This window comes from Rhodoferax fermentans (genome assembly GCF_002017865.1).
In the GTDB taxonomy this organism is placed as follows: Bacteria; Pseudomonadota; Gammaproteobacteria; order Burkholderiales; family Burkholderiaceae_C; genus Rhodoferax; species Rhodoferax fermentans.
Genome location: NZ_MTJN01000002.1, coordinates 1,024,425 through 1,139,114 on the forward strand (window position 1 = coordinate 1,024,425; position 114,690 = coordinate 1,139,114).

101 protein-coding genes and 1 tRNA gene (1 of these 102 cut by a window edge) are annotated in these 114,690 nt (G+C 60.1%); 61 read left to right on the forward strand and 41 right to left on the reverse strand.

The window, feature by feature from the left end; translation table 11 throughout:
- Positions 1-830: the 5' portion of a response regulator gene (locus RF819_RS05040; protein ID WP_244899870.1), read on the reverse strand. It extends 328 nt beyond the left edge of the window; the window shows 830 of its 1,158 coding nt (coding positions 1-830); its start codon is at positions 828-830; the stop codon falls past the left edge of the window.
- Positions 830-5,830, reverse strand: coding sequence for a PAS domain S-box protein (locus RF819_RS05045; protein ID WP_078363966.1), 5,001 nt, complete (start codon positions 5,828-5,830; stop codon positions 830-832). The genes RF819_RS05040 and RF819_RS05045 overlap by 1 nt, the downstream gene beginning before the upstream one ends.
- A gap of 494 nt (positions 5,831-6,324) precedes the next feature.
- Between RF819_RS05045 and RF819_RS05050 the strand changes: the two genes are divergently transcribed.
- Complete coding sequence (locus RF819_RS05050; RefSeq protein WP_078366777.1) at positions 6,325-6,933, forward strand: TRAP transporter small permease subunit; 609 nt, start codon at positions 6,325-6,327, stop codon at positions 6,931-6,933.
- Positions 6,934-6,949: 16 nt separating this feature from the next.
- Positions 6,950-8,740, forward strand: a complete 1,791-nt coding sequence (locus RF819_RS05055; protein WP_078363967.1) for a TRAP transporter large permease — start codon at positions 6,950-6,952, stop codon at positions 8,738-8,740.
- A gap of 99 nt (positions 8,741-8,839) precedes the next feature.
- Here RF819_RS05055 and RF819_RS05060 read toward each other — a convergent pair whose 3' ends face one another.
- The 4 genes from RF819_RS05060 to xseB form a co-directional block, all read right to left on the reverse strand.
- Positions 8,840-9,922 carry a TRAP transporter substrate-binding protein gene (locus RF819_RS05060; protein ID WP_078363968.1) on the reverse strand — a complete coding sequence of 361 codons (1,083 nt, stop codon included), beginning with the start codon at positions 9,920-9,922 and terminating at the stop codon, positions 8,840-8,842.
- 139 nt (positions 9,923-10,061) lie between these two features.
- Entirely contained in the window at positions 10,062-11,933 is a 1,872-nt protein-coding gene (gene dxs, locus RF819_RS05065; RefSeq protein ID WP_078363969.1) for a 1-deoxy-D-xylulose-5-phosphate synthase, read from the reverse strand.
- 80 nt (positions 11,934-12,013) lie between these two features.
- The gene (locus RF819_RS05070; protein WP_078363970.1) at positions 12,014-13,018 is read right to left on the reverse strand and encodes a polyprenyl synthetase family protein; all 1,005 of its coding nucleotides are present in this window, start codon (positions 13,016-13,018) and stop codon (positions 12,014-12,016) included.
- Positions 13,015-13,257, reverse strand: coding sequence for an exodeoxyribonuclease VII small subunit (xseB, locus tag RF819_RS05075; RefSeq protein ID WP_078363971.1), 243 nt, complete (start codon positions 13,255-13,257; stop codon positions 13,015-13,017). The genes RF819_RS05070 and xseB overlap by 4 nt, the downstream gene beginning before the upstream one ends.
- Positions 13,258-13,390: 133 nt before the next feature.
- Between xseB and RF819_RS05080 the strand changes: the two genes are divergently transcribed.
- The 7 genes from RF819_RS05080 to RF819_RS05110 all read left to right on the forward strand — a co-directional run bounded on the left by RF819_RS05080 (position 13,391) and on the right by RF819_RS05110 (position 20,993).
- Positions 13,391-14,446 (forward strand): extracellular solute-binding protein, encoded by a 1,056-nt coding sequence (locus tag RF819_RS05080; protein WP_244899871.1) that lies wholly within the window; start codon positions 13,391-13,393, stop codon positions 14,444-14,446.
- Positions 14,443-16,161, forward strand: coding sequence for a diguanylate cyclase domain-containing protein (locus tag RF819_RS05085; protein WP_078363972.1), 1,719 nt, complete (start codon positions 14,443-14,445; stop codon positions 16,159-16,161). The genes RF819_RS05080 and RF819_RS05085 overlap by 4 nt, the downstream gene beginning before the upstream one ends.
- 126 nt (positions 16,162-16,287) lie before the next feature.
- Positions 16,288-17,421 (forward strand): aromatic ring-hydroxylating oxygenase subunit alpha, encoded by a 1,134-nt coding sequence (locus tag RF819_RS05090; RefSeq protein ID WP_078363973.1) that lies wholly within the window; start codon positions 16,288-16,290, stop codon positions 17,419-17,421.
- Between the two features lie 69 nt (positions 17,422-17,490).
- Positions 17,491-18,378: a DMT family transporter gene (locus tag RF819_RS05095; protein ID WP_078363974.1), complete on the forward strand. Its 888-nt coding sequence runs from the start codon at positions 17,491-17,493 to the stop codon at positions 18,376-18,378.
- A 57-nt stretch (positions 18,379-18,435) separates the two neighbouring features.
- Entirely contained in the window at positions 18,436-19,293 is an 858-nt protein-coding gene (locus tag RF819_RS05100; RefSeq protein ID WP_078363975.1) for a sulfurtransferase, read from the forward strand.
- Between the two features lie 14 nt (positions 19,294-19,307).
- Positions 19,308-19,892, forward strand: coding sequence for a YqiA/YcfP family alpha/beta fold hydrolase (locus tag RF819_RS05105; RefSeq protein WP_078366779.1), 585 nt, complete (start codon positions 19,308-19,310; stop codon positions 19,890-19,892).
- Positions 19,893-20,039: 147 nt separating this feature from the next.
- Entirely contained in the window at positions 20,040-20,993 is a 954-nt protein-coding gene (locus RF819_RS05110) for an MrcB family domain-containing protein (protein WP_078363976.1), read from the forward strand.
- 178 nt (positions 20,994-21,171) lie between these two features.
- On the opposite strand, the gene lysA is transcribed toward RF819_RS05110, so the two are convergent.
- Complete coding sequence (gene lysA / locus RF819_RS05115; RefSeq protein WP_078363977.1) at positions 21,172-22,422, reverse strand: diaminopimelate decarboxylase; 1,251 nt, start codon at positions 22,420-22,422, stop codon at positions 21,172-21,174.
- Positions 22,423-22,514: 92 nt separating this feature from the next.
- On the opposite strand from lysA, the gene RF819_RS05120 reads away from it, so the two are divergent.
- A complete protein-coding gene (locus RF819_RS05120) occupies positions 22,515-23,462 on the forward strand; it encodes a LysR family transcriptional regulator (protein ID WP_078363978.1) in 948 nt (315 codons plus the stop codon).
- A gap of 86 nt (positions 23,463-23,548) precedes the next feature.
- On the opposite strand, the gene RF819_RS05125 is transcribed toward RF819_RS05120, so the two are convergent.
- A complete protein-coding gene (locus RF819_RS05125; RefSeq protein ID WP_078363979.1) occupies positions 23,549-24,625 on the reverse strand; it encodes a hypothetical protein in 1,077 nt (358 codons plus the stop codon).
- A 175-nt stretch (positions 24,626-24,800) separates the two neighbouring features.
- Between RF819_RS05125 and RF819_RS22020 the strand changes: the two genes are divergently transcribed.
- Positions 24,801-25,259, forward strand: coding sequence for a high-potential iron-sulfur protein (locus RF819_RS22020; protein WP_425319139.1), 459 nt, complete (start codon positions 24,801-24,803; stop codon positions 25,257-25,259).
- Between the two features lie 139 nt (positions 25,260-25,398).
- On the opposite strand, the gene RF819_RS05135 is transcribed toward RF819_RS22020, so the two are convergent.
- The 3 genes from RF819_RS05135 to RF819_RS05145 form a co-directional block, all read right to left on the reverse strand.
- Complete coding sequence (locus tag RF819_RS05135) at positions 25,399-26,229, reverse strand: DUF1700 domain-containing protein (protein WP_158081235.1); 831 nt, start codon at positions 26,227-26,229, stop codon at positions 25,399-25,401.
- Positions 26,226-26,573: a PadR family transcriptional regulator gene (locus tag RF819_RS05140; RefSeq protein ID WP_143541611.1), complete on the reverse strand. Its 348-nt coding sequence runs from the start codon at positions 26,571-26,573 to the stop codon at positions 26,226-26,228. Before RF819_RS05140 ends, RF819_RS05135 begins: the two co-directional genes overlap by 4 nt.
- A gap of 184 nt (positions 26,574-26,757) precedes the next feature.
- Positions 26,758-27,642: a dienelactone hydrolase family protein gene (locus tag RF819_RS05145; RefSeq protein WP_200224558.1), complete on the reverse strand. Its 885-nt coding sequence runs from the start codon at positions 27,640-27,642 to the stop codon at positions 26,758-26,760.
- A 250-nt stretch (positions 27,643-27,892) separates the two neighbouring features.
- On the opposite strand from RF819_RS05145, the gene RF819_RS05150 reads away from it, so the two are divergent.
- The 3 genes from RF819_RS05150 (at position 27,893) to RF819_RS05160 (ending at position 31,551) form a co-directional block, all read left to right on the forward strand.
- Entirely contained in the window at positions 27,893-29,134 is a 1,242-nt protein-coding gene (locus RF819_RS05150) for a 3-methyl-2-oxobutanoate dehydrogenase (2-methylpropanoyl-transferring) subunit alpha (protein ID WP_078363982.1), read from the forward strand.
- A gap of 86 nt (positions 29,135-29,220) precedes the next feature.
- A complete protein-coding gene (locus RF819_RS05155) occupies positions 29,221-30,225 on the forward strand; it encodes an alpha-ketoacid dehydrogenase subunit beta (protein ID WP_200224561.1) in 1,005 nt (334 codons plus the stop codon).
- Positions 30,226-30,228: 3 nt separating this feature from the next.
- Positions 30,229-31,551, forward strand: coding sequence for a dihydrolipoamide acetyltransferase family protein (locus RF819_RS05160; RefSeq protein WP_078363983.1), 1,323 nt, complete (start codon positions 30,229-30,231; stop codon positions 31,549-31,551).
- Between the two features lie 21 nt (positions 31,552-31,572).
- On the opposite strand, the gene RF819_RS05165 is transcribed toward RF819_RS05160, so the two are convergent.
- From RF819_RS05165 to polA, 3 genes are all read right to left on the reverse strand, one after another.
- Complete coding sequence (locus tag RF819_RS05165) at positions 31,573-33,318, reverse strand: methyl-accepting chemotaxis protein (RefSeq protein ID WP_078363984.1); 1,746 nt, start codon at positions 33,316-33,318, stop codon at positions 31,573-31,575.
- A 133-nt stretch (positions 33,319-33,451) separates the two neighbouring features.
- Entirely contained in the window at positions 33,452-34,123 is a 672-nt protein-coding gene (locus RF819_RS05170) for a hypothetical protein (protein WP_143541612.1), read from the reverse strand.
- Between the two features lie 27 nt (positions 34,124-34,150).
- Positions 34,151-36,967 (reverse strand): DNA polymerase I, encoded by a 2,817-nt coding sequence (polA, locus tag RF819_RS05175; RefSeq protein ID WP_078363986.1) that lies wholly within the window; start codon positions 36,965-36,967, stop codon positions 34,151-34,153.
- A 53-nt stretch (positions 36,968-37,020) separates the two neighbouring features.
- On the opposite strand from polA, the gene RF819_RS05180 reads away from it, so the two are divergent.
- The 3 genes from RF819_RS05180 to RF819_RS05190 are packed head-to-tail and all read left to right on the forward strand — an operon-like array spanning position 37,021 to position 39,128.
- Positions 37,021-37,344 carry a hypothetical protein gene (locus RF819_RS05180; RefSeq protein WP_143541613.1) on the forward strand — a complete coding sequence of 108 codons (324 nt, stop codon included), beginning with the start codon at positions 37,021-37,023 and terminating at the stop codon, positions 37,342-37,344.
- 3 nt (positions 37,345-37,347) lie between these two features.
- The gene (locus RF819_RS05185; RefSeq protein WP_078363988.1) at positions 37,348-38,343 is read left to right on the forward strand and encodes a homoserine kinase; all 996 of its coding nucleotides are present in this window, start codon (positions 37,348-37,350) and stop codon (positions 38,341-38,343) included.
- Positions 38,340-39,128 carry a BPSS1780 family membrane protein gene (locus RF819_RS05190; RefSeq protein WP_078363989.1) on the forward strand — a complete coding sequence of 263 codons (789 nt, stop codon included), beginning with the start codon at positions 38,340-38,342 and terminating at the stop codon, positions 39,126-39,128. Before RF819_RS05185 ends, RF819_RS05190 begins: the two co-directional genes overlap by 4 nt.
- A 131-nt stretch (positions 39,129-39,259) precedes the next feature.
- Here the strand turns inward: RF819_RS05190 and RF819_RS05195 are convergent, their stop codons facing one another.
- From RF819_RS05195 to RF819_RS05220, 6 genes are all read right to left on the reverse strand, one after another.
- Positions 39,260-40,210: a DUF5655 domain-containing protein gene (locus tag RF819_RS05195; RefSeq protein ID WP_078363990.1), complete on the reverse strand. Its 951-nt coding sequence runs from the start codon at positions 40,208-40,210 to the stop codon at positions 39,260-39,262.
- A complete protein-coding gene (locus RF819_RS05200) occupies positions 40,207-41,550 on the reverse strand; it encodes a restriction endonuclease subunit S (protein ID WP_078363991.1) in 1,344 nt (447 codons plus the stop codon). Before RF819_RS05200 ends, RF819_RS05195 begins: the two co-directional genes overlap by 4 nt.
- On the reverse strand, positions 41,547-42,644 hold the full coding sequence (locus RF819_RS05205; protein ID WP_078363992.1) for a PDDEXK nuclease domain-containing protein: 1,098 nt from the start codon (positions 42,642-42,644) through the stop codon (positions 41,547-41,549). Before RF819_RS05205 ends, RF819_RS05200 begins: the two co-directional genes overlap by 4 nt.
- Entirely contained in the window at positions 42,641-44,224 is a 1,584-nt protein-coding gene (locus RF819_RS05210; protein ID WP_078363993.1) for an N-6 DNA methylase, read from the reverse strand. Before RF819_RS05210 ends, RF819_RS05205 begins: the two co-directional genes overlap by 4 nt.
- Before the next feature lie 26 nt (positions 44,225-44,250).
- Positions 44,251-47,655 carry a type I restriction-modification system endonuclease gene (hsdR, locus tag RF819_RS05215; RefSeq protein ID WP_078363994.1) on the reverse strand — a complete coding sequence of 1,135 codons (3,405 nt, stop codon included), beginning with the start codon at positions 47,653-47,655 and terminating at the stop codon, positions 44,251-44,253.
- 173 nt (positions 47,656-47,828) lie between these two features.
- Positions 47,829-50,258 carry a UvrD-helicase domain-containing protein gene (locus RF819_RS05220; protein WP_078363995.1) on the reverse strand — a complete coding sequence of 810 codons (2,430 nt, stop codon included), beginning with the start codon at positions 50,256-50,258 and terminating at the stop codon, positions 47,829-47,831.
- A gap of 100 nt (positions 50,259-50,358) precedes the next feature.
- On the opposite strand from RF819_RS05220, the gene RF819_RS05225 reads away from it, so the two are divergent.
- The 15 genes from RF819_RS05225 (at position 50,359) to RF819_RS05295 (ending at position 66,243) form a co-directional block, all read left to right on the forward strand.
- A complete protein-coding gene (locus RF819_RS05225; RefSeq protein WP_078363996.1) occupies positions 50,359-51,459 on the forward strand; it encodes an ABC transporter ATP-binding protein in 1,101 nt (366 codons plus the stop codon).
- A 35-nt stretch (positions 51,460-51,494) separates the two neighbouring features.
- Positions 51,495-52,646 (forward strand): extracellular solute-binding protein, encoded by a 1,152-nt coding sequence (locus tag RF819_RS05230; protein ID WP_078363997.1) that lies wholly within the window; start codon positions 51,495-51,497, stop codon positions 52,644-52,646.
- 13 nt (positions 52,647-52,659) lie between these two features.
- Complete coding sequence (locus RF819_RS05235) at positions 52,660-53,505, forward strand: ABC transporter permease (RefSeq protein WP_200224489.1); 846 nt, start codon at positions 52,660-52,662, stop codon at positions 53,503-53,505.
- Positions 53,502-54,329 carry an ABC transporter permease gene (locus RF819_RS05240; protein WP_078363998.1) on the forward strand — a complete coding sequence of 276 codons (828 nt, stop codon included), beginning with the start codon at positions 53,502-53,504 and terminating at the stop codon, positions 54,327-54,329. Before RF819_RS05235 ends, RF819_RS05240 begins: the two co-directional genes overlap by 4 nt.
- An 8-nt stretch (positions 54,330-54,337) precedes the next feature.
- Positions 54,338-54,862: a hypothetical protein gene (locus RF819_RS05245; protein WP_078363999.1), complete on the forward strand. Its 525-nt coding sequence runs from the start codon at positions 54,338-54,340 to the stop codon at positions 54,860-54,862.
- Positions 54,859-55,638, forward strand: coding sequence for an inositol monophosphatase family protein (locus RF819_RS05250; RefSeq protein ID WP_078364000.1), 780 nt, complete (start codon positions 54,859-54,861; stop codon positions 55,636-55,638). The genes RF819_RS05245 and RF819_RS05250 overlap by 4 nt, the downstream gene beginning before the upstream one ends.
- A gap of 56 nt (positions 55,639-55,694) precedes the next feature.
- On the forward strand, positions 55,695-56,435 hold the full coding sequence (locus RF819_RS05255) for a hypothetical protein (RefSeq protein WP_078364001.1): 741 nt from the start codon (positions 55,695-55,697) through the stop codon (positions 56,433-56,435).
- 128 nt (positions 56,436-56,563) lie between these two features.
- Positions 56,564-57,541: a GMP reductase gene (locus tag RF819_RS05260; RefSeq protein WP_078364002.1), complete on the forward strand. Its 978-nt coding sequence runs from the start codon at positions 56,564-56,566 to the stop codon at positions 57,539-57,541.
- Between the two features lie 90 nt (positions 57,542-57,631).
- Positions 57,632-57,707, forward strand: a tRNA-Lys gene (locus RF819_RS05265).
- Positions 57,708-57,810: 103 nt separating this feature from the next.
- On the forward strand, positions 57,811-61,350 hold the full coding sequence (locus RF819_RS05270; RefSeq protein WP_078364003.1) for a response regulator: 3,540 nt from the start codon (positions 57,811-57,813) through the stop codon (positions 61,348-61,350).
- A gap of 107 nt (positions 61,351-61,457) precedes the next feature.
- Positions 61,458-62,057 carry a response regulator transcription factor gene (locus tag RF819_RS05275; protein ID WP_078366784.1) on the forward strand — a complete coding sequence of 200 codons (600 nt, stop codon included), beginning with the start codon at positions 61,458-61,460 and terminating at the stop codon, positions 62,055-62,057.
- A gap of 209 nt (positions 62,058-62,266) precedes the next feature.
- On the forward strand, positions 62,267-63,289 hold the full coding sequence (locus tag RF819_RS05280; RefSeq protein WP_078364004.1) for a DctP family TRAP transporter solute-binding subunit: 1,023 nt from the start codon (positions 62,267-62,269) through the stop codon (positions 63,287-63,289).
- Positions 63,290-63,311: 22 nt separating this feature from the next.
- Complete coding sequence (locus RF819_RS05285; RefSeq protein WP_242473305.1) at positions 63,312-63,926, forward strand: TRAP transporter small permease; 615 nt, start codon at positions 63,312-63,314, stop codon at positions 63,924-63,926.
- Positions 63,923-65,203 (forward strand): TRAP transporter large permease subunit, encoded by a 1,281-nt coding sequence (locus RF819_RS05290; RefSeq protein WP_078364005.1) that lies wholly within the window; start codon positions 63,923-63,925, stop codon positions 65,201-65,203. The genes RF819_RS05285 and RF819_RS05290 overlap by 4 nt, the downstream gene beginning before the upstream one ends.
- A 71-nt stretch (positions 65,204-65,274) precedes the next feature.
- The gene (locus tag RF819_RS05295) at positions 65,275-66,243 is read left to right on the forward strand and encodes an IS5 family transposase (RefSeq protein WP_078366726.1); all 969 of its coding nucleotides are present in this window, start codon (positions 65,275-65,277) and stop codon (positions 66,241-66,243) included.
- Between the two features lie 418 nt (positions 66,244-66,661).
- On the opposite strand, the gene yiaK is transcribed toward RF819_RS05295, so the two are convergent.
- From yiaK to RF819_RS05310, 3 genes are read right to left on the reverse strand one after another with little or no spacing between them, the layout of a single operon-like run.
- Positions 66,662-67,666, reverse strand: a complete 1,005-nt coding sequence (yiaK, locus tag RF819_RS05300) for a 3-dehydro-L-gulonate 2-dehydrogenase (protein ID WP_078364006.1) — start codon at positions 67,664-67,666, stop codon at positions 66,662-66,664.
- Between the two features lie 35 nt (positions 67,667-67,701).
- On the reverse strand, positions 67,702-68,694 hold the full coding sequence (locus RF819_RS05305) for a Gfo/Idh/MocA family protein (RefSeq protein ID WP_078364007.1): 993 nt from the start codon (positions 68,692-68,694) through the stop codon (positions 67,702-67,704).
- An 8-nt stretch (positions 68,695-68,702) separates the two neighbouring features.
- A complete protein-coding gene (locus RF819_RS05310; RefSeq protein WP_078364008.1) occupies positions 68,703-69,176 on the reverse strand; it encodes a NanQ anomerase/TabA/YiaL family protein in 474 nt (157 codons plus the stop codon).
- Positions 69,177-69,521: 345 nt separating this feature from the next.
- Here RF819_RS05310 and RF819_RS05315 point away from each other — a divergent pair, with 345 nt between their 5' ends.
- A complete protein-coding gene (locus RF819_RS05315) occupies positions 69,522-70,406 on the forward strand; it encodes a LysR family transcriptional regulator (RefSeq protein WP_078364009.1) in 885 nt (294 codons plus the stop codon).
- A 31-nt stretch (positions 70,407-70,437) separates the two neighbouring features.
- Here the strand turns inward: RF819_RS05315 and RF819_RS05320 are convergent, their stop codons facing one another.
- Positions 70,438-71,397: a TerC family protein gene (locus RF819_RS05320; RefSeq protein ID WP_078364010.1), complete on the reverse strand. Its 960-nt coding sequence runs from the start codon at positions 71,395-71,397 to the stop codon at positions 70,438-70,440.
- 235 nt (positions 71,398-71,632) lie between these two features.
- Here RF819_RS05320 and RF819_RS05325 point away from each other — a divergent pair, with 235 nt between their 5' ends.
- The 4 genes from RF819_RS05325 (at position 71,633) to RF819_RS05340 (ending at position 74,582) form a co-directional block, all read left to right on the forward strand.
- Positions 71,633-72,013, forward strand: coding sequence for a hypothetical protein (locus tag RF819_RS05325; RefSeq protein WP_143541614.1), 381 nt, complete (start codon positions 71,633-71,635; stop codon positions 72,011-72,013).
- Entirely contained in the window at positions 72,010-72,519 is a 510-nt protein-coding gene (locus tag RF819_RS05330) for a DUF2062 domain-containing protein (protein WP_078364012.1), read from the forward strand. The genes RF819_RS05325 and RF819_RS05330 overlap by 4 nt, the downstream gene beginning before the upstream one ends.
- Positions 72,520-72,707: 188 nt before the next feature.
- A complete protein-coding gene (locus tag RF819_RS05335) occupies positions 72,708-74,066 on the forward strand; it encodes an MATE family efflux transporter (protein WP_078364013.1) in 1,359 nt (452 codons plus the stop codon).
- 129 nt (positions 74,067-74,195) lie between these two features.
- Positions 74,196-74,582, forward strand: a complete 387-nt coding sequence (locus RF819_RS05340; protein ID WP_078364014.1) for a bacteriohemerythrin — start codon at positions 74,196-74,198, stop codon at positions 74,580-74,582.
- A gap of 15 nt (positions 74,583-74,597) precedes the next feature.
- On the opposite strand, the gene RF819_RS05345 is transcribed toward RF819_RS05340, so the two are convergent.
- The 3 genes from RF819_RS05345 to orn form a co-directional block, all read right to left on the reverse strand.
- Entirely contained in the window at positions 74,598-75,071 is a 474-nt protein-coding gene (locus RF819_RS05345) for a helix-turn-helix domain-containing protein (RefSeq protein ID WP_078364015.1), read from the reverse strand.
- Positions 75,072-75,410: 339 nt separating this feature from the next.
- Positions 75,411-77,327: a DEAD/DEAH box helicase gene (locus RF819_RS05350; RefSeq protein WP_078364016.1), complete on the reverse strand. Its 1,917-nt coding sequence runs from the start codon at positions 77,325-77,327 to the stop codon at positions 75,411-75,413.
- A gap of 253 nt (positions 77,328-77,580) precedes the next feature.
- Positions 77,581-78,186: an oligoribonuclease gene (gene orn / locus RF819_RS05355; RefSeq protein ID WP_078364017.1), complete on the reverse strand. Its 606-nt coding sequence runs from the start codon at positions 78,184-78,186 to the stop codon at positions 77,581-77,583.
- A 37-nt stretch (positions 78,187-78,223) separates the two neighbouring features.
- Here orn and RF819_RS05360 point away from each other — a divergent pair, with 37 nt between their 5' ends.
- From RF819_RS05360 to rsgA, 3 genes are read left to right on the forward strand one after another with little or no spacing between them, the layout of a single operon-like run.
- Complete coding sequence (locus RF819_RS05360; protein WP_242472886.1) at positions 78,224-79,510, forward strand: M48 family metallopeptidase; 1,287 nt, start codon at positions 78,224-78,226, stop codon at positions 79,508-79,510.
- A 47-nt stretch (positions 79,511-79,557) separates the two neighbouring features.
- A complete protein-coding gene (locus tag RF819_RS05365; RefSeq protein WP_078364019.1) occupies positions 79,558-79,884 on the forward strand; it encodes a 4a-hydroxytetrahydrobiopterin dehydratase in 327 nt (108 codons plus the stop codon).
- Positions 79,884-80,804, forward strand: a complete 921-nt coding sequence (gene rsgA, locus RF819_RS05370; RefSeq protein WP_078364020.1) for a ribosome small subunit-dependent GTPase A — start codon at positions 79,884-79,886, stop codon at positions 80,802-80,804. Before RF819_RS05365 ends, rsgA begins: the two co-directional genes overlap by 1 nt.
- Here rsgA and hisC read toward each other — a convergent pair.
- The 7 genes from hisC to rpsP all read right to left on the reverse strand — a co-directional run bounded on the left by hisC (position 80,798) and on the right by rpsP (position 85,780).
- Positions 80,798-81,889 (reverse strand): histidinol-phosphate transaminase, encoded by a 1,092-nt coding sequence (gene hisC / locus RF819_RS05375; RefSeq protein ID WP_078364021.1) that lies wholly within the window; start codon positions 81,887-81,889, stop codon positions 80,798-80,800. The genes rsgA and hisC overlap by 7 nt on opposite strands.
- A 72-nt stretch (positions 81,890-81,961) precedes the next feature.
- Positions 81,962-82,933, reverse strand: coding sequence for a CobD/CbiB family protein (locus RF819_RS05380; RefSeq protein ID WP_078364022.1), 972 nt, complete (start codon positions 82,931-82,933; stop codon positions 81,962-81,964).
- Positions 82,934-82,971: 38 nt separating this feature from the next.
- Positions 82,972-83,646 (reverse strand): CoA pyrophosphatase, encoded by a 675-nt coding sequence (locus RF819_RS05385; RefSeq protein ID WP_078364023.1) that lies wholly within the window; start codon positions 83,644-83,646, stop codon positions 82,972-82,974.
- Positions 83,647-83,720: 74 nt separating this feature from the next.
- The gene (rplS, locus tag RF819_RS05390) at positions 83,721-84,101 is read right to left on the reverse strand and encodes a 50S ribosomal protein L19 (protein ID WP_078364024.1); all 381 of its coding nucleotides are present in this window, start codon (positions 84,099-84,101) and stop codon (positions 83,721-83,723) included.
- 101 nt (positions 84,102-84,202) lie between these two features.
- Positions 84,203-84,946, reverse strand: coding sequence for a tRNA (guanosine(37)-N1)-methyltransferase TrmD (trmD, locus tag RF819_RS05395; protein ID WP_078364025.1), 744 nt, complete (start codon positions 84,944-84,946; stop codon positions 84,203-84,205).
- A gap of 10 nt (positions 84,947-84,956) precedes the next feature.
- Positions 84,957-85,520, reverse strand: coding sequence for a ribosome maturation factor RimM (gene rimM / locus RF819_RS05400; RefSeq protein ID WP_078364026.1), 564 nt, complete (start codon positions 85,518-85,520; stop codon positions 84,957-84,959).
- An 8-nt stretch (positions 85,521-85,528) separates the two neighbouring features.
- A complete protein-coding gene (rpsP, locus tag RF819_RS05405; RefSeq protein WP_078364027.1) occupies positions 85,529-85,780 on the reverse strand; it encodes a 30S ribosomal protein S16 in 252 nt (83 codons plus the stop codon).
- Positions 85,781-85,910: 130 nt separating this feature from the next.
- On the opposite strand from rpsP, the gene RF819_RS05410 reads away from it, so the two are divergent.
- Positions 85,911-86,432: a GNAT family N-acetyltransferase gene (locus tag RF819_RS05410; RefSeq protein ID WP_078366786.1), complete on the forward strand. Its 522-nt coding sequence runs from the start codon at positions 85,911-85,913 to the stop codon at positions 86,430-86,432.
- Between the two features lie 17 nt (positions 86,433-86,449).
- Here the strand turns inward: RF819_RS05410 and RF819_RS05415 are convergent, their stop codons facing one another.
- The 6 genes from RF819_RS05415 to RF819_RS05440 all read right to left on the reverse strand — a co-directional run bounded on the left by RF819_RS05415 (position 86,450) and on the right by RF819_RS05440 (position 93,670).
- Positions 86,450-87,460, reverse strand: a complete 1,011-nt coding sequence (locus RF819_RS05415; RefSeq protein ID WP_078364028.1) for an inorganic phosphate transporter — start codon at positions 87,458-87,460, stop codon at positions 86,450-86,452.
- A 20-nt stretch (positions 87,461-87,480) separates the two neighbouring features.
- The gene (locus RF819_RS05420; RefSeq protein ID WP_078364029.1) at positions 87,481-88,128 is read right to left on the reverse strand and encodes a DUF47 domain-containing protein; all 648 of its coding nucleotides are present in this window, start codon (positions 88,126-88,128) and stop codon (positions 87,481-87,483) included.
- Positions 88,129-88,289: 161 nt separating this feature from the next.
- Positions 88,290-90,887: a bifunctional aconitate hydratase 2/2-methylisocitrate dehydratase gene (gene acnB, locus RF819_RS05425; protein ID WP_078364030.1), complete on the reverse strand. Its 2,598-nt coding sequence runs from the start codon at positions 90,885-90,887 to the stop codon at positions 88,290-88,292.
- A 58-nt stretch (positions 90,888-90,945) separates the two neighbouring features.
- Positions 90,946-91,581: a hypothetical protein gene (locus tag RF819_RS05430; protein WP_143541615.1), complete on the reverse strand. Its 636-nt coding sequence runs from the start codon at positions 91,579-91,581 to the stop codon at positions 90,946-90,948.
- Positions 91,582-91,611: 30 nt separating this feature from the next.
- Positions 91,612-92,658, reverse strand: a complete 1,047-nt coding sequence (locus tag RF819_RS05435; RefSeq protein ID WP_244899872.1) for an HpcH/HpaI aldolase/citrate lyase family protein — start codon at positions 92,656-92,658, stop codon at positions 91,612-91,614.
- 25 nt (positions 92,659-92,683) lie between these two features.
- Positions 92,684-93,670: a malate dehydrogenase gene (locus RF819_RS05440; RefSeq protein ID WP_078364032.1), complete on the reverse strand. Its 987-nt coding sequence runs from the start codon at positions 93,668-93,670 to the stop codon at positions 92,684-92,686.
- 178 nt (positions 93,671-93,848) lie between these two features.
- On the opposite strand from RF819_RS05440, the gene RF819_RS05445 reads away from it, so the two are divergent.
- The 20 genes from RF819_RS05445 to RF819_RS05540 all read left to right on the forward strand — a co-directional run bounded on the left by RF819_RS05445 (position 93,849) and on the right by RF819_RS05540 (position 114,008).
- Positions 93,849-94,652, forward strand: coding sequence for a GntR family transcriptional regulator (locus RF819_RS05445; protein ID WP_078364033.1), 804 nt, complete (start codon positions 93,849-93,851; stop codon positions 94,650-94,652).
- Between the two features lie 193 nt (positions 94,653-94,845).
- On the forward strand, positions 94,846-95,289 hold the full coding sequence (gene sdhC / locus RF819_RS05450; protein ID WP_078364034.1) for a succinate dehydrogenase, cytochrome b556 subunit: 444 nt from the start codon (positions 94,846-94,848) through the stop codon (positions 95,287-95,289).
- A gap of 14 nt (positions 95,290-95,303) precedes the next feature.
- Positions 95,304-95,669 (forward strand): succinate dehydrogenase, hydrophobic membrane anchor protein, encoded by a 366-nt coding sequence (gene sdhD, locus RF819_RS05455; protein ID WP_078364035.1) that lies wholly within the window; start codon positions 95,304-95,306, stop codon positions 95,667-95,669.
- An 89-nt stretch (positions 95,670-95,758) separates the two neighbouring features.
- The gene (gene sdhA / locus RF819_RS05460; protein ID WP_078364036.1) at positions 95,759-97,564 is read left to right on the forward strand and encodes a succinate dehydrogenase flavoprotein subunit; all 1,806 of its coding nucleotides are present in this window, start codon (positions 95,759-95,761) and stop codon (positions 97,562-97,564) included.
- 31 nt (positions 97,565-97,595) lie between these two features.
- Positions 97,596-98,300: a succinate dehydrogenase iron-sulfur subunit gene (locus tag RF819_RS05465; RefSeq protein ID WP_078364037.1), complete on the forward strand. Its 705-nt coding sequence runs from the start codon at positions 97,596-97,598 to the stop codon at positions 98,298-98,300.
- 13 nt (positions 98,301-98,313) lie between these two features.
- Positions 98,314-98,634: an FAD assembly factor SdhE gene (locus RF819_RS05470; protein ID WP_078364038.1), complete on the forward strand. Its 321-nt coding sequence runs from the start codon at positions 98,314-98,316 to the stop codon at positions 98,632-98,634.
- Complete coding sequence (locus tag RF819_RS05475) at positions 98,621-99,931, forward strand: citrate synthase (RefSeq protein WP_078364039.1); 1,311 nt, start codon at positions 98,621-98,623, stop codon at positions 99,929-99,931. Before RF819_RS05470 ends, RF819_RS05475 begins: the two co-directional genes overlap by 14 nt.
- Before the next feature lie 377 nt (positions 99,932-100,308).
- Entirely contained in the window at positions 100,309-101,223 is a 915-nt protein-coding gene (locus RF819_RS05480; protein WP_078366787.1) for a LysR family transcriptional regulator, read from the forward strand.
- Between the two features lie 13 nt (positions 101,224-101,236).
- Complete coding sequence (gene leuC / locus RF819_RS05485) at positions 101,237-102,694, forward strand: 3-isopropylmalate dehydratase large subunit (RefSeq protein ID WP_078364040.1); 1,458 nt, start codon at positions 101,237-101,239, stop codon at positions 102,692-102,694.
- A 22-nt stretch (positions 102,695-102,716) separates the two neighbouring features.
- Positions 102,717-102,845 (forward strand): entericidin A/B family lipoprotein, encoded by a 129-nt coding sequence (locus RF819_RS05490; protein WP_078364041.1) that lies wholly within the window; start codon positions 102,717-102,719, stop codon positions 102,843-102,845.
- Positions 102,842-103,492: a 3-isopropylmalate dehydratase small subunit gene (leuD, locus tag RF819_RS05495; RefSeq protein WP_078364042.1), complete on the forward strand. Its 651-nt coding sequence runs from the start codon at positions 102,842-102,844 to the stop codon at positions 103,490-103,492. Before RF819_RS05490 ends, leuD begins: the two co-directional genes overlap by 4 nt.
- Positions 103,493-103,602: 110 nt before the next feature.
- Positions 103,603-104,670: a 3-isopropylmalate dehydrogenase gene (gene leuB, locus RF819_RS05500; RefSeq protein WP_078364043.1), complete on the forward strand. Its 1,068-nt coding sequence runs from the start codon at positions 103,603-103,605 to the stop codon at positions 104,668-104,670.
- Between the two features lie 231 nt (positions 104,671-104,901).
- Positions 104,902-106,059: an aspartate-semialdehyde dehydrogenase gene (gene asd, locus RF819_RS05505; RefSeq protein WP_143541806.1), complete on the forward strand. Its 1,158-nt coding sequence runs from the start codon at positions 104,902-104,904 to the stop codon at positions 106,057-106,059.
- A gap of 241 nt (positions 106,060-106,300) precedes the next feature.
- Positions 106,301-108,922, forward strand: a complete 2,622-nt coding sequence (locus RF819_RS05510; RefSeq protein ID WP_338109563.1) for a motility hub landmark protein FimV — start codon at positions 106,301-106,303, stop codon at positions 108,920-108,922.
- 43 nt (positions 108,923-108,965) lie between these two features.
- Positions 108,966-109,757 (forward strand): tRNA pseudouridine(38-40) synthase TruA, encoded by a 792-nt coding sequence (gene truA, locus RF819_RS05515; RefSeq protein WP_078364046.1) that lies wholly within the window; start codon positions 108,966-108,968, stop codon positions 109,755-109,757.
- On the forward strand, positions 109,757-110,479 hold the full coding sequence (locus tag RF819_RS05520; RefSeq protein ID WP_078364047.1) for a phosphoribosylanthranilate isomerase: 723 nt from the start codon (positions 109,757-109,759) through the stop codon (positions 110,477-110,479). The genes truA and RF819_RS05520 overlap by 1 nt, the downstream gene beginning before the upstream one ends.
- A gap of 54 nt (positions 110,480-110,533) precedes the next feature.
- On the forward strand, positions 110,534-111,859 hold the full coding sequence (trpB, locus tag RF819_RS05525; RefSeq protein WP_078364048.1) for a tryptophan synthase subunit beta: 1,326 nt from the start codon (positions 110,534-110,536) through the stop codon (positions 111,857-111,859).
- Positions 111,856-112,677, forward strand: coding sequence for a tryptophan synthase subunit alpha (gene trpA / locus RF819_RS05530; RefSeq protein ID WP_078364049.1), 822 nt, complete (start codon positions 111,856-111,858; stop codon positions 112,675-112,677). Before trpB ends, trpA begins: the two co-directional genes overlap by 4 nt.
- 75 nt (positions 112,678-112,752) lie before the next feature.
- Positions 112,753-113,625, forward strand: a complete 873-nt coding sequence (accD, locus tag RF819_RS05535; RefSeq protein WP_078366788.1) for an acetyl-CoA carboxylase, carboxyltransferase subunit beta — start codon at positions 112,753-112,755, stop codon at positions 113,623-113,625.
- A 26-nt stretch (positions 113,626-113,651) separates the two neighbouring features.
- Positions 113,652-114,008 carry a TfoX/Sxy family protein gene (locus RF819_RS05540; protein WP_078364050.1) on the forward strand — a complete coding sequence of 119 codons (357 nt, stop codon included), beginning with the start codon at positions 113,652-113,654 and terminating at the stop codon, positions 114,006-114,008.
- Here RF819_RS05540 and RF819_RS05545 read toward each other — a convergent pair.
- Positions 113,994-114,560, reverse strand: coding sequence for a YggT family protein (locus RF819_RS05545; RefSeq protein WP_078364051.1), 567 nt, complete (start codon positions 114,558-114,560; stop codon positions 113,994-113,996). The two genes, RF819_RS05540 and RF819_RS05545, sit on opposite strands and share 15 nt — an antisense overlap.
- Positions 114,561-114,690 lie beyond the last annotated feature (130 nt).

Here is a 114,690-nt window from a genome sequence, read left to right on the forward strand (position 1 = left end):
GCCGTGCGCAAAAAATCCACCGTGATGCCCAGCGCTTTCTCCGCGTGTTCAATGGCCTCGAACCCCAGAGTGGTATGGCTTTTCATGATCTCCAGCTCGTGCGGTTCGAAGCCCCCAGGCTTGAGCAGGATGCGATCCGGAATGCCCACTTTACCGATGTCGTGCAGCGGGGCTGACTTGAACAGCATGGTGATATTGGCCTCCGTCAGATACCGCGCAAAACGCGGGTGCTGGCGCAGCTGCAGCGCCAGCGCCTGCACGTAGTACTGGGTGCGCCGGATGTGGTTGCCGGTGTCGGTGTCGCGGGTCTCTGCCAGCGAGGCCAGCGCCAAAATGGTCACATCCTGGATCGCCATCACCTCGGCGGTGCGCCGCGCCACCTCCTGCTCCAGATAGGCGCTTTTGTCGCGCAGGAAATCCGACGAGGCTTTGAGCGCCAGATGGGTTTTGACCCGCTCCTGCAGAATGGGCGGGCTGATCGGTTTGGTGATGTAGTCCACCGCACCCAGCTCAAAGCCCTTGCGCTCGTCCTCGATCTCGGCTTTGGCGGTCAGGAAAATCACCCGGATGTCGCGCGCCTTGGGGTCGGCCTTGAGGCGCTGGCAGACCTCGTAGCCGTCCATGCCCGGCATCATGATGTCGAGCAGGATCAAATCCGGTGGCTGCTCAGAGCTCGCAATACGCAAGGCCTTTTCACCGTTGTTGGCGACCCGCACGATGTAGTCGTCGCGTAGCAGCCCACTCACCAGGGACAGGTTGTCAGGTGTGTCATCCACCACCAGCACCGTGGCTTTGTGGGAGGCCGGGTTGACGTCCATCAGGGCAGGCATCATGGGCTCAAGGTTTTCATAGCAGCACGCAGGTGCAACAAAGCGGCCTCAAAGTCAAACACCTTGACCGCGCTTTCGATCTGACGGTAATGCTGCGGGAAAGCAGCCTCCAGCCAGTCGGCATGTTCACTGACCAGGTCCACAGCGGCCGCGTCGTCGTAGGCCAGCAAAGCATCCAGCCGGTCACACATGGCCTTGAGCTGGACCGGGTCCAGCGCCACACGCGGTCGGGGCGACTCGGTCGGCAGGGCCTGCTCCAACGCATCGATCAGCGCGGTGAGTGGCCCAGCCAAGGCCTGCACCGCAGTGCGCACTGTGGCCATTGCCGCTCCCTGTCGGGCAGCCTCTTCCACCACCGCAGCCAGCGCCTGCACCTGATGTGCGCCGATGCTGCCAGCGGTGCCCTTGGTGGTGTGTGCCAGACGCTCGGCCGTGGCCAGATCCTGCTGGTCCAGCGCCACTTGCAAGCTGCTCAACAAGTCCTTCTGACCCGCCACAAAACGGCGCAGCATCGAAAGGTACAGGGTTCTCTTGCCCAGCACCCGCCGCAGCCCGGCCTGTGTATCGAGCCCGGCAATGTCGGTCGGCGCCAGCCAACCCATGTCTGGGGCGCCGGACACAGCGGGCACCGGGCTCGGCAGCAAGGCGGCCCCCGGGCGCGGTGTGATCCATTTCAGCAAGGTCTGCCACAACCGATCGGGATCGATCGGTTTGGCAATGTGGTCGTTCATGCCCACATCCAGGCAACGCTGGCGGTCACTGTCCTGCACATTGGCGGTCATGGCCACAATCGGCAAGGTGTCCAAGTTCGGCAGATGGCGGATCTCGCGGGTGGCGGTTTCGCCGTCCATCACCGGCATCTGCATGTCCATCAGCACCAGATCAAAGGGGCTGCGCTGCACTTTCTGCAGCGCAATCGCGCCGTTTTCTGCCAGTTCCACCACAAAACCGGCATCACGCAGCAACTCCAGAGCCACTTCCTGGTTGAGGTCGTTGTCTTCCACCAGCAAGATCCGGGCGCCCTTGATGCCCGATAGGTTTTCCACACTGAGCGGCGGCGCCTGTGATGTGCCACGTCGCCCGGCAGACACGTCACCCATCAGGCTCATCACACTCTCGAACAACATCGACGGGTTGACCGGCTTGATCAACACATCGTCCAGCCCGGCCTGGGCGGCGCCCTTGAGCACATCTTCACGGCCAAAAGCGGTGACCATGACCCGGTGCGGAGGGTGCCTCAGAGGCCGTGCCTGCAAACGCCTGGCCACCTCGATGCCGTCCAAGCCGGGCATCTGCCAGTCCAGGAACACAAAGTGAAAAGGCCGCTCCTGGGTCTCGGCCTGGTCCACCGCATGGATGGCACTCGTGCCACCATCGGCCTCCTCCACACCAAAACCCATGCCCTCGAGCATGCCCCGCAGCACCGTGCGGGCGTGGTCGTTGTCGTCCACCACCAGCGCCCGGCAGCCCTGCAAGTCGGCACTCAGGATGCGGCTGGTCTGCGCTGCCACGCCTTTGCCCAGGCGCGCGGTGAACCAGAAGGTGCTGCCCTGGCCCGGCACACTGTCCACCCCCACCTCACCCTGCATCATGTGGGACAGCTTCTTGGCAATCGACAGGCCCAGCCCAGTGCCGCCGTAGTGGCGTGTGGTCGAGCTGTCGGCCTGCTGGAACGACTGGAAAAGCTGGCTGCGCTGCTCGTCCGAGATGCCGATGCCGGTGTCGCGCACCGCAAAATACAGCAGCACATCGTTGTCACTCTGCTCGCGCACCCGCACCACCACATCAACCTCACCCTTTTGGGTGAACTTGACCGCGTTGTTGGCGTAGTTGATCAGCACCTGGGTCAGACGCAGCGGGTCACCCACCAGGTTGTTGGGCACGTCGCGGTCCACGTCAAAGATCAGCTCGAGCCCTTTGGCCGCGACCTTTTCCCCGATCAGGTTACTGACATTGCCCAGCACCTTCTCCAGGTCAAAAGCGATGTGTTCAATCGCCAGTTTGCCGGCCTCGATCTTGGACACGTCCAGGATGTCGTTGATGATGCCCAGCAGGTGCTGGCCCGAGTCCATGATCTTTTTCATGTAGTCGCGCTGGCGCGGCAACAGCTCGGTCTTGAGCATCAGGTGGGTCATGCCAATCACCGCGTTCATGGGGGTGCGGATCTCGTGGCTCATGTTGGCCAGGAAATCGGCCTTGGTGCGTGCAGCGTCTTCGGCCAGTTCTTTGGCACGGCGCATGGCATCGGCGGCGGCACGTTCTTCTGAGATATCGTCCACCACCCACACCGTGCCCTTGCTGTGGTCCGCCACGTCCACCGCCTTGCCGGTCAGACGCACCCAGAACAGGCTGCCATCGAGCCGTTTGAGCAACTGCTCGCGGGTGTGCGCCTGGCCACGCCAGATCACCTCGTAGACCGGGTCACCGCCCAAGGCCTCGGCCTCTGCGTCGGGATACCAGATGCTGGTGCGCTGCCCCACCATGCCGCCTTCGAGCCAGCCAAACAGCTCAGTCAGACGCCGATTGCAGCGCACAAAAACGCGGTCCCTGATCAGTGCCATGCCCGAGGAGGCGGTCTCAAAAATGGCGATCTGCTCCTCCCCCGCCAGCCGCAAGGCAGCGGTGACCTGCTCCAGGTCGGCCGTGCGCTGTGCCACCAGTTCCTCCAGATGGGAGCGGTACCGCGCCAGCTCCAGCGTCATGCGCCGTTTCTCGGTCACATCTTCCTTGATCGCCAGGTAGTGGGTGATGTGGCCATCGGGCTGGCGCACCGGGGTGACATGAACCTCTTCCTCGTAGTCACTGCCGTCTTTGCGGCGGTTGAACAGCACACCCCGCCAGGTGTCACCGCGGGCCAGGGCAGCCCACATGTTTTCATAGGTCTGGGGCGGTGTTTTGCCACTCTTGAGCAGACGCGGGTTGGCACCCAAAACCTCTTCGCGGCTGTAGCCGGTGGTTTGGGTAAAGGCCTGGTTGACGTATTCGATTTCGGCATTCAGGTTGGTGATGACCACACTCTCCGGGCTTTGCTCGACCGCCAAGTAAAGCATGCGCAGCTGGTCCTCGGTGCTTTGCCGCTCGGTGATGTCTTCCTTGACCGCCACATAGTTGCAGATCCGGCCCTCGGCATTCCGCAAGGGGCTGATGATGGCAGCCTCGATGCGTTCACGCCCGTCCTTGGTGCGGTTGACAAAATGCCCGCTCCACTGCTGTCCGGCGGCGAGCGCCTGCCACATCTCCCGAAACACCTTGGGCGGGGTTTTGCCCGAGCTCAGCAACCTGGGGTTCTGGCCGATGACCTCGCTGCGGCTGTAACCAGTGAGGCTGATGAAGGCGTCGTTGACAAACTCGATACGGGCTTGCACATCGGTGATCACCACCGCATGCGGGCTTTGTTCCACCGCCATGCTGATCTTGCGCAGCGCGAGCTCGGCCTGTTTGCGCTCGCTGATGTCGTCCCACAACACCACCATGTAGTCCCGCCCCTGCTGGCGAATCACCCGGGCATTGATCGACACATCAATCTCCCGGCCATCCTTGCGCCGATAGCGGGTTTCAAACCGGGCACCACCCTCTGCCAGCGTCTTGTCCACCCGCTCCTGCAGCGCCCGGGCATCCATCAGCGCCTGGCAGTCCACCAGATTCATCTGCAGCAACTCGTCACGGCTGTAACCCAGGATCTGGCAACTGGCCGCGTTGACCTGTACCAGGCGTAAGGAGGGCAGCTCCACCAGGTTGATGGCATTGGCGGCCTGTTCGACGATGGCATGCATCAGCGCCTGGGTTTCGGCCTCTTGCTCACGTGCGCGGCGCAGCGCAAAGGTTTTGTGCAGCCGCGTGCCCACTGCGTCCAGCAGCGCCTGCTCTTCCGGCAAAAAGGCGGGCCCCGTCCCGGGTGGCAACTCGGCCAGGTAGGCCACACAGATCTGGTGGCGCGGCACCTCCGCCTTGCCACCAAAGTCCACACACAGCTGCTGAGCCTGCTGCAGCGCCGAAGACTCACCCCACACCACACCCGGCGCGGTGATACAGGCAGCAGCCAGCTGCGGAAAACGCATCGCCGCAGGCAAGCGCGCCACCACCTGCTGCAACAGCTCGTCGTCACGGATGGCATCGTTTTCGCTCAGGCGCGACACCTCATGCAAACAGGCCAGCTCCCTCATGCGTTTGTCCAGGTCATTCTGGGCAGATTTGCGCGCCAGCAAGGCATCACGAAACGCCAGAACCGCCACCGCCAGGTCACGCAACAGGCTGGTGCTGTTGTGGCTGAGCGCCTCCACCTCCTTGAGGGCCGGGGGCGAGGCGTCTTGCGCCGCCATGCCCAGCATCGCACCCGACAACAAGGACACCCGCTGCATCATCTGGTGCGCCAGCCAGAGCCAGCCCAGCAACAGCAGCAGCAGCGACACCCCGCCAGTGACACCCAGCTTGATCACATGCGCCTCAAACAGACGAACCTGGTCGGCACTGCGTTGTGCCATGGTGGCGGTGGCCGCATTCACAATGCTGTGGGTGTGTTCGCTGAACGCCACATAACTTTGCCCGGCCCGAAACGCCAGCTGCATGGCAGCCGTCGGATTCTTGGCCGCCAGTGCGGTGGCCTGGACAATCTGCTGGCGGTAGCTGTCAAAGTCCTGGCGCGCCTGCTGGGTGGTCACCACCGCGTCAGGCGAATCCTCCAGCTCCAGCAGTCGGGGCTCCAGACTGGTCAGCCAATTGACCACCGTGGTGTGCACCCGGGCCACACTGCCCGCATCGGCCTGGCCCCGCACCGCCAGATCCAAGGTGTCGGCCACCAGCTTCTGGATCGCGGCCACATCCTGGTTGAGTCGGTTGGCCACCGCCAGTTGGGCGGTGTCCTGGGCTTGCGCCAGGGCCACCACGCGGTATTCCTGGCGCAGGTTGTGCGCGATGGCATAAACAATGCCTCCGGCCGCCACCATGACGGCCAGCATCGGCAGCACAAACAGCAGCCAATACCAGGAACCGCGCCCGCGCATCCGACGACCACCAGTGAGGGGCGAAGCTCGCGTTTGCGCAAACCTCACACCAGCCTCCCCCGGCCCACCCATCTGGCCCGTCCCATGCCAGAAACAGCCTCCACCCACACCAACAAAGTGGCGGCCATAGGGATCCGGGCAAGACAAAGCGGGCGCATGACAAGCATTCTGCCCCACGGCAAGACCCGAGTGTGTGTCTTTCTGCCATCCACTATGCTTTTGAAAGCAATCAACCCTTATCAATCAAGGGCTGTAGTGCAAATAGGCGTTCAAGCCGACACATCACTGGCGTTGGAAAAAAACCATGGCCCAGCACCGTTTGAACAAGCACCTGGGTAGCTGCTGGCGGACTCTGGCCAAGGGCTGGATACAGCTGCGTGCCCCGGGTTCAACCCTCGCTCTGAAACCAGGCATTCCCGCTAAACTTTGCGCTGCATCGCAATAACAAACTGAGGGTGACAGACGCCCTCACCATTCCCAAAGCTGGAGACAACATGCAGGCGTTTTTAAAGTTATCGAATGCCATTGACGGGCTCAACCGTTGGATCGGCAAGTATGTGATCTGGCTCATTCTGGCCTCGACCGTGATCAGCGCCCTCAATGCGGTGGTACGCAAAACCTTCAACGTCAGCTCCAACGCTTTTCTCGAAGTGCAGTGGTACCTGTTTGCAGCAGCTTTTCTGCTGGCCTCGGCCTACACCCTGCTCAATGGTGAACATGTGAAGATCGACGTGTTTTACGGGCGCCTGAGCAAACGCACCCAGACCTGGGTCGATGTGTTTGGCTTCACCTGTTTCCTGCTGCCGTTTTGCAGCGCCATCATCTGGTTCAGCCTGCCGTTTTTCCTGAAAGGTTTCAACAGTGGTGAGATGTCGGGCAACGCAGGTGGCCTGATCCGCTGGCCGGTGTACGCCATGATGCCGCTGGGTTTTGCCCTGCTGTGGTTACAAGGTCTGTCCGAACTGATCAAGCGGCTGGCATTCCTGATGGGACTGATCGACGACCCGACCGAGAAGGTGCTGGGCAAATCCGCCGAGGAAGAACTGGCCGCCGCCATCCAGAAACTGGCTGAAGAAAAAGCCGCGCAAACCAAAGCGGCCTGAGGCCAGGGGAACTCTCATGGAATTCATTGCAACCAACATCGCCCCGATCATGTTCATGGGGCTGATCGTCTTCCTGCTGCTGGGTTTTCCGGTGGCGTTCAGCCTGGGCGCCTGTGGCCTGTTTTTTGGTTTTGTCGGGGTGGAGCTTGGGCTGCTGCCCGAAGCCCTGATGCAGGCGCTGCCGCTGCGCATTTTTGGCATCATGCAAAACGACACGCTGCTGGCGATCCCGTTTTTCACGCTGATGGGCCTGATCCTGGAGCGCAGTGGCATGGCCGAGGACTTGCTCGACACCATCGGCCAGCTGTTTGGCCCCCTGCGCGGCGGGCTGGCTTTTGCGGTGATTTTTGTCGGCGCGCTGCTGGCCGCCACCACCGGTGTTGTGGCCGCCTCGGTGATCTCGATGGGCCTGATTTCCCTACCCATCATGCTGCGTTACGGTTATGACCGGCGCATCGCCACCGGGGTCATTGCCGCCTCGGGCACGCTGGCACAAATCATCCCGCCGTCCCTGGTGCTGATCATCCTGGCCGACCAGCTGGGCCGCAGTGTGGGTGAGATGTACAAGGGCGCTTTTTTGCCCGGCTTTTTGCTCACAGGCATGTATTTTGGCTACGTGGTGCTGGTCACCTTTTTTCGCCCCAGCTGGGTGCCAGCCTTGCCACCCGAGGCGCGCACCATCCGCGAGGACAACGGCAGCAGTGGCCTGCCCTCGCTCGGCATTCTGACGGTCTTGAGTGCCGGTGTGGCGATCTACCTGGGGCAGCACTACGCCGAGGTGCTGAGCTACCTCAAAGGTGAAGAGGTGCTGATGGTGGCCAAAGATGAAACCATTGTGGTGTCTTTGTGTGCCGGTGTGGTGCTGGCCTTTTTGATAGCGGTGTTGAACAAGGTGACCCGCGCCGGGTTGCTGTCACGCATGGCCGAACGCGTCACCTTTGTGTTGATCCCGCCGCTTCTCCTTATTTTTCTTGTGCTTGGCACTATCTTTTTAGGAGTTGCCACCCCCACCGAAGGTGGTGCCATGGGCGCCATGGGCGCGCTGCTGATGGCCGCCAGCCGCAAACGCCTGAGCTTGGCCCTGCTCAAGCAGGCGCTGACCTCCACCACCAAGCTGTCGAGTTTTGTCGTCTTTATCCTGGTCGGCTCGACCGTGTTCAGCCTGGTGTTCCAGGGGGTGGATGGCTCCAAGTGGGTGGAACATCTGCTGAGCTCGGTGCCAGGTGGCCAGCTGGGCTTTTTGATTGTGGTGAACGTGCTGATCTTCTTCCTGGCGTTTTTCCTGGACTTCTTCGAGCTGGCGTTCATTGTGGTGCCCTTGCTGGCGCCGGTGGCAGAGAAGATGGGTATTGACCTGATCTGGTTTGGTGTGCTGCTGGGGGTCAACATGCAGACCTCGTTCATGCACCCACCGTTTGGTTTTGCGCTGTTCTACCTGCGCAGTGTGGCCCCCGGCAAGGCTTACACTGACCGGCTCACCAAGAAGCTGATCCAGCCGGTGACCACGATGCAGATCTATTGGGGCGCGGTGCCGTTTGTGATCATCCAGATCATCATGGTGGGGCTCATCATTGCTTTCCCGGGCATTGTCTCGAGTGGCCTGGACAAAAAAGAGGCGGTGGATCTGGACAAGGTGGCCGCCGAAATGATGGCCAACATGCCGGACGCCGAGCCAGAGGCTCCCGTGCCGGATGCGGACGTGGACCCGACCGAGAGCACCGAACCCCAACCCGAACCGGCGCCGGGCGCCCCCGCTGCGGACGACCCCATGAAAGCCATGGAAGAGTCCATGAAAGCCAACCAATAAGCCGAGCTGTCGCATGCGACCTGTTGCCCAGCGCACAGGTCTGCTCCATAAAAAAACCCGCATCAAGCGGGTTTTTTGTTGTTGGGGAAAAGCGCCTTGTCAGAGCTTGCGGGTGGCCATGAACGAGTCGAACTTGGCTTCGGCAAAACGGAACCACAACACCTGGTCACGCTGAAAATTGCGCAGGTCGGCGTAAATCTTCTTCCACTCGGGGCTCTTGGCATTGTTGGCCTCAAACACCGTCATCGCCGCCTTGAAAGAGCCTTCCAGCACGTCCTGCGGGAAGGGCAGAACCTTGGTTTTCGCGGCCACCAGTTGTTTCAAAGCGGTCGGATTGAAGGCGTCGTATTTGGCCAACATGTCGGTGGAGGCCATGGCACAGGCGGTTTCCAGGATGGCCTTGTTTTCTGCCGACAGGCTGTCCACCGCTTTCTGGTTGGCATAAAAGTCCACTTCGGGGCCACCTTCCCACCAGCCGGGATAGTAGTAGTACGGTGCCACCTTGTTGAAGCCGAGCTTCTGGTCGTCATAAGGGCCCACCCATTCGGCCGCGTCAATCGTGCCTTTCTCCAACGCCTGGTAAATCTCACCACCCGGAATGCTTTGTGGTACGGCGCCCAGTCCTTGCATCACCTCACCCACCAACCCACCACCCAGGCGCATCTTCATGCCCTTGAAGTCGGCAAGCGACTTGATTTCCTTGCGGTACCAGCCACCCATCTGCACACCGGTGTTGCCACCGGCATAACTGACCATGCCGTAGGTGGCATACAACTCGTTCATGAGCTTGCGGCCATTGCCGTGCATCATCCAGGCCGTCATCTGGCGCGCGTTCAGACCAAATGGTATGGCCGAGCCCAGGGCAAACGCCGGGTTCTTGCCGTAAAAATAATAAGGCACGGTGTGGGTCATCTCCACCGTGCCGTTTTGCACACCGTCCACCACACCAAAGGGAGGCATCAACTCACCACCGGCATGCACGGAAATCTCGAACTTGCCGCCCGACATCGCCCTGACCGCCTTGGACATCACTTCGGCTGCGCCATAAATCGTGTCCAGTGATTTGGGGAAACTGGACGCCAGGCGCCAGCGCACGGCGGCCTGCGCATGCACAGCAGGTGCGGCTCCTGCGGCCAAAACACCGGCGATACCCGCGTTTTTGATGATTGAACGACGATCCATCGATGAACTCCTCTAGTTGTGAACTGGGTAACACTTGACTTGCCAACGCAGCACGCGCAGGGCAAGTTGACCAGTCATTCTAGGGAGCGGACCCCAGCGACAAGGCCCGGGTTTTCCCGTGCCTTGTCGTCTGAACACCTCAGTTGGCGGGGTAAATGGCGCAGAAACGTGCGCGCACAGAGGCCTCGATGCCCTGCGCATCCAGGCCCAGCATGGCCATCAGTTTGACCGGGTCACCGTGTTCGATGAAGCGGTCGGGCAAACCCAGCTGCAACACCGGTTTGGCCAGCCCGGCCTGCGCCAGCGCTTCGAGCACCGCGCTGCCTGCGCCACCCATGATGCAGCCATCTTCCAGCGTCACCAAGGCCTCGTGCTCGGCAGCGATCTGCAGCAGCAGCTCGGTGTCCAGCGGTTTGGCCCAACGCATGTTGACCACGGTGGCGTCCAGCACCTCGGCCACTTGCAAGGCCGGGTGTAACAGCGTGCCAAAAGCCAGCAGCGCCACTTTTTTGCCCGTGCGACGGATTTCACCCTTGCCCAACGGCAGGGTATCGAGGGCGCGAGACACGGCCACACCGGCCCCCACACCACGCGGGTAACGCACCGCCACCGGCCCCTCCTGGGCATAAGCGGTGCTGAGCAGCTGACGGCATTCGTTTTCGTCCGACGGGCAGGCCACACTCATGTTGGGAATACAGCGCATGAACGGGATGTCATACGCACCTGCGTGGGTGGCACCGTCGGCGCCCACCAGCCCGGCGCGGTCCAGCGCAAACACCACCGGCAGGTTCTGCAAGGCCACGTCATGCACCAGTTGGTCGTAGGCCCGCTGCAAGAAGGTGGAATAGATCGCCACCACCGGCTTCAGGCCTTCACAGGCCAGACCTGCGGCAAAGGTCACCGCGTGTTGCTCGGCAATGCCCACATCAAAGAACCGCTTGGGGAACAACTTTTCAAACTCGACCATGCCCGAGCCTTCCCGCATGGCCGGGGTGATGCCCACCAAACGGCTGTCGGTGGCCGCCATGTCACACAACCAATTGCCAAACACCTCGGTGAAGGTGATCTTGGCTTGGCCACTGGCTTTGGCCAAGCCAACCGCCGGGTCAAACTTGCCAGGCCCGTGGTAGGCCACCGGGTCGGCCTCGGCCATTTTGTAACCCTGGCCTTTTTTGGTGACCACATGCAAAAACTGCGGGCCTTTGAGCTGCTTGATGTTCTCCAGCACACTCACCAGCGTGTCCACATCGTGGCCGTCGATCGGGCCGACATAGTTGAAACCAAACTTCTCAAACAGCGTGATCGGTTTGACCATGCCCTTGGCCGACTCTTCAAAGCGTTTGGCCAGCTCCCACAGGGGCGGCGCACCTTTGAGCACGGTTTTGCTGGCATTTTTGGCGGCCGCATAAAACTGGCCGCTGAGCAGCTTGGCCAGATGGCGGTTCAGCGCCCCAACCGGTGGGCTGATCGACATGTCGTTGTCGTTGAGGATCACCAGCAGGTTGCAGTCGGCCACACCGGCGTTGTTGAGCGCCTCAAACGCCATGCCAGCGGTCATGGCGCCGTCACCAATCACCGCAATCGCGTGGCGGTCTTCCCCCTTGAGCCGGCTGGCCAGGGCCATGCCCAGCGCCGCCGAGATCGAGGTGCTGGAGTGTGCCGTGCCAAAGGTGTCGAATTCACTCTCGTCACGCCTTGGGAAACCACTCAGGCCACCGAGCTGGCGCAGGCTGTGCATACGCTCACGTCGGCCAGTCAGGATCTTGTGCGGGTAGGTCTGGTGGCCCACGTCCCAGACGATGCGGTCATACGGTGTGTTGAGCACATAGTGCAGCGCCACCGTGAGTTCCACCGTGCCCAGGTTGGAGCTCAGGTGCCCACCTGTTTTGGCCACACTCTCGAGCAGAAAAGCGCGCAACTCGTGTGCCAGCGGCTCCAGCTGCGAGCGGTTGAGCCGCCGCAAATCGTCTGGCGTGTCAATGGTCTGCAGCAGGGGGTACATGTTTTTCATGAATAGATGCTCTGATTTAAATAGCTAATCACGCTCTTTACATAAGGGCTAGAGGCACTTTTTATATAAATTTGAGGCGCTCAGTAGGTCCGGTCCACCACCATCTCGGCCAGACCCTGCAAAGCGCGCACATCGGCCAGGCCGCTGCGCTGGAGCGCCTGCAGTGCCTGCGTCTTGAGGTTCTGGGCAAAGGCTCTGGCTTCATCCAGGCCCATCAGGGAAACATAGGTCGGCTTGTCGCTGTTGGCGTCCTTGCCGGCCGTCTTGCCCAGGGTGGCCGAGTCGGCGGTGACGTCCAGCACATCGTCCACCACCTGGAACGCCAGACCGATGGCGGCACCAAACTCCTGCAAGGCGCACCAGGTGGCCGCGCCGGTGTGGCCACAGGCGGCCCCCATCATCACGCTAGCCTTGAGCAGGGCGCCGGTTTTCAGGCGGTGCATCTCCTGCAACTGGCTCTCGGTGAGGCGCAAACCGACACTGGCCAGATCAATCGCCTGGCCACCTGCCATGCCGGTGCAACCCGCAGCGCGTGCCAGCAGACGGCACAGCTGGGCCTGTTGGGCGGCGGGCAGGCTGGCGTCATCGGGCGTCAGCAGCTCAAACGCCAGTGCCTGCAAGGCATCCCCCGCCAGCAAGGCGCTGGCCTGACCAAACTGGACGTGGACCGTGGGTTTGCCACGGCGCAGCACATCGTTGTCCATACACGGCATGTCGTCGTGCACCAGGGAATAGGCGTGGATCAGTTCCACCGCACAGGCCGAGCGCAGCGCGGCCTGGTACGGGCCCGTTGCCTGCTCCAAGGCACCAGGCACGGTGACCGCTTCTTCACTGGCGTTAACCACCTGGGACAACAGACCTGACTGCACCGCCTCAAACGCCGCCATCACCAGCAGCGGGCGCAGGCGTTTGCCACCATCAAGCACCGCATAACGCATGGCGGCCATCAGTTCAACCGGCGCCTGGTGCTCCAGATGGGCCGAGGCGTCCACGGACACCCATTGGTCCAGCGCCTGTTCGACGGCAGCGAGTTGGTGGCTGATCCAGTCAGCCAGGTCCAGGGGAAAAGCGGCAGAGGAGCTCATTGTTCGTCAGAAGTCCAGGTTGTCAACACACCTTGGTCCAGCACCTTGACCTGGGCTTGCACCGCCTCCAGCCGATCACGGCAGAAGGTCAGCAGCTCGGCGCCACGCTGGTACTGGGTCAGCAGCTGCTCCAGCGGCATGTCGCCCGACTCCAGCCTGGCGACCAGTTGCTCAAGCTCCTGCAAAGCAGCTTCATAGCTGGCAGGCGCCGCAGGGCCGTGTTTGGAAGCTGTAGCCATCGGCGAATATTCCTAAGTGCAAAGTGGCGCATTTTAGGCGCTGGCAGGTTCACCCAAGCTGACACCAAAAGCAGGTAGGATCATCAGGTCTTGGCAAAACGTTGATGCAAATCAAATTATTAAAAACGTCTCTGTGAATTGCTTCAAAACACCCCCGCTACTGTGGCGTCGGCTGGGCCTGCTGCTGGCCCTGGTGCTGCCCACGCTCGGCTGTGCCGACATCTTGCGGGTGTTGAGTTGGCCCGGTTATGCCGACGCCGACCTGGTCAAAGCCTTTGAAGCCCGCACCGGGCACAAGGTCAATGTAACCTTCATCGACTCGGACGAAGCCCTGTGGCAGCGGGTGCAGCAAAACCAGGGGAGGGACTTTGACGTGTTTGCCGTCAACACCGCCGAGCTGCAGCGCTACATCCATGCCGGACTGGTCTCCCCCATCAGCCTCGCCAGGATTCCCAACACCCGTCACCAGTTGCCACGGTTTCGCGAGTTGGAAAACATCAAGGGGCTGGTGCGCCAAGGCCAGGTGTTTGGTGTGCCCTACACCTACGCCGAGATGGGCCTGATTTATGACCGCCAGCAGTTCAAGACCCCGCCCAGCTCGTTGACCGCCTTGTGGGACCCGCGTTATCAGGGCAAGGTGCTGGTGTACAACAGCAGCAGCCACAACTTCACCCTGGCGGCCCAGTCACTGGGCAACCACAAACCCTTCGAGCTGGCGGGCAAACAATGGACCACCACGGTCAACCAGCTGATCGCCCTGCGCCGCAATGTGCTGGGCTTCTACACCCAGCCCGACGAATCGGTGGAGCTGTTCCGCGACAAAAAGGCCGCCCTGATGCTGGCCAACTACGGCTCACAACAGCTGCAATTGCTCAGGCGTGCCGGTGCCGACGTGGGCTACGCCATCCCCAAAGAAGGCGCGCTGGCCTGGCTCGACACCTGGGCCATCCTGCGCCCGACCCAGAAATCGGCGCTGGCACATGCCTGGATCAACTACCTGCTGGAGCCGGCCCCGAGCCAGGCCCTGGAAATGCGCCAAGGCCTGGCCAATACCGTGTCAGAACCGGCCCACCTGCAGCCTCAGGACCGCCTGGTCTGGCTGGAGCCGGTGGAAAACAGCGAGCGGCGCCAGCAGTTGTGGGAACGTATTTATTCGGGTGACCGCGCCGCCAGGGTGCTTGGCCAATGAAATGGGGGCTGGCGACCCGGCTGGGCAGCGTGTTGGCCTTGGTCAGCCTGCTGATGGCGGGCATGACCGGCCTGTATGCCTTCCAGGTGGCGCGAGACCTGCTGGTGCAAGCCACCAAGGACGAGCTGATGACCGCCACCCAGGTGGTGGGACGACGCATTCGGGACGTCCATCTGGACGCTTCCCGTGACCTGCATATGCTGAGCAGACACCCGGCCAGCCTGGCGCTGCTGCAGAACCCGTCGCCCCAGCAGGCGACCCAGGCCGACCAGCTGGCCACCCTGTTCGAGCTGATCATGGCCGCCAACCCCGGCTACTTCCAGATCCGGCTGATTTCGGCCAGCGACTCGGGACTGGAGCGTGTGCGTGTGGACCGCGACGGCCAGCAGCTGCTGCGTATTGAAGGCGACGACCTGCAGGAAAAAGGCCACTACCCCTATGTGTCCGACACCCTGCAGATGCCTGCGGGCAGCACCTACCAGTCGCGCACCGTGATCAACCACGAACGCGGCGCCCATGCCGGGCTGGGCCAGCCCACCGTGCTGCTGGCCTCACCGGTGGTCAATGCACGGGGCCAGACACTCGGGGTGATCGTGATCAACATCGACCTCAAGGGGGCATTTTCCCGGCTCGCTGCCGATTTACCCGCTGAGTTCCAGCTGTATCTGGCCAACCGGGATGGCGACTTCCTGATCCATCCCGACAACACCCGCACCTTTGGTTTTGATACCGGACGTCGGGTCTTGCTGCAAGACGAGTTCCCGGCCACCCGCGACCTGGTGGCGCGCCGGGTCGACCAACTGGTGTTCGAAGCCGACAGCGGCGAACATGCCACGGAGCCGGTGATCGCCACCTTCACCGCCAACCGGGCCAGGTCCGATAACCCGGACGCCGCCGGATTTCTTGGCCTGGCGCAACCGCGCAGCAACGTGCTGCAGCGCTCCCACGCGCTGGGCCTGACCATCCTGCAGATTGCCAGCGTGCTGGGGCTGGTCGGTTTTGCGCTGGCCCTGCTGCTGGCGCGCTGGGTCACCCGACCACTCAACACCATGAGCAACGCCGTGGCGCGTTTTTCCATCGGGCACCCGATCCTGGGCCTGCCACTCACACGCCAGGATGAAATTGGCCAGCTGGCGCGCAGTTTTGAGCAGATGCAACAACAAATCCACCAGCAGTTCACCGAGTTGCAGGCCAATCGCCAGGAGCTCGAACACCTGGCGCGCCACGACCCCCTCACCGGCCTGCCCAACCGGCGCCTGTTCATCGAGCGGCTCGACAACGCACTGGCACGTGCCAAACGTACCCAGACCCAGCTCGCGGTGATGTTCATTGACATGGACCACTTCAAGGCCATCAACGACCAGTGGGGCCATGAGGCCGGGGACGCGGCCCTGCAATGGGTGGCCCAGCGCCTGCTGGAGCACACCCGCGAGACCGACACCGTGGCGCGCCTCGGCGGTGATGAATTTGTGGTGCTGCTCGACAACCAGGTGCAAGCAGAGCAGCTGGCGCTGGTGGCACAAAAACTGATCGACAGCATGCGCGAGCCCTGGTTCTTCAACGGCCACCTGTGCCAGATCCAGCTCAGCATGGGCATCAGCCTGTACCCGCAAAACGGCGACACCGCCGACGCCCTGCTCAACAGCGCCGACAACGCGATGTACCGCGTCAAAACCGCCAGCCGCAACAACTTCGGTTTTGCGCCAGAAGGCTGACCAACCCAGGTGTTTCAAGCACCCCAGCTACAATCGGGCCGCTTTCGCGCCAGCTTCGGCTGGTTTTTTTCACTCTGCACTTTGCTTGTGCATCTCCCTGTGGGGAGTCTTTAGGTCAGGTCACCCATGTCTGATTTAAGTCTTCAACTGCAGCAGGCCACCGGCCAACTACCAGTTTCAGCTTATTTTGAAAACGCGCTCTACCAGCGCGAACTACAAACCCTTTTCCAGCGGGGACCACGTTACGTGGGCCACGCCTCCAGTGTGCCCAACGTGGGCGACTACTACGCCCTGCCGCAGGAAAACGAAGGCCGCGCGCTGATCCACACCGACAAGGGCATCGAGCTGGTCTCCAACGTCTGCCGCCACCGCCAGGCGGTCATGCTCAAGGGCCGGGGCTCGCTCAACGCCGACGGCTCGGCCAACAACGTGGTCTGCCCGATCCACCGCTGGACCTACTCGGCCAGCGGCAGCCAACCCGCCGGCACGCTGATTGGTGCGCCCCACTTTGCCCAGGACCCGTGCCTGAACCTCACCAACTACCCGCTGCAGGAGTGGAACGGCCTGCTGTTCGAGGCAGGCCCCGGCGCGCGTGATGTGACGGCTGACCTGGCCGACATGGACACCCGCGCACAACTCGACTTCTCGGGTTTTGTGCTCGACAAGGTGGAATTGCACACCTGCAACTACAACTGGAAGACCTTCATCGAGGTCTATCTGGAGGACTACCACGTGGGCCCGTTCCACCCGGGTCTGGGCAGTTTTGTCACCTGTGACGACCTGCGCTGGGAATTCAAGGAACACTACTCGGTGCAGACCGTGGGGGTGTCCAGCGCGTTTGACCGGCCGGGCTCGGCTGTCTACAAACGCTGGAAAGAGGCGCTGTTGGCCTACCGTGGCGGCCAAGCCCCCGAACGCGGCGCAATCTGGCTCACCTACTACCCACACATCATGGTCGAGTGGTACCCGCATGTGCTCACCGTCTCGACCCTGCACCCAATGGGGCCGGACAAGACCCTCAACATGGTCGAGTTTTATTACCCCGAGGACATCCAGGCGTTTGAGCGCGAATTTGTCGAAGCCCAGCAGGCCGCCTACATGGAAACCTGCATCGAGGACGACGAGATCGGTGAACGCATGGACGCTGGCCGCAAGGCGCTGCTGATGCGCGGCGACAACGAGGTCGGCCCCTACCAGAGCCCGATGGAAGACGGCATGCAACACTTTCACGCGTGGTACCGCCGCCAGATGGCCTTGTGATTCCCATAACTTTGATAGCAGCTAGCCCTTGTTATATAAGGGCCAGAGGCACTTTTTACTGATACAACCATGCAAGCCCTGTGGATGGTCCTGGCGGCCTTTTTATTTGCCACCATGGCCGTCGGGGTCAAGATGGCCGGTGCGGACTTCAACGCCTTTGAGCTGGTGTTCTACCGGGGTGTGATCAGTGTGGTGTTCATGGCGATGGTGCTGCGCTCGCGCGGTGTGTCGATTGCCACCAAGTACCCGTTCATGCACGCCTGGCGCTCGATGATCGGGGTGTTTTCGATGGTCTGCTGGTTTTACGCCATCGCCCACCTGCCCCTGGCCACTGCAATGACGCTTAACTACATGAGTGGTGTCTGGATGGCCGCTTTTGTGATTGGTGGCGCGGTCTTGTACGGCAAACCAGGCAACCAGGGCATGCTGATGGCCACGGTGCTGGTCAGTTTTACCGGGGTGATTCTGCTGCTGCAACCCTCGCTGGCAGAAAACCAGCTGTTTGCCGGGCTGATTGGCCTGCTCTCTGGCCTGGGTGCGGCCATGGCTTTGTTGCAAGTGGCCTCGCTGGGCCGTATTGGCGAGCCCGAAGGCCGGGTGGTGTTTTATTTCTCGATCGGCACCCTGCTGGTGGGCTTGGCAGGCTCCTTGTGGACGGGCTTCACACCCTGGAGCAGCGTGCGCTGGCAGGCGCTGGCCTGGCTGCTGCCGATTGGGGTGCTGGCCACGCTGGGCCAATGGACCATGACCCGCGCCTACAGCCGTGGCTCGACCCTGCTGGTGGCCAACCTGGCCTACCTGGGCATTGTGTTTTCGGGCGGATACGGCCTGCTGCTGTTTGGTGAACAAATCACCGCCGTGGGCTGGGCAGGTATCGCGATGATCCTGGTCAGCGGCGTCACGGCCACCGTGCTGCGGACCCGCGCACTGCCCAACGCCCCCGCCGACGAACACTGAAGGCGTGTCCCGGCTTCCTAAAATGCCCGTCTGAAGACACCACGCAGGAACCACCCGATGTACACCACCCTGATCTCCGTTGCACAACTGCAAGCCCTGCTGGCCAGCAGCCAGCCACCTCTTGTTTTTGATTGCAGCTTCGAGCTGATGCAACCCACCGCGGGCGACGCGCAGTACCTGGAGAGCCACATCCCCGGCGCATTACGTGCCGACCTGGACCGGCATTTGAGCGCCAAAGGCGCCCCCGACGCCGCCAGCGGTGGCCGCCACCCGCTGCCCTCACGCGCGACCTTCGCCACCTGGCTGGGCAGCATGGGCCTGACACCCGAACGACAGGTGGTGGTGTATGACCGCCAAGGCGTCAACTACGCGGGCCGCCTGTGGTGGATGCTCAAGTGGCTGGGCCACGAAGCGGTGGCGGTGCTCGACGGCGGCCTGCCCGCCTGGACCGCCGCCGGTGCTCCGGTAGAGGCTGGCCCCGGCCCCACACCTCAAGCATCCAATTACCCGCTAGCCCCCGAAAAGGCTGGGCTGGTAGCTGCAGATTCGATAGTTAAACAACTCGGCAAACCGAGCCAGACCGTGATCGACGCGCGGGGCGCACCGCGCTTTCGCGGCGAGGTTGAGCCGCTGGACCCCGTGGCCGGCCATATTCCCGGCGCATTGAACCGCCCGTTCCCCAACAACTTGGACGCCAAGGGTTTCTTCAAGCCCGCCGCCGAGTTGCGCACCGAGTTTGAGGCCCTGCTGGCCGGCCGCGACCCGGCCACTGTGGTGCACCATTGCGGCAGCGGTGTCAGCGCCGTGCCCAACATCATCGCCATGGAAGTCGCCGGCCTGGGCCGCGCCGCTTTGTACGCTGGCAGCTGGAGCGACTGGTGCAGCGACCCAAGCCGCCCCATGGCCCAGGGTTGAACCCACCCGCCACCATGCCCACCACCCACCTGCTGTATTTACACGGCTTTCGTTCCTCCCCGTCGTCGACCAAGGCGCGCATGACCGCCGACGCCGTGGCCCGCCGCCACCCCGACGTGACTTGGCTGTGCCCGGCGCTGCCGCCCTCCCCCCAACAGGCGATGGACCAGGTGTTGCAAGCCATCACCAACTGGCCGAAGGACTCGATGGCCGTCATGGGCTCATCGCTCGGCGGCTTTTATGCCACCTGGCTGGCCGAGCGACTGGGCTGCAAAGCGGTGTTACTCAACCCCGCCATCCAACCCGCGCGCGACCTGGCCGCACAAATTGGTGAACACAGCCTGTGGCACGACCCCGAGCAACACTTCACGTTTGACCAGTCGCACGTGAACGAACTCGTCGCCCAGGAAATCCCCCACATCAGCCAACCCGAGCGCTACTTTGCGGTGATTGCCAAAGGCGACGAGGTGCTGGACTGGCGCGAAATGCTGGCCCACTACCCCGGCGCCACCATCAAACTGCTACCCGGCGGCGACCACGCGCTGAGTGACTTTGACCAGCATTTGGATGAGGCGCTGGATTTTCTCAACCTGGTTTGAGCTGGGGGCTGGGTGCTTGATGCCCCAGAGTGTTTGCAATCTGTCACTGTTTCCCCTGTTTGGGGGATATCCAGGCCATGCACGCGCTGTCAGAATGGCAAGCAGTCTATTTGCTCAAACAACTGCACCGATAGCCGCGTTGACGTCATGAGTCTCCAAGCTGCACTCAGCCTCTTCCTCGAGGAGTACCCCAAGGCGATCACCCGCACATTCGCGGGCGACTCCGTCGCAGAGTTCATCCGAAAGGATTTGCCCGAGGTCCTTCACCAGATCATCGGTGCGAACCCTCGATACATTGTTCATGGGAGTCCGGGGCAAGGAAACTGGGCACGCGCCCCTTGGGCAGCGGTATATGACAGATTCATCACTGAAAGCGCACAAGACGGCTACTACCTTGTCTATCTTGTGCGCGAAGACTTTGCCGGCGTTTACCTGTCATTGAACCAGGGAATAACAAGCGCTCGAAAGCAGTATGGTTCTGAGGCCAAGTCTGCACTTCGCGTCCGTGCGACAGACTTCGTAGCGCGACTTGGCCCCCATGCTTCCGGATTTTTCACTGGCGGTCTTGATCTTGCAGCGAGTGGAGCTGCAAATCTCAGTGCTTACTATGAAGCGGGCAACATTTGCTCGATCTACTACCAACGTGATGCGCTCCCGCCGGACTCAACTCTTGAAGCGGACTTTAGACGGTTCGTCGAGCTGTACTACATCCTTGTCTCTCGCGAGCCGCAACTCTACGAGCGAGCTGACGCCGAAGACGATGAGACCGCACTAGAGGAGGAAGATCTTCGGAAACTTCGCGAGCACAAGCGAGTGGAAAGGAACCGCAAGTTAGCGCACCGCGCCAAGTTGGCACAAGGCTACACATGCAAAGCGTGCGGTTTTGATTTCGCGTCAAAGTACGGCAGCATTGGCCGAGAGTTCATCGAAGCACATCACCTTACGCCACTATCGGAACTCAAAGGACAGAAATTGATGCTCGATCCAAAGACCGACTTCACGGTCCTTTGCTCAAACTGTCATCGGATGATCCACCGCACTTCATTCGTTCACAGCGTTGAAGAGTTCCGCGCGAAGTATCTCCTCAAAGATGACGGCTAACCCATCGTAGTCGGACGCACTACAAGCGCACCAAACACTACCTGTACAGTGTCTTTCAACGCAGGGGCGTGGGCTGGGCGGAAGTTGAGGCCGATTTTAAAAAGCGAAGCGTCATGAGGCCTCGGCTTTCGGCCAGCCCGCGCCCCGGACCACATCCACGAAGGGCTTCAACAAAAGCCTAAACCACCTCCAACGCCAACAACTCCGCCACTGTCTGTTTACGCCGAATCAGCCTGGGCACACCGTTCTCGACCAGCACCTCGGGAATCAGCGGCCGGGTGTTGTAGTTGGAGGACATCGACGCACCATACGCGCCGGTGTCGTGGATCACCAGCAGGTCACCCACCTGCGCCTGCGGCAGCGCGCGGGTCAGCACTACACCACCCTCACCTTGCGTGAACACGTCACCCGACTCACACAGCGGGCCGCCAAGCACGGTGTCAAGCACCGGACCGGTAGCGGCCGTACCGTCGGCGCGGATCAGTTCCATGCCGTGATAACTGCCATACATGGCCGGGCGCATCAGGTCGCTGAAACCCGCGTCGACCAGCACAAAACGGGCGCTGCCCTGGTCTTTGACAGCACGTACCTCTGCCACCAGCACACCGGATTCGGCCACCAGGTAACGGCCCGGCTCAATCTCTAGCGCCACCGGGTGGCCCAGCAGGGTGGCAATCTCTTGGCGGGCGGCATCCCACAGGCTGAAGTAGTGCGCGGTGTCGATCTGCGGCTCACCGGCCTGGTACGGGATCGACAAGCCGCCGCCAGACGAAATCGCTTGCAAGTCAAGACCCTGCGCCTTGACGGTGCGCACCAGCGCCACCATCGCACCACACACCTCCTGCAAATGGCTGTAATCCACGCCCGAGCCAATGTGCATGTGCAAGCCGACCAGTTTCAGGCCATTGGCTGACACACGCGCCAGCGCTTGCGGCAAATCACCGTGCCAGATGCCGTGTTTGCTGTGTTCACCGCCGGTGTTGGTTTTGTTACTGTGGCCATGGCCAAAACCGGGGTTGATGCGCAACCACACCGGGTGGCCGGGGCTGACACTGCCGAGTTGGTCCAGCATGTCGATCGAGCCGCAATTCACCGGCACACCGAGTTCGGCCACGCGGGCCAGCGTGGTGCGGTCCAGCAGGTCGGCGGTGAAGACGATCTCGGCATGGCCGTTGTATTCACCGGGTTTAAAACCTGCGGCCAGGGCACGCTCGATCTCGCCGAGCGAGACCGAGTCCACAGCCACACCACAGCGCTTCATGAGGCGCAGGATGTGGGTGTTGGAGTTGGCCTTTTGGGCGAAGCGGATCACGTCAAAGGAGCGCAGTGCGGCCACTTGGCGTTCGATGGTGGCTGCGTCATAGACCCACAGCGGTGTGCCGTGGGTGCGGGCCAAACTGGCCAGGGTGTCGGGGGTAAATGGGTTCATGGGGGCATGATGCCCGGCTTTGTCTATGCTAACAATGCCTATTATTTTGCAGAGCCATTCACAATGGATATGGTTTTGACTACCATGCGGGCATGAACACCCAGTCACCCAGCACGGCCGCCCCGGCCTTGACCCACCGCCAGCTGGCAATTTTTCGCGCCATCATGCAACACGGCAACCTGAGCCGCGCCGCTGAGGTGACCACCTCCAGCCAACCAACCTTGAGCCGCGAGCTGGCGCGGCTGGAGTACCTGCTGGGGTTTGATCTGTTTGACCGGGTGCGGGGCCGCTTGCGCCCCACTGTGCGCGCGCTGGCGCTGATGCAGGAGGTAGAGCGCTCGTTTGTCGGGCTGGATCAGATTGCAGCACGTGCCCAGGAATTGCGCACCCTGTCCACCGGGCGACTGCGCCTGGCCTGCCTGCCCGCACTGGCCCAGGCCTTTGTGCCGAGTGCGCTGGTGGCGTTTACCCAAGCGCTGCCGCAGGCGGCGGTGAGCATCTTTCCGGAAGAGTCACCCTGGCTGGAGCAGGCCATGAGTGAGCAGCGGTTCGATCTGGGCCTGAGTGAAACCCAGCAGGCACCCACTGGCGTGACGCTGAAGCCACTGTTGCAGGTGAACGAGGTGGTGGTGTTGCCGCGTGGCCATGCGCTGGCCCGGTTTGAGGTGCTGACACCCCAACACTTTGAGGGGCAGCGTTTTGTCAGCCTGGCCGTGGGTGACAGTTACCGCCAAGCGATTGATCACATGTTTGCCCAGGCCGGTGTGAGCCGCACGATGGTGCTGGAGACCAGCAGCGCCGCCGCTGTGTGTGCGATGGTGCGCCAAGGGCTGGGGGTGGCCATCGTCAACCCGCTGACCGCATTGGCACTGGCTGGCCCGGAGCTGCTGGTACGGCCGCTCAGTGTGGCCATCGCCTTTCAGGTGAGTCTGCTGCTGCCCGAGCTGGCGGCGCCGCACCCCTTGCGGGATGCGTTGGTCACGGCCATGGAAACAACGGCTGAAGAGATGCAGCGAACACTGACACTTCAGAATAAATAGCTGTTGACCCTTGATAAATAAGGGCTGGAGGCCAAAAAGATGCTGAACAGCAGGCCAAAGGCCTGAGCAGACCTCAAAGCCTGCGGTTACAAATCCACCTGCTGCAGCGTGCCCACCGCGCCCGATTCGTACAAAAACACCCCGGTGCTGCGCACCTGGCCCAGGGTCTGGTTGCTGGCCGTGTTGACGAAGAACGGGCTGGCCACCCGGCCCAGGTACAAGGCGCCGACACCGTTTTGCGCCAGGCTGGTCAAACTGTCCTGACCCTCGGCGTTTTTTTGCCAGACTTGTAACTGGCTGTACACCGCGTCGTTCTCGTCGATCCACGAGTTGCCGTCCAGATCGTACTGGGCCAGGTCGGCAAACCCGTCGCCGCTGCTCGGGCCAAACAGCTCGGTGCCGTTGTTCACTTGGCCGTCTTTGTTTTTGTCCAGCACCAGGAAGCCACTGCCACCCGCCACAAACGCGATGTTTTCGGTCTGGCCATCGGCATTGAGGTCAAAGGCAAACTGCGCGTCGGTTAACTGGGCACCAGTGCCGTCGAAGTTGATCACCAGCGGATCCTGGCGCACCGCGTCACCCGCGCGAATCGACAGGCGGCTGTCTTGCACAAAACTGCGGCTCATGGCCAGTTGCAGGCTGAACTGGATCGTCTGGCCATCAGCTGTTTTGACCACACCCTGGGCGCTGACCTGGGTGGATTCGGCCTCGACGATGTGTTCACTGGCATCCATCTCCAGGCCCCAGCCGGCTGCTTGCGGTGCCGTTGCCGCCTGGGAGCTGCTGGCTGCTGCGGGCGGTGGTGACACCTGGGTGCTGGTTTGGGCTTGCAGATCACGCGCGTCAAACACCGTGACCTCGCGCCCGGTGATGGCTTTGACCATGTCCATCAGTACCCGCAGGCGCGACGCCAGCGACTGAATGTCGCCGTCGGATACCGCCTCACCCGCTGGGACAGCCTGGGCTTGCGCTTGTTGCAACAGCTTCTGACGCGCGCCGTCAGAGAGCGTCACACGCACAGCCGGGGTGTGCTGCACGTCACGCTCAAGTGAGCGCGGCGAAGGCGCTTGGCCAACCCAGGCGCGCAAGCGGGTCTGCGTGCTGCGCCAGGACAGGTTGCTGTGCTGGCTTTGCAGGGCGACGGCGGATTCGGTGATCTTCATAAACGCTCATCGGCAGAAATGAACTGGAATTCACCCTCTTTTTTCACTTTATTTTTCAACACCCCAACCGCTGACGTGGGTGCCTGTGTGAACAAACGCACACACTTTTGACCACACTTGGCAGTATGCTGCCCTTTGCCAAACCGGCATGGTTTTCCAATCTGAGGAGCCCAGCATGCAAAAAACCGCCAACCGCCGCCATTTCGTCCAATATTTCTCGCTGGCAGGTTTCACCCTGATCGCAGCCTGCTCGGACAAACCGGCCCCCACCCCCGAGCCCGCACCTGCACCGGTGGCCCCACCACCGCCCGCACCAGAACCCGCCCCGGCGCCAGCCCCCGCCGCTGCACCCATGGCAGAACCAGCACCGGCCGCAGCACCTGCAGCACCCGCCACCTCGGCCAAGATGCCCCTGGTGGATGCCAAAGACCCACAAGCCCTGGCCCTGGGTTATGTCAGTGATGCGGCCCAGGCCGACAAGGCCAAGTACAAAAACTTTGTGGCGGGTAGCCACTGCGCCAACTGCGCCTTGTTCCAGGGCCAGGCCAGTGACACCGAGGGCGGCTGTCCGCTGTTCCCCGGCAAACATGTGGCCGCCAAAGGCTGGTGCAGCGCCTGGGCCAAGAAGGCTTAGTTTGATAAAAAATCAGGCTCTAGCCCTTATGAATCAAGGGCTAGAAGCTATTTTTTAAGCAGCAAACCAGCGTCTGGACAAAGACGCTGGTGGTTACAGACGGGTGCCTGCTGAAGCACCCTCACCTGCTGCAGCGGCCTCAGGCCGCCAGACTCTGGATGTGCTGCAACTGCTGACCCAGGTGGCTGCGCAGCCAGCGCAGCGACTTGCCAAACCAACTGCGGCACAACCACAGCAGCAGACCACCCAGGGTCAACAACACCAGCCCCACCACCGCGTGTGTCTTGGGGCCTGAATGGCCCAGGTGGGACAACTCGACCTGCTGGTCACCGTCGCGGATGTCGAGCTTTTTGATCGAACCATCGGCGCCTTTCTCCAGGCTGAAGGTTTTGTCGCCCTCGCTGGCCTGGATCGTCACCCCGCCGTCGGCGCCATGTTCCACACGCACATGTTCATCGGCACCCGCACCCTGAATGTGAATGCCGGGTATGTGGCGGTTGACACTGGCATCGATCACCACCGGGCCGATGCCACTGGTGTTGAGGACAAACTGGTTGGCAGGTGGCCAGCCAAACAGGCCCTGGCTGGTGGCCACCACCAACAACACCACACCCGCCAACGCCAGGCTGCCGCCAAGGACAGACAGCACCGTCAACACCGCCAAATAGAAGAGAAAGGGCACAGCCAGCGCCAGGTTCATGAAGCCCAGCGCGGCGGTGGCGGCGCACAGCGCCCACAGGTTTTTGGGGGAGCGGCGCGACTCCCAGGCACCCAGGCGCCGCTGCGCAATCAGCTCACGCGCCAGCTTGACCGGGTCACCGAGTTTGGTAGCCACATCGGTCTCACTCTGGCCGTCGGCCATAGCGTCGGCAAAGTAGCTGGCGTAGTCTTGCAGGATCTCGTCGCGCTCGGTGGCGCTGAGGGTTGAGAGCGCGTCGGACAAGGCTTGGAGGAAGGTTTCGCGGTTCATAGAGCACCTTTCTGGGTGGGGTTGGTGGGGCGCGGCTGTAACACGCTGTTGATTTCGGCAACAAACTCTTGCCATTCCTGGCTCATCATGGCCAAGGCTTCGACGCCACTGGCGCTGAGCCGGTAATACTTGCGCGCCGGGCCAGTTGCTGACTCTTGCAGGTAGGTTTGCACCCAGCCTTCGTCCTGCAAGCGGCGCATCAGGGGGTACACCGTGCCTTCGCTGATGGCCATGTGGGCGCTGAGCTGCTGCACCAGCTCATAGGTGTAGCTGTCCGCCCGTTGGAGGATGGCCAGCACACACATCTCGATGGCGCCTTTGCGCAGCTGGGTTTTTAATGCCATGTTCATGGTCTGGATGGGAGTAACAAGGTGTTTTGTGTACTATGCAATGCAAGGTAGCTGAATCACAAACACATCTACTGTGCATTACAAGGTAGTCGCAGACATTTTTTACCACCATGAAAAAGGGAGGCCCAAGCCTCCCTGATTTGTTGAGGCGCCAGCGCCCCCCGGTCTGTGAACAGCCTCAGGCCACGCCATGTGCCTTGAACCAAGCCAGCGCACGGGCAAAACCGTCAGCCGCCTCGTCCTTGCGGTAGCTGGGACGGTAGTCAGCGTGAAAGGCGTGTGGTGCGTCTTTGTAGACCACAAACTCGCTGGCTTTGGCCGCGGGGTTGCCACGGGCGCCGGCGTCGGACAGCGCGTCTTTCATCTGGTTGATGGTGGTGAGCGGGATGCCGCCATCCTGTCCGCCATACAAACCCAGCACCGGTGCTTTTAAACCCGCTGCCAGGTCCAGCGGGTGTTTGGGTGTGAGGTCTGAGGCGGTGCCGACCAGGCGACCATACCAGGCCACACCGGCCTTCACGTTCTTGCTTTGCTCAGCGTACAGCCAGGTGATGCGCCCTCCCCAGCAAAAGCCGGTGATACCCACTTTTTTGGTGTTGCCCCCATTGGCACCGGCCCAGGCCACCGCACCGTCCAGGTCGGCCATGACCTGAGCGTCAGGCACTTTGGAGACCACCTCGGCCATCAGTTTGGGCATCTGGGTGTAGCTGCTGGCATCCCCCTGACGGGCGAACAGATCAGGCGCAATCGCCAAATACCCGGCCTTGGCAAAACGGCGGCAGGTGTCGGCAATGTACTCGTGCACCCCAAAAATCTCGTGCACCACCAGCACCACCGGCAGATTCGTTTTGCCCTCGGGCGCGGCGTAATAAAAGGGCACGGTGAAGCCCTGCATGTCGTAGACACTTTCACCTGTGCGCAGGCCGTCAGCCGGGGTCTTGATTGCGGTCTGCGCCATGATCGGCATGGCCGCGGCGGCGTAGCCCACACCGAGCGCAACTTTAAGCGCGGTGCGGCGGTTGGCACCGGCCTCGGTGGTCTGGCCTGGCAGCAGGGATGACATGTCCTGGGTCTGGTCCTGGTTGAGCACGGTGGTCTCCTTGTGAAAAGAAGGCAGCTTAGCGGCACGGGTCAACCCACCGGTGTGTGGGGTAATTTCTGGCGAAATCCGCTATGCTCAGGTCCGCCAGCCAGACCGACGGAGACCCCGCGCTACTGGCTGCATGGTCCGGCAAAACATGGGCTATCCGCCTGGTGCTGCGCCGGTTGATTCATTCTGAAGCAGGACAAAAACCTGCAAGGAGACAAGCAACATGCCCCAGCGCCAGCCGCTACACCTGCACGTGCCAGAGCCCACCGGGCGCCCCGGCCGTGACACGGACTTCTCTTACCTCCCCTTATCCAAAGCCGGTGCCAAACGCCGTCCACCCGTCGACGTGGCCGCCGCACAGACCAATGACCTGGCGTTTGCGCTGATCCGGGTGCTCGACGACACAGGCCAAGCCGTGGGCCCCTGGGCACCGCAAATGGACGCGGCGCTGCTCAAACGTGGCCTGCGCGCCATGTTGCTCACACGCGCTTTTGATGCCCGCATGCTGATCGCCCAGCGGCAGAAAAAGATGTCGTTTTACATGCAGTGCCTGGGTGAAGAAGCCATAGCCTGCGCCCACGCGCTGGCGCTGGGCGCGGGTGACATGTGTTTCCCGACCTACCGCCAGCAGGGCCTGCTGCTGGCGCGCGAGGACAACAACATGGTCGAGATGATCTGCCAGCTCTACAGCAACAGCCGCGACCCGATGAAAGGGCGCCAGCTGCCGGTGATGTATTCGAGCAAAAAACAGGGCTTTTTCTCGATCTCGGGCAACCTCGCCACCCAGGTGATCCAGGCGGTGGGCTGGGCCATGGCCAGCGCCATCCAGGGTGACGACAAGGTGGCCAGCGCCTGGATTGGTGACGGTGCCACGGCCGAGGCCGACTTCCACACCGCGCTGACTTTTGCCCATGTCTACCATGCACCGGTGATCATCAATGTGGTCAACAACCAGTGGGCGATCTCGACCTTTCAGGCGATTGCGGGTGGTGAAGGCACGACCTTTGCGGCACGCGGCGCGGGTTGTGGCATTGCCTCGCTGCGGGTGGATGGCAACGATTTTCTGGCCTGTTATGCGGCCTCACGCTGGGCGCTGGAACGTGCCCGCAGCAACCTCGGGCCGACCCTGATCGAGTGGGTGACCTACCGCGCCGGACCGCATTCCACCAGCGACGACCCCAGCAAATACCGCCCTGCCAACGATGCAGCGCGTTTTCCACTGGGCGACCCGATCGCCCGCCTGAAACAACACCTGATCCAGCTGGGTATCTGGAGTGATGCCGAGCACGAGTTGATGCAAAAGGAGGTGGAGGCCGAGGTGCTGGCCGCGCAGAAAGAAGCCGAACAATTCGGCACCCTGGCCAACAGCCACGCGCTGGATCTGGCCAGCATGTTTGAGGATGTCTACAAGGACATGCCTGCCCACCTGATCCGTCAGCGCGCTGAACTGGTAGCCTCGACATGAGTGACAACAACACCCTCCCCATGGCGACGGCACACAGCGGCCAACAAGCCGCGAACTCGACTGCAGACAAGGGCAGCATCTCCCAAATGACCATGATCCAGGCGCTGCGTTCGGCCATGGACGTGATGCTCACGCGTGACCCGAAAGTGGTCGTTTACGGCCAGGATGTCGGCTACTTTGGTGGTGTGTTCCGCTGCACCGAAGGCCTGCAACAAAAACACGGCAAACAGCGGGTGTTTGACGCACCGATTTCCGAAGGTGGCATTGTGGGCACCGCTGTGGGCATGGGTGCCTACGGCCTGCGCCCGGTGGTCGAAATCCAGTTTGCCGACTACGTCTACCCGGCCACTGACCAGATTGTGTCGGAGGCGGCACGGCTACGTTACCGCTCGGCGGGGGACTTCAGCTGCCCGATCACCATCCGTATGCCCTGCGGTGGCGGCATCTATGGCGGCCAGACCCACAGCCAGAGCCCCGAGGCCATGTTCACCCAGGTCTGCGGCCTGCGCACGGTGATGCCGTCGAATCCGTATGACGCCAAAGGCCTGCTGATTGCGGCGATAGAAAACGACGACCCTGTGATTTTTCTGGAGCCCAAACGCCTGTACAACGGCCCGTTTGACGGCCACCACGACCAACCCGTGGTGCCCTGGAGCAAACACCCGCTGGGCCAGGTGCCCGACGGCTATTACACCGTGCCGCTGGACAGCGCTTCTGTGTATAAACCGGGTTTAGCCCTCACAGTGATTGCTTATGGCACTATGGTCTATGTAGCAGAGGCAGCGGCGCGTGAAAGTGGTGTGGACGCCGAAATCATCGATCTGCGCAGCCTGTGGCCGCTGGACCTAGACACCTTGGTGGCATCGGTCAAAAAAACCGGGCGCTGTGTCATCGTGCACGAAGCCACCCGCACCAACGGGCTGGGCGCGGAACTCTCAGCACTGATCCAGGAGCATTGTTTCTACCACCTGGAGGCGCCTATTGAACGTGTCACCGGCTGGGACACGCCCTACCCTCATGCACAGGAGTGGGCTTACTTTCCCGGCCCGGCGCGTCTGGCGGCGGCCTTCCACCGTGTGATGGAGGCTTGAACCATGACGATCCACAACATCAAGATGCCCGACATCGGTGAAGGGATTGCCGAGGTGGAGCTGGTGGCCTGGCGCGTGGCCGTGGGTGACGCGGTGACCGAGGACCAGATCCTGGCCGATGTGATGACCGACAAAGCCACGGTGGAAATCCCTTCGCATGTGCATGGCACCGTCATCTCGCTTGACGCCGAGGTGGGCCAGGTGGTCGCGGTGGGAACACCCATTATTCATATCAAAACGGCTGTAGCCCAGGTGGATCAAGGGCAGGTAGCTATAGCTAGTGAAGCAAGTAGCACCACCCAAAATCCGGGCACAGCAGCGCCCTCACCCCAACCCTCTCCCATGGGGAGAGGGAGTAACACCGCCGCCCCCACTACCCCCACTACCCCCGCTGATTTGCTCCCTCTCCCGCCGGGAGAGGGCCGGGGTGAGGGCGGCCCCACCGCCTCCCGCCCGCTGGCCGCCCCGGCCGTGCGCCGCCGAGCGGTTGAGCTGGGGTTGGACTTGGCGCAGATCAAGCCCAGCCACGACGCCGGGCGTATCACCCATGCAGACCTGGAGCAACCGGCCACACGCTCCAAAAAAGATAGTGATCTAGCAATACAGAATAAGGGCTACACGCCTCTAGAGGCCATCAAAACCATCCCCGTCATTGGCCTGCGGCGCAAGATCGCACAAAAGATGCAAGAGGCCAAACGCCGCATCCCGCATTTCAGTTATATCGAGGAAATCGACGTGACCGAGCTGGAGCACCTGCGCGCACAGCTCAACCAACAACACGCCGCCACCCGTGGCCACCTGACGTTGCTGCCCTTGTTGGTGCGCGCCCTGGTGCTGGCGCTGCGTGAGTTTCCCGAGGTGAACGCGCGGTATGACGACGATGCCGGTGTACTGAGCCAACACGCGGCCTTACATCTGGGGCTGGCAACACAAAGTGAAGGCGGCTTGATGGTGCCGGTGATCCGCCACGCCGAGGCACTGGACCTGTGGGCCTGCGCCAGGGAGATCAGCCGCCTGGCGCAGGCGGCCCGCAGCGGTCAGGCCACACGTGAGGAGTTGACCGGTTCAACCCTGACACTCACCAGCCTGGGCGCGCTGGGTGGCATCGCCAGCACACCGATCATCAACCACCCCGAGGTGGCCATTGTGGGCACCAACCGCATTGTGGAGCGTCCGGTGATCCTGGGCGGCGCCGTGGTGGCGCGCAAGATGATGAACCTGTCAAGCTCGTTCGACCACCGGGTGGTGGACGGCCACACCGCTGCCCGCTTCATCCAGCGGGTGCGCAGCTATCTGGAGTGTCCGGCGACGCTGTTTGTCGATTAACAGCAGGCCAGGGGCGCTGGGTCAGAAACTTTCCCAGTCGCCTTCACCACCACTGGTACTAGTTGCCTTCGGGGCGACGGTCTTGGCTGGCACAGGCGCCCTGGCGGCGGCCCCTTTTGAGACGCCCGCCTCGCGTCGCTCAGGCCCGTTGAGTGGTGTCGGGCTGGGGCTGCTGGCGCGCACCCGCGCGGGTGCCGACAATACACCGTGGTCATCGGCGCCCAGTTTGAACACCGCCACCACCTGCACCAGGTCTTGGGCTTGTGAGCGCAGGCTGCTCGCGGCTGCGGCCATCTCTTCCACCAGCGCCGCATTCTGCTGCGTGGCCTGGTCCATTTGTGTCACGGCTTCACCGACTTGGCTGACACCCTGGCTCTGTTCGGTGCTGGCGGCGCTGATCTCACCCATGATGTCGGTCACCCGTTTGATCGAGTTGACCACCTCGGTCATGGTGGTACCGGCCTGGTCCACCAGCGCCGTGCCTTGTTCAACGCGCTCCACGCTGTTGTTGATCAGGGTTTTGATTTCTTTGGCGGCTTCGGCACTGCGTCCGGCCAGGGATCGCACTTCGCTGGCCACCACCGCAAAACCGCGCCCTTGTTCACCGGCACGGGCCGCTTCCACCGCCGCGTTCAGGGCCAGGATGTTGGTCTGGAAGGCGATGCCGTCGATCACACTGATGATGTCGCTGATCTTGCGGCTGGAATCAACGATGCCTTTCATGGTGTCGACCACCTGGGTCACGACTTGACCTCCGTGCACCGCCACGCTGCTGGCGCTCATGGCCAGCTGGTTGGCCTGGCGGGCGTTGTCAGCGTTTTGCTTGACGGTGGAGGAGAGTTCTTCCATGGAGGCAGCGGTTTCCTGCAGCGCACTGGCTTGGGATTCGGTGCGACTGGAGAGGTCTTGGTTACCCTGGGCGATCTCGGAGCTGGCAGTGGCCACTGACTCTGAACCCTGGCGCACATTGGTGACCACCTTCACCAGGCTGGACTGCATGTCACGCAAGCTGCCCAGCAATTGCCCCAGTTCATCACTGCGCTGGGTGTCAATGCGGGTGGTGAGGTCACCACCAGCCACCTGGCGAGCAATGGTGTTGGCTTGGGACAAAGGCCGCGTGATGCTGCCCGACAACAACCAGACCACGCTGATGCTGAGCAGCACACTGACCACCTCCAGAGCCACCATCAGGTTACGACTGGCGATGTAGTTGTCCTGAATCGATTGGCCCAGATCATCAATCTCCTGGCGCTGCAAAGCCAGCATCTCCTCCATCCGGTCTTGGTAAGCTTTGCCGGCCGGGACAAATTTTTCCAACAACAGCTGTTTGGACTCTTCGGCCTGGCCCTCTTTTTTAAGATTGACCACCTTGTCCCGCACCTCGATATAGGCCTTGCGTTGCACTCCAATCGCTGCATAAAGCGCCTTTTCCTTGTCAGTATCCATCAAGCTTTCCAGCTTTTTTTGGTACTCCGTGGACGTCTTGCTGGACTGGGCCTGGTCTTCGGCAAAAAACTCCGCCATGCTCGGGTCGCTGCTGTGGGCAATGGCCGAGGTTCGGCGAATGCCGGTGTGGATGTTGCGGTACCAGTCGCCCACAATGCGTTCGGTCTTGACCGGGTTGGCCACCATTTGCTGGGTGGCCTCAGCCACCGCATTGAGGCGCGACAAACTGAGAAGGATGATGACCACCGACAGCGCCAACACCAGCGCAAAAGCCGCTGCAAGGCGTTTGCCCACCGGCATATTGTTCAAAAAGGCACCCATATTGTTCCCCAGTGTCAAAGTACGTTCAAAAAAGAATAAGGCAGTCAATGCCTTTCTTCAATCCGTTTGTACATTGTGGGCGCTAGCGAACCGGCGTGCAAGCTGCCAACAAGTTGGCGCAATCGTGTTTTCTTTATTTGTAGCTGCAGAAAAAAGCCGGCAGGTGGCGCACACCGGCTTGCTGTGCCAATGCGTCACGCAGGGCGATTTCGGCTTTTAGGGTGCACAAGGCGCGCACAGACTCTTCGGCACACAGGGATTGGGCGTGGCCGTAAGCCAGCGGCAGAAACTGCGACTGGATGTCGGCCAGAGCCATCTGGCGATCAGGCAGCTCATTGGCACTGATCACCTGGTGCGACACCGTGGTGATCTTGGGGTCTCCGACCGGGCTAGGGGGTTTGAGGGTCACACTGACACCATTCGCCGCAGGCGCCACCACCAAGCCATTGGGCCCGGTGTCCAAACCCAGAGAAAACTCCACCGCGTATTTGACGATGACGGTGGCCTCGGACTTCAGGTTGTGTTTGGACTTGGACAAGGCCACCACATGGCTGTACTCACGCAGCACACGCACCGGTGAGGCCTTGAGGCGGTCTGCGGCACTCTGGCGGGCAGCCTCCAGATGCTCAGCATATTGGGTGTAGCCGGCCAACTTCTTTTTGTTGTTTTCGGCATCGGTCTTGGCCTTCAGCAGCTCATCACCGAGCACCTTGCTTTCGCCAAAATGGCTCACCTTCATGGCCACATACACCATCAAGGTGCTCAGTATCCCCGCCGCAAGCACAAAAATTGTTATTGGTTCCATGACTTCAGATTTCCTGCACGACAAGGATCAATGTGCCTTGTCCCAGTTCAGCCCCACCCCCACCTCGGCCAGCAGCGGCACCTTGAGCTGCGCCACACCGGCCATGAGTTTGGGCACCTCGTGGCGTACCCAGTCGAGCTCGGACTCGGGCACCTCAAACACCAGCTCATCATGCACCTGCATGATCATCTTGGTGCGAAGTTTCTGCGCATCAATGACCTCTTGCACCTTGACCATGCTGAGTTTGATCAGGTCGGCTGCAGTGCCCTGCATCGGCGCGTTGATGGCGGCGCGCTCGGCACCCGCGCGCCGCTGGCCGTTGGACGAGCCGATCTCGGGCAGGTACAGGCGTCGGCCAAACACGGTTTCCACATACCCCTGCCGCTTGGCCAGTTCGCGGGTGTGCTCCATGTAGTTCTTGACCCCGGGGTAACGCTCGAAGTAACGCGCAATGTAGTTCTTGGCCGCGGTGTTGTCGATGCTCAGGGCCTTGGCCAGGCCGTAGGCGCTCATGCCGTAGATCAGGCCGAAGTTGATCACCTTGGCGTAACGTCGTTGTTCACTGCTGACCTGCGCGGTGTCGATGCTGAAAATCTCGGCCGCCGTGGCGCGGTGCACGTCCATGCCGTCACGAAAGGCCAGCAACAACGCCGCGTCACCGCTCAAGTGGGCCATGATGCGTAACTCGATCTGGCTGTAATCGGCGCTGGCGATCAAGCTGCCAGCAGGCGCCACAAAGGCCTCACGCACCCGCCGACCTTCGGGGGTGCGGATCGGGATGTTCTGCAGGTTCGGGTCGTTGCTGCTCAAGCGCCCGGTCACCGCCACAGCTTGCGCGTAATGGGTGTGCACCCGGCCATCACTGGGCAGCGCCAGTTGGGCCAGTTTGTCGGTGTAGGTGCCTTTGAGTTTGGCCAAGCCCCGGTGCTCCAGCAACTTGGCGGGCAGCGGGTAGTCTTCGGCCAGTTTTTCGAGCACCTCTTCGTCTGTGCTGCGCGCGCCGGTCGCGGTCTTTTTCACCACCGGCATGCCCAGCTTGTCAAAGAAGATTTCGCCCAACTGCTTGGGGCTGGACAGGTTGAAGGGCTGGCCTGCAATCTCATAGGCCTCGGCTTCCAACTGCACAATGCGCTGGCCCAACTCGTGGCTCTGTGCCGCCAGCGTGGGCGCGTCGATCAACACGCCGTTGCGCTCGATGCGGTAAAGCGCCTCGCTGCTCTTGATCTCCAACTCATAGACAAAACGCAGTTTGTCATCACGCGCCAACTGCGGCCACAGGGCATGGTGCACTTCGAGCGTCATGTCAGCGTCTTCACACGCGTACTCGGCTGCTTTGGCCACATCCACCTGGTCAAAACAGATCTGGTTGGCACCCTTGCCACACAGGTCTTCAAAACTGATGCCCTGGCGGCCCAGGTGGCGTTGTGCCAGGCTGCTCAGGCCGTGTGCTTGATGGACTTCCAGCACATAACTCTGCAGCATGGTGTCGTGTGCATAACCCTGCACCTCGATGCCGTGGTTGGCAAACACATGGCGGTCGTATTTGATGTGCTGGCCCAGCTTGGCGCGGCTGGCATCTTCCAGCCAGGGTTTCAATTTGGCCAGCACCTCATCGAGCGGCAGTTGCGCCGGGGCATCCGGGTAGACATGGGCCAGCGGGATGTAAGCCGCCTCACCCGGGGTGATGCAAAGGCTGATGCCCACAATGCGCGCACGCATCTCGTCGAGCGAAGTGGTCTCGGTGTCGATGGCGACCAGCTCGGCGGCCTGTAATTTGGCCAGCCAGGTGTCAAAGGCCTCCCAGGTGAGGATGGTGTCGTAACGCAGGCTGCTGGTTTTTGCCACGGGTGGCGCGGATTCGGCACCGGGCTCGTCAAACAGATCGCGCTCGCGGCCCGGTTGGGTGGCCGGGCCTGCTTCGGCCGCCGCAGCCTGGGCTGGTGCCTCGCTGCTTGCGCCCAATGACCGGGCCAGGCCCTTGAAGCCGAACTTTTCATAAAAAACAGCCAGAGCCCCCGTATCCATTGAGCCAGTAGCTATTTCATCCATAGCAGGCAGCCCTGGCAGCCAGCCGTTCAGGTCGCAGTCGGTCTTGATCGTGACGAGCTGGCGCCCGGTGGGTAACCAGTCCAGCGATTTCTTCAGGTTCTCACCCACGGCACCTTTGATGTTGTCGGCATTGGCGACGATGGCGTCGAGTGAGCCATATTCGTTGAGCCATTTGGCAGCAGTTTTGGGGCCGACCTTGGGCACACCAGGCACGTTGTCCACAGTGTCACCCACCAGGGTCTGGTAGTCGCGCATCAGGTGCGGCGGCACACCAAATTCGGCTGTGACGCCGGCCACATCGCGGCGCCGGCCGTTCATGGTGTCGATGATGGTGATGTGTTCATTGACCAGCTGCGCCAGGTCCTTGTCACCACTGCTGACGATGACCTCCATGCCTTGGGCGGAGGCGGTAGCGGCCAAGGTGCCAATCACGTCATCGGCCTCAACACCGGGCACCGCCAGCACCTTCCAGCCCATCAAGCGCACCACCTCGTGGATCGGCTCGATCTGGCTGCGCAGGTCGTCGGGCATGGGCGAACGGGTGGCCTTGTACTGCGGGTACAACTCATCACGGAAAGTGGGGCCTTTGGCGTCAAAAATGCAGGCAGCGTAGGCAGCGGGCACCTCCTTGCGCAGGCTTTGCAGCATGTTGATCATGATGCGGATCGCCCCGGTCTTCTGGACGCTGCCGTCGGGCAGGGTCACGCTCATGGCCTCCCCGCCTGCAAAAAAAGCACGATAGATGTAGCTGGAGCCGTCAACCAGCAGCAAAGTTTGAGGGGGAGCAGTGTTCATGGCGGCATTTTGCCTGCGACACCGGGGTATAACGGCACAACTACAATCAAATGATGCACGCAACACCCTCCTTCAGCCTGTTTTCTACCCGCGCCCTGGCCTGCGCACTGCCCCTGTTCCTGCTTGCTGGTACGAGCCAGGCGCAAACAGCGGCCAGCCCGTCCACACCCCAGGCCAACCCGGCACCCGCTGCGGTCAAGGAGCCCACCGAGCAGACCACCCAACACATCGTGGTGGAAGACACCGCCACCCGCATCGACGAGGTGCGCATCGGCAGCGAGACAAAAAGCATCGACGTGCAGCCCAAAAACGGCATGCCGGCCTACCAGGTGGAGCCCAAGAGCGGCGAGCGCACCTGGAAAGTCCTGGGGTTTTAAAACATGGCGGTTTACACGGAAGTCTCTGAGCACGAGGCACGCGAACTGCTGCGTACACTGGGCTTGGGGGAACTCAACAGCCTGAAAGCCTGCTCCGGCGGCATTGAAAACACCAACTATTTCGCCTCCACCGAACGCGCGGGCCAGGTGCACGACTATGTGCTCACGCTGTTTGAACGCCTGAGTTTTGAGCAACTGCCGTTTTACCTGCGGCTGATGAAACACCTGGCGCAGCGCGGCATCCTGGTGCCCGAGCCCCATGCCAATGCACAGGGTGAGCTGGTGTTTGAGGTCAAAGGCAAACCCGCAGCGGTGGTGGACAAGTTGCACGGCAAAAGTGAACTGGCGCCCACCGAGGCCCACTGCGCTCAGGTCGGCGCCACGCTGGCGCGCCTGCATCTGGCCGGGTCTGACTTTGCGCTGACCCAGCCCAACCTGCGCGGCCTGGCCTGGTGGAACGAGGTGGTGCCGGTGGTGCTGCCTTACATCCAGGGCAATCAACAAAACCTGTTGCAGTCTGAACTGGCCTACCAGAACAGCGTGGCGGCCAGCGCCAGCTACGCCGCGCTGCCACGCGGCCCCATCCACGCCGACCTGTTCCGTGACAACGTGATGTTTGACACGGTGGGTGGTCAGCCACAGCTCAGCGGCTTTTTCGACTTCTATTTTGCGGGCATCGACACCTGGGTGTTTGACCTGGCGGTATGCCTCAATGACTGGTGTGTTGACCTGCCAACCGGTGTCCACCATGCCCCGCGTGCTCAAGCCTTGATAGCAGCCTACAGCGCCGTGCGCCCCTTACAAGCGGCCGAGCGCGAGCTGCTGCCGGCGATGTTGCGCGCCGGTGCCCTGCGTTTCTGGGTGTCGCGCCTGTGGGACTTTTACCTGCCGCGCGCTGCCAGCCTCTTACAAGCCCATGACCCGAGCCATTTTGAACGGGTGCTGCAGGCACGCTGCCAGCACGCGATGACGTTTGAACAACTGGCAGGCCAGGCATGAAGTTACAACTGGTCCCCGCACGCCAGGGTGCCGCCTGGGTCAAGCTGGGCATGCGCACCTTTTTCAAACAGCCGCTGGCGCTGGCCGGGCTGTTTTTCATGTTCCTGGCCCTCATGTCGGTGGCCACCATGGTGCCGCTGATTGGCCTGCCGCTGGCCATGACCCTGCTGCCCGCGATCACACTCGGGCTGATGGCCGCCACCCGCGAAGCCACCCTGGGCAAGTTCCCGATGCCGCTGATTTTGCTCATCGGCTTTCGCAGCGGACCGGTCAAATTGCGCGCCATGTTGACGCTGGGCGCCATCTACGCGGGCGGCTTCTTGTGCGCCATCGGCGCCTCTTACCTGGTGGATGGTGGCGGTTTTGCCCGCATGTACCTGGGTGGGCAGGCACCCACGGCCGAGATGATGGGCAGCGGGACGTTTCAGGCCGCGATGTGGACCTTCATCGGCCTGCACCTGCCACTGTCCCTGCTGTTCTGGCACGCCCCGGCCCTGGTGTATTGGCAGGGTTTGCCCGCCTTGAAAGCCATGTTTTTCAGCATCGTTGCCTGTCTGCGCAACTTCTGGGCACTGACGGTGTTTGCGCTGCTGTGGATGGCGGTGATGGTGGGTGTGGTGATGCTGCTGATCACCAGCGCCAACCTGTTCAACAACCCCGGCCTGGCCAATGTGCTGTTGTTCCCCGGCCTGCTGTTGGTGGCCGCGATGTTTTTCACCTCGCTGTTTTTCACCTACCAGGACAGTTTTGAGGCACCGACCGAGGCGCCTGTCACCCCAGAGTGAAAGGACGCGCACCAAACCTTGGTGCGCGCACGGGCGGCCTGGCTGTAAAGACCTCTGAGACGCTACGTTAATTGCAGTTGTAAACCCAGGTATTTATTGGGCTGCAGGCTGTTTTTCTATAAACATCTGAATCAATGGACGGCACGCCCCTCGTACGCCGCGGCGATGTACGGTTTGGCAGCATCCAAGTCTGCCAGCGTGTGGAGCGTGAGTTCCAGATTGCCCGTCCCCCAATGCCCAATGTGGGTGACATCGCGCGCCTTGGGCAGTATCAGTAGCGCAGGCGCCGGGTCCACATGCAGGTACAGCAGCAAGCCGTTTTTCTTGTGCAACACCACCGTGGCAAAGTTTTTCAGACGCTTGAAGGCGGCGTACAGGCGCAGCTCCTTGCGCTGCACATCGTCCCCGAGCGACAAGGTGTAGTCCTCCAGCGAAGCCAGCAACTGCTGCATGGGCACCGACAAACCCGCAAGCAGCTCCGCGTAGGACTTGTCCGGGCCCGTGCCTTTGGCGGCAGCCACCATCGTCTTGCCCGCCACCTTGGGCGACTTGCCTGAAACCGCCCGGCTGCTGGCATCACTGCCGGCGCTGGCCGACTCCAGCAACAGCAGGTCATCCCCAAAACGGCGGTAGCGAATCAGCTCGATGTTGCGGCCAATCTGCTGCACCGCGTGGATGTCGTACTTGGTGAAGTCTGCCGCAATACACACCACGCGCGGCCCCGTCCAATCAATGGCATTGGCGGTGGCCGCACCCAGCTTGTTCTGCACCAGCAGCTTGAACTCGGCCTGGTGGTCCATCAGCCAGTCCAGGTAAAACAGGCCCTGGTTGATGACGTTTTCACCCACCGAACGTTTGTATTCCAAAATCACCGGGCAATGGTTTTCATCCAGACCCAGCGAGTCAATGCGCCCACCATGCGTTTTGCCAGTGGCGTGTTCGCTGGCCAGAAAACGGATGTTGAGCAGCGGCTCCAGATTGGCCTCGATCAGCGTTTGCAGCGGCCGCTCCAGGTCCGAGGCGCTGCCTTGCAGCTCGGTGGCTTGGCCTGCGGTGAGGCGAAAGAGTTTGATATCACTCATGATTTGATAGCTGCTTGCCCTTTTTCCTTAAGGGCCACAGGCACTTTTTTCATATGTTTGCCAGCCACAGCGGTATTGGACGAGGCCAGACGTGCCAGCAGTGCGCTGGCCGGTTCGTCGTTCGGGTCTTGTGGCACCAGCTCACCCCGAAATGCCTTGGCCAGCACCAGTGGGCTCAGGCGCTGGGCCAGGGCGCGGGCGGTCATGCAGCGGGCTTCGATCTGATCGGCCAGTTTGAACAGGGCTTCGACGCGGCGGACGATTTCGGCTTGCTTGGAGAGGGTTGGCAATAGCAGTGACAGCGCACGCAATTCCTCTGCATTGAGGTTGTTGACCCCACTGGTCGATTTTGCGGTGCGCTCAATGTATTGGCGTTGTGTAGGTGCCGACAAGCAGATTTGAATAAACGCTGGGAGAGCCTTTAATGGGTTAACTCTCAGGCGCATGAGATATCCCGCAAATAGCAAACCCGATTCGTCGGCTGTGACAAGCCCAGTCTTGCCCACCAATTCAACACTGCCATTCGAGCGAATCACAAGCAAATCGCCTTCTCGCAACGCCAGTTTTTGAAGCTCTTTGGAGTCGAACACCGCACGCTTGAGGTCAGTGGCATCAATACGCCCGCGCTCTGCAATATTTGGAATGCGCAGAACACCGGTGCCTTGAGTTGAGTAATCGCACTTCTTTGAGGTGCCGTAACGCAGGTCACTGCTGACAGCACCAATGGTGGTTTCTGTCCATGAGCCAGCATTGCCCTCGGATTCCGTCAAATCCCCCGACGTCGCTTCCGATAGAACCGTCTGCCGAAACCGTTTGAGCAAGGCGTGGATGGCATCGAAGCGGTCGTTGCAGGCTTGGACGCGGGCGAGCAGGGTGTCGAGTTGGTTGGCGATGCGGGTTTGCTCGACAGCAGGTGGCAATACCAACTGAATGTCTGCCAGCATCTGTTTGCTAATTACCCCCTGTGCTGTACCACTTGAGTCGGCTCGGAGTTGTTCAACTTGGAGCTGAAGCTGGCGATATACGATCTTTTGGGACACACAGGCACTCGGACGAATGGCAGCAACACTTCTACCGATCGCGCAGTCGATGCCCAAATTGAGTTTCCCTGAGGTCGCACCTACAACACAGATCAGAACATCACCTAGATGTGCTGATTTCAACGGTCTCGTTGTCCACTCTCGCACACGCGGATAGTCAACCCCAAACTCACCGGCTTTGACAAAGACCGTTCCATTGCCATCCTTGTTACAAAAGACTCCTGGCGGCGCTTGTCCCATTTCAAAGTCAGCAACTTTTCCGAGATTGACAATCATCCAACCAGTCGGCAACTTACTCATCCGCGCCCCCCATCCAACAACACCCCACGCCGCGCCAGCCGCTCACGCGCTTCTAACAAAGCCTGGTGCAGGTGCTGCTCCAGCTCCGCCTTGGGTGGCAACTCGGTCCAGTATTCGGCCACGGTGATGCCGTCCTGGTGCATTTGCAGCAGCTCCACCTGTTCGCGGCTGGATTCGGCGCACAGGATGAGGCCGATGGGTGCCTCTTCACCGGGCTGGCGCTCAAACTTGTCCAGCCATTTCAGGTACAGCTCCATCTGGCCTTTGTGGGCGGCTTTAAAACGACCCAGCTTGAGCTCAATCGCCACCAAGCGGCACAGACGGCGGTGGTAAAACAGCAGGTCCAGGTAAAAGTCTTCACCGTCGATGACCATGCGTTTTTGCCGCTCCACAAAGGCAAAACCTCGGCCCAGCTCCAGAATGAAGGCCTCTAACTGGCGCAGGATGGCGCTCTCCAAGTCGGCCTCGTCGTGGCCTTGGCGCAGACCCAGAAAATCCAGGAAGTACGGGTCTTTGAAGACCAGTGCGGGCGTGGTGTGGGAAGTCTCAATAGGCTCAGTTTGAGCAGCGCTCAGGGTTTGCAGCGCGGCAAGCTCGATGCGCTCAAAGGCTTTGCGTTCGATCTGGTGATGGAGCTCGCGCACGCTCCAGCCTTCTTGTCCGGCTTGCTGTGCGTAATACTGGCGGGCTTGCGGAGTTTTCAGTGCCACGATGGCGACCATGTGGCTCCAGCTCAATTTTGTCGACAGTGTTGACACAATTGCCGCGTCGGGAAAGCTCTCGGCAAACTTCACCATGCGGCGCAGATTGCGGGACTCAAAGCCCCGGCCAAACTCTTGCGCCAGCTGCTGACCCAGCTGATCTAGCAGCTGTGTGCCGTAGCTGGCCCGCACATCACCCAGCACCTCAGCACGCAGGCGTTGCCCTACCGCCCAGTACAAGCGCGTCAGTTCGGCATTGACCGCACCGGCCAGGCGCTGACGGCTGCTGGCAATCAGCTTGCGCAGTTCGTCATAAAGCGGCGTTTGATCTGCAGAAACTCTCACCGTTGTTGAGAGTTTTGCAGGCACCGCTGTGGCAGATGGTTTGCTCATGTTGGAGCCCTCACAGCCTCTTCGTCGTCAATCAACAGGTCTTCCAACGCCGCGTCGGGGTCTTCGCCCAGCTCTTCCAGCAGGCTGCGCAGGTCGGCCATGGCACCGCTCAGCTCATGCATGAGCAGGCGAGCCACCAGCGCAGGTTCATCACGCTGGGCCTGGGCAGACTCGGCGCTGTCGTCTTTGAGCCAGCTGATGTCGAGGTTGTCGCCACGGGCCTGAATGTACTCGCGTGAAAAGCAGCGCCAGCGGCCTGCCTCGCCGGTGTCCACACGCTGCGCCAGGGCGGCGGGGCCGCCATAGGGATCGGGGCCAAACACGTCCTCAAACTTGTCGCGTGGCACGTCAGGCGCGGCAGCGCTGGCGGTGCGGAAGTAGTCGCGGGTGAATGGGGTGCGTTTGCCAAACTGGGGCATGTTGGCGCGCATGTCGTACACCCACACTTGTTTGGTGTTGCCGGTGTCGGTTTGGCCCCTGGTGAAAAACAGCACATTGGTCTTGACCCCCTGGGCGTAGAAGATGCCGGTGGGCAGGCGCAGGATGGTGTGCAAGTTGCACTTGTCCATCAGGTCGCGGCGGATGTCGGCACCCACATTGCTCTCAAACAACACGTTGTCTGGCAGCACCACGGCGGCGCGGCCACCGGGTTTGAGGTTGCGGTAGATGTGCTGCAAAAAGCAGAACTGTTTGTTGGTCGTGGGGTAGGTGAAGTCGGTGCGGGTGGGCAGGCCGCCGCCTTTTTTGGTGCCAAAGGGTGGGTTGCTGAGGATCAGCGTGGCGGTGGGCAGGCGGGTGCCCTCCTCGCCCAGGGTGTCGCCAAACTGGATGCCGCCTTCAATGCCGTGTAACAGCATGTTCATGAGCGCCAGGCGGTGGGTGTCTTGCACCAGTTCCATGCCGAAAAAGGTGCTGTGGCGGTATTTGCGTTGCTGGGTCTCTGAGCGGTCTTCGGGTTTGAACTTGGCGCGCAGATGGTTGTTGGCCGCAATCAAAAAGCCGCCGGTGCCTGCTGCCGGGTCTTGGATCACATCAACCATCGTGGGTTGCAGCACGGTGACGATGCTGTCGATCAAGTCGCGCGGGGTGAAGTACTGGCCAGCGCCACTTTTTTTCTCGTTCGCGTTGCGCTCCAGCAGGCCTTCGTACAGGTCACCCAGGTCGTCACGCTGCACGCTGTACCAGTCAAGCTTGTCGATCTCAAGCACCAGCTTGGACAAGGTGGCGGGTTTGGTGATGAAGGTGCTGGCATTGGCATAAATCTGCTGCACGCTGCCCCGACCATGCAGGCCGTAGTCCAACAGCAGTTCCTTGTACAGGTCCAGCCGCTCAGGGGCAGAGGCGGCCATCAGGTCGGCCCAGCGGGTGCCGTCCATCTTGACCTGCGGCTCGCCTCTTTTGGGCGCTTTGTAAATGACCAAGCCGTCTTCCTGGCCGGTCTCTTGCATCATGCGCAAAAACAGCAGGTAGGTGAGCTCGCTGACGTATTGGTGGTAAGTGACACCGTCGTCGCGCAGCAGGTTGCACAGGTTCCAGAGCTTGGCAACGATGTCTGACGCTGCGGGGTTGATTTGATTCATGGGTTCTTGGTGGCTCAGTCTGACAACTAAGCAGATTTTTGGTCGTCTGCCCAGAGGGCGTCGTTAAAGGCTTCCAGCACGGGCTGGAGTTGGCCGTTGAATAGTTTGTCCAGGCGGGCAAAACCGCCACCATCGCGTTTGAAGATCAGGTCGGGGTCGTCCAGCGCTTCACGGTCCACCAGCATGTTGGCTTTGGTTTGCGCGGCAATCCGTTTGAGCCAATCACGCTGCGGTTGTGTCCAGGGTTTGCCAGCCAAGGGTTTGGCCAGCAGGTCTTGCAAAGCGTGGTCAACACGCTCGGCATAAGGCACCAGCGCATCACCGATGGCAGCCTGGCGGATGTAGCCAATGATACGGGCGGCAATGTCCTGGTTGCTGAGTTCACGCCAGGCGGTGGCCAAGCGGGTTTCGGTAAAACCGGCTAGGTCTAGCGCCAGCTCCAGTTCCTTGAGCTGTTTGCGGGTGAGCTCACGCGGGCGGGTGAGGACGGTGATGAGCGCGGGCAACTCGTTGCCATGGCTGGTGATGAAGTCTTTGAACGCTTTTAAATAGTCTTCGGGCTTGCTGGCGCTGCCGTAGCCACGCTCAATGCGGTCCAGTGCGTCCGGGTGGTCAGACACGTACATGGGTTGGCCGGAGGACTCTCGCTTGCGGTCCAAAATCTCGCCAAGCTTGGGGGTTTGCAGGAACCAGTTGGCCACCTCAGCCACCGGCAGGCTGCGCAGCTTTTCGATGAAAGCGTCCGGACTCATGCCCGCTTTGGTTTCAAAGTCTTGCGCGGCTTGGGCGTCCAGGTGACGTTTTTTGACTTGCAGCTTGGCCAGAAACTGTGCACGCACCAGTTCACGGGCAGCGTGGTCGTCTACGCTCACCATTTCCTGCTCCAGCTGGGCAAAGCTGATGTTGGGGTTGACCACCACGGGGCGCATGGCGGTCAGGTTGCCGATGGCTTCAAAAATGCGCACAGCGTCAAACACGCGGAAGCTGTCTTTGGGCTCACCGTCAAAGTCGCACAGGCGGGTGGCACGCCCCAGCATTTGGTCAAACAAGATGCGGCTGTTGACCTGACGCAGAAAAACCAGGTTGCAGATTTCGGGCACGTCGATGCCGGTGGTGAGCAAGTCCACCGTGACCGCCACATTGGGCAGGCGCTCGTTTTTGAAGCGGCGAATCAGCTCCAGCGGTTTGTCGGCATTGCCGGTGATTTTGATGACAGCATCGTCTTCCACACTGCCGTAAAAGGCTTCAAAAGCGGTTTTGAGCACATCCACCACCAGGTCGGCATGGTCGGTGTTGACGCAGAAGACGAGGGTTTTGCGCGGGCCCCTGGGGTCAATTTCTTGCGCCAAGTAGTCACACACGGCCTGGTTGAACGGCCGGGTGATGACTTTGCGGTTGAAGTCTTCAACATTCAAGTCAATGTTATCTGGCGCTTTGAACAGCTCGATCTGGTTGCGGCTCGTGTCATAGACCTTGACGTCTTCACCGAGCTTCCAGTGCATGCCGTTTTGCGACAGCTCGGTATAGATTTGAATGGGCGGCTCATAGTCCACCAGGTAACCGTCCACGACGGCTTCGCGGTAGCTGTAGGTGTAGGCTGGCGGGCCAAAGATGTCGGTGGTGTGCAGCGCGGGGGTGGCGGTGAGGCCGATCTTGACGGCGTCAAAGTAGTCCAGCACACGCCGGTATTTGGAGATGTAGTCGTCAAAACTGCGAAAGCCGAGCTCGGTGTCGGACATCTCACGGTCCAACGTGTAGCCACGGTGGCATTCGTCAATCACCACGCAGTCGTATTGGTCTACCGTCGGCACTGCTACACCCTCTGCCGGAAAAAGAACACGGCGCATCATGCCTTGTACGGTGGCGAGGTGGACAGCGGTGTCGTCGTCAGGCATTTGTGCTTGCAGCTCTTTGATGCCAAAGATGTCTGCAAAGGTTTGCAGACGCTCCATACGGGTGTCTTTGAACGCATTGGCTGCCTGCTCGCCCAGTGCCGAGCGATCCACCAGAAACAAGATGCGGCGAAAACGCTGGGCTTTGAGCAGGCGGTAGATCAACGCAATACAGGTTTTGGTTTTGCCGGTGCCGGTGGCCATGGCCAGCAATATCTCGCGCTGGCCCTGGCCGATGCGTTTTTCGGTTTCACGAATAGCGGTTTGTTGGTAGGGACGTAGGGAGAAACCAAAGTCAAAGGCTGTGTTGTCCAGCTGCGTGTGGGCCCGTACTTCATCGGTTTGCAGCAGGTTTCTGAGACCCTCGGGGCGATACCAGCCGTCCAACGCCTGGCTGCGCTTCTCCGTGTGGCGCAAGTCACCAAACCAGATGCCGCTTTTGGTGGCCAACTGGCGCAGATAAGGTCTACCGTTGGTCGAGAACACAAAAGGAATGCGGTACTCCGACTGCGCACCCCAGTTGCGCTCGTGAAGCTGTGTGTCTGCACTTGCCGAAAAGCTGCGGCTATAACGCTTGGCCTGCTGCAACGCACCAGAGACATCAACGTTGTGGCGTTTGGCCTCCACCACGGCCATGGGAGTGAGCCCCTGAAACAGCACGTAATCAGCCGAGTAGCCATCACATGGCCATTCGGCAATGGCCATGTTGCGGCCACGCTGCGGGCGGGTGCCCTTGCTGTAACGCAGGGTGGGTGTGTCAGCCTCCCAACCCGCCTGACGCAACTGCTCGTCGACGATGCGGCGGGTCTCGGACTCGTCCAGCTGAACTTGGGTGGCAGCAGTAGCCGCTGACCGCAACATGGTTTTGAACTGCGCGGCGGGTGCAGCTGACGCGGTGGCTTGTAAGGCCGCCAGTTGTTCAGCCAGCCGTGCTTTGCTCTGGTCTGACTCGGTGGCCAGTTGCTCCCAAATATTGCGTTCTTCACTCAAGGAGGACAACTGTGTTTTGGTGGACTGCAGCTCGTGGCTCACCTGCTCTTGCTGCGATTGAAAGGTAGCAACCAACTGCCGCAGTTGAGCCAGTTCCACACGCAACTCGGCACTTTCATCACTTGGAGGGGTGGGAGGCAAAAAGGGGCCAGACCGGTACGCCGCGTCTTTGAACGTGCGGTGGTACCACAAGCCCAACTGCCAGCAGAGTTTGAGCGTGGACAGTGCAACAGCGTGGTCGCCTTGCAAGGCATGGTTGGCCGCGTTGCCGTTGATACGGATTTGGTCAAAGACTTGTTTGACTTCCTTGGGCAACACACCTTCAGCGTGCAGGCGACGGATCAGCTCGTATTGCGATTCTTGCGGCTGGGTGTAAAGGCCAGTGCGCGCCGCCAAGGATTGGGTCAGAAACTCCGAGAACTGGCGCAGCTTGAGCAAGCTGGTGTTGGGGTCTTCGGCAAAGTACCGCTCGGCCAACGCGCCCAGGCGCCAAAGGTGTTCTTCATACGGGCGCAGCACCTCAAAATTTGACTGGATATTGCTTGCCATTGCTGCGCCTTCCCTGTCGTACGACTATGGTTTTTGTGAGACCGCCTTCAACCGCTGTTTTGATCCACACCGAATCATTGAACTTGCTTTATCAAGACGCTTCTATCGGCCCGTCTCACAACAGTTTGGCAAGTATCGCACCGGGTTTTGCCCAAGTTGCCATGCCATGCAGCTCACGGCACGGGCGTTAACTTGGCCACACTGAGCGCCAGCCATTTGACGCCGTGGCGCGGGAAGTTGATCTGGGCGCGGGCGTCTTCGCCCGTGCCTTCGAGCGCGGTGACCGTGCCTTCACCAAACTTGGGGTGAAACACTTTTTGTTTGACTTTCAGCCCGCCAGGTGTCTCTTTTTGCGCGGGTACCGGGGCGGCAGTTGCTGCGGTGTTGTATTTGGTGTAATCCGTGCCAAATTGGCCTCTAGCCCTTTCAGAATAAGGGCCACCAGCTCCTGAATAAGAAGCACCTCCACCAAAACCGCTGCCGCCGCCAAACCCGGACTGTTTGGGCGTGATCCACTTCAAGGCTTCTTCGGGCAGTTCCTCAAAAAACCGGCTCTTGAGGTTGTAACGCGTCTGGCCATGCAGCATGCGGGTTTGGGAGTGGCTCAGGTACAGGCGTTTGCGGGCACGGGTGATGGCCACGTACATCAGGCGGCGTTCTTCCTCCAGGCCGTCGCGGTCGTTCATCGAGTTCTCGTGCGGGAACAGGCCCTCTTCCATGCCGGTGATGAACACCGCGTCAAATTCAAGGCCTTTGCTGGCGTGCACCGTCATCAATTGAATAGCATCCTGCCCAGCCTGGGCCTGGTTGTCACCGGCTTCCAACGCAGCGTGGGTCAAGAAGGCGGCCAGCGGGGACAGGGTTTCGCCGGTTTCCGCATCGGGCGCCGGGATGTCCAGCACCGGCTGGTTCAGGTCCAGGCCTTGCGACGCGGGGGATTGGGTCAGCGCCTGGCCGAGTTCATCCACCGGCAACGCCACCGCGTCACGGCCAAAGCCTTCGATGCTGACAAAACTCTCGGCGGCGTTGACCAGTTCGGCCAAGTTCTCCAGCCGGTCGGCGCCTTCGCGGTCGGCCTTGTAGTGGGTCAGCAGGTTGCTGTGCTCCAGCGTGGCGACGATGGTGTCGCGCAGGCTCATGCCCTGGGTTTGTTCGCGCAACACGTCGATACCAGCCAGAAACGCGCCGATGTTGGTGCCCGCCTTGCCGCTCAAGCCGCTGACCGCGTCGCTCAAGGCGCAGCCGCTGGCACGGGCCAGGTCTTGCAATTGCTCCAGGCTGCGGGCACCAATGCCCCGCGGCGGGAAATTCACCGCGCGCATGAAGCTGGTGTCGTCGCGCGGGTTTTCCAAGAGGCGCAGGTAGGCCAACGCGTTCTTGATTTCGGCCCGCTCAAAAAAGCGCAGGCCGCCATAGACCTTGTAGGGCATGCTGGCGTTGAACAGCGCGGTCTCAATCACCCGGCTCTGGGCATTGCTGCGGTACAGCACCGCAATTTCCTTGCGCTCATGGCCTTCTCGCACGAGCTGTTTCATCTCGTCAACCATCCACTGCGCCTCGGCAAAGTCGCTGGTGGCTTCAAACACCCGCACCGGTTCACCGGGGCCTTGGCTCGTGCGCAGGTTTTTGCCCAGGCGTTTGCTGTTGTGGCTGATCAGCGCGTTGGCGCTGTCCAGGATGTTGCTGCCGCTGCGGTAGTTTTCTTCGAGTTTGATCTGATGGCGCACGCCAAATTCGCGCACAAAGTCGGCCATGTTGCCCACCCGCGCACCGCGAAAGGCGTAGATGCTCTGGTCATCGTCACCCACCGCCAGCACACAGCCGGTGGGCTGAAAAGCGCCGTCCACACTGCTGTGGGCGCCGGTGCCGGCCAGCATCTTGACCCAGGCGTATTGCAGCTTGTTGGTGTCCTGAAACTCGTCGATCAGGATGTGGCGGAAACGCCGCTGGTAATGCTCGCGAATCGGATCGTTGTCGCGCAGCAGCTCGTAACTGCGCAACATCAGCTCGCCAAAATCGACCACACCTTCACGCTGGCATTGGTCTTCGTAGAGCTGGTAGATCTCGATCTTTTTGCGGGTTTCATCGTCACGCGCCACCACCGCGTTGGGGCGCAGGCCGTCTTCTTTGCAGCCGCCAATGAACCACTGCATCTGTTTGGCCGGAAAACGCTCGTCGTCGATGTTGAATTGTTTGTACAGGCGCTTGATGCTCGACAACTGATCTTGTGTGTCCAGGATCTGGAACGCCTGCGGCAGGTTGGCCAATTTGTAATGCGCACGCAAAAAGCGGTTGCACAGGCCGTGGAAGGTGCCAATCCACATGCCACGCACGTTGACCGGCAGCATCGCGCCCAGGCGCGTCATCATTTCCTTGGCGGCCTTGTTGGTGAAGGTCACCGCCAGGATGCCGCCGGGGGAGACTTCGCCGGTTTGCAATAACCAGGCAATGCGGGTGGTCAGCACCCGGGTTTTGCCGGAACCAGCCCCAGCCAGGATCAGCGCGTGCTCGGCTGGCAGGGTGACAGCGGCCAGCTGTTCCGGGTTCAGGTTGTGCAACAGGGACGAGTTGGAAACAGGCTCAGAAGGTGGGGAAGAAAACATGGCCCGATTGTAGAAAGCGCGGCTGTCACCGATTCTTCATATGGCCCAGCAATAGTCGCGGGCTGTCATTGTGTCAGTCAAGCCATTTACAAAAAATTCCATGTCATTGTCCGAACCCCATATTTCCGTGCGCGGATTGCGTGTGGCCTACGGCGCCCACGAGGTGCTCAAAGGCATTGACCTGTCGATCACCCGGGGCAGCTTTGTGGCGCTGCTGGGGCCATCCGGCTGTGGCAAAACCACCCTGCTGCGCACGCTGTCAGGTTTTACACCGTCCAGTGCGGGCAGCATCAGTGTCAACGGCCGCGACATCGCCCACGAACCGCCCGAGCGGCGCGACATGGCGATGGTGTTCCAGTCGTACGCGCTGTGGTCCCACATGAACGTGGCCCAGAACATGGGTTACGGACTGAAGCTGCGCAAGATGCCGCGTGCCGACATCGCGCGCCGCATCAGCAGCCTGCTCGACATGCTGGGCTTGCAAGGGTATGCCGAGCGCCCGGTGACCGAACTCTCCGGCGGCCAGCGCCAGCGCGTGGCTCTGGGGCGGGCACTGGCGGTGGAGCCGCAGATTTTGCTGCTGGACGAACCGCTGTCCAACCTGGACGCACGCATTCGGCTGCAAATGCGCCACGAAATCCGCGCCATCCAGCGCAAGTTGGGGGTGACCGCCGTTCTGGTCACGCATGACCGCGAAGAAGCCATGGTGATGGCCGATCAGGTGGTGATTCTGGACCGGGGTCAGATTGCCCAGATTGGCACACCCGAAGAGGTCTTTCAGCACCCCAAAACACCTTACGTGGCCTCGTTCATGGGAGCAGAAAACATCATCCACTGTGAGGCCGAGGTCTCGCACGCGGGGGTGCATCTGAGTGTGCCCGGCCTGCCCGGCGCCAGCATCCGCTGCCAGGCAGCGCTACCGTCCAGCGGCCCGGCGCAGGTGCACTTTCGCAGTGAGGCCGCCCGCCTGCAGATGCCAGGTGAGCCTGCGCAGGACAGCCTGCAGCTGCCCGGGCGGGTGACCCAGGTGAGTTACCTCGGTGGCGGCTACCGCTGCGAGATCCAGACGCATTGCGGCCCGTTTTTCATCGACCACCACCAGAGTGTGGCCCACGACCAGGCGGTGGCGGTGCATGTGCCCGCCGCTGCCTTGCATGTGTACCCGCGCGAAGTCTCCCGCCAGACACTGGCACAACACTGAACCCCTCTTCTTTTTTGCAACTCATCAGGACTTTTATGAAGCCATTCCAACGCGCCCTTTCCTTGTCCATCGCCCTCGCCCTGGGCTCGCTGAGCCTGTCGGCGCAGGCGCAGGTCACCCTCAACGTGATCAGTGGTGGTTCACAAAACATGGTCGACTACGTCACCGACTACCTTGGCCCGCTGTTTGAAAAACAGAACCCAGGCGTCAAGGTCAGCGTGGTCGGCACCGGCCCGGACGACGCTGGTTCACAAAAAATGTTGGAAAAACTGCAGGCGCAAAAAGCCGCCGGTCTGGCCACCTGGGACACCGACGTGATCGTGCCGAACCAGCAAAAAACCGGTGAGATGGTGCAAGCCGGCCTGCTGCTCAAATACCGCGACAGCATCAGCACCGGCAAATACGCGGTGAGCCAAAGCGCCAAACAGGCACTGGGTGTGAATGTGGACGGTTATGTGATGCCGATGTTTGAGAGCCAAACTGCCCTGGCCTACAACCCCGACCTGATCAAAAACCCGCCCGCTTCTTACGACGAACTGCGGTCTTTTGTGGCCAAGAACCCCAAGAGTTTTGGTTACAACGGCCTCAAGGGCGGCATGTCGGGTGTGGCCTTTGTGGTGGGCTGGATGTATGCCTACGGCGGCAACCCCGATGTGGTGCAACAAGGCCCGTACGACGCCAAAGCCCAGGCTGGCTGGAAAAAGGCCTTTACCGACCTGAAAGCTTTTAACCAGCAGGTGGTGTTCACCCCCGGCAACGCTGGCACGCTGGACATGCTCAACCGCGGCGAAATCGCCATGGGCCCGGTCTGGGTCGACATGTTCCACACCTGGCAAGCCGAAGGCCGTCTGGCGCCTAACCTGAAGCTCAAGCTGCTCTCACCCGGCATGCCTGGCCAACCCTACTACTACGCCATTCCGGCCAAGGCCAAAAATGTGGAACTGGCCAAGAAGTTCATCGCCCTGGCCACCAGCCCCGCCGTGCAGGCCGAGGGCATTGTCAAACGCTTCAACTGGTACCCAGGCATCGACGCCAATGTGGTCAAGTCCTCGCTGGATGCCAAAACCTGGAACCAGCTGTTTGTCGACGTGACCCCGACCGACCTGGCCAAGTTCAGCAAACCGTTCCCGCTGGCGCCCTTCTTCAAGGACATGCGTGAGCAGTACGAAGCCCAGGTGCAAAACTGAGGTGATGCCCCGTATGCAGCGCCCCACCTCTTCTTTGGCCATGCTGGCCCTGTTGGCACCGGCCGTGTTGATGGTGGGCCTGTTGTTTGTTTACCCGCTTGGGATGTCGCTGACCTATGCGTTCCATAACGAGCTCACCGGCGGCTGGGACTTGGGCAACTTCAGCAAAGCCTTTGCCCTGTATGGCGGTGACATCGCCCTGACGGCCGGTGTCACCGTGTTGTCCACCGCGCTGGTGGGTGTTTTGTCGATTGCCATTGCCGGTTACCTGACGCTCGGTGAAAACCAGCGCGCGGTGGCCATCCTGGGCTGGATCTACCGCTGGCCGCTGTTCATTCCGTTTGTGGTGGCGGCACAGTTGATGCGGACCTTTCTGGCCAAAAACGGCATGCTCAACAACACCTTGATGTCGCTTGGCCTGGTGGACCCGCTCAACGCGGTGAGCTTGCTGGACTGGCGCGGTGTGGTGATCACCTTTGTCTGGAAACAGCTGCCGTTTGCCACGCTGCTGATCTGCGGCGCCATGGCCGCGATGGACCGCTCGATGATCGAGTCGGCCCGCGGCCTGGGCGCCGGGCGGCTGCGGGCGCTGCTCGAGATTGTGTTGCCGCAGGTGCAGGCCACGGTCTGGGTGGCGTTGATCCTGTCGTTTGTCACGATGTTGTCAGCGCTGTCGGTGCCGATGATGGTGATTGCCGGTTCCCCCACGATGTTGACAGTCGACATGGCCTGGCGCGTCAACTCTTATGGTGACTACGGCGTGGCCAACGCGCTGGGGTTTGTTTCTTTCACCATGAGCGGTGTCGCCGCCTGGTTTTACCTGCGCCAAGGTCTGCGCGACGGCAGGCCTCCCAAATGACTTTGACCCACTTCCGCTTTCCTGCCTTTCTGGGCACTGTGTTACGTGGCCTGTTGATTGGCCTGCTGGCGGTGGCCATTTTTGGGCCACTGCTCAACATGCTGATCTGGACGGTGACCGAGGCCTGGTACTACCCAGCCAAGTTACCGGTGCGCTGGGGTTTCGCCTTTTGGGACAAGGTGTTCCGGCCTGAGGCGGGGGCCATGCGCGCCCTCTCCACCAGCCTGGTCATCGCGCTGCTGACGGTGGTGCTCAGCCTGGCTGTGGCGATTCCAGCTGGCTACGCGCTGTCCAAACGCCACTTGCCGCTGCGCAGCCTGTTCCTGCTGTTTTTCCTGCTGCCGCAGGCGTTTCCGACCGTGGCGGTGCATCTGAACATTGCCCGCATGTTTTACGGGCTCGGACTCACCGGCACCATCTGGGGCGTGATGCTGGTGCACGCGATCCAGGGGCTGGTGTTGGCGATCTGGATTGCGTCCGCCGCCTTTGCTGCGATTGGCCAAGAACAGGTCGAAGCTGCGCGCAACCTCGGGGCCTCACCGCTGCGCGCTTTTATGACGGTGTCGCTGCCATTGGCGGCGCCGGGGCTGATGGCGAGTGCGATTTTTGTGTTCCTGATTTCACTCGACGAGTTTTCCGGCACCTTTTTTGTCGGGGTGCCCAACATCCAGACGCTACCGTTGACGATGCTCAACGCTGCGATGGAAGGCAATTACCAGATCGCCTCCATCACCGCCTTGTTGCTGCTGGTTCCGTCCACGCTGTTCATGCTGTTTGTGGAACGTTTCCTCAAGGCCGATGTGTTGGCCAGCGTGGGTAAATAGGTGTTGCCATGACCAATGAGTACTCCATCTGGCTGTTGCCAAGCACTGCCGACACCGCGCGGCTCCATAACAGCATCGCGCTGTTGTCCAGCCACCTGGATGGCCCGGTGTTTGCACCCCATGTCACGATCCAGGGTGACATCAGCACCGAGTTGGCGCCCCTGAGCCACCTGCTGGAGCGGCTGGCGGCATGCCAGGCGCCGCTGCGCTGGCGTGTGGACGGTGTGGAGAGCAGCGAACACTTTTTCCGCTGCCTGTACCTGCGGCTATCGCTGACACCAGCCTTTGGCCTGATGCAGCAGGCCACACAAGCCATCACCCGCACCGCAACGGGGCTGTCGCCTTTTCCGCATCTGAGCCTGGCGTATGGTGAACCCCACCCACACATCGCGGGCCTGCTGGGGCCACTGGCCGAGCAGTTTGAGGGGCAAGAGCTGGTGTTTGACCAGTTGGCGGTATGCCGTTCGTCCAAAAACGTGCCAATTGAGCAGTGGTGTATTCTTGAGAGCCACTCTTTGAGCCCAGCCGCATGACCACCCCCTTGATGCAAGCCGTGAAAGAGCTGGCCCTGTCCGCAGGCCCGCTGATACGTGACGCTTTTCTGGCGCCAGACCGCCCCGCCTACAGCCTCAAGGGCCAGCAGGATTACCTGACCGAGACCGATCTCGCGGTTGAGCAGTTTGTGCGTGAGCAGATCAGCCAGCGTTTTCCGCAGGACGGTGTGCTGGGTGAAGAAGGCGGCGGCTTGACCGACGTCGAGCGCCTGTGGATTGTTGACCCGATTGACGGCACCGCCAACTTTGCCCGCAACATCGCGCATTTTTGTATTTCACTGGGTGTCATGGTGCACGGCCAGCTCGAAGCCGGTGCTATCTACGACCCGATGCGTGACGAGCTATTTCTGGCCGGGCGTGGCCAGGGCGCCTGGCTCAATGGCCGACGCCTGCAGGTGAGCAGCATCGATACGCTGACGACAGCCAGCGCAGAAATCGGCTGGTCCAGCCGCAAACCGGTGGATGCTTACCTTGACCTGGTGAGCCGAACCATGCACACCGGCTGCGCGGTGCGTCGGGCGGGCTCGGGTGCGCTGGGTTTGGCCTATGTCAGTGCGGGGCGCATCGAGTGTTATGCCGAACAACACATCAACGCCTGGGACGTGGCAGCAGGCCTGCTGCTGGTGACCGAGGCCGGTGGCCGCATCAACCCGTTCTGGGCCAATGACGGTCTGCGCCAGGGCAATGCGGTGCTCGCCAGCAATGCGCTGCTGGCAGACAGTTTCAGCGCCCTCACCCAGATTTCGCTGGCCTGAGCCCCCACAAAACCCGTCAACCCCACACAGCTTTGCCGCCCCATGTACAAAGGGGCATGATCCAAAACGTATGGCGCTCTGCAGCGCCGATCCTGCCCCTGCTGCTGGCTGCAACCTTGGCACATGGCCAATCGGCCTGCAGCAGCGATGACCAGCCCGCGCCCACCTTGTTGTTCGAGCGTTTTATCAACGCCGACTGCGACGCCTGCTGGCGCGACTCCAACACTGCCGCTGCCCCTCCCAAGGCCCTGGTGCTGGACTGGATCGTGCCTGGCAGCCAGGGTGAAGACGCCGCACTGGCCGCAGCGGCCAGCAGCGATGCCCTGGCCCGGCTGGCCTCACAACAACAGCCCCGCCCGACCACCCAGAGCCAGCGCAGCCAGGCGGTTGCCAACTGGCCTGGTTTGACACTGCGCGTGGCGCATGGGCCAGCGGTCAACAACTATGTGGGGATGTCGGTATCGCTGACGCTGCCAGCCAACAGCGCGCTGGCCTGGCCGCTGTCAGGCTGGGTGCTGCTGGTGGAAAACCTGCCCAGCGGCACCGAGGGTTCACCACGGCCAAGGAATCTGATCAGAAATGCACTCCAGCCCTTATGGAACAAGGGCCAAGCACTATCAAATCAGGAAACAATCAGCCTGGAAGACTTCCGCGCCATGAGCCTGCCCGAGGGCACAAAGACGAACCGGTTGCAACTGCTGGGCTGGGTGCAAGACGCCCAGGGCCAGGTGCTGGCTGCGGCCAGTTCACTGTGCCCCAAAGAAGAGACAAGCGCGCCTAGCGACCAAACACGGTAGAATCAGACACCGGGCCCAAGCAATTGCAGCCCGGTTTTTTGTGCCCGCTCGGCCCTCGCGCCGCTGCCAGCACCAACCGGTCGCAATCCAAGCGCTCTTGTTTTTAACTTTTAGAAAGACGCTTGACCATGGAAATTTTCGACTACGACAACATCTTGCTGCTGCCCCGCAAATGCCGGGTGGAGAGCCGCTCAGAATGCGACGCCGGGGTGGACTTTGGACCCCGCCGCTTTCGCATCCCGGTGGTGCCGGCCAACATGAAAACAGTGGTGAGTGAGCCAATTTGTATCTGGCTGGCGCAAAACGGCTACTTCTATGTGATGCACCGCTTTGACCTGGACAACGTGGCCTTCGTCAAGGACATGAAAGCGCGTGGCCTGTACGCATCGATCTCGCTCGGCGTGAAAAAGCCCGATTACGACACGGTGGACCAACTGGTGGCCCAAGGCCTGACGCCCGAATACATCACCATCGACATTGCTCATGGCCATGCCGACAGCGTGAAAAACATGATTGCTTACCTGCGCGAGAAGATCCCGAGCACCTTCATCATTGCCGGCAATGTGGCCACCCCCGAAGCGGTGATTGACCTGGAAAACTGGGGCGCCGACGCCACCAAGGTCGGCATTGGCCCGGGCAAGGTCTGCATCACCAAACTCAAGACCGGTTTTGGCACCGGCGGCTGGCAACTCAGCGCGCTCAAATGGTGTGCCCGTGTGGCCACCAAACCCATCATTGCCGACGGCGGCATCCGCGACCACGGCGACATTGCCAAGAGTGTGCGTTTTGGCGCCACCATGGTGATGATTGGCTCACTGTTTGCCGGCCACGAAGAAAGCCCGGGCCAGACCGTGGAAGTGGACGGCAGGCTCTACAAAGAGTACTACGGCTCGGCCAGCGACTTCAACAAGGGTGAATACAAACACGTGGAAGGCAAACGCATCCTGGAGCCGATCAAAGGCAAACTGGCCAACACCCTGATCGAGATGGAGCAGGACGTGCAAAGCTCGATCAGCTACGCCGGTGGCAAGAAGCTGATGGACATCCGCAAGGTGAACTACGTGACGCTGGGTGGCGACAACGCGGGTGAACACCTGCTGATGTAACCAGACCAGCTCTGCCCACAAGGCAGAAAAAACGCGAAATTTGCCTATATAATTTAGGGCTTCGACGGCGGTGTTAACCGCCACCCGAACGGGAATTTAGCTCAGCTGGTAGAGCAGCGGACTCTTAATCCGTAGGTCGAGAGTTCGAATCTCTCAGTTCCCACCAAAACACAATAAAAAGCACTTAGCGTCACAACTAAGTGCTTTTTTATTGCCTGCAGCAAATCACACGACATTTGGGTCCCCCATGTGAGTAGAGAACCTGTCCCATGAGTACCTCACGCAAGGACTTGCGAGTCCGGGTGCTACAGGCCCTGGTGGCCATCGTCGTGCTGATCGTTGCGGGTACCGCAGTGCTCAAGGTGATCGGCAACGAGTACCGCCGCAGTCTCGCTGACCACATCATCAGCAACCTCAAGACCATGGAGCGGGTTCTTGCTTTGCAGCAGCAGGACTCAGCCGCCCGTGTCCAAACGATTGCCGACGAACCTCGCTTCAAGGAGCTGACCAAACGTCTGCTGGTTGGCCCCAGCGAACGGGCGGCCCATGACAACATCAAAAGCTGGATCACACCACGCTTCAAGAGCCGTGGTTTTGAAGACTACCAGTTGATCTCGGCCGACGGGCTTCACGTGATTGCCTCGGGAAATAGGCAATACATTGGCCAATCGACGCTGCCGTCGACACAAGAGGCGTTGCGCTTGGCCGAGTTGACAGGTGCCGCCATGACGCGGCCTATTTCAGCGCATCACCCGGTTGCCGGCCTGGTGATTGACAACCCCAACGATGTTGCCTACCAGCTGTCTTGCTCACGCATCAACGAGGGCATAACCAACCTCGCCTTCCTGTGTTTGCATGAAAACCCCTTTCCACGCCTGTATCGGCTGTTACACGCGGGCCGCTCCGGGTTGACCGGTGACGCCTATGTGGTTGATGATGCTGGCCAAATCCTGTCGCCGGTCCGTTTTGAAAAAAGTCTGCCCCACCCCATTGGCGCGGAACCCGGCTGGAGCCTGTTCGGCTTGTCTGCCCACCTCATGCAAGACAACGCTGAGGTCACCGACCAACCCAGCAATAGCTTTTATACACAGGTGGTGGCACGTTTGCTGGAACACGATTCGCTGCAGACCAGCCTGATCGAGAACTACATCGACTTTCGCGGACGGCGGGTCGTCGGTGCAGCCTCTTGGTTGCCCGACACGCAGATGGGCATCGTGATTGAGGAGGAGATGGACGAGGCCTTTCGCTCGTACCACTTTGCGCTCAACACCCTGGTGGCGCTGATTGGCTTGGGGGTTGTCCTGATTGCCGCGTTGACGTGGCTGGACTTGCGCTCGCGGTTTTCACTGGCACGCAGTCAGCAACAGCTGGCCGCCTTCCGTGACAACATTCCGGCCGAGATCCATATGAAGAGTGCATCAGGCCGCTACCTGATGGCCAACCCGGTCTTTGAGTCAGCCTTCAACGCCCCGCCCGGCCATGTTCTCGGCAAAACCGACGCCGAACTGTTTCCGCCCGAAGAGGCGCGCAGACGCGAAGCCGAACACCGTGAGGTGGTTCGCAGCGGCCAGGCGTTTCGCCTGAACCAGACGCGGCCGTCCGGGGATGACGGTGAAACCACCTACAGCGTGGTGTGTTTCCCCGTGCGGGGGGATGACGACAAGACGGTGGTTGCCGTTGGCACCGTGGCGCTGAACATCACCGAGCAGATCCGCACACAGCGGGAGCTGGAGGAGATGACACGCACGCTGGAGGACAAGGTGGTGGTGCGCACCGAACAACTGGCCGCTGCCCGCGACATGGCCGAGGCAGCAGGCCGCGCCAAGGCCGAGTTCCTGGCGAACATGAGCCACGAGATTCGCACCCCGCTGAATGCCATTCTGGGCATGAGCCATCTCGCGGCGCATGTCAATACCTCACAGCGTGTTGCACACTACATTGAGCGCATTCGGTCATCTGGGCAACATCTGCTCGCGATCGTCAATGACATTCTGGATCTCTCCAGGTTCGAGGCGGGGAAACTGCCGATTCACCACACCGAGTTTTCACTCGAAGGTTTGCTCTCCAATGTGGCTGACCTGGTCTGGGAGCGTGCTGATACCAAGGGACTGGAGTTGATCATCGCGATCGAGCCTGGCCTGCCCGACATGCTGGTGGGTGATGCGATGCGCATCGGTCAAATCCTGATCAACTTTGCCAACAACGCCGTGAAGTTCACTGGGGATGGTGATGTGGTTCTGCGTGTTGCCGCGCTCAACCGGAATGGTGCACAGATCACCCTGCGTTTTGAGGTGGAAGACACGGGCATCGGGATCACCGAAGAACAACTGTCCCTGCTGTTTTCACCTTTCCAGCAACTCCATGGTTCAGCAAACCAGGGTTTCGAAGGCACGGGGCTGGGCCTGGCGATCAGCAAAAATCTCGCAGAGTTGATGGACGCCAAGGTTAGCGTCCGGTCACAGACCGGCTGCGGCAGCGTATTTGCATTGGAGATCTGTCTGACAGTGAGTGCGCAGCTTGGCTTGACGGCCCCTCCCACGTCCGTAGAGGGCTGCAGGTATGCGCTGGTGGTGGATGACAACACCCAGGCGCGTGGCCAGTTGGCCAAGCTGTTGCGTTCACTGGGCATTTTTGTCGACGAGACCAGCCAGGCCCAGCAAGCCATCACGCAGCTTGCCAAGGTCGACGCAGAGAATCGTCCCTACGACATTGTTTTCATCGACTGGCGAATGCCTGAAATGAACGGGCAGCGGTTGGCCGAGGACATCCAGCAGCTGCCTTTGCGTGGACTCAGGCCACGACTGGTGTTGATGGCCAGCAACGTGCAAGGTCTGCCAGACCACGTTGATCGTTCACTTTTTGCAGCGGTGATGTCCAAACCTGTAACCCCCTCCGAGCTGCTGGATACCGTCACCAGACGGGTGCATCCCGAACATGCCAGCAAAGCCCCTGTATCCGGCTTGCCCGTGCGCTGGGAAGGTCTGTACGGACGTCATATCCTTTTGGTGGAAGACAACCCGATCAACCAGGAGGTGGTGCACGGCCTTCTGGACCTGGTTGGCGCCCGTGTCAGCATGGCCCGTGACGGCTCACACGGCATACGCCTGTTGCAGGAACATACCTTCGACTTGGTGCTGATGGACATCAATATGCCGGTCATGAACGGTTTTGAAGCGGCGGACCTGATCAAACAAGATCTTCGTTTTGCAAACTTGCCGATCATCGCGCTGACGGCCAACGCCCTTGGCGGGGACCGCGAACGCTGTCTGGCAGCGGGCATGAGCGACTACATCGCCAAACCGATTGACCCCAACCAGATGTTCCCGATCCTTCTGCGCCACCTGCCCGTGGCACCCAAACCGCAAGAACCGGCGCACGTCCTCGAGCAACAGGCGCCTGTGCGGAACGTCCCCGGCAACGATGTTGAGACCATGCTCGTTGCCGTGGCCCGGATTCCGGGTGTCAACGTCACCGAAGCGGTGTCACGCATGATGGGGCGGCGCGAACTGTATGCCAAGCTCGTTGTCCGCTTTGTTGCCGAACGCAAGGGCATGTTGGAAACGCTGGAACAGGCCCTGCACCTCGGGGACCGAGAGACTATGCTTGATGTCATCCACAACGCCAAGTCGATGTTGGGGGCACTGGGTGTTGAGGATCTGAAGCATCGCGCTGCTGCCCTGCAAAGCGCACTGAGCGAAAACGGGGACCGCAGCGAGACCCCTCATCTGGAGGCAGATATTTCGGTGTTCGCAGCCGATTTTGCAGCACTGTTGCTGCGCCTCAAGGAGCTCACACCAAGCTCCGCCTGACACCGCCAGACAGCCGTTTCGGGGGCCGAACGTAGAATGCCAGAAACAGTGGGTGAATCGGCGATCCGTATCAGCGACAGAGATATGAACAATTTGGAATTGGCATGATGCGGACTGTATGCCCAATCGTTTATGTCATTGATGATGATGACATGGCCCTCTGGATGTTTCGGGAGTTTCTGGCCGACGTCGAAGCTGACATCCGAACATTCACGTCAGCACAGACCTTTCTCGACGCCTATCACCCTGGTCCCCACGAATGTCTGATTTGTGATCTGCGTATGCCTGGGATCGACGGGCTTGAGGTGCAGCGCCAGTTGCTGGAGAAAGGCAGCCATTTGCCGATCATCCTGGTTTCTGGCTACCCCGCAGTTCACTGCGCTGTTGAGGCCATCAAAAAAGGCGCTGTTGATTTTCTTGAAAAACCCGTTGATGGTGCGACGCTGGTCGAGAAGGTGCAGAGTGCGCTGGCTCGCAGCCGTCAGCTGTATGAAGAAGACAAGCTCAGAGCCATGCGAGAAGCTCGGCTGTCATCCCTCACACCCAAGGAGCGCCAGATTGCAGAACTGGTGATTACTGGCAGATCGAGCCCGAAGATTGCAGAAGACCTCCAGATCAGTGTGCGCACGGTGGAAAACCACCGTGCTCGGCTGATGGAGAAACTCAATGTCACCTCCGCCATTGAGCTGGTCAGACTTTTTCTCTGAGTTGTGACCTGGTCCCGTGATGGCCTGCACCATCCGGTGGCCACACACCAACGCCATGCCTGATGCGTTTGGCACACCACCGGTGTCTGAGTAGATCTACTCTTTTCGTCACCCACTGAGTGACACACAATTTCTTCGTTTGATCGATGAAGCAGCGCGTTGCTTCATCGATCAAACGCTCAATCATCGCAGTTCAACAAGGAAGACAAATGCAAGTATTCAAGAGGATTCTGAGCCCCATCGCCCTGGTAACCGCTCTGGTCTTTGCCGCCAGTGCCGGTCAGGCGGCTGACATCAAGGAACGCAGCCTGAAGTTTCCGATCGTCAACGCGATCGACCATCCGCAAGGCTTGGGTGTGCAAAAGTTCATTGAGGTCGTTGACAAAAAGAGCGGCGGCAAAATCAAGATCAAGGTTTTCCCGAATGGCACACTGGGTGGTGAACAGCAGGTCGCATCAGCCATGCAGGGCGGCACAATCGAGCTGTCGGCCATGTCACCCGCACAGATTGTTGGCACGATCAAGGAGTTTGTCGTTCTCGACTTCCCCTTCTCGTTTGCCAACGTGGCACAAGCCGACGCAGTGCTCGACGGCCCGTTCGGCCAGAAACTGATGGACTACATGCCGGCCAAAGGTTGGGTGGGCCTGGGTTTCATGGAACAAGGTTACCGCAGCATCAGTAACAGCAAACGACCAATCAACAAGCTCGAAGACATCAAAGGTCTGAAGATCCGCACGATCTCCAACCCGCTTTACGTTGACATGCTCAATACCTTGGGTGCCAATGCGGTTGCCATGCCCTTCCCGGAGCTTTACACAGCGCTCGAAATGAAGACCGTCGATGGCCAGGAAAACCCGGAAACCTCGGTCGATTCGAGTAAGTTCTACGAAGTGCAGAAGTATTTCAGCGCTGATCGCCACATCTACAACCCACAGATGATCATGGCCAGCAAGAAGTTCTGGGACACGCTGTCGGCTGATGAAAAGAGCATCTTTCAAGAAGCCATGGTGGAGGCACGCAACGTCCAGCGTAAAGCTGCACGCGCAATGACCGACAAATCGCGCAAGGTGCTGATCGAGCACGGCATGCTGCTCAACGAAATTGCGCCAGCCGAGCTGCAGCGTATGAAGGACGCGGTCAAACCGGTCACCGACAAGTACGCTGCACAGCTTGACCCGGCGCTGGTCAAGGCCTTCTACGCTGAACTCGATAGAACCAAGAACCTGAAGTAGTCCTACGACAAGTTGCGTCGGGATGGTCATTGACCAACCCGGCGCTGTTGTGTATCAGCTGGCAAGTGGCAAGGCAAAAATTATGAAAATATTGGAGATTTACCTGATCAAACTGTTCAACAGTTTGATAGTGGCGTTTCTGGCGGTGATGTTGGTTTTGGTGTTCGGCAACGTCGTTCTGCGCTATGTATTCAACTCGGGCATCACAATCTCTGAGGAGCTGTCTCGGATCATGTTTGTCTGGTTGACTTTCCTGGGCGCGGTCGTGGCCATGAAAGAACATGCCCATTTGGGTATCGACACCCTGACAAAACGTTTATCACCAAATGCGCAAAAGTTTTGTGTGGTTGTCACCAGCCTGCTGGTGCTTGGCGTCTGTGGCTTGGTTCTGGTTGGCAGTTGGCAGCAGACGGTGATCAATCTCGGCACCGAGTTCCCGGCAACCGGCATGCCTGTTGCCGTGCAATATGCCGCCGGGATCGTCGCCAGCGTCGGAATCGGAGCCTACTTGGTCCGCAACATCTATGTTGTGCTGATCGGTCAGGCCAACGCGCAGGACCTGATGATGGGGAACAGTTCGCTCGATCAGATCGAGACCCATGGCAATAACCAAAACAATGCGGGGAGCGGCAAATGACCTTGGCCATTTTTCTCGGCTGCCTGATCGGTTTTATGCTGGTCGGTGTACCGATCGCTTTCACCTTGTTGTTGTCCGGTACCGCGCTGATGTGGTACATGGGCATTTTTGATGCGCAGTTGATTGCCCAGAACCTGATCAACGGGGCTGACAACTTCGTTTTGTTGGCTGCGCCGTTCTTCATGTTGGCCGGCGAGTTCATGAATGCCGGGGGCCTTTCCCGCCGAATCGTCAACATGGCCATGGCCTTGGTCGGACACATCAAAGGAGGCCTCGGTTACGTGGCCGTCGTTGCAGCGATCATCATGGCCAGCCTCTCCGGATCAGCTGTGGCGGATACCACGGCACTGGCCGCTTTGTTGTTGCCCATGATGCGCGAAGCCAAGTATGACGAAGGTCGTTGCGCCGGGCTGATTGCCTGCGGGGGCATCATTGCACCCATCATTCCACCAAGCATTCCCTTCGTCATTTTTGGCGTTGCCGCACAGGTTTCGATCACCAAACTGTTTTTGGCGGGCATTGTCCCGGGTGTTTTGATGGGGATGTCAATCATCTTTGCCTGGTGGTGGGTGTCGCGCCATGACAAGTTGAAAACCCAGAAGCGCCCGCCTGCGGCAGAAATTCGCAAGACTTTTGTTGAAGGCATCTGGGCGCTGTTCCTGCCGGTGATCATCATCGTTGGCCTGAAGATGGGCGTGTTCACACCGACCGAAGCAGCCGTGGTGGCGGCAGTCTATGCCCTGTTTGTCGGAATGTTTGTTTACCGCGAGCTCAAGTTCAAGGATCTCTACAAACTCTTCCTGAGTGCAGGAAAAATGACCGCCGTGGTGATGTTCCTGGTGGGTGGTGCGATGGTGACGGCTTGGCTGATCACAGTGGCTGATTTGCCGGGTCAACTGGTTGAACTGCTTGGCCCTGTCCTTGATTCGCCAAAACTTTTCATGTTTGCGATCGTCATCGTCACACTGATCATCGGCACCTCGATGGACATGACACCAACCATATTGATTCTGGCGCCGGTCTTGATGCCGGTCGTCAAACAGGTGGGCATCAACCCGGTGTACTTCGGCGTGATTTTTGTCATGGCCAATGCCATTGGGTTGATTACGCCACCGGTCGGCACATCGCTGACCGCCGTCTGTGGGGTGGGCAAAATTCCGGTGGGAAAAGTTGTCGTCGGTATGTGGCCCTTCCTGTTGGCAGAAGTGAGCGTCATCTTCTTACTCGTTCTGTTCCCGGATTTGGTTCTGGTCCCGCTGGCTTTCCTGTCGCGTTAGGGCAACACTGATCAAGTCCCCAGTTGGCCCATGACTTGCATGGTTCGTGGCATCCCAAGCAGGAGATGCAGATGAAACAACAAACTCTGGCCATGGCCGAACAACAAAGCTTTGAGACCTACCGCAAGCCCACGCGGCGCGATGAGTTCTTGAAGACCATGGAAGTCATCGTTCCCTGGGCCGCTCTGTGCGAAGTCATCGAGCCGTTTTACCCCAAGGCCGGTAATGGGCGTCCCCCCATCGGGCTTGAGCGTATGCTGCGCATCCACTTCATCCAGCACTGGTTCAACCTGGCAGACCTGGCCTGTGAAGAAGCTCTGTACGACAGCGTGAGCCTGCGTCGCTTCGTGGGCATTGACCTGGGGCGTGAATCTGTGCCGGACGCCACCACGGTGTTGAACTTTCGCAAACTCCTCAACAAGCACAAACTTGGCCAAGCCCTGTTTGCCCAAGTAGGCGCTGTCTTGCAAAGCAAGGGCTTCAAGCTCAACACCGGCACCATTGTGGACGCCACCATCATTGGTGCACCGAGTTCCACCAAGAATGCGAATAAGGCGCGCGACCCGGACATGCACCAAACCCGCAAGGGCCAACAGTGGTACTTTGGCATGAAGTTGCACATCGGTGTGGACAGCCAAAGTGGTCTGGCCCACCATGCGGTGGTCACAGCAGCCAACGTGCATGACAAACACCCACTGCCCAGTTTGTTGCATGGCAAGGAGCAACGCGTCTATGGCGACAGTGCCTACGCCAGCCAGAAGGAGCTGATCCGCAGTGCAGCACCCAAGGCCAAAGACTTCACCAACCAGCGCAGTCGCCGCTCTGGTGTGGTCGATGAAGGCATTCGCGCCAAGAACCGCAACAAATCCAAGATCCGCTCACGCGTGGAGCATGTATTTGCTGTGGTCAAGCGCCTGTGGGGCTTTGGCAAGGTGCGTTACCGTGGGTTGCAGAAGAACGCCACGCGGGCGTTTACTGCTTTGGCGCTGGCCAACATCTATCTCTGCCGACAAAGGCTGATGGCACAGGTGCGTCCATGAGGGCGCAATAGGGGGTGAATTCCCCCTGAAACAGCCTCAAAGGGGGCAAAAGCGAGCTCAGCTGGTCGCAATTTCGACAACTTCGGTTTCTCGATACCGCTGGGGCCTGCTTTGACTCTACTTGTTCAGCGTTGCCTTAGACGTTGTTACGCATGGGACAACGCTGTGTAAAACCCGACCAGTTTTGTCACATCAGCGTTGAACCTGTGCAATCTGCGCCACGTTTCAGCTGAGCGCACACATTTAAAGCCTGCCGTCTGCCGCGCAGGCTTTTTCAATTTCCGAGAGGTGATTTACAAGACGCTGCTTGACCCAGTCCAAGGCCGATCCGCATTTCAGGGCCCAGGCCCTTGGTCAAACGATAGCAGATCAACAAGCGATAAACACAATCGCCTGTTGACACATCAATGTCGGTGACTCAGAGCGCTTGGATCTTGGCCCAGACACCGTCATCCACAGGAATACCATTGGCCAAGTTGGTATTGCGGATGGCCAGGGAATTCTCCCCGGGATACAGCACAGACTGATTGGGGTCGACACGTTCAGAAGCATGCAAATTCTCGAGAACCTCTTCGACGGCGGACTTCAGGTAGTCTTCGCCAGCAATGTTGTTGGCATCCAGTGCAATGAACATCTGTGACAGGCCATATTCGTCATTGCTGAGTTGGCCAACGCTCGCCACCGAGCGCCCACCAGATAGCACCGTGGCCACCAGATCCAGCACAATCGACAGCGCCGAGCCCTTCCAATAGCCAATCGGTAACACGCGCCAGCTTTTCAAGATCTCATTCGGGTCACATGACAATTGTCCCTGCTCGTCAAAGCCTCCCGGTACAGGCAGCATTTCGTTACGCAAGGCCTTGTTTTCCATCTGACCGTAGGAAAACTGCGCCATGGCAACATCCACAACAACATGGCCCCCCTGCCTCGGCACCGCCATGATGAATGGGTTGTTGCCAATGCGCCGATCACGCGCGCCCCAGGCTGGCATATTGGGCTGGGTATTGGTCCAGCAGATGCCAATACAGCCAGCATCAGCGGCTTGCCAGCCATAACTGCCACCGCGCAGCCAGTGGTTGGTGTTCGCCATGGCAACGCAACCTATGCCATTGGAACGTGCCAGCTCAATGGCCCGGTCCATCGCCAGCTTGGCATTCACGTTGCCCAGGCCAAGGTTCCCGTTCCAACGCTCGAAGGCACCCATACCGTCGACTTTGGTGGGCTTGGCCTTGAGGTTGATGTACCCCTTGTCAATGTACTCCACCACACGCGGGAAGCGGTTCACACCATGCGAGTACACACCGTCACAGCTTGATTCGGTCATCAACTGCGCCGACAGGTCGGCGGTGGCTTCGTCACAGCCCTTTTTCATCAGGACGCGTTTGAACTGTGCTTTCAGGTCTTCAAAGGAAATGCGGGGCATCGTCTATTCCAATCGATTTGAGCGGGCAAAGGCATTCAGTAACCCTTTTGCCTGCGGTAGTTTTCCAATATTTTATCTGCCACCCAAGTGGAGCGAACCGCGCTGTCCACACTGCCGGGGCACGGCGCCACCCCATTGAGATCGTCCACCATGCTCTGGATGAAGGGCTGTTGCACATGCGGTGGATTGGGTATCTCCAACAGCTGCTCACCGTCACCATTGACCAGCTTGAGGGGTTTGTCAGAAAAGAATTCAAAACTGATGCTGCCCTTGGAACCCACGATCTGGATGGCATCTTCGTTGGCAGTGCCAACGTAGCACCACGAGCCCACGCCCTGCACACCGCTGGCATGTCGCCAGGTGGCGGTGACGGTGTCCTCCACCTCATACAAACCCGCCTGGTTGCTGGCAATGCCGTGCACTTCCTCGATCGCGCCGAACAGGAAATCGAACAGGTCCAGTTCGTGGATACCCATGTCAAGAAACTTGCCGCCACCAGCCACATCGGGTCGCAAACGCCAGGGCAGCGTGTCAGGCGACAGGTCTTCCGTCGCGGGCGGCTGATGTTGCACAACGCGCACCAAGCGCACGGCACCGATGGCGCCACTGTCGATCCAGGCCTTGACCTGGAGAAAACGCGGCATGGCCCGGCGGTAAAACGCGACGAACAAGCGCACGCCCTGCTGCTGGCAGGCCTCCACAATGTCGCGGCACTCTTCAAAACGCAGGGCCATCGGTTTCTCGACATACACATGTTTGCCCGCCTTGGCAACCAGCAAGGACAGCGCTTTGTGTGATGACGGTGGGGTGGCGATGTAGACCGCGTCGATGTCCGGATCGGCCACCAGCTCTTCACTGCTGGCGTAGACCTTGGGGACACCATGGCGTTCGGCGAAGGACTGCGCATGTTGGAGCTGTCTGCTGGCTACGGCCACCAGCGCACTGTTGTCAGACTTGTAGAACCCCGGCCCACTTTTCACCTCGGCCACGGACCCACAACCAATCATTCCCCATCGGATCGTTGTCATGGTGAGCCTCAAGCCAGCAGGGAGGCACGCACTTTGATCACCACCTTGCGGATGGCCTGCGGCTGGTCAACAACACAGCCCGGGCGGTGTACATCGGTCGGGAAAAACACAGCAAAACTGCCGGGGGTCATGGTCAAGGTGGATTCGTTGTCCACGTCGGTGTAGAGCAGCAGATCACGCTCAGCCAGTTGGTCGCTGAACACGAGGTTGTGGCCGGTGTCTGCGGCAACACCAATCTTTTCAGCGCCTTGAACCAGAAACTGCACGTCAATGAACTGACGGTGGACCTCTGGCCGCGCGTCGGCCAGGGGACGGGTCAACATGTCAATCACCTGGACACGGATGTCATTGCCCTGCAACTCGTAGTTGCCCGCTGGCAGCGCCGCAAAATCCGTGGTTCTGAGGTGTTCAACCGCCGTTTTGAGCGGTGTTGGCAACCAGGCAAAGCTGGACGCCAGGTCTTTGATGTGTCCGTAAATCATGTGTTTCCTATGGAGTGGGGTGTTGGGAAGTTGAGTCGCCCCGCATGGCATCGGTCGCCGTGGTGTTGACGTGAAAGCGGGGGCATGGGTGTTTGATGCGGTTGGCCAATGGGCCATGGCCTTGGCCCATGGAATATACCCAATGCGGGGCGCAGCTTCTGTCCGAGCAGATCACCACCAAGGCACTGTCATCCGCAGAGTGCTTGCCACTCAGGAACATTGTTTCCTGAAACCTCATGCTAGCCGCAGTTTTGGGGCAGGTCCGTGCCCATTGATGTGCCGTCTGCACAGCTTAATTCTCTAAAAGCAGATAATTTCTTAACGACAGTCACAGAAAAACTGAGCATGAGCACCTCTTTCAATTACAAACATCTGTACTACTTCTGGGTGGTCGCCAAAGAGGGCGGCATCTCACGGGCCGCTGACAAGCTGGACATGGCGATACAGACGGTGAGTGCACAGGTGCGCGAGTTGGAGCGGTCCCTGGGTTTTGCACTGCTTAAACCGGCCGGGCGCGGACTGGTGCTGACCGAGGCTGGTCAGGCCGCTTTGCAACAGGCCGACCTGATATTTCAACTGGGTGAGGACCTGCCATCCAAGGTGCGTGACGCGGTGAGCTCACCCACCGTGCGCCTGGCTGTGGGTGTGTGCGATGGTCTGCCGAAACTGGTAGTGCACTTGCTGCTGCAACCGGTGATGGCCGAAGCCAATTTGCGCCTGCTGTGCCAGGAAGGCAAGCTCGATGACCTGCTGGGCGATCTGGCGCTGCACCGACTCGACGTGGTATTGTCTGACCGACCCGCACCCAACAACCCCAACATCAAGCTCTACAGCCACAGCATGGGCTCATCCACCATCGCCTGGTACGGCACCTCAAAATGGCTGGAGGCCACCCACCACAACTTTCCACAAAGCTTGGCCGATGTGCCCCTGCTGCTGCCCACCACACACACGGCTGTACGCGACCGCCTGGACCTGTGGTTTGAGCAACGTGCCATTCGCCCCCGCATCGTGGGCGAATTTGCCGATGGCGCCTTGCTGAAAACATTTGGGGCCAGCGGCATGGGTGTATTTCCAGCGGCGGCTTGGGTGCACGACGATTTGCTGGCCCGCTACGCGGTGCAACGCCTGGGTTCGTGTGAGGGGGTGACCGAGCACTTTTTTGCGATTGGCACAGAAAAGAAAGTGCAGCACCCGCTGGTGCAAAGGCTGCTGCAGCCCGTGCTGTAACGGGCTGCGTGGCCTGCGGCGTGTTGTGGACTCAGGCTTTGGGCTGGGTCGGCGCACTGCGCACACTCAGCAGCATGGTCAGCGCCAAGATGCCTACCACCACCCCCAAAGACACACCCACCGGAATTTTGTAGATGTCAATCAAACACATCTTGGTGCCAATGAACACCAGAATCACCGCCAAGCCGTAGTTGAGCAAATGGAACTTGTTGGCCACCGCCGCCAACAGGAAATACATGGCACGCAAACCCAGGATGGCAAACACATTGCTGGTCAGCACAATAAACGGGTCGCTGGTGATGGCAAAAATCGCCGGGATCGAGTCCACCGCAAAAATCACGTCAGTGAGCGCAATCAGGCAGATCACCATGAACAAGGGGGTGGCGATTTTTTTGCCGTTTTCTACCGTCCAGAAGTTCTCACCATCGTAGTTTTGGCTCACTGGCAGCAACTTGCGCAGCAGTTTCAGGGCCGGGTTGTCATTGAGGTCCGGCTCCTTGCCAGCCGCCCACCACATCTTCACGCCGGTCAGGATCAGAAACGCGCCGAACACATACAAGATCCAGTGGAACTCGGCCAGCAGCCAGCCCCCCACCAGGATCATGACAGTGCGCAACACAATCGCGCCGATGATGCCAATCATCAGCACCCGTTTTTGAAATGCTGTGGGAACGGCAAAGTAGGTGAAGATCATCAGGAACACAAAGATGTTGTCCACCGCCAGCGACTTTTCAATCAGGTAACCGGTCAAGAACTCCAGCGACTTGGTGTTGGCCAATTCGGTGGACCCGGTGCTGTCTTTGACCGCCCACCAAAACAGGCCATTGAACACAAAGCTCAAAGCCACCCAGACCAGCGACCAATGCAGTGCCTCTTTGACACCGATATCGTGCGAGCCTTGTTTCTTGAGCACCACAAAGTCAATGAACAACGACACCAGCACAATGGCGCCGAAAGTGACCCACAGCCAGAGCGGAGCAATGGTTTGCATACATACCTTCCAAGTTGGTGATCGGCCACCCTGTCAAGGGGCTTTGCGGATGCTGCCGACCCAATCGGCAACACAGCAGTGGCCAAAGTCTAGTCGTTTATAACCATGTTTGTTCTGAATAAACCGCCATAACAGTTCGTAAAAACAGGAGTGTTTCAACGCATTTGCCTGCTTCTCCAAAAGCCCTTGGGACGGCAACATCACCCCGTTCAAACACTGCCCTATCGGACTGCCCATGCCTTATGCAATATCTTGGTTTCTGGTTCTGATGCTCCTGGCCATCTGGTCCATGACGGCTTGGGCGCTGCATGCTGTCGCGGCATGGTCAACAACGGGCATCGGTCAACTAGCGGATCAGGCCCAGGCTTGGGAACAGGTGGTGCTGCCGAACTGGGTGGTGCTGTGGTTGCCGCCGGAGTGGATGGACGCGATCAGTGCCAGCACAGCGGTCGTGCTGCCATGGTTTCAGTCTGTCCTGTCCGAGCTGCCGACTGTGGCGCACTGGTTCGGCCCGCTGGCTTGGGGTTTGTGGGGCGTCGGTGCTGTCGTTCTGCTTGCGGGTGGCGGTGCGCTGCATGCCTTGATCGCGTCGATGCGCCGGGCAACACACCGATGAAACCCGCTTGGCGCGATCAGTTTCGCCAAGCGCTGCCCAAGCGCGACACGCTGGCAGCCCACCCCTGGCTCAAACCCGTGGCCAGGCACGTGCTTGACCCCCAGTTGTGGCGACTCCAGCACGAAGCGGTAGCGCGTGGGGTCGCGGTGGGAACGTTTTGGGCTTTTACCATCCCGTTTGCCCAAACCTTGGTGGCCATTGCCCATTGCACCTGGTGGCGCGCCAATATCCCTGCTGCGGCGGCCATGACCATGGTCACCAACCCGCTCACCATCGGCTTCTGGTTGTGGCTGGCCTACCAGCTGGGCGAAAGCATCCTGGGTGCACCCATCAGTTTGGCAAGTGACGGTGGCACCAGGTCTTGGATCGAGGCGTTTGGCTGGCCCACCCTGCTGGGCATGGGGCTGTTCGCCGTGGGTGGTGCGGCCTTGGGTTACGGCGGGGTCAAGCTGATCTGGCGGCTGCGCGTCGGGCTCAAGCTGCGGGCGCGCAAAACCAGGGCTTGAGCCGCCCACGGTCACGTCGGCCAGCGATCTTTCCTTCATAGCAAAAATAGCCTCTGGCCCTTATTGAATAAGGGCTACGCACTATTTTTTTAATAGCTGATTATTAAATGCAGCGGCCTTTTTGAGCTGAAAATAGCAGGGTGCGTGGGCGTAAAATTCGCGCTCGCTTAGAAACGTCACACACCTGCATGCATATCCGTCGCGACGTTCTCGCACTGGCTACTCCTGTCTTTTTTGAGCAGTTTTTCGTCACACTGCTTGGCACGGTCAACACCATCATGGCTGCCCGCATCGGACGCGATGCGGTCTCTGCCATTGGCATGGTGGATGCCATCAACCTGATTGTGTCCTCTCTGTTCTCTGCGCTGGCGATCGGGTCAACGGTGGTGGTGGCCCAATGCATCGGGCGGCGTGAACGCAGCCGTGCCGGTGCCGCAGCCAGCCAGTCGCTGGTGATCTGTGGTTTGCTCGCGCTGCTGCTGGGCGGCCTGTGTGCGGTGTTTCGGGAACCAATGTTGTTCTGGTTGTATGGCGCACCCAGTGCCACCGTACAAAACTACATGGAGCAGTACCTGCTGATCACCGCCTTGAGTTACCCGCTCACCGCGCTGATGCTGGTCACCAGCGGTGCACTGCGCGGTGCTGGCGAGACCCGATTGGCCATGCAGGCCAACGTGCTCATGAACGTGCTCAACGTGATCCTGAGTTACGTGCTGATCTACGGCATGCATTTGCGTACCGAATGGTTCACCATCGATGTCTCCAGCTATGGTGTGACCGGGGCTGCGGTTGCCATCAGTCTGGCGCGACTGGGCGGCACGGTGTACCTGTTGGCCATGCTGCGTCGTTACCAACACCTGCTGCCACTGCAGTTGCGCAGCTTTCACTTCGACGGCAAGCTGCTGCGCGCCCTGTTTGCCATCGGCATTCCCGCCAGTGTGGAGTCGCTGGTGTTCAACGGCGGCAAGCTGCTGGTGCAGGTGATGGTGGTGGGCATGGGCACGGTGGCGATTGCCGCCAATTTCATCGCCTTCTCGGTTGCCCTGCTGCTCAACATTCCGGGCAATGCCCTGGCCGTGGCGCTGACCACACTGGTGGGTCAGGCCGTCGGGCGCGGTGATGAGGCAGATGCCGAGCGGGACATGTGGTACGTGCTGAAACTCGCGGGCATCGCCATGCTCGGCATCGGCATGGTCTGTGCACCGCTGGCACAGTGGATCGTCGGACTGTACTCACGCGATGCGGAGGTGATTTCACTTGGCGCCACGCTGGTCCAACTGAACTGCCTGTTCCTGATCGCTTACCCCACGACCTTTGTGCTGCCCAATGGTTTGAAAGGCGCGGGTGATGCACGTTACGCCATGTTCACCACACTGATCGGCTTGTGCCTGTTTCGGCTCTGTCTGGGTTATGCCTTCGGTGTGCTTCTGGGCTGGGGCGTGGTAGGTGTCTGGCTGGGGATGTTCACCGATTGGCTGGTGCGCAGCGGCTTGTACCTGGCGCGGCTCGCAGGAGGACGCTGGAAAGGCCGCCACCTGCTGAATTAGCGGCTTGACCGGCCTGACCTGCCCCCGGATCGGCGCATCAAACTCCCTTGACCATTGTCAATACGGCGGGCAGAACAGCGCCTAAACTTGTTCCGGTCAGCGTTGAAATTCAAACTACATGGGCGGCCTATGTCATTGGAATGGAAAGATGGCTACAAAATCGGCCATGACGAAATAGATGCACAGCATCAGCAACTGTTCAAACTGGTCAACACGGTGCTGGCGGCCAAGGACAAAGCGACGCTGACAGCCTGTGCCATGGCCCTGTTCAAATACACCCGTGAGCACTTTGCCCACGAGGAGGCGCTGATGCAGCGCCTGGACTACCCGGCGATGGCCGCGCACAAAGCCCAACACGAGAGTCTGATCTCCCGCCTGAACGAGGTGTCTGCCCGCATCGCCAACGGCACGCTGGACCACCAGGTGCTGGAAGTGTTCTTGACCGACTGGCTGCTCAACCACATCGCCAACTCGGACATCAAGCTGGCCACTTACATTCAGGCAACCGTCGAATAAACGCCGGTCAACGGGTCACAGGGGGCGGCCCAAACGCTTTTCGACCTCGCGTTTTTCCCAATCCGGCCCCAGCACCCAGGCGGGCCGGAACACCCGAAAGGCATGCGACAGCAACGCCAGGCCCCAGCCCAGCATGACCCAGTAGAACCACAAGGTGTGTGGTGAAAAAATCAGGTTGACGGCCAGCAGGCCAAGGTTCACCACCACATATTTCATCAGGTGCAGGTAGAAGCCACGCAGTTTGCGGACCTGGTCAAAAGCGGCCTTTTCTTGTTGTTCGGTGATCGTGAGAGCGGGGTTGTTCATGTTTGGCTCCGGGTTCAGGGTTGAGAAGTCGACCTCGAAAACCGCAGCCAATGATTTGAGGGACTCGGTGCTGGCTGGCTCACCCGCCTCGATGCGTTGCACGGTGCGCACACTCAGACCACTGGCATCAGCGAGCTGTTGTTGTGACCAACCGTGTTTCAAGCGAAGTTTTTGAACTGACATGTCCGGATTCCTCTGTGCTGCGGAGACCTCAGTGTCCAGCCAAGGCCTGCCAAAAACAACGACAGCATAACGACAGAGACACGCCAAACAGCCGACAACGGGCCGCCAGACCGACTTTTCGGCCCATTTCGGCTGGATTTCTACCGTTTTTGTCTGCCCAGGCAGAGCTGGTCAACATGGCAAGGGCGGGCAACGCACACCTGTGGTGGCCAAGCTCATGCGGGCGCACCTATTGCCTTACCCTTCAGGTGCACCTCTGCCACATCAGAATTCAGGCACAAAAAAAGCCCGCAGCGGGTGAGGCTGCGGGCTTTTTGGTGTTTCGCTCAGCTTGGCTGATCAGCGGTCGTTCTTGGAGAAACGTTTTTGCGCGTCACGTGGCACAAACACCTTGCCACCACCTGCCGGTTTGGCAAAGGCTGGCTTGCCAAAGGCCGGTTTGCCAAACGCGGGCTTGCGGTCGCCAAAGTCAGCGCGCGGCGCGAAGTCACCACGTGGTGCGGGTGCACCGGCGCGGCTACCGGCAAAGCGGTCGTTGAAGCCGCCTTTGCGTTCGTAGCTGAAACCTTCACGCGGCGCAGCTGCCGGGCGCTCGTCACGCTGGGCAAAACCACCGGCTCTATTGTTTTGATAGCTATCTGCGCCCACTACACGCGGGCCAGAGGCATTTCTGTCATTAAAACCGCCACGGTTGTCGTTGAAACCACCGCGGTCGCCGCCGAAGCCGCCACGGTTGCCACCAAAACCACCACCGGCCGGACGGCCACCGCCGCCAAACTTGCGGTCATTACCGCCCCGGTTGTCACGGCCACCAAAGCTGGGGCGCGAGTCCGGCATACGTTGCTGCGGCTCCAGGCCCGGCACCACTTCGGCCTTGATCGGCTGACGGCTGTAGGCTTCGATGTCAAAAATCTTGCGGCGGTCACGGAACTCGGCAAAGGTGATGGCCAGGCCATCACGGCCAGCACGACCGGTACGGCCAATGCGGTGGGTGTAATCCTCGGCCTTCATCGGCAGACCAAAGTTGAACACGTGGGTGATGGTGGGCACGTCAATACCGCGCGCCGCCACATCGGTGGCCACCAGGATCTGGACATGACCCTGGCGCAGCGCCATCAGACGGCGGTTGCGCAGACCCTGGCTCAGTGCACCGTGCAGGGCCACGGCGTCAAAACCGTCTTGCTGCAGGTCATTGGCCAAGCCGTCGCACTCGATCTGGGTGCTGGCAAACACAATGGCCTGGTTGATGGTGGTGTCGCGCAGCCAGTGGTCCAGCAGCTTGCGTTTGTGCTGGGCGTTGTCGGCCCAGAACAGCACCTGCTTGATGTTGGCGTGTTTTTCTTGAGGGCTGTCGATGGTGACGCGCTGGGGTTCGCGCATGACGCGGGCGGCCAGTTGCTGGATGCGCGGCGCAAAGGTGGCGCTGAACATCATGGTCTGTTTGCGGCCAATGGTCAGCTGGTTGATCTCGGCCAGGTCGTCCGAGAAACCCAGGTCGAGCATGCGGTCGGCCTCGTCCACCACCAGGAATTGCACCTGGTCAAGTTTGATCTGCATCGAGCGTTGCAAATCCAGCAAACGGCCCGGGGTGGCCACCACCAGGTTGGCGTTCTGCAACTTGGCAATCTGCAATTGGTAAGGCATACCACCCACGATGTTGGCGACACGCAGACCACGGCAATGTTGCACCAGGTCGATGGCGTCATGGGCCACTTGCTGGGCCAGTTCACGGGTCGGGCAAACAATCAGCGCACCCGGGGTCGGGGCGGTGAAGTGGCGCGGGTTGGTCGGGTCTTTGCGCTTGGCGCGCTTCGGGGGAGCTTCACCCTTGGCAGCAGCTTCCGCCACAGCGCGTTGGTAGTCTTCGCGCTCTTTGGCTTCGGCCTGGGCCATCTGGGTCAGCAAGGTGTGCAACACCGGCAGCAAGAAGGCTGCGGTCTTGCCGCTACCGGTCTGGCTGGAGACCATCAGGTCGATAAAACGGGAGTCTTTGGCACCTTCGCTGTGGCCTTGCATGGCCAGCGGAATGGTTTTTTGCTGCACGGTGGTGGGCTGGGTGAAGCCCAGGTCTTTCACCGCCAGGATCAGCTCGGGCGCCAGGCCCAGCGTGACAAAGCCGTTGGGCACTTCAGGTTCTTCAACCAGCGTTTCTTGCGCGTCGACGGCTTCAGGGCTGTCGTTGGCAATCAGGTGCAGGTCGGTGGACAAATTTTCGGCAGACGACAAGTCGCCTGTCGCTAAGGTAGCGTCAGTCATGGATTTCTTTCATGCGCGAGCGCCGCAGGTTGTGCGGCAGCTCCGTTTATGGTTAAAAAACATCAACCATCAAACGGAACCAGCTCTGACTCAATATCTTGAGTTATTTCAGCGCCAGGGGCCCTATTGGTCGCCACCTGCTAGCAGGTTGGCATTGGGCCCGGTGAATGTTGGGAGATGTACAAATTTGCACTGCCGATTGCAGCGCAGCCAAAGATTATGGCACAGGTTCGGGTTTTTACCTAGCCACACCTCAAACAGGGGCTTTGAGGAAGTGCTCGCGGTAGTGTTCCAGCTCGTCAATTGACTCATGCACATCGGCCAGAGCGGTGTGCCGCTGTTTCTTTTTGAAGCTTTTGTAAACCTCGGGCGCCCAGCGTTTGGACAGCTCCTTGAGGGTGCTGACATCGAGGTTACGGTAGTGGAAAAACGCTTCGAGCTTGGGCATGTACTTGGCCAGGAAACGCCGGTCCTGCCCGATGCTGTTGCCACACATGGGTGACGTGGCTTTGGGCACATAGTGGCTCAAAAAGGCGATGATCTGCGCTTGGGCTTCTTCTTCGGTCAGGGTCGAGGCCCGCACCTTGTCGATCAGGCCGCTTTTGCCATGGGTGCTTTTGTTCCATTTGTCCATGCCGTCCAGCAGCGCGTCGCTTTGATGCACCACCAGCACCGGACCTTCGGTGCGGTTTTCCAGCTTGGGGCCGGTGACGATGACGGCAATCTCAATGATGCGATCAGTTTCGGGGTCAAGCCCGGTCATCTCGCAGTCGAGCCAGACCAGGTTCTGGTCCGATTTGGGCAGGGGGGTGGCTGACTCGGCAACCGGCGAAGAGGTGGGGGCGTGGGAGGTAGGCATGGGGCAAATTGTCGCCCATCACCTAAACTTCGGCGCCATGTACGACACAAACCTGTTTTCCGACCCTTCCCTGCGTTTAACTCTGGCTTTTGCTGTGGTGCTGACGCTGGGCTTGTTACTCAAGTTCTGGCTGAGTTCACGTCAGATCCGCCATGTGGCACAGCACCGAGATCAGGTGCCCGCCGCCTTCGCCCAGACCATCACCCTGGCCGCACATCAGAAAGCGGCTGACTACACCGTGGCGAAAGCACGTGTGGGTTTGGTGGAGATGGCGCTGGGTGCGGTAGTGTTGCTGGGCTGGACACTGCTGGGCGGCCTCTCGGCGCTGAACCAAGCGTTGGCGCCCTGGCTGGGCGCAGGTTTGCTGCAGCAACTGGCGGTGTTGGTGTGTTTTGCGCTGATCAGCGGCCTGATCGACCTGCCGCTGTCGCTCTACCAGACCTTTGTGCTGGAGGAGCAGTTTGGTTTCAACAAGACGACCTTCAAACTCTGGCTGCTGGACATGGTCAAGGGCAGCCTGATCGGCGCGCTGATTGGCCTGCCGATTGCTGCGCTGATCCTGTGGATGATGGGCGCCAGCGGCGGCCTGTGGTGGCTGTGGGCCTGGTGTGTGTGGATGGGGTTTAACCTGCTGTTGCTGGTGATCTACCCGACCCTGATTGCGCCACTCTTCAACAAGTTCACCCCGCTGCAGGACGACGCTGTCAAAGCGCGGGTCACTGCCTTGATGCAGCGCTGCGGCTTTTCAGCCAAGGGCCTGTTTGTGATGGATGGCAGCAAACGCAGCGCCCACGCCAACGCCTACTTCACCGGTTTTGGCGCCGCCAAACGGGTGGTGTTTTTTGACACCCTGCTCTCCAAGCTGAGCCCGGCCGAGGTGGACGCGGTGCTGGCGCATGAGTTGGGCCATTTCAAACACAAACACATCATCAAACGCATTGTGTCGATGTTTGCGATGAGTCTGGCCGGGTTTGCCCTGCTGGGCTGGCTGGCCACCCAAACCTGGTTCTACACCGGTCTGGGGGTGATGCCCAACCTGGCCGCGCCCAATGACGCGCTGGCGCTGCTGCTGTTTCTGCTGGTGATGCCGGTGTTCAGCTTTTTTGTCTCGCCGCTGTTGGCCCAGTTGTCGCGCAAACACGAGTTTGAGGCCGACGCCTACGCCGTGCAGCAGACCAGCGGGCAGGATTTGTCTACCGCACTGCTCAAGCTTTACGAGGACAATGCCTCTACCCTGACGCCCGATCCGGTGTACGTGGCGTTTTATTACTCGCACCCCAGCGCCTCGGAGCGGCTGGCGCGTATGCTGCCAACACCGGTCTAGGCACCGCGTCCAGACCGCCACCACTCTCGCCAACCTAGTGAGGAAATATGCGTGTAGCCCATACAATACGAGCGCTCAAAGCTACAGAGATAGTAGCAAACCTGGCCAAACTGGAAGGCTGGACCCTCTCGGGTGACGGCGACAGCCTGGCCATCGAGAAGCCCTATGGTTTTGCCAATTACTACCAGACCGTGGCCTTTGTGAACGCGGTGGCCTTCATCGCCCATTCCGAAGACCACCACCCCGAGCTGCTGGTGCAACAGCGCCAGTGCCTGGTGCGCTGGCGCAGCGACGACGTGCACGGCATCTCGCCCGCCGACTTTGCCTGTGCCAAGCGGGTCGATGATCTGCAGCCCGAGACTGTCGCCAGTTGATGGCGCCACCGAGTCAACAGTCCGGCCTGATCGTGGCCAACTATGGCCGCCATTTCCTGGTCGAAAGCGCCTCGGGTGAGCGGCGCATCTGCCACTCACGCGGCAAAAAAAGCCAGGGTGTGGTGGGTGACCGGGTGTGGTGGCTGGCCTCGCAGGACGAAGGCACGATCGAGAAAATCGAGCCCCGGCGCAACCTGTTTTACCGTCAGGACGAGGTGCGCACCAAATCCTTTGCCGCCAACCTGGACCAGGTGCTGATCCTGATCGCGGCCGAGCCCGAGTTCTCCAGCAGCCAGCTCTCGCGCGCACTGATTGCCGCGGAGGAACAGCACATCACCCCGATCATCGCGCTCAACAAACGTGACCTGACCGAGCCCTTTGCCCGCGCCTGGGCTTGGCTGGCGCCCTACCGGCAGATGGGTTACGACGTGTTGCCGCTGGCCATGGCCACCCACAACGAGGCCGACCGGGATGCCCTGTTGCAACGCCTGAGTGGCAAAACCACGCTGGTGCTCGGCCCCTCGGGTGCGGGCAAGAGCACCTTGATCAACCGCCTGATCCCGGGTGCGCTGGCGCAGACCGGCGAACTGTCACAAGCGCTGAACTCAGGCAAACACACCACCACCAGCACCACCTGGTATTGGCTCAATAGTGACAAAACCAGCGCGCTGCTGGACTCGCCGGGCTTTCAGGAGTTTGGGCTGAACCACATCGACCCGGCCCAGCTGGCCGCCTACATGCCCGACCTCAAACCCCATGTGGCGCACTGCAAGTTTTACAACTGCAGCCATTTGCACGAACCCGGTTGTGGTGTGATGGCTGCGGTCGAATCGGCCTCTAGCCCTGGTGAGATCAGCGCCAACCGCTACAAGATTTACAGCGAGTTATACGCCGAGTTAAAACAGATCCGGCGTTACTGAGGCGCGCCGCCGGGCATCAGCAGCTGCGCCAGCGCCTGTAGCAGCGCATCACACTGCTGCGGTGTGCCGACACTGATGCGCAGGTACTGCTCGATGCGTGGCTGCTTGAAGTGGCGCACCAGCACGCCATGTGAGCGCAGGCCAGCGGCCAAAGTCGCCGCGTCAAACAACGGATGCCGGGCAAACACAAAGTTGGCTTGCGAGGGCAAGACCTCAAAGCCGAGGTCTTCGAGGGCCAGCACCAGGCCTTCACGGCTGCTCATCACCTGCTGGCGGGTACGCTCGAAATAAGCCGTGTCATCCAATGCCGCCACCCCACCGGCAATCGCCAAGCGGTCCAGCGGGTAGGAGTTGAAGCTGTTTTTGACCCGCGTCAGCGCCTCGATCAGATGCGTCTGGCCGCAGGCGTAACCAATGCGCAACCCCGCCAGCGAACGCGATTTGGACAAGGTGTGCACCACCAACAGGTTCGGATAACGTGCAATCAAAGGCACCGCACTCTGGCCGCCAAAATCCACATAGGCCTCGTCCACCAGCACCACCGAGGTGGGGTGCAGCTGCAGCAATTGCTCGATGTCGGCCAGCGGCAAACCGATGCCGGTCGGCGCATTCGGGTTGGCGACCACCACACCGGCCACCGACTGGCCCGGCGCCAGTCCGTAGTCGGCCACGGCCAGGCGCAAGCCCTCACGCAAGGGAACGGTCTGGGCGCTGATGCCGTAGAGTCGACAGTAGACTTGGTAGAAGCTGTAGCTGATATCGGGCATCAGCAGCGGATGCGACTGTTGGAAAAAGGCAAAAAAGGCGTGTGCCAGCACCTCGTCCGAGCCGTTGCCGACAAACACATGCTGCTCGGCCAAACCAAGCTGTGTGGCGATGGCCTGGCGCAAGGCGCTGGATTCGGGGTCGGGGTAGAGCTGCAGGCCCTGTTGTGCCGCCTGCGTGATGGCCGCCACCACACGGGGTGACGGCGGATAAGGGTTCTCGTTGGTGTTGAGTTTGACCAGACGCTCGATCTTGGGCTGCTCACCGGGCAGATACGGCACCAGCTGCGCCAACACCGGACTGTAGAAGGACGACGACATCAGGAATCACTTCAAAACAAAGAGCTACAGGCCCTTTATCCATAAGGGCCAGAGGCCAATTTCTCTTACAAACTAACCCAGCAGCCGGGCCAGCGTCAACAAGGCCAGCATCAGCACCCACATGACCACGGTGCGCCACACCAGCCCCACCACCACCGCCAGATGCTGCAGCTCAGGACCGGGGCGACCGGCCGACACATCCTCGTCCAGCGGCATGGCCGCGCTTGGGCTGGGCATGTAGGCACGTGCACTGCTGCCACGCAAAGCGATGTTCACCGCACCCGACATGGCCGCCAGCACCAGACCGTCGTTGCTGGGGCGGCCTTGCTGGGCGAAGCGCCGCCAGCTGTCGATGGCTTCCTCAAAATTGCCGACCACCGCAAAACTGATGGCGGTGAGGCGGGCAGGTACCCAATCCATCAGCGCCCAGGCCTGGTGGGCATTGTCTTGCGCGGCACGGCTGACAGGTTGCAGGTGCGCCTGACTTTGGTGCTGCCAGTAACGGGCGACAAACTCGGCCAGGCGGTACAACACCGCCCCGGTGGGCCCCAGTCCCAACACGGCCAGCACCGAAAACCAGGCCAGCACCCCAAACACATGGCGGTGTGCTGCCAATACCGAGATTTCAATCACCTGCCCGATGATTTCGGTGCGCGGCAGATCACGGGCGTCCATGTGCTGCCAGTCGGCCAGCAGGCGACGCGCCTTGGCATCATCACCCTCGGCCAGGGCGTCCCGGATCTGGGTGAAATGGAAACTGAACTGGCGAAAGCCGAGCGAGGTGTACAACACCAGCGCACTCCAGAGCACCGCCAGCGCCCAGCTGACAAAAAAACCCAGCAGCCAGTAGATCAGCAGCGCCGCCAGTGCGGGCCCACCCACCGCCAGGTACCAGACCAGCCAGCCATGCACCGGCTTGCCAGCATCGAGCATGCGCGCGCACCAGCGCACCCAAGACCGCATGGCCATGTGGATCGGATTGCCACGACCCAAAGGCCGCGCCTGTTCCAGCAGCAAGGCAAAAAGCACCGAGATGAAGCTCATGCAATGATCATAGCGGCTGCGCCCGGCTGGCTCTGGCCTCAGGCGCTCAAAAACCGGTAAAAGTTACGCAGCATGCCTGCGGTGGCACCCCAGATATAACGCTCCCTCAATCCATCGTGGTACGGCATGGACAACCAGTGGCGCTCTACCCCCTGCCACAACAGCTGATGGTGCTGATGGTGGGCCGGGTCCATCAGGAAGGACAGCGGCACCTCGAACACATCCGACACCTCCTGGGCATTGGGCAACACCTTGAAGCCGGGTTGCACCAGCGCCACCACCGGCGTCACCAGAAACGCCGAACCTGTGGTGTAGAGCGGCAACTGGCCCAGCACTTCCAGCCCATCCGGTGCCAACCCGACCTCTTCATAGGCCTCGCGCCGGGCGGCTGCCGCGGCATCAACATCCTCCTCGTCGAGTTTCCCACCCGGAAAGGCGATCTGCCCGGCATGCGTCGACATGTGCGCGGTGCGCTGGGTCAGCAGCACAGTGGGCGCGGTGTGCATCACGATGGGAATCAGCACCGCCGCGTGCATGGGCGCGCGGTCCATGAATTGTTTTTCAGCCACCAGCTCTGGCTGCCACACAGGGGGCACCAGAAAACGCTGGCGCAAGGCGTCGGGCTGCAGCCTGACGGCAGGCACAGGGGGCAAATGGGTGTCCACCTGAATCACCGGCACCTGACGTGGGTCCATCGCGGGTGCGGAGCTCATGAAAGCTCACACACAGACGTAAAAAAAACCGCCACTGTCACCAGCAGGCGGTTTTTTGGGAAGCATGGGCTGCCTTATGCGGCCACAACTGCGACCTTGCGGGCCGGCAGTTTTTCCTTGATACGTGCCGACTTGCCGCTGCGGTCGCGCAAGTAGTACAACTTGGCACGGCGCACGTCACCACGGCGCTTGACTTCGATGCTGGCGATCAGCGGGCTGTAGGTTTGGAACGTACGTTCAACACCTTCGCCGCTGGAGATCTTGCGAACGGTGAAGCCGCTGTTAAGACCGCGGTTGCGCTTGGCAATCACCACACCTTCGTAGGCCTGGATACGTTTGCGGCTGCCTTCAACCACGTTCAGGCTGACCACCACGGTGTCACCAGGGCCAAAGTCGGGCACTGTCTTGTTCAGACGAGCAATTTCTTCTTGCTCAAGGATTTGAATCAGATTCATAAAAGACCTCAAATGATCTTGCAAGCGCCAGTATCAGAATTGACACAGGCCCAAGGCACTAAGCGCTTGAGCGGCCCCGCAGAGGATCGGTTAGCCGACTATTATAGCCTGAGCAGCACAGCCTCGTCTTCGGGGCTCAGCAAACCGGCTTGTCGGGCTTGGGCCAGCACATCCGGACGCAGTCTGGCGGTCAACATCAAACGTTGGTCACGCCGCCAGCGCTCAATACGCAGATGGTGGCCCGATAACAACACCTCGGGAACAGCCTTGCCTTGCCAGACTTCGGGACGGGTGTAATGCGGGCAGTCCAGCAAACCGTCCAGCGCCGGATTGAAGCTGTCCTGGGCGTGGCTGTCCGCATCACTGAGCACACCTGGCTGCAAACGCGCCACCGCATCGAGCAGCGCCATGGCTGCAATCTCGCCACCCGAGAGCACAAAATCTCCCAGGCTGATCTGTTCGGTGACATGGGTATCGATGAAGCGTTGGTCCAGGCCTTCGTAACGACCACACAACAAGATCGCCCCCTGGCTGCTGGCCCAGCGGGTGACCGCGGTGTGGGTCAGAGGCTGGCCGATGGGGGAAAACAACACCACCGGGGCGTCATCCGCCCGCTCCTCACGCAGGCGTGCCACACAATGCGACAACGGCTCGGCCATCATGACCATGCCCGGCCCCCCGCCAAACGGCCGGTCATCGACCCGACGGTAGTTGCCCTCGGCGTAATCACGCGGGTTGCTCAGCTTGACCTTGACCTGACCTGACTCAAACGCACGCCGCGTGATCCCGGTCGTCAAAAACGGGGCAAACAGTTCAGGAAAAAGCGTGACCACATCAAATTGCATGATGTGTGCCTCAGTAGTCGGGTTGCCAGTCCACCAGGATGCGCCGGGCAGCCAGATCCACATCATCGACATAGGCCGCGACAAAAGGGATCATGCGCTGCAGAGTCTGCCCGTCAACCTGATCCTGCATCACGAGCACGGTTTGTGGGCCGGTGGACAGCAGTTCAGAGACTTGCCCCAGGCTCAGCCCCTCACGGTTGACCACAGCCAGTCCGATCAGGTCGACCCAGTAATACTCATCTTTCCGGGGTGTCGGAAAACTCGACTTGGCGATAAAAATACGCGCGCCACGCAGTGCATCGGCCGCAGTGCGGTCATCCACCTCGTGCGCAGAGGCCACCACGGTGTCGGAATGGGGTTTGGCTTCTTTGATTTTGAGCTGTCCAACACCGTCAAAGGTTTTGACACCTTTCTCGGTGGGCAGCAGGAACCAGCGCTTGGAAGAAAAAAGCGCCTCGGGATCGGCGCTATAAGGCAGGACCTTGAACCAGCCCTTAACGCCCCAGGCGTCTGCGATGCGCCCGACTTCGATGGCGTCTGCCGGCAGTTCGGCAGCCTCAAGGCCGGGCAGCATACTCACTCTCAAGCAGCTTTTTTGGCAGCCTGGTTCACCAAACGCTCCACGGTGGGAGACGCTTGAGCACCCACACTGCGCCAGTAGGTCAGGCGATCCTGGGCGATACGGATGCTTTCTTCATTGGCAGTGGCGATCGGGTTGTAAAAACCGATGCGTTCAATGAAGCGACCATCACGACGGGTGCGCTTGTCAGCAACCACGATATTGAAGAACGGGCGAGCCTTAGCACCGCCACGGGCGAGTCGAATGACGACCATAATTGATCCTTTGGGAAGTGGCTTTTGAATTCCACGAAAATTGGCACCGAGCCCGACGTTTGAGACACGCGACTTGACCACCCGGCCAGCGACACGTCAGACAACCCAATATTATATCTGTTCCAACACCATGCCAACTATTCGCCCCAGCACCCTCGACGACATCCCCCACATCACCGCCATTTATGCCCACCACGTGTTGCACGGCACCGGCACCTTTGAGGTCGAACCACCGAGCGAAAACGACATGACTCAGCGCCGTGCCGACGTGGTCAACAAAGGCCTGCCCTATCTGGTTGCCGCCGAGGGCGAGCGGGTGCTGGGTTATGCCTATTGCAACTGGTTCAAACCACGGCCAGCCTACCGGTTCTCAGCCGAGGACTCGATTTACATCGCGCCCGAAGCTGCTGGCAGCGGTTTGGGCCGAGCCCTGATGGCAGAGCTTTTGCGCCAAGCGGAGCTGGCTGGTGTGCGCAAAATGATTGCGGTGATCGGTGATTCAGCCAATGCGGGCTCCATCGGTGTGCACCGCAGCGCGGGTTTTCGCCATGTGGGCATTCTGGAGGCCTGCGGCTGGAAGTTTGACCGCTGGCTGGATGTGGTGCTGATGGACAGAGCCCTGGGCTTGGGCAACACCACCACACCCGAGTAACACCAGAGTCAGAAACCTCAGAACACCTGCAAGCTGATCCAATAGGCCACTGCCGCCACAAAGGCGCTGGCCGGAATGGTCAGAATCCAGGCCCAGATGATGTTGCCAGCAACGCCCCAGCGCACCGCGCTGGCGCGGCGAGTGGAGCCTACGCCCACAATGGCGCCTGTAATCGTGTGGGTGGTGGACACCGGCACACCCATGGCCGTTGCCAGAAACAGCGTGATGGCTCCCCCGGTCTCCGCACAAAATCCGCCCACCGGCTTGAGTTTGGTGATTTTCTGACCCATGGTCTTCACAATGCGCCAGCCACCCAGCATGGTGCCCAAGCCAATCGCCGAATAACAAATGATCACGACCCAGTTGGGGGGCGCACTGTCACCGGCCTGAGCGTAACCCGTGGCGATCAGCAGCATCCAGATGATGCCAATGGTCTTCTGTGCGTCATTGCCACCATGCCCGAGGCTGTAGGCACCGGCGGACACCAGCTGCAATCGCCGAAACCACTTGTCGACCTTCAGGGGACGATAGTCTCGGCATAACCAGGACACCACCACCATCATGATGGAGCCCAGCAGAAAACCTAGCAAGGGCGACACAAAGATGAAGATCACGGTCTTCATGATGCCCGAGATGATCAGGGACGCCACACCGGCCTTGGCAATCGCGGCCCCGGCAATGCCGCCAATCAGGGCATGGGATGAACTGCTCGGAATGCCGTAATACCAGGTGATGAAATTCCAGGTGATGGCCCCCACAAGCGCCCCAAACACCACATGGGTGTCCACAATGCCGGGCAGGACCGTGCCCTTGCCAACGGTGGCAGCCACACTCAAGTGGAAAATGAAGATGGCAACGACATTAAAAAATGCCGCAAAAACAACGGCCTGACCAGGCTTGAGCACACCGGTGGAGACCACCGTGGCGATGGAGTTGGCGGCATCATGAAACCCGTTCATGAAGTCGAACACCACCGCCATCAAGACCAGGACAACGACCACCCACGCAGCGGTTTGCACAGTTTCCATAACTAAAGCGCCACCGTTGATCAGGAATTCTCGAGGATGATGCCCTCGATCAGATTGGCCACGTCCTCACAGCGGTCGGTGATGGTTTCCAACAACTCATAAATGGCCTTGAGCTTGATCAGCTCACGCACATCCGGTTCTTCGCGGAACAACTTGCTCATGGCGGTGCGCAAGACACGGTCTGCGTCACTCTCCAGCTTGTCGATCTCATCACAAGTCTTCAAAGCGGCGTCAGCAGTGGTCGCTTCGGCGATCTTGCTCAGCAAATACACCGCATCACGCAAACGCTCACAACATTTGACACTGAGATCCGTCAGCCGCTTGATCTCGTCCGTCATGTGGTGAATGTCGTACAAGGCCATGGTTTCGGCCGAGTCCTGAATCAAGTCAGCCACGTCGTCCATGGTGTTGATCAGCCCGTGGATCTGCTCACGGTCAATCGGTGTGATGAAGGTTTTGTGAATGGCTTTGTTGACTTCGTGGGTAACACGGTCTGCCGCACCTTCGGCATGGTTGACTTCGCGGTGGTACTTCTCGCGCAGCTCAACGTCGCTGTAGTTGGCCACCAGGTTCGAAAAAGCCTTGGCTGCCACCACAATGTGGTCGGCATGCTGGTTGAACATGGTGAAAAAATTGGTATCTCGCGGAAGCAGCTTGCCAAAAAACACAGTATCTCCTTGGGGAATAAGTCAGTTTGATGAACAAACTGTTAACAGCAGGAGTTTAACCGTGGCAACTTGTTGCACTGCAGCAACAAAAATGCCCCGCAACCTGGATTGCGGGGCACTGCACCTGTCAGAGGTGGGACAGGTTAAGGGCTACATAACGCTCAGGCGCAAGCAGCGTCTTTGACACCGTTGGCGACGTCGGTGTAGTCCTTCACCTGGTCAAAGTTCAGGTACTGGTAGATCTTGCCACTGGCCGCTGTGAGGACACCCATGTCGGCCATGTACTCCTCCTTGGTCGGGATACGGCCCAGCTTGGAACAGATCGCGGCCAACTCGGCACTACCCAGGTACACATTGCTGTTTTTACCCAAGCGGTTCGGGAAATTGCGGGTCGAGGTGGAGAACACTGTGGCGCCCTCTTTCACTTGCGCCTGATTGCCCATACACAGGCTGCAGCCCGGCATTTCCATGCGTGCGCCGGCGCTGCCCAACACACCGTAATGCCCCTCTTCGGTCAGTTGTTTGGCATCCATCTTGGTCGGTGGTGCCATCCACAGCTTGACCGGGATGTCACGTTTGTTCTCCAGCAGCTTCGACGCTGCGCGGAAGTGGCCGATGTTGGTCATGCAGGAGCCAATGAACACCTCGTCAATCTTGGCACCAGCCACATCTGACAGGGTTTTGACATCGTCCGGATCGTTCGGGCAGGCCACGATGGGCTCATGGATGTCTGCCAAGTCGATCTCGATCACACTGGCGTATTCGGCATCGGCGTCAGCTTTGAGCAATTGCGGGTTGGCCAACCAAGCTTCCATGGCTTTGATGCGGCGATTGATCGTACGCACGTCCGAGTAACCATTGGCAATCATCCACTTGAGCATCACGATGTTGCTGTTGATGTACTCAATGATCGGCTCCTTGTTCAGGTGCACGGTGCAGCCTGCGGCGCTGCGTTCGGCCGAGGCATCGCTGAGCTCAAACGCTTGCTCGACCTTGAGGTCAGGCAGGCCTTCAATCTCCAGAATACGACCCGAGAACACGTTTTTCTTGCCTTGTTTGGCCACGGTCAGTTCACCGGACTTGATGGCGTACAGCGGAATGGCGTTGACCAGATCACGCAGCGTGACACCGGGCTGCATCTTGCCTTTGAAACGCACGAGCACACTCTCCGGCATGTCCAGCGGCATGACGCCAGTGGCAGCACCAAAGGCCACCAGGCCAGAACCGGCCGGGAAGCTGATGCCAATCGGGAAACGGGTGTGGCTGTCACCACCGGTACCCACGGTGTCTGGCAGCAGCATGCGGTTGAGCCAGCTGTGGATGATGCCGTCGCCCGGGCGCAAGGGGATGCCACCGCGGTTGCTGATGAACTCCGGCAACTCGTGGTGCATCTTGACGTCGATGGGCTTGGGGTAAGCCGCCGTGTGGCAGAAGGACTGCATCACCAGATCGGCGCTGAAGCCCAGGCAAGCCAAGTCTTTGAGTTCATCGCGGGTCATCGGACCGGTGGTGTCCTGGGAGCCCACGCTGGTCATCTTGGGTTCGCAGTAGGTACCGGGCAAAACGCCCTGACCTTCAGGCAGACCACAAGCACGGCCGACCATTTTTTGCGCCAGGGTAAATCCCTTGCCAGTGGCTTTGGGGTTTTGTGGCAGGCGGAACAGGGTCGACACCGGCAGGCCCAGCGCCTCACGCGCTTTGGCCGTCAGGCCACGGCCGATGATCAAGGGAATACGGCCACCGGCGCGCACCTCATCAAACAACACTTCACTTTTGAGAGTGAACTCTGCAATCACCACGCCGCCCTTGAGCGCTTTTCCCTCATAAGGGCGCAGCTCGATGGTGTCGCCCATGGCCATCTGGCTGACGTCCAGCTCAATCGGCAGGGCACCCGCATCTTCCATGGTGTTGTAGAAAATCGGGGCGATCTTGGAGCCCAGGCAAACACCACCAAAACGTTTGTTGGGCACAAAAGGGATGTCTTCACCGGTGAACCACAACACACTGTTGGTCGCCGACTTGCGGCTCGAACCGGTGCCGACCACGTCACCGACGTAGGCCACCAGGTTGCCACGGGCGCGCAGGTCTTCGATGAACTTCACCGGGCCACGTTTGCCGTCTTCTTCAGGCGTGATGCCATCACGTTTGTTTTTCAGCATGGCCAGCGCATGCAAAGGGATGTCTGGGCGGCTCCAGGCATCGGGAGCGGGGCTCAGGTCGTCGGTGTTGGTCTCACCAGTGACCTTGAGCACGGTCAGCGTGATGCTTTGTGGTACTTCCGGGCGGCTGGTGAACCATTCGGCATCGGCCCAGCTCTGCAACACGGCCTTGGCAAAGGTATTGCCTTTGTCAGCCTTGTCCTTGACATCGTGGAACTGGTCAAACATCAGCAGGGTCTTTTTCAAACCCTCGGCTGCCACAGCCGCTACTGCGGCATCGTCCAGCAGGTCAATCAGCGGTGTCAGGTTGTAACCACCCAGCATGGTGCCCAGCAGTTCGGTGGCCTTGGCACGGCTGATGAGTGAACACACTTCCGTGCCATGTGCCACAGCAGCCAGGTAGCTGGCCTTGACCTTGGCCGCATCATCGACACCGGCTGGCACACGATGTGTGATCAGGTCCAGCAAGAAGGCTTCCTCACCCGCTGGCGGGTTTTTCAGCAGCTCAATCAAGTCAGCCGTTTGTTGCGCCGTCAATGGCAAGGCAGGGATACCCAGAGAGGCACGTTCGGCAACGTGGGCGCGGTAGGCTGGCAACATAGTTCAATCTCCTTTTTGAATCGGCAATACAGACGGTGAGGGGAAGCAGCGGATCGGCTTAGTGAACCGTGCTTACTGGGGCAACAGTGGCGGCCGGTGTTGGCGCTGTCTGTTCAGTCACCACCGGCAAAGGTTCTAGCAAATTGGGCTGCGGATTTTTCGTCATGGCATCTGCCACTGCCACTTGCATGGGGGTCATGCAGGCATCGGCCAGGCGAGAACCGGTTTTGTGGTTCATCAGCATCGACTTGTTGGACAACTGCAGCCAGACGGCGCCAGCAACCGGGTCCTCCAGTCGAATCGCACCGGTGCTGCTCACCACGGGCGCCATCTTGAATTTGAAATTCTTGCCCCAGACATCAAAGTAACCAGGCGCAGCCGCCTCGGACGCCACATTGACAACCACACCCAACTCACAGGGCATCCGGCCTACTTCGACGCGTTCAGCAATGGCCAACTCTTCTGGGCTCAGAGCGGCATCCGCAGCACGCATGCCCGAGGCCATTTGCGTGGCCTGTGTCTTGAGTTCAACCCGGCTTTTCGACTTTGCCGTGACCAGTTTCTTTTTGACCGGGGCTGGGCCAGGCGGCTGGGCATGCACCGTGGTCAAAACGGCAGCCATGCCCAAGACCATCAGCGTCACCAAGGGCTTGAACCATCCACGCGTTGTAGGCGTCGGAATTACATTCTTCATCTCATCTCCTGTCGTCCACATGGACCGAACTCACAACACAAAATAGGGGAAGGCCGGGTCCTGGTGATCCAGTTGGGCCGTTTGATACGCTTTTTCAAGCACTTGCCAGTAATAGCGGTAGCTGGCTCGGTCATGTAATTTGCCTGCCACCGAAATAGGTGCCCAGTCGGCCGCATGCGCAGCACAAATGATATGACTGGCTTGCTCGACCTCGCTCTGCGCAGGGGTAAAAGCAGCCAGAATCGGGCGAATCTGGTCGGGATGGATGCTCCACATGCGGGTGTACCCCAGCTCACGGCTGGCCCGCAATGCCGCCGCTTGCACCACATCTGGCCGCTTGAATTCGGTCACCACGCAGTGCGAGGGCACTTTGCCAAAGGCATGACAAGCGGCGCTGACCTCGAGTTTGGCGCGCACCACCAACGGATGGCTGAACTGGTCATAGGTGGTCTGGGCACCGGGCTCAGCCACCGCCATGGCAGAGGCAGGAATGGCACCCCCGTGCGCCGAGACAAAGTCCATCAATCCAAAACTGAGGGATTGCACCCGGGGATGCGCTGCGATGGCGGCGACCTGCTGCACCGCCAGTGGCGACTCGATCAGCACATGCAGCGGTAACGCCTGAGCACGGTTTGAGCTTGCCAGCGCCGCATCAATGACCCGAGCTGCCCGGTCCACATCCGCAACACCGTCCACTTTGGGCAGCATCAGATGGCTCCAGGCCGCACCGGCTTCACCCACGACTATCTGAACATCCTGCTCAAACGCTGGGTGGTCCACCGGATGCACCCGCACCGCAACACGTCGGGCACCATTGATTGCTTTATTTTTTGTAGCTACTAGCCCTTGATTCACAAGGGCTGAAACCATGAATGCATGGTCTTTTTCGCCCCCGACCGGGGCGCCATCCTCACAGTCCAGCGTGACGTCAAACACACAGGTACCGAACTCCTCGGTCATCTCAGCCTGCAGGGCCAGTGCCTTGCGCATCCGAGACTCAACACCACAGTAGTGGTCACACACCGGCAAGGGCGCTGCAACCGCAGCGCCCAGCAGCACATGGCGAGGATGGGTCACGTTGGTGTGATTCAGCTAGCTGCGTTCAGAGCAGATGGGCCACGCCAGCCTGTTCGTCTTGCAACTCTTTGAGCGTCTTGTTGATGCATTCCTGGCTGAACGCATCAATGGCCAAGCCTTCCACAATTTTGTACTCGCCGTCAACACAGGTGACAGGGAAACCAAACATGGTGTCCTTGGGAATGCCGTATTCGCCATTGGATGGGATACCCATGGTGACCCACTTGCCGTTGGTGCCCAATGCCCAGTCATGCATGTGGTCGATCGCGGCGTTGGCTGCAGAAGCTGCCGAAGACACGCCACGTGCGGCGATGATGGCTGCACCACGCTTGCCCACGGTCGGCAGGAAGGTGTTGGCGTTCCACTCGTGGTCGTTGATCATGTCTTTCACGCTGTCACCGTTGACCGTGGCGAAACGGTAGTCGGCGTACATGGTGGGTGAATGGTTGCCCCACACGGCCATTTTTTCGATGTCTGCCACAGCCTTGCCGGTCTTGGCAGCCAGTTGGCTCAAAGCGCGGTTGTGGTCCAGACGCAGCATGGCGGTGAAATTTTTGCGCGGCAGATCCGGGGCACTCTTCATGGCGATGTAGGCATTGGTATTGGCCGGGTTGCCAACCACCAGCACCTTGACGTTGCGCGAAGCCACGGCATTGAGAGCCTTGCCTTGGGCGGTGAAAATTTCAGCATTCACAGCCAACAATTCAGCACGCTCCATGCCTGGGCCACGCGGGCGAGAACCAATCAACAAGGCGTAGTCCACATCCTTGAACGCGGCCAGCGGGTCGCTGTGTGCCTCGATACCGACCAGCAGCGGGAAAGCGCAGTCCTGCAACTCCATGATCACACCCTGCAGCGCCTGCTGCGCTTTTTCAACCGGCACTTCCAACAGGCTCAACACCACGGGCTGATCCTTGCCCAACATCTCACCGGAGGCTATGCGAAACAGAATGGCGTACCCAATTTGACCAGCTGCACCAGTAACAGCAACGCGAACAGGCTTCTTGCTCATAGTAAAACTCCAGAGATTGAGGTAGTAAATTCAGTGGTTGTCGGGGCGGATGATCCACATCCATCTGCGCCAAGCCAAACGAGTGTACCTCTGAAAATCAAAAAACGTCAACTTGTCTTATGTCTTATATAAGATATGATTCGCCAAGCTATTTTTGAGAATCCAAACGCATCCTGCCATGCCAACCCTGCCTGAAACCAGCCTTGAGCACGAACCGACTCCGGTGGTTGACGTCGCGTCAACCGGCAGCAATGCCACGCCCGCGTTCAGCCCGCTGTACCAGCAAATCAAGGGGCTGATTCTGGGCAGTTTGCGCTCCGGCGAGTGGAAGCCGGGAGAGGCCATTCCGAGCGAAATCGAACTCGCCGCGCGCTTTCGGGTCAGCCAAGGCACCGTCAGAAAAGCCATCGACGAGCTGGCTGCCGAAAACTTGTTGCTGCGTCGCCAGGGCAAAGGTACTTTTGTTGCCACACACGCCGAACAGCAAGTGCAATTCAGATTTCTCAGGTTGGTGCCCAACAGTGGCGCACGCGGCAGCGAGGGGCCAGCACAGCGCGATATCGTCGAATGTCGCCGGACCCGAGCCAGCACCGATGTGGCCAAGGCCTTGGCATTGCGCGCAGGCGATACGGTGTTGCAAATCCGTCGGGTGCTGGGGTTTGGCGGCGTGCCCGTCATCCTCGAAGACATCTGGCTGCCTGCCACACCGTTCAAAGGCCTCACCGCCGAGCGGATGGCCAGTTACAAAGGCCCAACCTACGCCCTCTTCGAGACAGAATTCAACGTCCGAATGGTTCGGGCAGAAGAAAAAATTCGCGCCATCTCGGCCACGGACATCCACGCAGAACTGCTGAGCGTGACTTTGGGCACCCCGCTCCTGAGTGTGGAGCGCATTGCCTACACCTACCAAAGCGAACCCATGGAATTGCGTCGGGGGTATTACCGCACCGACACCCATCACTACCAAAACGACATGAATTAAACAGCCATGCATGTCCGTGCGCAGCAGACGACGCCAGATGGTCTTTCTTGCTTTTTGAGGGTCATCCAATAGACCTTCGACAGGCGTCAAGAACCATGTCATACCGGGGGTATGATGGTGCGTTTCGATAAAATTTTCATTGGTTGGCCATCCCTGATGGCCAGGCAGCCACTTCAAACACAGAAAGCCAGTTATGTCTGAAACAGCGACGAGCCATTCAAAAAAACGCCCCGAATTCAGGAACATCGAATTCCCCAGTTTGATCACCTACCGCTGGCCATTGGCGTCGCTGGCGTCGGGCATGCACCGGGTCAGTGGCGCCATCATGTTCTTCCTGATGCCTTTTGTGATCTGGATGTTTGACGCCTCCATTTCGTCTGAAGTCTCGTTTGCCCGCTTCAAAGCCGCCTTCAACATCGGCATGCTGGGCATTCCCGGGTTCCTCTGGAAATTGGTGGCACTGGGCCTGATCTGGGCCATGTTGCACCACTTCATCGCCGGTATACGGCACTTGTGGATGGACACCCATCATCACCATGTCAGCAAGGACTTCGGTCGCCAAACCGCCGCAGTGGTGCTCGGTTTGACACTCAGCCTGACGGCTGTGCTCGGCGCCAAGCTGTTCGGTCTTTATTAATTCAGGAGTTACCCATGTCCGTCAATTACGGCTCTCACCGCACCGTTGTAGGTGCACATTACGGCGTACGCGACTGGTTGTCACAACGTGTGACAGCGGTCATCCTGGCCCTTTTCACCGTCTTGCTGCTGGCTCAGGTCATCTTCAGCAAAGGCCCGATCAGCTATGAGTTGTGGGCTGGCATCTTCGCCGCGCAATGGATGAAAACCTTGACCTTTGTCGTTTTCCTGTCCTTGTTCTACCACGTGTGGGTGGGCATGCGCAATATTTTCATGGACTATGTCAAACCTTATGCGGTGCGTTTTGTGCTGCACGTGTTTGCCATCGTCTGGCTGGCTGGCTGCGTGGGATGGGCCATTCAGGTTCTTTGGCGCCTGTAAGCTGGCTTCATTGATCAGAAGGCATCAGCCCAACCGGCCAGACAGACACGCCGAAATGGGCTATCCATCAACAAAACACAAAAATCATCATGACTGCTACCTCCAAACTCACCACGCGCAAATTTGATGTTGTCATCGTCGGAGCCGGTGGCTCCGGCATGAGCGCCTCTTTGCGCCTGTCCAATGCGGGCCTGAACGTGGCCGTGTTGACCAAAGTCTTCCCCACCCGGTCACACACCGTGGCTGCCCAGGGCGGCATCGGCGCCAGCCTGGGCAACATGGCAGAAGACAACTGGCACTACCATTTTTACGACACCATCAAGGGCTCCGACTGGCTCGGTGACCAGGATGCCATCGAGTTCATGTGTCGCGAAGCCACTCAGGTGGTCTACGAACTGGAACACTTCGGCATGCCTTTCGACCGCAATGCCGACGGCACCATTTACCAGCGCCCTTTTGGTGGCCACACAGCCAACTACGGCGAAAAGCCGGTGCAACGTGCTTGCGCCGCAGCTGACCGTACCGGCCATGCCATGCTGCATACCCTGTACCAGCAAAACGTCAAGGCCCGCACCAACTTCTTTGTTGAATGGATGGCGCTGGATCTGATCCGTGACGCCGAAGGTGACGTGGTGGGGGTGACCGCACTGGAGATGGAAACCGGTGAAATCCACGTGCTGCGCGCCAAGTCCGTGTTGCTGGCAACCGGTGGTGCGGGCCGTATTTTTGCCGCATCCACCAATGCCTTCATCAACACCGGCGACGGTTTGGGCATCGCCGCGCGTGCCGGCATCCCGTTGCAAGACATGGAGTTCTGGCAATTCCACCCGACCGGCGTGGCTGGCGCCGGTGTGTTGTTGACCGAAGGCTGCCGCGGTGAAGGCGCCATTTTGCGCAACAGTGCGGGCGAACGTTTTATGGAGCGTTACGCACCTACCTTGAAGGACCTGGCGCCGCGTGACTTTGTGTCGCGTTGTATGGACCAGGAGATCAAGGAAGGCCGCGGCTGTGGCCCGAACAAAAACTACATCAACCTGGACATGACCCACCTGGGCGCAGAAACCATTGCCAAGCGTCTGCCCAGCGTGTTTGAAATTGGCCACAACTTCGCCAACGTGGACATCACCAAGGAGTCCATTCCCGTGGTGCCGACCATCCATTACCAGATGGGTGGTATCCCGACCAACATCTACGGCCAGGTTGTCACTCCCGATGGCAGTGGTTCACAGAAGGTGGTCAAGGGTCTCTATGCCGTGGGTGAATGCGCCTGCGTCAGCGTGCACGGCGCCAACCGCCTGGGCACCAACTCCTTGCTCGACATCGTGGTGTTTGGCCGGGCCGCTGGCAAGCACATCGTCCAGTTCAACAACGAGAGCGACACGCACAAACCCGTGCCAGAGAATGGCGCAGACATTTCCCTGGACCGCCTGAATCGCCTGGACAACTCCACCTCTGGTGAATATGCCCAAGTCGTGGCGGATGACATCCGCAACACCATGCAGACCCACGCCAGTGTGTTCCGCACCCAAGCCAGCATGGACGAGGGGGTGATCAAGATTGCAGCGATGCGCGAACGTGTCAAGAACATCACCTTGGCCGACAAGTCCAAGATCTTCAACACCGCGCGTATTGAGGCGCTGGAAGTGGACAACATGATCGAAGCCGCCCAGGCCACCATGGTGTCTGCCGCTGCCCGCCGCGAATGCCGTGGCGCCCACACCGTGCTCGACTACGACCGCCCTGCCGATGACGCCACCTGCCCGCTGGGACGTGATGACGTCAATTGGATGAAACACACCTTGTGGGACCGGGACACCAACAGCCTGAGCTACAAGCCAGTGAACCTCAAGCCGTTGACAGTGGCCTCTGTGCCACCCAAGGTCCGCACGTTCTGATCTTGCACCTCTCCGAACAAGAAAGCACATCATGGCAAAACGCACTTTCAACATCTACCGCTACAACCCGGATACCGACGCCAAGCCCTACATGCAGACCATCGAAGTGGAGCTTGACGGCTCCGAGCGTATGCTGCTTGACGCGCTGGTGAAACTCAAAGAGATTGACCCCACGCTGTCTTACCGTCGCTCCTGTCGTGAAGGCATTTGCGGCTCCGACGCGATGAACATCAACGGCAAAAACGGCCTGGCCTGTCTGATCAACCTGCGCACCCTGCCAGACACCATCACCCTCAAGCCGCTGCCAGGCCTGCCGGTGATCCGTGACCTGATCGTGGACATGACCCTGTTTTTCCAGCAGTACCACTCGATCAAGCCCTACTTGATCAATGACACCCGTCCGCCAGAGAAAGAACGCCTGCAAAGCCCGGAAGAGCGCGAAGTGCTCAACGGCCTGTACGAATGTATTTTGTGTGCCAGCTGCTCCACCAGCTGCCCGGTGTACTGGTGGAATCCGGACAAGTTTGTCGGCCCGGCCGGTCTGTTGCAGGCCTACCGCTTTATTGCCGACAGCCGGGATGAAGCCACCAGTGAGCGGCTGGACAACCTGGAAGATCCTTACCGCCTGTTCCGCTGTACCACCATCATGAACTGCGTCGACGTCTGTCCCAAGGGCTTGAACCCCACTGCGGCCATTGGCAAGATCAAAGAGCTGATGGTGCGCCGCATCATCTGACTTGGCGGACCCCATGGAGCAAGCCCTGACGTCCTTGCCGGACGACCTCATCGATGAAAGAATGCTGAGCAAGCTCAAGTGGCGCAGCCGCCGTGGCTTGCTGGAAAACGATATTTTTGTGGATCGGTTTTTCAAGCGGTTTGAGTCTGTGCTGACTGTCAAGCACGCGCAAGGTCTGATGGCTTTAATGGAGATCAGCGACAACGATCTGCTGGATCTGCACCTGGGACGCAAAACCCTGGGGCAAGTCCAGGCTGATCTGGAACGTGACGATGTTTCTGAAGTGTTGAATATGTTGAGAGATAACCCGAAAGGTCAAAATGAAGCTAGCTGAAAACAAAGCCACCCTGTCGTTTTCCAACGGCAGCCCCAGCGTTGATCTGCCTGTGTACCAAGGCAGCGTAGGCCCGGACGTCATCGACATTCGCAAACTCTACGGCCAGACCGGCATGTTCACCTATGACCCGGGCTTCCTGTCCACAGCATCCTGCCAGTCGGCCATCACCTATATCGATGGCGACAAAGGTGAGTTGCTGTACCGCGGTTACCCGATTGAACAGCTCGCCACCCAGTGCGACTACCTGGATACCTGTTACCTGCTGCTCAAGGGTGAGCTGCCCAAACAAGCTGAACGCAATGGTTTCCACAAGCTGGTCCTCAGCCACACCATGGTCAATGAGCAGATGCAGTTTTTCCTGCGTGGCTTTCGCCGTGATGCCCACCCGATGGCGGTGTTGACCGGGCTGATTGGTGCCCTGTCCGCGTTCTACCATGACAGCACGGACATCAACAACCCCGAACACCGCGATGTGGCCGCGATCCGTCTGATCTCCAAAATGCCCACCCTGGTGGCAATGGCTTACAAATACGGCAGGGGCGAGCCCTATATGTACCCGCGCAACGAACTCAGCTACGCGGGTAACTTCCTGCGCATGATGTTCGGCACACCGTGTGAAGACTACAAGGTCAACCCGGTGATCGAACGGGCCATGGACCGGATCTTTATCCTGCACGCTGACCACGAGCAAAACGCCTCCACCTCGACCGTGCGCTTGTGCGGATCTTCGGGCACCAACCCGTTTGCGGCGATTGCCGCCGGTGTCGCTTGCCTGTGGGGTCCAGCGCATGGTGGCGCCAACGAAGCCTGCCTGAACATGCTCGAAGACATCCAGCGCCAAGGCGGCGTGGCCAAAGTCGGCCAGTTCATGGAGCAGGTCAAAGACAAGAACTCCGGTGTCAAGCTGATGGGTTTTGGCCACCGCGTCTACAAGAACTACGACCCACGCGCCAAACTCATGCAGGAAACCTGCAACGAGGTGCTGGCCGAACTGGGTCTGGAAAACGATCCCCTGTTCAAGCTGGCCAAAGAGCTCGAAAAAATCGCGCTGGAAGACGACTACTTCGTTCAACGCAAGCTGTACCCGAATGTGGACTTCTACTCCGGCATCGTGCAACGCGCCATCGGCATTCCTGTGAACCTGTTCACCGGTATTTTTGCCCTGGCACGCACCGTGGGCTGGATCGCTCAGCTCAACGAAATGATTGGTGATCCTGAGTACAAGATTGGCCGTCCACGCCAACTGTTCACAGGTTACGTCACTCGCGACGTCAAGCCAGTCTCAGAACGCTGAAACATGCTATCCAAGAACCCCGCCGCCTGCCAAGGCCGCGGGGTTTTTTTATGCACAAGGCAATCGCACTCTAGCCCAGGTTGTGATTGAGGAATCAGCTATCAGAAGCATAGTATTTTTGCGTCCAGAAAAACATTTGCAGGTTTATGCACGGCTCCATGCCGTCGCTACCGGGCACGGCCACCGCCCCGTTTTGCCCATCTGACGTCAAAGGCAGTGTGACGCTGGATGCCAAGCGCCTCGTCATCGCAAGGTGTGATGTGATGCAGGACTGAGGCATTCCCGGCGCCGACATATTCCATCGCCAAATACGATGCCTTCTTTCACAACACATGGGAAAATACAAAAAGACGTCGCTCAGTACGATGCCTGAATATATGCCCACCACCGACCGCACCCTCACCCGCCGCATGGATCTGACCTCGCTGCAGATGTTTGTGGCCGTCTGTGAAACCGGCAGCATTGGCAAAGCGGCCGAGCGGGAGTTCATTGCACCATCGGCGCTGAGCAAGCGCCTGAGTGACTTGGAGGCCAGTTTGGGCAGCCAGTTGCTGCAACGGCATGCACGGGGTGCGCACCCCACCCCGGCTGGACAAAGCCTGTTGCACCATGCGCGCAGCGTGTTTTTCAGCCTGGACCGCATGCAGACCGAGCTCTCCGAATATGCGGATGGCGCGCGCGGCCAAGTGCGCGTGCATGCGAGCATTTCGGCCACTGTGCAGTTTCTGCCCGAAGACTTGGGCGCCTTCATTCGCGCCCACAAGGGCATCAAGATCGACCTGGAGGAACATCTCAGCGCCGAAGTCATTCGTGCGGTGCAAGAGGGCGCGGCCGACTTCGGGGTCTGCAACACCGCCGACGGTGTGGGCGAGTTGCAAACCCTGCCTTACCGACAAGACCAGCTGGTGCTCATCGTGCCGCGCACACACGCGATCGCACGCCAGGCTTCGGTTGCGTTTGCGGACACCCTGGCGCTGGACCACGTGGGCCTGCATTCCAACAGCTCCATTTATGTGGCCATGCGCCAAGCTGCTGCCGCGCTGGGGCTCAGTATCAAGCTGCGGATTCAGGTTGCGGGCCTGGATGCCATGTGCCGGATGATCCATAACGGGCTGGGCGTCGGCGTCATGCCCCTGCGTGCGTTCACCTTGATGCACGGCGCCGACAATCTGGCCGCCGTTGCCCTGACAGACAGCTGGGCCCAGCGCCGCATTGAGCTGGTGGCCCGTGACTTCTCGACCCTGCCGCGCACGGCGCGTTTGCTGGTTGACCACCTAAAATTGACCCCTTAAGGAAGACCTCTCCATGGCCACTGTTGCACGCACGCTCTACGACAAACTGTGGGACGACCATGTCGTCCATACCGAAGACGATGGCACCGCCATCCTCTACATTGATCGCCACATCGTCCACGAAGTCACCAGTCCACAGGCTTTTGAAGGCCTGCGTGAGGCAGGGCGCAAGGTCTGGCGGGTGAGCTCCATTGTGGCGACCGCCGACCACAACACGCCCACCACCGGCTGGGAGCATGGCTACGATGGCATAGCCGACCCCACCAGCAAGGAACAGGTGCTCACGCTCGACCAGAACATCAAGGAGTTTGGTGCAGCGGCGTATTTCCCGTTTCTCTCTAGGCGCCAAGGCATTTGCCACGTGATTGCGCCTGAAAATGGCGCCGCCCTGCCCGGCATGACGCTGGTGTGCGGCGACTCCCACACCTCCACCATGGGTGCGATGGGCGCATTGGCCCATGGCATCGGCACCAGCGAGGTCGAGCACGTCATGGCCACCCAAACGCTGCTGGCCAAGAAGGCCAAGAACATGCTGATCAAGGTCGAGGGCAAGGTCACCCCCGGCATCACCGGCAAAGACATTGTGCTGGCCATCATCGGCAAAATCGGCACCGCAGGCGGCACCGGCTACACCATCGAGTTCGGCGGCTCAGCCATCCGAGCGCTGAGCATGGAAGGCCGCATGACGGTGTGCAACATGGCCATTGAAGCGGGTGCCCGCGCCGGTTTGGTGGCGGTCGACGAGAAAACCATCGACTACGTCAAAGGCCGCCCCCTGGCCCCTGGCGCCAATGCCGCGTCACCCGAGGCAGCCGCGCTGGAGTGGGACCAAGCTGTGGCCTTCTGGAAAACCTTGCACTCGGATGCAGAGGCCAAATTCGACACCGTGGTTGAACTCGACGCCACCCAAATCGTGCCGCAAGTGACCTGGGGTACCTCGCCCGAAATGGTCTTGGGTATCGACGCGCGTGTGCCGGACCCCGATCAGGAAAAAGACAGCAACAAGCGTGGCGCCATTGAGCGGGCACTCACCTACATGGGGCTGGAGCCTGGCAAACCCCTGAACGACTTGTTCGTCGACAAGGTGTTCATCGGCTCCTGCACCAACAGCCGCATTGAAGACATGCGCGAAGCCGCCCAGGTGGTGAAGAAGCTGGGCCAGAAGGTGGCCAAGAACATCAAGCTGGCCATGGTGGTGCCCGGCTCCGGCCTGGTCAAAGAACAAGCCGAGCGCGAAGGCCTGCATGAAATTTTCAAGGCAGCTGGTTTTGAGTGGCGTGAACCCGGCTGCTCGATGTGCCTGGCCATGAACGCCGACCGCCTGGAACCGGGTGAGCGCTGCGCCTCCACCAGCAACCGCAACTTTGAAGGCCGCCAAGGTGCCGGTGGGCGCACCCACCTGGTCAGCCCCGCCATGGCAGCAGCGGCAGCGATCCACGGCCACTTTGTTGACATCCGCCAATTCTCCTGACCCTTCTCAAAAGGAAAGCATCATGAAAACTACCCTCTGCGTTGTGTCTGCCGCTGCCCTGCTATTGTTGTCTGCCTGCAACACCGTCAAAGGCGTGGGTCAGGACCTGCAAAAAGCAGGCGAAAAAATTGAAAGCGCCGCCAAAAAATGAAACACTTCACCCTTCACCAAGGCCTGGTGGCACCGATGGACCGCGAAAACGTGGACACCGACGCGATCATCCCCAAACAATTCCTCAAATCCATCCGCAAGACCGGCTTCGGCCAGAACCTGTTTGACGAATGGCGTTACCTGGATGCCGGTTTCCCGGGACAAGACCCGGCCAGCCGCCGACCGAACCCGGACTTTGTGCTGAATCAGCCGCGCTTCCAAGGCGCGTCGATCCTGCTGGCACGCAAAAACTTTGGTTGTGGCTCCTCGCGTGAACACGCCCCCTGGGCGCTTGACCAGTTTGGCTTTCGCGCCATCATTGCACCCAGTTACGCCGACATCTTCTTCAACAACAGCTTCAAAAATGGTTTGTTGCCCATCGTCTTGAGCGAGGCCCAAGTCAGCCAATTGTTTGACGAGGTGGCAGCCTTCCCCGGCTACACCCTGACGGTGGACCTGGAGCGCCAGGTGGTGATCAAACCCAATGGGGACGAGCTGCCGTTTGACGTCCAGGCGTTTCGCAAATACTGTCTGCTCAACGGCCTGGACGACATTGGCCTGACACTGCGCCATGCCGACAAGATCAAGACCTTCGAGGCCACACGCTTAGCACAAAAACCCTGGCTAGCCCAGACAATGATTGGCTAAGACGCTATTGTTTTTAATAGCGAGTTCGCTGCTTCAACCCCTTGCCCAACGCCACGCTGGCAGCCTACCAGCGCTTGGTGGCCCCAACCTTTTAGAAAGTCAGGAAGATCATGAAGATTGCAGTCTTGCCAGGTGATGGCATTGGTCCGGAAATTGTGGTGGAAGCCGTCAAGGTGCTGCACGCCCTTGACCTGAGTTTTGAGTTGGAAACGGCCCCAGTGGGTGGCGCTGCTTATGCGGCGCTCGGCCATCCGCTACCCGCCTCTACCCTGAAGCTGGCCAAAGACGCTGATGCCATCCTGTTTGGCGCTGTGGGTGACTGGAAGTACGACAACCTGGAGCGCCACCTGCGCCCCGAGCAAGCCATTCTGGGCCTGCGCAAAAACCTGGGCCTGTTCGCCAACTTCCGCCCAGCCATTTGTTACCCGGAGCTGGTGGGCGCCTCCAGCCTCAAGCCCGAACTGGTGGCCGGGCTCGACATCCTGATCATCCGCGAACTCACCGGCGACATCTACTTTGGCCAGCCACGCGGTCGTCGTATTGCCACCGACGGCAACTTCCCCGAGGCCGAAGAAGCCTTCGACACCATGCGTTACAGCCGCCCGGAGATTGAGCGCATCGCCCACGTGGCCTTCCAGGCCGCACGCAAACGCAGCAAACGTGTCACCAGCATCGACAAGGCCAATGTGCTGGAAACCTTCCAGTTCTGGAAAGAGGTGGTCACCGAAGTTGGCCAGCAGTACCCCGATGTGGCGCTGGACCACATGTACGTGGACAACGCCGCGATGCAGCTGGTCAAAGCCCCGAAGAAGTTCGATGTGATCGTCACCGGCAACATGTTTGGCGACATCCTCTCGGACGAAGCCTCCATGTTGACCGGCTCAATCGGCATGCTGCCCTCAGCCAGCCTGAACGCCAGCAACCAGGGCCTGTACGAACCCAGCCACGGCAGTGCGCCGGATATCGCAGGTCAAGGCATTGCCAACCCGCTGGCCACCATCCTCAGTGCCGCCATGATGCTGCGCTTCAGCCTGAACCAGGAAGAAGCCGCGCTGCGCATTGAAAATGCGGTGAAGTCCGTGCTGGCCCAAGGCCTGCGCACCCCCGACATCTACAGCGAAGGCACCACCCGCGTCTCCACCATCGAGATGGGCAACGCCGTGGTCAAAGCGCTGTAAACCTTGCAATTACAATCGTGCCATGCAACACATTCGCATCCTGCCTTCTGATAGCGCCGCTGGCGCTACAGAAGCTGCTTTTGCCGGTGTTGCACTGGCAGGGTCCGCTGTGACCAAAACGACAACCATTACTGGCTGACTCAGCCTGGTTCGTCGCGCCCCTCCCGGCCAGACGAGCCGGGCAGATGAAATCCGAGTATTTCGACAATCTGAAAGGGCATTCTCATGAAAATCGGTAATCTGGTCGGCCTGGTGGGCTGGCGTGGCATGGTGGGTTCGGTCCTGATCGACCGTATGCAGGCTGAAGGTGACTTCGACCTGATCGAACCTTTGTTTTTTTCCACCTCCAACGCAGGTGGCCAAGCACCGGCTCTGGCCAAGAATGAAACCACGTTGCAGGACGCGTACAACATCGACGCCCTGAAACGCTGCGACATCATCATCAGTGCCCAGGGTGGCGACTACACCACCGCCGTATTCCCCAAGCTGCGTGCCGCTGGCTGGAACGGCCACTGGATTGACGCAGCCTCCACCCTGCGCATGGAAAAAGACGCGGTGATCATCCTTGACCCGGTCAACATGCCGGTGATCCAAAATGCACTGAACCAGGGTGGCAAGAACTGGATCGGTGGCAACTGCACCGTGAGTTGTATGCTGATGGGTGTGGGCGCCCTCTACAAGGCCGGTCTGGTGGAATGGATGAGCACCCAGACCTACCAGGCGGCCAGCGGCGGTGGCGCCCAACACATGCGCGAATTGTTGACCCAGTACGGCACGCTCAACGCCGAAGTCAAAGCCCTGCTGGACGACCCCAAGAGTGCCATTCTGGAAATTGACCGCCAGGTCATCGCCAAACAACGCAGCCTGAGTGCGTCTGAAACCGCCAACTTTGGCGTGCCACTGGGCGGCTCGCTGATCCCCTGGATCGACAAGGATCTGGGCATTGGCAAGAGCCATGATGAAGCAGGTTGGGGCCAATCCAAGGAAGAGTGGAAAGGCATGGCCGAGACCAACAAGATTCTGGGCCAAGGCGAAGGTTTTGGCTCCACCGCAATTCCGGTGGACGGGTTCTGCGTGCGTGTGGGCGCCATGCGTTGCCACAGCCAGGCCTTGACCTTCAAGCTCAAAAAGAACGTGCCTAGCGCTGACATCGAAGCGATGATCGCCGCCGACAACCCCTGGGTCAAAGTGGTGCCCAACACCCGCGAAGCCACCATCAAAGACTTGACGCCTGTGGCCGTCACCGGCACCATGACCATCCCCGTGGGCCGTATCCGCAAACTGGCCATGGGGCCGGAGTATGTGGGCGCCTTCACCGTGGGCGACCAATTGTTGTGGGGAGCGGCCGAACCGCTGCGTCGTATGCTGCGGATTTTGTTGCAAGCCTGATTTCAGACTGCACCGGTTTTTAGCGGCCTGACACGCACCCAAGTGCGCGTGTCAGGCCGTTGCCACTCTACAACATAGAATTGCGCTCCCGGCGGTCTTAATGCGCAGACCTTCTGCTAAGAAGCTGACTTAACTTGTCAGGCTAACATATTGATGTTATGGTGCTTTTTTTGTTTCAAGTCCTTGGGCGTGCAGCCCTGAACAGACCACCTTCGGCTGGCTGTAAACCGGAGAGCACAAATTGATTGCGAAGTCTCACCCCTGTCAACTTACCGCTTTGGCAATCGCTGTGCTGATGGGTTTATGGAGCACACAGGCCGCGGCGTTGTCGCTGGGGCGCATCACCGTGCAATCTGCACTGGGCGAGCCACTGCGCGCTGAAATTGATGTGCTGGACATCAACCCCGAAGAAGCCGCCAGCCTGGTCACCAAAGTCGCACCCACCGAGGCTTTTCTGGCGGCGGGTTTGGAATACAACCCGGCTCTGAACAGTCTGCGCGCCACCCTGCAACGCCGCCCGGATGGCCGGGCTTATCTGCGCCTGAGCAGTGAGCGACCGGTTGGTGAGCCGTTTGTTGACATGATTCTGGAGACCAGCTGGAACTCGGGTCGCATTGTGCGCGACTACACCATGCTGTTTGACCCACCAGCCCTGCGCAAGCAGGCCGCTGGTGCACCGGTGGGCGCACAACTGCCTGCACCGGCACCAGAACGTATTTCTCCCGCCACCCGGGCCGCCGCAGCTGCGGCTGTAGCCGCACCCGCAGTGTCCCGACCAAGTGCAGCGCCGAGCCAACCCACCGCCCCCAAAGCGGCGGCGAAAGCCACCAAACCTGTTGCCATGGAGCCAGCTCCTGCGGCGCCTGCAGTGCAAAAGGCCACCTCTGCCGAAGCCAGCGTCAAGGTCAAGCCAGGCGACACCGCCAGCGCCATTGCGGCCGCCCACAAAAGCGCCAATGTCTCGCTGGACCAGATGCTGGTGGCCCTGTTGCGCGCCAACCCGGATGCATTCATCCAGGACAACGTCAACCGCATCAAAGCGGGCGCGATTGTGACCCTGCCAAGCCAGGAACAGGCCACGGCCACCGGCCGCGCCGAGGCGACACAAATCATCAACGCCCAAAGCCAGGATTTCAACGATTTCCGCCGAAAACTGGCCAGCAATGTGCCTGGCGCCAAACTGTCACCCGCCAGCCGGGACGTCAGTGGCAAGATTGAAGCCACCGTCGACGACAAAAAACCAGCCGCTGCCACCCCCGACAAGCTGACCTTGTCCAAAGGCAGTGTGCAAGCCAAATCCAGCGAAGAGGCCCTGGCCAAAGAACGCAATGCCGAAGCCGCGGCGCAACGCTCGGCCGAGTTGGCCAAAAACATCCAGGAGCTGGACCAGTTGGCCAAAGCCTCCACTGCACCTGCCAGCGCGGCAGCCTCCACGCCAGAACCGGTGGCCAGTGCCCCAGAGGCCGTGCCAGCCCCGCAAGCCGAGGTCAAAGCCTCAGAGCCTGCATCGGCTCCGGCAGTCACCCCGCCCAAACAACCGGCGCCACCTCCGGTACAGCCAGAACCTGCGCCCGAACCCAGTTTCTTCGACGACCTGCTGGAGAACCCGATGCTGCTGCCCGGTGCGGGTGCACTGGTGGCCTTGTTGGCAGGCTTGGGGCTGTACAAGCGGCGCCAGCGCAAACAAGCAGAACAACTCGACAGCACCTTTGCCAACAGCGACCTGGCCTTCTCAGGCGGCAGTGGAGGTCAGAGTGTGGACACTGGCGACAGCCTGACCACCGGCTCGTCGATGGTTTACTCACCCAGCCAGCTCGACGCTGTGGACGATGTGGACCCGGTGGCCGAGGCCGATGTGTACCTGGCTTATGGCCGCGACCTGCAGGCCGAAGAGATCCTGAAGGACGCCCTGCGAACCCAGCCACAGCGTGTGGCGATCCACCAGAAGCTACTGGACATCTACGCCAAACGCCGTGACCTCAAGGCGTTTGAAGCGATTGCGGCCCTCGCCTTCAACCTGACCGACGGCACCGGCCCCGAATGGGAACAGATTTGCGAGAAGGGTCTGGCCATCGACCCGGACAACGCGCTCTACCTGCCGGGCGGCCAGCCCCTGCCCTCGCAGCTGCCCGACTTTCAACCGTCCGCACCCGCCACCGTCACGATGGGCAGCCCGATCGCGGCGGCCAAGGTGCAAGACGAAGCACCGCCCGCACCCATCGCCACCGGGCCGAGTGACCTCGATCTGGATCTGGACTTCTCCCTGGACGAGCCAGCCGATCTGCCCGGCCCAGCGGTCCCCGAGCCAACCGAGCCGCCACCCCACAGCGACGCCATTCCCACGGCGTTCTCCGGCTTGAGCGCGTTTGAAGAAACGCCCTTGCCCACTCTGCCCGAAGAGCCACCGGCTGTGGACGAACCTGCAGCAGAGGAACCCTCTTTTGAAGAGCCCGCTTTTGAAGCCCCGCAGGAAGAGCCAAGCGGCCCGTCCACGGTGCGTGACCCGCTGGCTGACGACTTGGACTTCTCGCTGGACACCCCCGAGCTGCAACTGGACTTGCCACCCACGGCCGATGAGGCCGCGGCATCCTCCGCCTCTAACAACGCAGCCACCCAGGCCAACAACGAGCTGATGTCCTTTGATCTGGGCTCGCTGTCACTGGACCTGGGTGAAGACAAGGTCACCGTGCCCGGCGAGTTTGTCGACGAAACCATGGACCCGCTGGAAACCAAACTGGCCCTGGCTGATGAGTTCCGTGCCATTGGGGACGACGACGGCGCCCGCGCCCTGATCGAAGAGGTGATTGCCGAAGCCGCTGGTGATTTGCGGTCCAAAGCCCAAAGCGCCCTGGCCAAGCTGTGAGTTCGGTCGGTTCTCCGGCCCAGAATATCAAGGGGGTGATCTGATGCGGCTGGCGCTGGGCATCAGCTACAACGGGCTGGCCTACCAGGGCTGGCAAAGCCAGTCTTCCGGCCAGACGGTGCAAGACAAGCTCGAAAAGGCTTTGAGCGAATTCACCGGCCAGCGGGTGTCGACCCTGTGCGCGGGCCGCACCGATGCCGGTGTCCATGGCCTGATGCAGGTGATCCATTTCGACACACCGGCCCAGCGGCCCGAAGCCAACTGGGTGCGCGGCCCCAATGCCTTGTTGCCGCACGACATCGCGGTGCAATGGGCCAGGGAGGTGCCGCCAGAATTCCATTGCCGCGCCAGCGCGACCTCAAGGCGTTACGCCTATGTGGTGCTCGACTCGCCAGTGCGCCCCAGCATCGACCAGGGCCGCGTCGGCTGGGTCTACCGCCCCTTGAACCTGGAGCGTATGCAACAAGCCGCCCAACACCTGTTGGGTGAACACGACTTCAGCTCGTTTCGCGCCAGCGCCTGCCAGGCCTTGTCACCGGTCAAGACCCTGATGCGTATCGACATCAGCCGCCGGGGTGCCTACTGGCGTTTTGAATTTGAAGCCAATGCCTTTTTGCACCACATGATCCGCAACCTGATGGGCTGTTTGATTTTGATTGGCGATGGTCGCAAAGAGCCCAATTGGATCTTGGAGGTGCTGGCAGCGCGGGACCGCGACGCCGCCGCCCCCACGTTTTCCCCCTATGGCTTGTATTTTGTGGGCCCACGCTACGAGGCGCGCTGGGGCCTGCCAGAACACCCCACCCTGTTAGACGGCCTGCCAGGAGCACTTTGATGATCACCACGTCACCTTCAGCTCAGCTTGTCTCCCCCGCCAGCCGCACCCGCATCAAGATGTGTGGTTTCACGCGGGAGCGGGATGTGGACGCGGCCGTGGCAGCCGGTGCGGATGCGGTCGGTTTTGTGCTGTATGCCAAAAGCCCGCGTTATGTGCCGCTGGAGCGCGCCGCCGAGCTGGCGCGTCGCCTGCCACCTTTTGTCACGCCGGTGCTGCTGTTTGTCAACGAAGACACTGCAAAAATCAGAGCGGCTTGTGCAGGCGTAACGGGGGCTATTGCCCAATTTCATGGTGATGAATCACCGCAGGATTGTTGGGCCGCGTGTGGCTCTGAGGCGCGTCCTTACTTGCGTGCTGCACGAATTCCACTGGGTGACGCCGGGCGTGGCTTTGATCTTCTAAAATTCGCCCAAGATTATTCACAGGCTCAAGCCATTTTGCTGGACGCGCACATTGACGGGTTCGGCGGTGGCGGGCAAACATTCACTTGGTCACTGCTTCCTCCAAACGTCGACGCTCACCTCGTCTTGAGTGGTGGGCTGACCGCTGCCAACGTGATCGATGGCATCAGAGCACTGCGCCCGCGTTGTAAATCGCTGGCGGTGGATGTCAGCTCGGGCATTGAAGTGCCCGGGCACAAAGGCATCAAGGACGCTGACCGCATGTCCGAGTTTGTGACGGCGGTTCGCCAAGCCGACCAGCTCCTGTGTAACAAATAAGCCTCCAGCCCTGATAGATCAAGGGCTGATGGCTATCAAATTTATACCATCATCATGTCTGACTACCAACAACCCGACGCCCGGGGCCACTTTGGCATTTATGGCGGCAGTTTCATCTCCGAGACCCTGACCCACGCGGTCAACGAACTCAAAGAGGCTTACGCCAAATACCAACGCGACCCGGCCTTCATCGCTGAATTCGAGTCCGAGCTGGCGCATTTTGTGGGCCGCCCCTCCCCCATCTACCACGCCGCGCGCATGAGCCGTGAGGTCGGAGGCGCGCAGATCTTCCTCAAACGCGAAGACCTCAACCACACCGGCGCGCACAAGATCAACAACACCATCGGCCAGGCGATGCTGGCCAAACGCATGGGCAAACCCCGCGTGATTGCCGAAACTGGCGCCGGCCAACACGGTGTGGCCACCGCCACCATCTGTGCCCGTTACGGACTCGAATGTGTGGTTTACATGGGCAGCGAAGACGTCAAACGCCAAAGCCCCAACGTTTACCGCATGAAGCTTTTGGGCGCCACCGTGGTGCCCGTCGAGTCAGGCAGCAAGACGCTCAAAGACGCCTTGAACGAAGCCATGCGCGACTGGGTCGCCAATGTCGACAACACCTTCTACATCATCGGCACCGTGGCCGGGCCACACCCCTACCCAATGATGGTGCGCGATTTCCAGAGTGTGATTGGCCAGGAATGCCTGGTGCAGATGCCCGAGATGTTGCAAGCCGCCGGTTGCAGCAGCGCCCAACCCGATGTGGTGGTGGCCTGCGTGGGTGGCGGCTCCAACGCCATGGGCATCTTCTACCCCTACATCGAGTTTGAAGCCACACGGCTGATAGGTGTGGAAGCGGCTGGAGCGGGCATGGACAGCGGCAAACATTCGGCCAGCATCCAGCGCGGCAGCCCGGGTGTGTTGCACGGCAACCGCACCTATGTGCTGCAGGACGACAACGGCCAGGTCACCGAGACCCACAGCATCAGCGCCGGGCTGGATTACCCCGGCGTCGGCCCGGAACACGCGTTTTTGAACGACATCGGTCGCGCCGAATACGTCGGCATCACCGACACCGAGGCGCTGGACGCCTTCCACTACCTGTGTCGCACCGAAGGCATCATCCCGGCGCTCGAATCCAGCCACGCGGTGGCCTACGCGATGAAACTCGCCAAAACCATGCGGCCCGACCAGTCCATTTTGGTCAACCTCTCTGGCCGTGGTGACAAGGACATCGGCACGGTGGCCGATCTGTCGGGGGCCGACTTCTTCTGCCGACCCAGCTGCCAGGGCCAGTCGGTCAAAGGAAATACATCCAATGTGCCGGTAGCCCTTATCCATAAAGGGCAGACAGCTACAGATTCAGGAGTTTCCCAATGAGCCGCATCGCCGCCACCTTCAGCCAGCTCCAGGCACAAGGCCGCAAGGCGCTGATTCCGTTTGTCACCGCCGGTTTTCCGTATGCCGATGTCACCCCCGAACTCATGCACGCGATGGTCGCAGGCGGTGCTGACGTGATTGAACTCGGTGTGCCTTTTTCCGACCCCAGCGCCGACGGCCCGGTGATCCAGAAAGCCGGTGACAAAGCCCTGGCTTTTGGCATTGGCCTGGCCCAGGTGCTCGACATGGTGCGGGTCTTCCGCGCTCAAAATCAGACCACGCCGGTGGTGCTCATGGGTTACGCCAACCCGGTGGAGCGTTACAACCAGAAACACGCCAGTGGCGCCAATGACAGCGCTTTTGTGCAGGATGCCAGCGCCGCCGGGGTAGACGGTGTGTTGATCGTCGACTACCCGCCCGAAGAGTGTGAGGAGTTCGCGGCCGAACTCAAGGCGCACAACATGGACCTGATCTTTTTGCTGGCCCCCACCAGCACCGATGAGCGCATGGCCCAGGTGGCGCGCATCGCCAGCGGTTATGTCTATTACGTGTCACTCAAGGGCGTGACCGGCTCGGGCGCGCTCGACACCGCTGCGGTGGAAGCCATGTTGCCGCGCATCCGCCAGTTTGTGAACGTGCCCGTCGGTGTGGGGTTTGGCATCCGCGACGCGGCCACCGCACAGGCCATCGGCAAGGTGGCAGACGCGGTGGTGATTGGCAGCAAGATCATCCAGCTGATCGACAATCAGCCGCGTGATCAGGTGGCCTGCACCGCGCAAAACTTCCTGCGTGGTGTTCGCAACGCGTTGGATTCATAATCCGCCCTTGACACTTTTACCGGACCGGTGAGCGCCCTGCGGCGCGCCGGGTCCCTGATCCAGAAGGAAAAAAGCATGAGTTGGCTTGAAAAACTGCTTCCCCCCAAAATCCAGCAAACCGATCCCAAAGACCGGCGTGCCGTGCCCGAGGGCCTGTGGATCAAATGCCCGGCCTGTGAAAGCGTGCTCTACAAAACCGATCTGGAGCAGAACCAGAACGTCTGCCCGACCTGCAGCCACCACCACCGCATTGGCGCACGCGCCCGGCTCAACTTCTTCCTGGACAACGAAGGCCGTTACGAAATCGGCCAGGAAGTCTTGCCCGTGGACGCGCTCAAGTTCAAGGACAGCCGCAAATACCCCGAACGCCTGAAAGAAGCGCTGGAAAACACCGGCGAGACCGATGCGCTGGTGGTCATGGGCGGCAGTGTGCTGGGCATTGGCCTGGTGGCGGCGTGTTTTGAATTTGAATTCATGGGCGGCAGCATGGGCAGCGTGGTGGGTGAGCGTTTTGCGCGTGGTGTGCAAGCCGCCATCGACCAGAAGGTGCCCTTTGTGTGCTTCACCGCCACCGGAGGTGCACGCATGCAAGAGGGCCTGCTCTCGCTGATGCAGATGGCCAAGACCAACGCGTCGCTGACCCATCTGGCCAAAAAAGGCCTGCCCTACATCAGTGTCTTGACCGACCCGACCATGGGTGGCGTGAGCGCCGGGTTTGCCTTCTTAGGCGACGTGGTGATGGCTGAACCCAAGGCGCTGATCGGTTTTGCCGGACCGCGCGTGATTGAATCGACGGTGCGCGTGAAGCTGCCCGAAGGTTTCCAACGCGCCGAGTTCCTGCAGACCAAGGGCGCGGTGGACCTGATCTGTGACCGCCGCGAGCTGCGTGCCACCATTGCCAACACCCTGGCCATGCTCACGCGCCAAAGTGCCGACGCGGTCGGTTAAACCCGAGTTCTTTCACCCCGGCAAACATGGCCTCAGACGCATCCTTCGCGGACTACGTCTGTGACCAGATCAGCGGCGCCGGGCCGGTGTCCTCACGCAAGATGTTTGGTGAATACGCCATCTACTGCTGTGGCAAGGTGGTGGCGCTGGTGTGTGACAACCAGCTGTTTGTCAAACCCACCGAGGCCGGGCGCGTATGGATTGGCAGCCCGGTGGAGGCTCAACCCTTTCCCGGGGCCAAACCCTGGTTTCTCGTTGAGGATGCGCTGGACGACCGCCCCTGGATCACCCAGCTGATCCGGCTGACCGAGTTGGAGACGCCAGCCCCCAAACCCAAAGCCGCCAAAAAGGCCAAGGGCAGCAGCCCGTCAAAACGCCAGTAGAGCCGCCGCCTGCAGGTTGCCCAGCACAATGGCCACAATCTGCAAAATCACCAGCAGCGCCAGCGGCGACAGATCCACACCACCAATCAGGGGCAACACGCGCCGGATTGGCACCAGCAAGGGGCTGACCAGCCGCTCCAACACATCGGCGATCACCGAGTTGGTCTGCACCCAGGACAAGACCGCATACACAATCACCGCGCCGGTCATTGCCGACACCGTCATACGCAGCAAGCCAAACAGCGCCAGGATCGGCACCGCAAACAAACCACCGGCCGCACCCGCCAACAGCCACAACAGGCCAAACTCAGCCAGTTGCAACAGAAAAGCCGCCACCAGACTGGCGGTATCGAGCGCACCCACCGACGGGACCACTTTGCGCAGCGGCAGCACAATCCAGTCGGTCAACGCAAACACAAAACGCCCGAGCGGATTGCCCGAGCGCGCCGACATCGGAATCCGCAGGTACTGCATGTACAGGCGCAACAGGCAAGCGCCGCTGAGCAAACCAACAACAACCTCAAGCAGCAGGGTAAAAATTTGGTACAGCATGGTGTCAAAACAAAGCAAGTCAGGTGCGCTGCATCATAGCGACAGCGCGGCACTTTAAAATACGCGGCTTTGCCTTGTCTCCAACCCGCATGCGGGCTTTTGCCCACCTGGCCGCCACCCACTCTTGATT

What these genes read in the sequence shown, in the direction of transcription:
- RF819_RS05045 (WP_078363966.1), bottom strand. Translation starts at nt 5,830, where the DNA reads ATGCGCGGGCGCGGTTCCTGGTATTGGCTGCTGTTTGTGCTGCCGATG.
- RF819_RS05050 (WP_078366777.1), top strand. Translation starts at nt 6,325, where the DNA reads ATGCAGGCGTTTTTAAAGTTATCGAATGCCATTGACGGGCTCAACCGT.
- RF819_RS05055 (WP_078363967.1), top strand. Translation starts at nt 6,950, where the DNA reads ATGGAATTCATTGCAACCAACATCGCCCCGATCATGTTCATGGGGCTG.
- RF819_RS05060 (WP_078363968.1), bottom strand. Translation starts at nt 9,922, where the DNA reads ATGGATCGTCGTTCAATCATCAAAAACGCGGGTATCGCCGGTGTTTTG.
- dxs (WP_078363969.1), bottom strand. Translation starts at nt 11,933, where the DNA reads ATGAAAAACATGTACCCCCTGCTGCAGACCATTGACACGCCAGACGAT.
- RF819_RS05070 (WP_078363970.1), bottom strand. Translation starts at nt 13,018, where the DNA reads ATGAGCTCCTCTGCCGCTTTTCCCCTGGACCTGGCTGACTGGATCAGC.
- xseB (WP_078363971.1), bottom strand. Translation starts at nt 13,257, where the DNA reads ATGGCTACAGCTTCCAAACACGGCCCTGCGGCGCCTGCCAGCTATGAA.
- RF819_RS05085 (WP_078363972.1), top strand. Translation starts at nt 14,443, where the DNA reads ATGAAATGGGGGCTGGCGACCCGGCTGGGCAGCGTGTTGGCCTTGGTC.
- RF819_RS05090 (WP_078363973.1), top strand. Translation starts at nt 16,288, where the DNA reads ATGTCTGATTTAAGTCTTCAACTGCAGCAGGCCACCGGCCAACTACCA.
- RF819_RS05095 (WP_078363974.1), top strand. Translation starts at nt 17,491, where the DNA reads ATGCAAGCCCTGTGGATGGTCCTGGCGGCCTTTTTATTTGCCACCATG.
- RF819_RS05100 (WP_078363975.1), top strand. Translation starts at nt 18,436, where the DNA reads ATGTACACCACCCTGATCTCCGTTGCACAACTGCAAGCCCTGCTGGCC.
- RF819_RS05105 (WP_078366779.1), top strand. Translation starts at nt 19,308, where the DNA reads ATGCCCACCACCCACCTGCTGTATTTACACGGCTTTCGTTCCTCCCCG.
- RF819_RS05110 (WP_078363976.1), top strand. Translation starts at nt 20,040, where the DNA reads ATGAGTCTCCAAGCTGCACTCAGCCTCTTCCTCGAGGAGTACCCCAAG.
- lysA (WP_078363977.1), bottom strand. Translation starts at nt 22,422, where the DNA reads ATGAACCCATTTACCCCCGACACCCTGGCCAGTTTGGCCCGCACCCAC.
- RF819_RS05120 (WP_078363978.1), top strand. Translation starts at nt 22,515, where the DNA reads ATGAACACCCAGTCACCCAGCACGGCCGCCCCGGCCTTGACCCACCGC.
- RF819_RS05125 (WP_078363979.1), bottom strand. Translation starts at nt 24,625, where the DNA reads ATGAAGATCACCGAATCCGCCGTCGCCCTGCAAAGCCAGCACAGCAAC.
- RF819_RS22020 (WP_425319139.1), top strand. Translation starts at nt 24,801, where the DNA reads ATGCAAAAAACCGCCAACCGCCGCCATTTCGTCCAATATTTCTCGCTG.
- RF819_RS05135 (WP_158081235.1), bottom strand. Translation starts at nt 26,229, where the DNA reads ATGAACCGCGAAACCTTCCTCCAAGCCTTGTCCGACGCGCTCTCAACC.
- RF819_RS05140 (WP_143541611.1), bottom strand. Translation starts at nt 26,573, where the DNA reads ATGGCATTAAAAACCCAGCTGCGCAAAGGCGCCATCGAGATGTGTGTG.
- RF819_RS05145 (WP_200224558.1), bottom strand. Translation starts at nt 27,642, where the DNA reads ATGTCATCCCTGCTGCCAGGCCAGACCACCGAGGCCGGTGCCAACCGC.
- RF819_RS05150 (WP_078363982.1), top strand. Translation starts at nt 27,893, where the DNA reads ATGCCCCAGCGCCAGCCGCTACACCTGCACGTGCCAGAGCCCACCGGG.
- RF819_RS05155 (WP_200224561.1), top strand. Translation starts at nt 29,221, where the DNA reads ATGACCATGATCCAGGCGCTGCGTTCGGCCATGGACGTGATGCTCACG.
- RF819_RS05160 (WP_078363983.1), top strand. Translation starts at nt 30,229, where the DNA reads ATGACGATCCACAACATCAAGATGCCCGACATCGGTGAAGGGATTGCC.
- RF819_RS05165 (WP_078363984.1), bottom strand. Translation starts at nt 33,318, where the DNA reads ATGGGTGCCTTTTTGAACAATATGCCGGTGGGCAAACGCCTTGCAGCG.
- RF819_RS05170 (WP_143541612.1), bottom strand. Translation starts at nt 34,123, where the DNA reads ATGGAACCAATAACAATTTTTGTGCTTGCGGCGGGGATACTGAGCACC.
- polA (WP_078363986.1), bottom strand. Translation starts at nt 36,967, where the DNA reads ATGAACACTGCTCCCCCTCAAACTTTGCTGCTGGTTGACGGCTCCAGC.
- RF819_RS05180 (WP_143541613.1), top strand. Translation starts at nt 37,021, where the DNA reads ATGCACGCAACACCCTCCTTCAGCCTGTTTTCTACCCGCGCCCTGGCC.
- RF819_RS05185 (WP_078363988.1), top strand. Translation starts at nt 37,348, where the DNA reads ATGGCGGTTTACACGGAAGTCTCTGAGCACGAGGCACGCGAACTGCTG.
- RF819_RS05190 (WP_078363989.1), top strand. Translation starts at nt 38,340, where the DNA reads ATGAAGTTACAACTGGTCCCCGCACGCCAGGGTGCCGCCTGGGTCAAG.
- RF819_RS05195 (WP_078363990.1), bottom strand. Translation starts at nt 40,210, where the DNA reads ATGAGTGATATCAAACTCTTTCGCCTCACCGCAGGCCAAGCCACCGAG.
- RF819_RS05200 (WP_078363991.1), bottom strand. Translation starts at nt 41,550, where the DNA reads ATGAGTAAGTTGCCGACTGGTTGGATGATTGTCAATCTCGGAAAAGTT.
- RF819_RS05205 (WP_078363992.1), bottom strand. Translation starts at nt 42,644, where the DNA reads ATGAGCAAACCATCTGCCACAGCGGTGCCTGCAAAACTCTCAACAACG.
- RF819_RS05210 (WP_078363993.1), bottom strand. Translation starts at nt 44,224, where the DNA reads ATGAATCAAATCAACCCCGCAGCGTCAGACATCGTTGCCAAGCTCTGG.
- hsdR (WP_078363994.1), bottom strand. Translation starts at nt 47,655, where the DNA reads ATGGCAAGCAATATCCAGTCAAATTTTGAGGTGCTGCGCCCGTATGAA.
- RF819_RS05220 (WP_078363995.1), bottom strand. Translation starts at nt 50,258, where the DNA reads ATGTTTTCTTCCCCACCTTCTGAGCCTGTTTCCAACTCGTCCCTGTTG.
- RF819_RS05225 (WP_078363996.1), top strand. Translation starts at nt 50,359, where the DNA reads ATGTCATTGTCCGAACCCCATATTTCCGTGCGCGGATTGCGTGTGGCC.
- RF819_RS05230 (WP_078363997.1), top strand. Translation starts at nt 51,495, where the DNA reads ATGAAGCCATTCCAACGCGCCCTTTCCTTGTCCATCGCCCTCGCCCTG.
- RF819_RS05235 (WP_200224489.1), top strand. Translation starts at nt 52,660, where the DNA reads ATGCAGCGCCCCACCTCTTCTTTGGCCATGCTGGCCCTGTTGGCACCG.
- RF819_RS05240 (WP_078363998.1), top strand. Translation starts at nt 53,502, where the DNA reads ATGACTTTGACCCACTTCCGCTTTCCTGCCTTTCTGGGCACTGTGTTA.
- RF819_RS05245 (WP_078363999.1), top strand. Translation starts at nt 54,338, where the DNA reads ATGACCAATGAGTACTCCATCTGGCTGTTGCCAAGCACTGCCGACACC.
- RF819_RS05250 (WP_078364000.1), top strand. Translation starts at nt 54,859, where the DNA reads ATGACCACCCCCTTGATGCAAGCCGTGAAAGAGCTGGCCCTGTCCGCA.
- RF819_RS05255 (WP_078364001.1), top strand. Translation starts at nt 55,695, where the DNA reads ATGATCCAAAACGTATGGCGCTCTGCAGCGCCGATCCTGCCCCTGCTG.
- RF819_RS05260 (WP_078364002.1), top strand. Translation starts at nt 56,564, where the DNA reads ATGGAAATTTTCGACTACGACAACATCTTGCTGCTGCCCCGCAAATGC.
- RF819_RS05270 (WP_078364003.1), top strand. Translation starts at nt 57,811, where the DNA reads ATGAGTACCTCACGCAAGGACTTGCGAGTCCGGGTGCTACAGGCCCTG.
- RF819_RS05275 (WP_078366784.1), top strand. Translation starts at nt 61,458, where the DNA reads ATGCGGACTGTATGCCCAATCGTTTATGTCATTGATGATGATGACATG.
- RF819_RS05280 (WP_078364004.1), top strand. Translation starts at nt 62,267, where the DNA reads ATGCAAGTATTCAAGAGGATTCTGAGCCCCATCGCCCTGGTAACCGCT.
- RF819_RS05285 (WP_242473305.1), top strand. Translation starts at nt 63,312, where the DNA reads ATGGTCATTGACCAACCCGGCGCTGTTGTGTATCAGCTGGCAAGTGGC.
- RF819_RS05290 (WP_078364005.1), top strand. Translation starts at nt 63,923, where the DNA reads ATGACCTTGGCCATTTTTCTCGGCTGCCTGATCGGTTTTATGCTGGTC.
- RF819_RS05295 (WP_078366726.1), top strand. Translation starts at nt 65,275, where the DNA reads ATGAAACAACAAACTCTGGCCATGGCCGAACAACAAAGCTTTGAGACC.
- yiaK (WP_078364006.1), bottom strand. Translation starts at nt 67,666, where the DNA reads ATGCCCCGCATTTCCTTTGAAGACCTGAAAGCACAGTTCAAACGCGTC.
- RF819_RS05305 (WP_078364007.1), bottom strand. Translation starts at nt 68,694, where the DNA reads ATGACAACGATCCGATGGGGAATGATTGGTTGTGGGTCCGTGGCCGAG.
- RF819_RS05310 (WP_078364008.1), bottom strand. Translation starts at nt 69,176, where the DNA reads ATGATTTACGGACACATCAAAGACCTGGCGTCCAGCTTTGCCTGGTTG.
- RF819_RS05315 (WP_078364009.1), top strand. Translation starts at nt 69,522, where the DNA reads ATGAGCACCTCTTTCAATTACAAACATCTGTACTACTTCTGGGTGGTC.
- RF819_RS05320 (WP_078364010.1), bottom strand. Translation starts at nt 71,397, where the DNA reads ATGCAAACCATTGCTCCGCTCTGGCTGTGGGTCACTTTCGGCGCCATT.
- RF819_RS05325 (WP_143541614.1), top strand. Translation starts at nt 71,633, where the DNA reads ATGCCTTATGCAATATCTTGGTTTCTGGTTCTGATGCTCCTGGCCATC.
- RF819_RS05330 (WP_078364012.1), top strand. Translation starts at nt 72,010, where the DNA reads ATGAAACCCGCTTGGCGCGATCAGTTTCGCCAAGCGCTGCCCAAGCGC.
- RF819_RS05335 (WP_078364013.1), top strand. Translation starts at nt 72,708, where the DNA reads ATGCATATCCGTCGCGACGTTCTCGCACTGGCTACTCCTGTCTTTTTT.
- RF819_RS05340 (WP_078364014.1), top strand. Translation starts at nt 74,196, where the DNA reads ATGTCATTGGAATGGAAAGATGGCTACAAAATCGGCCATGACGAAATA.
- RF819_RS05345 (WP_078364015.1), bottom strand. Translation starts at nt 75,071, where the DNA reads ATGTCAGTTCAAAAACTTCGCTTGAAACACGGTTGGTCACAACAACAG.
- RF819_RS05350 (WP_078364016.1), bottom strand. Translation starts at nt 77,327, where the DNA reads ATGACTGACGCTACCTTAGCGACAGGCGACTTGTCGTCTGCCGAAAAT.
- orn (WP_078364017.1), bottom strand. Translation starts at nt 78,186, where the DNA reads ATGCCTACCTCCCACGCCCCCACCTCTTCGCCGGTTGCCGAGTCAGCC.
- RF819_RS05360 (WP_242472886.1), top strand. Translation starts at nt 78,224, where the DNA reads ATGTACGACACAAACCTGTTTTCCGACCCTTCCCTGCGTTTAACTCTG.
- RF819_RS05365 (WP_078364019.1), top strand. Translation starts at nt 79,558, where the DNA reads ATGCGTGTAGCCCATACAATACGAGCGCTCAAAGCTACAGAGATAGTA.
- rsgA (WP_078364020.1), top strand. Translation starts at nt 79,884, where the DNA reads ATGGCGCCACCGAGTCAACAGTCCGGCCTGATCGTGGCCAACTATGGC.
- hisC (WP_078364021.1), bottom strand. Translation starts at nt 81,889, where the DNA reads ATGTCGTCGTCCTTCTACAGTCCGGTGTTGGCGCAGCTGGTGCCGTAT.
- RF819_RS05380 (WP_078364022.1), bottom strand. Translation starts at nt 82,933, where the DNA reads ATGAGCTTCATCTCGGTGCTTTTTGCCTTGCTGCTGGAACAGGCGCGG.
- RF819_RS05385 (WP_078364023.1), bottom strand. Translation starts at nt 83,646, where the DNA reads ATGAGCTCCGCACCCGCGATGGACCCACGTCAGGTGCCGGTGATTCAG.
- rplS (WP_078364024.1), bottom strand. Translation starts at nt 84,101, where the DNA reads ATGAATCTGATTCAAATCCTTGAGCAAGAAGAAATTGCTCGTCTGAAC.
- trmD (WP_078364025.1), bottom strand. Translation starts at nt 84,946, where the DNA reads ATGCAATTTGATGTGGTCACGCTTTTTCCTGAACTGTTTGCCCCGTTT.
- rimM (WP_078364026.1), bottom strand. Translation starts at nt 85,520, where the DNA reads ATGCTGCCCGGCCTTGAGGCTGCCGAACTGCCGGCAGACGCCATCGAA.
- rpsP (WP_078364027.1), bottom strand. Translation starts at nt 85,780, where the DNA reads ATGGTCGTCATTCGACTCGCCCGTGGCGGTGCTAAGGCTCGCCCGTTC.
- RF819_RS05410 (WP_078366786.1), top strand. Translation starts at nt 85,911, where the DNA reads ATGCCAACTATTCGCCCCAGCACCCTCGACGACATCCCCCACATCACC.
- RF819_RS05415 (WP_078364028.1), bottom strand. Translation starts at nt 87,460, where the DNA reads ATGGAAACTGTGCAAACCGCTGCGTGGGTGGTCGTTGTCCTGGTCTTG.
- acnB (WP_078364030.1), bottom strand. Translation starts at nt 90,887, where the DNA reads ATGTTGCCAGCCTACCGCGCCCACGTTGCCGAACGTGCCTCTCTGGGT.
- RF819_RS05430 (WP_143541615.1), bottom strand. Translation starts at nt 91,581, where the DNA reads ATGAAGAATGTAATTCCGACGCCTACAACGCGTGGATGGTTCAAGCCC.
- RF819_RS05440 (WP_078364032.1), bottom strand. Translation starts at nt 93,670, where the DNA reads ATGAGCAAGAAGCCTGTTCGCGTTGCTGTTACTGGTGCAGCTGGTCAA.
- RF819_RS05445 (WP_078364033.1), top strand. Translation starts at nt 93,849, where the DNA reads ATGCCAACCCTGCCTGAAACCAGCCTTGAGCACGAACCGACTCCGGTG.
- sdhC (WP_078364034.1), top strand. Translation starts at nt 94,846, where the DNA reads ATGTCTGAAACAGCGACGAGCCATTCAAAAAAACGCCCCGAATTCAGG.
- sdhD (WP_078364035.1), top strand. Translation starts at nt 95,304, where the DNA reads ATGTCCGTCAATTACGGCTCTCACCGCACCGTTGTAGGTGCACATTAC.
- sdhA (WP_078364036.1), top strand. Translation starts at nt 95,759, where the DNA reads ATGACTGCTACCTCCAAACTCACCACGCGCAAATTTGATGTTGTCATC.
- RF819_RS05465 (WP_078364037.1), top strand. Translation starts at nt 97,596, where the DNA reads ATGGCAAAACGCACTTTCAACATCTACCGCTACAACCCGGATACCGAC.
- RF819_RS05470 (WP_078364038.1), top strand. Translation starts at nt 98,314, where the DNA reads ATGGAGCAAGCCCTGACGTCCTTGCCGGACGACCTCATCGATGAAAGA.
- RF819_RS05475 (WP_078364039.1), top strand. Translation starts at nt 98,621, where the DNA reads ATGAAGCTAGCTGAAAACAAAGCCACCCTGTCGTTTTCCAACGGCAGC.
- RF819_RS05480 (WP_078366787.1), top strand. Translation starts at nt 100,309, where the DNA reads ATGCCCACCACCGACCGCACCCTCACCCGCCGCATGGATCTGACCTCG.
- leuC (WP_078364040.1), top strand. Translation starts at nt 101,237, where the DNA reads ATGGCCACTGTTGCACGCACGCTCTACGACAAACTGTGGGACGACCAT.
- RF819_RS05490 (WP_078364041.1), top strand. Translation starts at nt 102,717, where the DNA reads ATGAAAACTACCCTCTGCGTTGTGTCTGCCGCTGCCCTGCTATTGTTG.
- leuD (WP_078364042.1), top strand. Translation starts at nt 102,842, where the DNA reads ATGAAACACTTCACCCTTCACCAAGGCCTGGTGGCACCGATGGACCGC.
- leuB (WP_078364043.1), top strand. Translation starts at nt 103,603, where the DNA reads ATGAAGATTGCAGTCTTGCCAGGTGATGGCATTGGTCCGGAAATTGTG.
- truA (WP_078364046.1), top strand. Translation starts at nt 108,966, where the DNA reads ATGCGGCTGGCGCTGGGCATCAGCTACAACGGGCTGGCCTACCAGGGC.
- RF819_RS05520 (WP_078364047.1), top strand. Translation starts at nt 109,757, where the DNA reads ATGATCACCACGTCACCTTCAGCTCAGCTTGTCTCCCCCGCCAGCCGC.
- trpB (WP_078364048.1), top strand. Translation starts at nt 110,534, where the DNA reads ATGTCTGACTACCAACAACCCGACGCCCGGGGCCACTTTGGCATTTAT.
- trpA (WP_078364049.1), top strand. Translation starts at nt 111,856, where the DNA reads ATGAGCCGCATCGCCGCCACCTTCAGCCAGCTCCAGGCACAAGGCCGC.
- accD (WP_078366788.1), top strand. Translation starts at nt 112,753, where the DNA reads ATGAGTTGGCTTGAAAAACTGCTTCCCCCCAAAATCCAGCAAACCGAT.
- RF819_RS05540 (WP_078364050.1), top strand. Translation starts at nt 113,652, where the DNA reads ATGGCCTCAGACGCATCCTTCGCGGACTACGTCTGTGACCAGATCAGC.
- RF819_RS05545 (WP_078364051.1), bottom strand. Translation starts at nt 114,560, where the DNA reads ATGCTGTACCAAATTTTTACCCTGCTGCTTGAGGTTGTTGTTGGTTTG.